The organism is Microbacterium sp. T32, from assembly GCF_001619615.1.
Classification (GTDB): Bacteria; Actinomycetota; Actinomycetes; order Actinomycetales; family Microbacteriaceae; genus Microbacterium.
The window spans coordinates 387,213-499,161 of the sequence record NZ_LQQP01000012.1; the positions used below are offsets into that span (position 1 = coordinate 387,213).

Annotated in this window: 115 protein-coding genes, 4 tRNA genes and 2 pseudogenes (1 of these 121 running past the window's edge); 72 read left to right on the forward strand and 49 right to left on the reverse strand. The window is 68.1% G+C overall.

Translation table 11 applies throughout. The features are described 5' to 3' along the window. The 3 genes from AVW09_RS08105 to ligA all read left to right on the forward strand — a co-directional run. A protein-coding gene (locus AVW09_RS08105) for a cysteine desulfurase family protein (protein ID WP_063257574.1) crosses the window boundary here: on the forward strand, nt 1–433 show its final stretch. Its footprint begins 752 nt before the window's first position; 433 of the gene's 1,185 nt are visible here — the last part of the coding sequence; the start codon falls outside the window, past its left edge; the stop codon is at nt 431–433. A gap of 9 nt (nt 434–442) precedes the next feature. Beyond that, a complete protein-coding gene (mnmA, locus tag AVW09_RS08110) occupies nt 443–1,540 on the forward strand; it encodes a tRNA 2-thiouridine(34) synthase MnmA (RefSeq protein ID WP_082822867.1) in 1,098 nt (365 codons plus the stop codon). 467 nt (nt 1,541–2,007) lie between these two features. Continuing rightward, entirely contained in the window at nt 2,008–4,410 is a 2,403-nt protein-coding gene (ligA, locus tag AVW09_RS08115; protein ID WP_063257576.1) for an NAD-dependent DNA ligase LigA, read from the forward strand. Nucleotides 4,411–4,485: 75 nt separating this feature from the next. On the opposite strand, the gene AVW09_RS08120 is transcribed toward ligA, so the two are convergent. Together AVW09_RS08120 and AVW09_RS08125 are read right to left on the reverse strand one after the other, a co-directional pair. Then, nucleotides 4,486–4,965, reverse strand: coding sequence for a hypothetical protein (locus AVW09_RS08120; RefSeq protein WP_063257577.1), 480 nt, complete (start codon nt 4,963–4,965; stop codon nt 4,486–4,488). A gap of 114 nt (nt 4,966–5,079) precedes the next feature. Further along, the gene (locus AVW09_RS08125) at nt 5,080–6,768 is read right to left on the reverse strand and encodes a long-chain-fatty-acid--CoA ligase (RefSeq protein ID WP_063257578.1); all 1,689 of its coding nucleotides are present in this window, start codon (nt 6,766–6,768) and stop codon (nt 5,080–5,082) included. A gap of 60 nt (nt 6,769–6,828) precedes the next feature. Here AVW09_RS08125 and gatC point away from each other — a divergent pair, with 60 nt between their 5' ends. The 6 genes from gatC (at nt 6,829) to AVW09_RS08155 (ending at nt 12,749) form a co-directional block, all read left to right on the forward strand. Beyond that, the gene (gatC, locus tag AVW09_RS08130) at nt 6,829–7,128 is read left to right on the forward strand and encodes an Asp-tRNA(Asn)/Glu-tRNA(Gln) amidotransferase subunit GatC (RefSeq protein WP_063257579.1); all 300 of its coding nucleotides are present in this window, start codon (nt 6,829–6,831) and stop codon (nt 7,126–7,128) included. After that, the gene (gatA, locus tag AVW09_RS08135) at nt 7,125–8,645 is read left to right on the forward strand and encodes an Asp-tRNA(Asn)/Glu-tRNA(Gln) amidotransferase subunit GatA (protein ID WP_063257580.1); all 1,521 of its coding nucleotides are present in this window, start codon (nt 7,125–7,127) and stop codon (nt 8,643–8,645) included. Before gatC ends, gatA begins: the two co-directional genes overlap by 4 nt. Then, nucleotides 8,645–10,162 (forward strand): Asp-tRNA(Asn)/Glu-tRNA(Gln) amidotransferase subunit GatB, encoded by a 1,518-nt coding sequence (gene gatB, locus AVW09_RS08140; RefSeq protein WP_063257581.1) that lies wholly within the window; start codon nt 8,645–8,647, stop codon nt 10,160–10,162. Before gatA ends, gatB begins: the two co-directional genes overlap by 1 nt. Before the next feature lie 378 nt (nt 10,163–10,540). Then, nucleotides 10,541–11,797, forward strand: coding sequence for a DNA polymerase IV (locus tag AVW09_RS08145; RefSeq protein WP_063257582.1), 1,257 nt, complete (start codon nt 10,541–10,543; stop codon nt 11,795–11,797). 63 nt (nt 11,798–11,860) lie between these two features. Then, entirely contained in the window at nt 11,861–12,181 is a 321-nt protein-coding gene (locus AVW09_RS08150; RefSeq protein WP_063257583.1) for a hypothetical protein, read from the forward strand. Further along, entirely contained in the window at nt 12,156–12,749 is a 594-nt protein-coding gene (locus AVW09_RS08155; RefSeq protein ID WP_063257584.1) for an aminobenzoate synthetase, read from the forward strand. The genes AVW09_RS08150 and AVW09_RS08155 overlap by 26 nt, the downstream gene beginning before the upstream one ends. A 1-nt stretch (nt 12,750) precedes the next feature. Here the strand turns inward: AVW09_RS08155 and AVW09_RS08160 are convergent, their stop codons facing one another. The 6 genes from AVW09_RS08160 to AVW09_RS08185 form a co-directional block, all read right to left on the reverse strand. Then, nucleotides 12,751–13,254: a DUF2017 family protein gene (locus tag AVW09_RS08160; protein WP_063257585.1), complete on the reverse strand. Its 504-nt coding sequence runs from the start codon at nt 13,252–13,254 to the stop codon at nt 12,751–12,753. Beyond that, nucleotides 13,251–13,544 carry an ATP-dependent Clp protease adapter ClpS gene (gene clpS / locus AVW09_RS08165; protein WP_156496018.1) on the reverse strand — a complete coding sequence of 98 codons (294 nt, stop codon included), beginning with the start codon at nt 13,542–13,544 and terminating at the stop codon, nt 13,251–13,253. Before clpS ends, AVW09_RS08160 begins: the two co-directional genes overlap by 4 nt. Then, nucleotides 13,544–13,921, reverse strand: coding sequence for a metallopeptidase family protein (locus AVW09_RS08170; protein ID WP_063257587.1), 378 nt, complete (start codon nt 13,919–13,921; stop codon nt 13,544–13,546). The genes clpS and AVW09_RS08170 overlap by 1 nt, the downstream gene beginning before the upstream one ends. 122 nt (nt 13,922–14,043) lie before the next feature. Continuing rightward, a tRNA-His gene (locus AVW09_RS08175) sits at nt 14,044–14,119 on the reverse strand. Nucleotides 14,120–14,155: 36 nt separating this feature from the next. Continuing rightward, nucleotides 14,156–14,782, reverse strand: coding sequence for an oligoribonuclease (gene orn, locus AVW09_RS08180; RefSeq protein WP_063257588.1), 627 nt, complete (start codon nt 14,780–14,782; stop codon nt 14,156–14,158). A 49-nt stretch (nt 14,783–14,831) separates the two neighbouring features. After that, a tRNA-Arg gene (locus AVW09_RS08185) sits at nt 14,832–14,904 on the reverse strand. Between the two features lie 101 nt (nt 14,905–15,005). On the opposite strand from AVW09_RS08185, the gene AVW09_RS08190 reads away from it, so the two are divergent. After that, entirely contained in the window at nt 15,006–15,215 is a 210-nt protein-coding gene (locus AVW09_RS08190; RefSeq protein WP_063257589.1) for a hypothetical protein, read from the forward strand. A gap of 141 nt (nt 15,216–15,356) precedes the next feature. Here the strand turns inward: AVW09_RS08190 and yczE are convergent, their stop codons facing one another. Next, nucleotides 15,357–15,965 carry a membrane protein YczE gene (gene yczE, locus AVW09_RS08195; protein ID WP_063257590.1) on the reverse strand — a complete coding sequence of 203 codons (609 nt, stop codon included), beginning with the start codon at nt 15,963–15,965 and terminating at the stop codon, nt 15,357–15,359. A gap of 61 nt (nt 15,966–16,026) precedes the next feature. Between yczE and yczR the strand changes: the two genes are divergently transcribed. Further along, on the forward strand, nt 16,027–17,445 hold the full coding sequence (yczR, locus tag AVW09_RS08200; RefSeq protein ID WP_063257591.1) for a MocR-like transcription factor YczR: 1,419 nt from the start codon (nt 16,027–16,029) through the stop codon (nt 17,443–17,445). A gap of 34 nt (nt 17,446–17,479) precedes the next feature. On the opposite strand, the gene AVW09_RS17905 is transcribed toward yczR, so the two are convergent. Then, a complete protein-coding gene (locus AVW09_RS17905; protein WP_063257592.1) occupies nt 17,480–17,737 on the reverse strand; it encodes a hypothetical protein in 258 nt (85 codons plus the stop codon). A 190-nt stretch (nt 17,738–17,927) separates the two neighbouring features. On the opposite strand from AVW09_RS17905, the gene AVW09_RS17910 reads away from it, so the two are divergent. The 4 genes from AVW09_RS17910 (at nt 17,928) to AVW09_RS08225 (ending at nt 21,487) form a co-directional block, all read left to right on the forward strand. Beyond that, a complete protein-coding gene (locus tag AVW09_RS17910; protein WP_063257593.1) occupies nt 17,928–18,470 on the forward strand; it encodes a single-stranded DNA-binding protein in 543 nt (180 codons plus the stop codon). Nucleotides 18,471–18,511: 41 nt separating this feature from the next. Continuing rightward, nucleotides 18,512–19,015 carry a DUF6993 domain-containing protein gene (locus AVW09_RS17915; RefSeq protein ID WP_231901792.1) on the forward strand — a complete coding sequence of 168 codons (504 nt, stop codon included), beginning with the start codon at nt 18,512–18,514 and terminating at the stop codon, nt 19,013–19,015. 272 nt (nt 19,016–19,287) lie between these two features. Continuing rightward, nucleotides 19,288–20,967: an energy-dependent translational throttle protein EttA gene (gene ettA, locus AVW09_RS08220; RefSeq protein ID WP_063257594.1), complete on the forward strand. Its 1,680-nt coding sequence runs from the start codon at nt 19,288–19,290 to the stop codon at nt 20,965–20,967. Next, nucleotides 20,960–21,487 (forward strand): acyl-CoA thioesterase, encoded by a 528-nt coding sequence (locus tag AVW09_RS08225; RefSeq protein WP_063257595.1) that lies wholly within the window; start codon nt 20,960–20,962, stop codon nt 21,485–21,487. Before ettA ends, AVW09_RS08225 begins: the two co-directional genes overlap by 8 nt. Before the next feature lie 23 nt (nt 21,488–21,510). Here AVW09_RS08225 and AVW09_RS08230 read toward each other — a convergent pair whose 3' ends face one another. Then, nucleotides 21,511–22,401 carry an acyl-CoA thioesterase gene (locus AVW09_RS08230; RefSeq protein ID WP_231901793.1) on the reverse strand — a complete coding sequence of 297 codons (891 nt, stop codon included), beginning with the start codon at nt 22,399–22,401 and terminating at the stop codon, nt 21,511–21,513. 51 nt (nt 22,402–22,452) lie between these two features. Between AVW09_RS08230 and AVW09_RS08235 the strand changes: the two genes are divergently transcribed. Then, nucleotides 22,453–23,121, forward strand: a complete 669-nt coding sequence (locus AVW09_RS08235) for a hypothetical protein (protein ID WP_063257596.1) — start codon at nt 22,453–22,455, stop codon at nt 23,119–23,121. Between the two features lie 168 nt (nt 23,122–23,289). Next, entirely contained in the window at nt 23,290–24,153 is an 864-nt protein-coding gene (locus AVW09_RS08240) for a hypothetical protein (protein ID WP_063257597.1), read from the forward strand. A gap of 45 nt (nt 24,154–24,198) precedes the next feature. On the opposite strand, the gene AVW09_RS08245 is transcribed toward AVW09_RS08240, so the two are convergent. The 5 genes from AVW09_RS08245 to pepN form a co-directional block, all read right to left on the reverse strand. Further along, nucleotides 24,199–24,648, reverse strand: a complete 450-nt coding sequence (locus AVW09_RS08245; RefSeq protein WP_197462584.1) for a globin — start codon at nt 24,646–24,648, stop codon at nt 24,199–24,201. Then, on the reverse strand, nt 24,645–25,970 hold the full coding sequence (locus AVW09_RS08250) for a mechanosensitive ion channel family protein (protein WP_231901794.1): 1,326 nt from the start codon (nt 25,968–25,970) through the stop codon (nt 24,645–24,647). The genes AVW09_RS08245 and AVW09_RS08250 overlap by 4 nt, the downstream gene beginning before the upstream one ends. A gap of 69 nt (nt 25,971–26,039) precedes the next feature. Next, on the reverse strand, nt 26,040–26,828 hold the full coding sequence (locus AVW09_RS08255) for an ABC transporter permease (RefSeq protein ID WP_063257598.1): 789 nt from the start codon (nt 26,826–26,828) through the stop codon (nt 26,040–26,042). Further along, complete coding sequence (locus AVW09_RS08260; RefSeq protein ID WP_063257599.1) at nt 26,825–27,736, reverse strand: ABC transporter ATP-binding protein; 912 nt, start codon at nt 27,734–27,736, stop codon at nt 26,825–26,827. The genes AVW09_RS08255 and AVW09_RS08260 overlap by 4 nt, the downstream gene beginning before the upstream one ends. A gap of 122 nt (nt 27,737–27,858) precedes the next feature. Continuing rightward, complete coding sequence (pepN, locus tag AVW09_RS08265) at nt 27,859–30,408, reverse strand: aminopeptidase N (RefSeq protein ID WP_063257600.1); 2,550 nt, start codon at nt 30,406–30,408, stop codon at nt 27,859–27,861. 126 nt (nt 30,409–30,534) lie between these two features. On the opposite strand from pepN, the gene AVW09_RS08270 reads away from it, so the two are divergent. The 5 genes from AVW09_RS08270 to AVW09_RS08290 all read left to right on the forward strand — a co-directional run bounded on the left by AVW09_RS08270 (nt 30,535) and on the right by AVW09_RS08290 (nt 35,492). Then, entirely contained in the window at nt 30,535–31,722 is a 1,188-nt protein-coding gene (locus tag AVW09_RS08270) for a ferrochelatase (protein WP_063257601.1), read from the forward strand. Between the two features lie 88 nt (nt 31,723–31,810). Further along, nucleotides 31,811–32,353 (forward strand): ribose-5-phosphate isomerase, encoded by a 543-nt coding sequence (locus AVW09_RS08275; RefSeq protein ID WP_063257602.1) that lies wholly within the window; start codon nt 31,811–31,813, stop codon nt 32,351–32,353. After that, nucleotides 32,353–33,342: an Fpg/Nei family DNA glycosylase gene (locus AVW09_RS08280; protein WP_063257603.1), complete on the forward strand. Its 990-nt coding sequence runs from the start codon at nt 32,353–32,355 to the stop codon at nt 33,340–33,342. Before AVW09_RS08275 ends, AVW09_RS08280 begins: the two co-directional genes overlap by 1 nt. A gap of 18 nt (nt 33,343–33,360) precedes the next feature. Further along, nucleotides 33,361–33,996, forward strand: a complete 636-nt coding sequence (locus AVW09_RS08285; RefSeq protein WP_197462585.1) for an FMN-binding negative transcriptional regulator — start codon at nt 33,361–33,363, stop codon at nt 33,994–33,996. Beyond that, complete coding sequence (locus tag AVW09_RS08290) at nt 33,993–35,492, forward strand: amidohydrolase (protein WP_063257605.1); 1,500 nt, start codon at nt 33,993–33,995, stop codon at nt 35,490–35,492. Before AVW09_RS08285 ends, AVW09_RS08290 begins: the two co-directional genes overlap by 4 nt. 147 nt (nt 35,493–35,639) lie before the next feature. Here AVW09_RS08290 and AVW09_RS08295 read toward each other — a convergent pair whose 3' ends face one another. Next, nucleotides 35,640–36,125: a Dps family protein gene (locus AVW09_RS08295; RefSeq protein ID WP_063257606.1), complete on the reverse strand. Its 486-nt coding sequence runs from the start codon at nt 36,123–36,125 to the stop codon at nt 35,640–35,642. Between the two features lie 150 nt (nt 36,126–36,275). Between AVW09_RS08295 and AVW09_RS08300 the strand changes: the two genes are divergently transcribed. Further along, on the forward strand, nt 36,276–36,854 hold the full coding sequence (locus AVW09_RS08300) for a gamma carbonic anhydrase family protein (RefSeq protein WP_063257607.1): 579 nt from the start codon (nt 36,276–36,278) through the stop codon (nt 36,852–36,854). On the opposite strand, the gene AVW09_RS08305 is transcribed toward AVW09_RS08300, so the two are convergent. The 3 genes from AVW09_RS08305 to AVW09_RS08315 form a co-directional block, all read right to left on the reverse strand. After that, entirely contained in the window at nt 36,824–37,591 is a 768-nt protein-coding gene (locus AVW09_RS08305) for a hypothetical protein (protein ID WP_063257608.1), read from the reverse strand. The two genes, AVW09_RS08300 and AVW09_RS08305, sit on opposite strands and share 31 nt — an antisense overlap. After that, a complete protein-coding gene (locus AVW09_RS08310) occupies nt 37,588–38,412 on the reverse strand; it encodes a hypothetical protein (protein WP_156496019.1) in 825 nt (274 codons plus the stop codon). The genes AVW09_RS08305 and AVW09_RS08310 overlap by 4 nt, the downstream gene beginning before the upstream one ends. Before the next feature lie 115 nt (nt 38,413–38,527). Next, nucleotides 38,528–39,484: an arsenic resistance protein gene (locus AVW09_RS08315; RefSeq protein WP_063257610.1), complete on the reverse strand. Its 957-nt coding sequence runs from the start codon at nt 39,482–39,484 to the stop codon at nt 38,528–38,530. Nucleotides 39,485–39,548: 64 nt separating this feature from the next. Here AVW09_RS08315 and AVW09_RS08320 point away from each other — a divergent pair, with 64 nt between their 5' ends. Further along, on the forward strand, nt 39,549–39,911 hold the full coding sequence (locus tag AVW09_RS08320) for an A1S_2505 family phage non-structural protein (protein WP_063257611.1): 363 nt from the start codon (nt 39,549–39,551) through the stop codon (nt 39,909–39,911). 51 nt (nt 39,912–39,962) lie between these two features. On the opposite strand, the gene AVW09_RS08325 is transcribed toward AVW09_RS08320, so the two are convergent. Both AVW09_RS08325 and AVW09_RS08335 read right to left on the reverse strand, forming a co-directional pair. Beyond that, complete coding sequence (locus tag AVW09_RS08325) at nt 39,963–40,358, reverse strand: hypothetical protein (protein WP_156496020.1); 396 nt, start codon at nt 40,356–40,358, stop codon at nt 39,963–39,965. Between the two features lie 220 nt (nt 40,359–40,578). Then, complete coding sequence (locus AVW09_RS08335) at nt 40,579–41,082, reverse strand: hypothetical protein (RefSeq protein WP_063257613.1); 504 nt, start codon at nt 41,080–41,082, stop codon at nt 40,579–40,581. An 825-nt stretch (nt 41,083–41,907) separates the two neighbouring features. Between AVW09_RS08335 and AVW09_RS17660 the strand changes: the two genes are divergently transcribed. The 7 genes from AVW09_RS17660 to AVW09_RS18465 all read left to right on the forward strand — a co-directional run bounded on the left by AVW09_RS17660 (nt 41,908) and on the right by AVW09_RS18465 (nt 45,309). Continuing rightward, the gene (locus AVW09_RS17660) at nt 41,908–42,255 is read left to right on the forward strand and encodes a hypothetical protein (protein WP_156496021.1); all 348 of its coding nucleotides are present in this window, start codon (nt 41,908–41,910) and stop codon (nt 42,253–42,255) included. A gap of 97 nt (nt 42,256–42,352) precedes the next feature. Next, nucleotides 42,353–42,862, forward strand: a complete 510-nt coding sequence (locus AVW09_RS17665) for a hypothetical protein (RefSeq protein ID WP_156496022.1) — start codon at nt 42,353–42,355, stop codon at nt 42,860–42,862. After that, nucleotides 42,859–43,467, forward strand: a complete 609-nt coding sequence (locus AVW09_RS08350) for a hypothetical protein (RefSeq protein ID WP_063257616.1) — start codon at nt 42,859–42,861, stop codon at nt 43,465–43,467. Before AVW09_RS17665 ends, AVW09_RS08350 begins: the two co-directional genes overlap by 4 nt. Then, entirely contained in the window at nt 43,467–43,838 is a 372-nt protein-coding gene (locus tag AVW09_RS08355; RefSeq protein WP_063257617.1) for a hypothetical protein, read from the forward strand. The genes AVW09_RS08350 and AVW09_RS08355 overlap by 1 nt, the downstream gene beginning before the upstream one ends. Nucleotides 43,839–44,122: 284 nt before the next feature. Continuing rightward, complete coding sequence (locus AVW09_RS17670) at nt 44,123–44,509, forward strand: hypothetical protein (RefSeq protein WP_156496023.1); 387 nt, start codon at nt 44,123–44,125, stop codon at nt 44,507–44,509. Nucleotides 44,510–44,665: 156 nt separating this feature from the next. Further along, complete coding sequence (locus AVW09_RS08365; protein ID WP_063257619.1) at nt 44,666–44,860, forward strand: hypothetical protein; 195 nt, start codon at nt 44,666–44,668, stop codon at nt 44,858–44,860. 23 nt (nt 44,861–44,883) lie between these two features. Continuing rightward, on the forward strand, nt 44,884–45,309 hold the full coding sequence (locus AVW09_RS18465) for a helix-turn-helix domain-containing protein (RefSeq protein ID WP_082822870.1): 426 nt from the start codon (nt 44,884–44,886) through the stop codon (nt 45,307–45,309). A gap of 87 nt (nt 45,310–45,396) precedes the next feature. Here AVW09_RS18465 and AVW09_RS18215 read toward each other — a convergent pair. From AVW09_RS18215 to cmtR, 5 genes and pseudogenes are all read right to left on the reverse strand, one after another. Beyond that, nucleotides 45,397–45,504, reverse strand: a pseudogene (locus tag AVW09_RS18215) (AAA family ATPase); the annotation flags it as partial. Between the two features lie 246 nt (nt 45,505–45,750). Next, a complete protein-coding gene (locus AVW09_RS08375; protein ID WP_436970512.1) occupies nt 45,751–46,059 on the reverse strand; it encodes a hypothetical protein in 309 nt (102 codons plus the stop codon). 2 nt (nt 46,060–46,061) lie between these two features. Continuing rightward, the gene (lspA, locus tag AVW09_RS08380) at nt 46,062–46,622 is read right to left on the reverse strand and encodes a signal peptidase II (protein ID WP_016465415.1); all 561 of its coding nucleotides are present in this window, start codon (nt 46,620–46,622) and stop codon (nt 46,062–46,064) included. Continuing rightward, nucleotides 46,619–48,529: a heavy metal translocating P-type ATPase gene (locus AVW09_RS08385; protein ID WP_197462588.1), complete on the reverse strand. Its 1,911-nt coding sequence runs from the start codon at nt 48,527–48,529 to the stop codon at nt 46,619–46,621. Before AVW09_RS08385 ends, lspA begins: the two co-directional genes overlap by 4 nt. Beyond that, entirely contained in the window at nt 48,526–48,885 is a 360-nt protein-coding gene (gene cmtR / locus AVW09_RS08390) for a Cd(II)/Pb(II)-sensing metalloregulatory transcriptional regulator CmtR (protein WP_063257621.1), read from the reverse strand. Before cmtR ends, AVW09_RS08385 begins: the two co-directional genes overlap by 4 nt. 81 nt (nt 48,886–48,966) lie before the next feature. Here cmtR and AVW09_RS08395 point away from each other — a divergent pair, with 81 nt between their 5' ends. The 24 genes from AVW09_RS08395 (at nt 48,967) to AVW09_RS08500 (ending at nt 69,592) form a co-directional block, all read left to right on the forward strand. Further along, nucleotides 48,967–49,977: a DinB/UmuC family translesion DNA polymerase gene (locus AVW09_RS08395; RefSeq protein WP_063257622.1), complete on the forward strand. Its 1,011-nt coding sequence runs from the start codon at nt 48,967–48,969 to the stop codon at nt 49,975–49,977. A gap of 53 nt (nt 49,978–50,030) precedes the next feature. Then, a complete protein-coding gene (locus tag AVW09_RS08400; protein ID WP_063257623.1) occupies nt 50,031–50,480 on the forward strand; it encodes a MarR family transcriptional regulator in 450 nt (149 codons plus the stop codon). A 137-nt stretch (nt 50,481–50,617) separates the two neighbouring features. Further along, nucleotides 50,618–51,487, forward strand: coding sequence for a zeta toxin family protein (locus AVW09_RS08405; protein ID WP_197462589.1), 870 nt, complete (start codon nt 50,618–50,620; stop codon nt 51,485–51,487). A 343-nt stretch (nt 51,488–51,830) separates the two neighbouring features. Continuing rightward, nucleotides 51,831–52,019 (forward strand): hypothetical protein, encoded by a 189-nt coding sequence (locus AVW09_RS08410; protein ID WP_063257625.1) that lies wholly within the window; start codon nt 51,831–51,833, stop codon nt 52,017–52,019. After that, on the forward strand, nt 52,016–52,195 hold the full coding sequence (locus tag AVW09_RS08415) for a hypothetical protein (protein ID WP_063257626.1): 180 nt from the start codon (nt 52,016–52,018) through the stop codon (nt 52,193–52,195). Before AVW09_RS08410 ends, AVW09_RS08415 begins: the two co-directional genes overlap by 4 nt. Nucleotides 52,196–52,221: 26 nt before the next feature. Further along, nucleotides 52,222–52,365 (forward strand): hypothetical protein, encoded by a 144-nt coding sequence (locus AVW09_RS17675; RefSeq protein WP_156496025.1) that lies wholly within the window; start codon nt 52,222–52,224, stop codon nt 52,363–52,365. Beyond that, nucleotides 52,362–52,607, forward strand: coding sequence for a hypothetical protein (locus AVW09_RS17680; RefSeq protein ID WP_156496026.1), 246 nt, complete (start codon nt 52,362–52,364; stop codon nt 52,605–52,607). Before AVW09_RS17675 ends, AVW09_RS17680 begins: the two co-directional genes overlap by 4 nt. Before the next feature lie 72 nt (nt 52,608–52,679). Further along, nucleotides 52,680–53,294: a DUF305 domain-containing protein gene (locus tag AVW09_RS08420; RefSeq protein WP_331709259.1), complete on the forward strand. Its 615-nt coding sequence runs from the start codon at nt 52,680–52,682 to the stop codon at nt 53,292–53,294. A gap of 249 nt (nt 53,295–53,543) precedes the next feature. Further along, nucleotides 53,544–53,924 carry an ArsR/SmtB family transcription factor gene (locus tag AVW09_RS08425; RefSeq protein WP_063257742.1) on the forward strand — a complete coding sequence of 127 codons (381 nt, stop codon included), beginning with the start codon at nt 53,544–53,546 and terminating at the stop codon, nt 53,922–53,924. Beyond that, complete coding sequence (locus AVW09_RS08430) at nt 53,924–54,865, forward strand: cation diffusion facilitator family transporter (protein ID WP_063257627.1); 942 nt, start codon at nt 53,924–53,926, stop codon at nt 54,863–54,865. Before AVW09_RS08425 ends, AVW09_RS08430 begins: the two co-directional genes overlap by 1 nt. A gap of 626 nt (nt 54,866–55,491) precedes the next feature. Next, on the forward strand, nt 55,492–56,160 hold the full coding sequence (locus tag AVW09_RS08435; RefSeq protein ID WP_063257628.1) for a DsbA family protein: 669 nt from the start codon (nt 55,492–55,494) through the stop codon (nt 56,158–56,160). Continuing rightward, entirely contained in the window at nt 56,160–57,173 is a 1,014-nt protein-coding gene (locus AVW09_RS17230; protein WP_082822871.1) for an NAD(P)-binding domain-containing protein, read from the forward strand. Before AVW09_RS08435 ends, AVW09_RS17230 begins: the two co-directional genes overlap by 1 nt. A 383-nt stretch (nt 57,174–57,556) precedes the next feature. Continuing rightward, complete coding sequence (locus AVW09_RS08445; RefSeq protein ID WP_063257630.1) at nt 57,557–58,099, forward strand: signal peptidase II; 543 nt, start codon at nt 57,557–57,559, stop codon at nt 58,097–58,099. Next, nucleotides 58,096–58,428 carry a DUF6804 family protein gene (locus tag AVW09_RS08450; protein WP_063257631.1) on the forward strand — a complete coding sequence of 111 codons (333 nt, stop codon included), beginning with the start codon at nt 58,096–58,098 and terminating at the stop codon, nt 58,426–58,428. Before AVW09_RS08445 ends, AVW09_RS08450 begins: the two co-directional genes overlap by 4 nt. Further along, nucleotides 58,425–59,012 (forward strand): TlpA family protein disulfide reductase, encoded by a 588-nt coding sequence (locus AVW09_RS08455; protein WP_063257632.1) that lies wholly within the window; start codon nt 58,425–58,427, stop codon nt 59,010–59,012. Before AVW09_RS08450 ends, AVW09_RS08455 begins: the two co-directional genes overlap by 4 nt. Further along, nucleotides 59,009–59,773 carry a cytochrome c biogenesis CcdA family protein gene (locus AVW09_RS08460; RefSeq protein ID WP_063257633.1) on the forward strand — a complete coding sequence of 255 codons (765 nt, stop codon included), beginning with the start codon at nt 59,009–59,011 and terminating at the stop codon, nt 59,771–59,773. The genes AVW09_RS08455 and AVW09_RS08460 overlap by 4 nt, the downstream gene beginning before the upstream one ends. Nucleotides 59,774–59,906: 133 nt before the next feature. Next, on the forward strand, nt 59,907–61,439 hold the full coding sequence (resB, locus tag AVW09_RS08465) for a cytochrome c biogenesis protein ResB (RefSeq protein ID WP_331709260.1): 1,533 nt from the start codon (nt 59,907–59,909) through the stop codon (nt 61,437–61,439). 10 nt (nt 61,440–61,449) lie between these two features. Further along, a complete protein-coding gene (locus AVW09_RS08470; protein ID WP_063257635.1) occupies nt 61,450–62,376 on the forward strand; it encodes a cytochrome c oxidase assembly protein in 927 nt (308 codons plus the stop codon). 41 nt (nt 62,377–62,417) lie between these two features. Next, nucleotides 62,418–63,941, forward strand: a complete 1,524-nt coding sequence (gene lnt, locus AVW09_RS08475) for an apolipoprotein N-acyltransferase (RefSeq protein ID WP_063257636.1) — start codon at nt 62,418–62,420, stop codon at nt 63,939–63,941. A gap of 748 nt (nt 63,942–64,689) precedes the next feature. After that, nucleotides 64,690–65,376, forward strand: coding sequence for a copper resistance CopC family protein (locus AVW09_RS17235; RefSeq protein ID WP_082822872.1), 687 nt, complete (start codon nt 64,690–64,692; stop codon nt 65,374–65,376). 67 nt (nt 65,377–65,443) lie between these two features. Continuing rightward, on the forward strand, nt 65,444–66,214 hold the full coding sequence (locus AVW09_RS08485) for a M23 family metallopeptidase (protein ID WP_082822873.1): 771 nt from the start codon (nt 65,444–65,446) through the stop codon (nt 66,212–66,214). After that, nucleotides 66,211–66,663: a DUF4307 domain-containing protein gene (locus AVW09_RS08490; RefSeq protein WP_231901796.1), complete on the forward strand. Its 453-nt coding sequence runs from the start codon at nt 66,211–66,213 to the stop codon at nt 66,661–66,663. Before AVW09_RS08485 ends, AVW09_RS08490 begins: the two co-directional genes overlap by 4 nt. Before the next feature lie 56 nt (nt 66,664–66,719). After that, nucleotides 66,720–67,637 (forward strand): c-type cytochrome biogenesis protein CcsB, encoded by a 918-nt coding sequence (gene ccsB, locus AVW09_RS08495; protein WP_063257744.1) that lies wholly within the window; start codon nt 66,720–66,722, stop codon nt 67,635–67,637. A gap of 110 nt (nt 67,638–67,747) precedes the next feature. Beyond that, a complete protein-coding gene (locus AVW09_RS08500) occupies nt 67,748–69,592 on the forward strand; it encodes a cytochrome c oxidase assembly protein (protein WP_197462590.1) in 1,845 nt (614 codons plus the stop codon). 184 nt (nt 69,593–69,776) lie between these two features. Here the strand turns inward: AVW09_RS08500 and AVW09_RS08505 are convergent. The 9 genes and pseudogenes from AVW09_RS08505 to AVW09_RS08545 form a co-directional block, all read right to left on the reverse strand. Beyond that, a pseudogene (locus tag AVW09_RS08505) lies at nt 69,777–71,868 on the reverse strand (heavy metal translocating P-type ATPase). A gap of 44 nt (nt 71,869–71,912) precedes the next feature. Then, nucleotides 71,913–72,239 (reverse strand): ArsR/SmtB family transcription factor, encoded by a 327-nt coding sequence (locus AVW09_RS08510; protein WP_063257638.1) that lies wholly within the window; start codon nt 72,237–72,239, stop codon nt 71,913–71,915. 114 nt (nt 72,240–72,353) lie between these two features. Beyond that, complete coding sequence (locus AVW09_RS08515; RefSeq protein WP_063257639.1) at nt 72,354–73,163, reverse strand: AAA family ATPase; 810 nt, start codon at nt 73,161–73,163, stop codon at nt 72,354–72,356. Next, nucleotides 73,163–74,545 (reverse strand): Mu transposase C-terminal domain-containing protein, encoded by a 1,383-nt coding sequence (locus AVW09_RS08520; protein ID WP_063257640.1) that lies wholly within the window; start codon nt 74,543–74,545, stop codon nt 73,163–73,165. Before AVW09_RS08520 ends, AVW09_RS08515 begins: the two co-directional genes overlap by 1 nt. 6 nt (nt 74,546–74,551) lie before the next feature. After that, nucleotides 74,552–75,148, reverse strand: coding sequence for a recombinase family protein (locus tag AVW09_RS08525; RefSeq protein ID WP_063257641.1), 597 nt, complete (start codon nt 75,146–75,148; stop codon nt 74,552–74,554). 266 nt (nt 75,149–75,414) lie between these two features. Further along, the gene (locus AVW09_RS08530) at nt 75,415–76,014 is read right to left on the reverse strand and encodes a phosphatase PAP2 family protein (protein ID WP_063257642.1); all 600 of its coding nucleotides are present in this window, start codon (nt 76,012–76,014) and stop codon (nt 75,415–75,417) included. Nucleotides 76,015–76,100: 86 nt separating this feature from the next. Further along, a complete protein-coding gene (locus AVW09_RS08535; protein ID WP_063257643.1) occupies nt 76,101–76,793 on the reverse strand; it encodes a DedA family protein in 693 nt (230 codons plus the stop codon). After that, entirely contained in the window at nt 76,790–78,034 is a 1,245-nt protein-coding gene (locus AVW09_RS08540) for a COG4705 family protein (protein WP_231901797.1), read from the reverse strand. Before AVW09_RS08540 ends, AVW09_RS08535 begins: the two co-directional genes overlap by 4 nt. A gap of 127 nt (nt 78,035–78,161) precedes the next feature. Continuing rightward, nucleotides 78,162–78,422, reverse strand: coding sequence for a hypothetical protein (locus tag AVW09_RS08545; RefSeq protein WP_063257645.1), 261 nt, complete (start codon nt 78,420–78,422; stop codon nt 78,162–78,164). A gap of 226 nt (nt 78,423–78,648) precedes the next feature. Here AVW09_RS08545 and AVW09_RS08550 point away from each other — a divergent pair, with 226 nt between their 5' ends. Together AVW09_RS08550 and AVW09_RS17240 are read left to right on the forward strand one after the other, a co-directional pair. Further along, entirely contained in the window at nt 78,649–79,332 is a 684-nt protein-coding gene (locus tag AVW09_RS08550) for a response regulator transcription factor (protein WP_063257646.1), read from the forward strand. 14 nt (nt 79,333–79,346) lie between these two features. Then, the gene (locus AVW09_RS17240) at nt 79,347–80,378 is read left to right on the forward strand and encodes a sensor histidine kinase (RefSeq protein WP_231901798.1); all 1,032 of its coding nucleotides are present in this window, start codon (nt 79,347–79,349) and stop codon (nt 80,376–80,378) included. A 61-nt stretch (nt 80,379–80,439) separates the two neighbouring features. Here the strand turns inward: AVW09_RS17240 and lgt are convergent, their stop codons facing one another. From lgt to eno, 6 genes are all read right to left on the reverse strand, one after another. Further along, on the reverse strand, nt 80,440–81,324 hold the full coding sequence (gene lgt / locus AVW09_RS08555) for a prolipoprotein diacylglyceryl transferase (RefSeq protein WP_063257647.1): 885 nt from the start codon (nt 81,322–81,324) through the stop codon (nt 80,440–80,442). A gap of 46 nt (nt 81,325–81,370) precedes the next feature. Further along, entirely contained in the window at nt 81,371–81,832 is a 462-nt protein-coding gene (locus AVW09_RS18220) for a DsrE family protein (protein WP_231901799.1), read from the reverse strand. A 104-nt stretch (nt 81,833–81,936) separates the two neighbouring features. Beyond that, nucleotides 81,937–82,542, reverse strand: coding sequence for a DUF305 domain-containing protein (locus tag AVW09_RS08560; protein ID WP_063257648.1), 606 nt, complete (start codon nt 82,540–82,542; stop codon nt 81,937–81,939). A gap of 89 nt (nt 82,543–82,631) precedes the next feature. Continuing rightward, on the reverse strand, nt 82,632–83,087 hold the full coding sequence (locus AVW09_RS08565; RefSeq protein ID WP_063257649.1) for a DUF6153 family protein: 456 nt from the start codon (nt 83,085–83,087) through the stop codon (nt 82,632–82,634). Between the two features lie 49 nt (nt 83,088–83,136). Then, nucleotides 83,137–85,227, reverse strand: a complete 2,091-nt coding sequence (locus tag AVW09_RS08570) for a heavy metal translocating P-type ATPase (protein WP_082822876.1) — start codon at nt 85,225–85,227, stop codon at nt 83,137–83,139. A 159-nt stretch (nt 85,228–85,386) separates the two neighbouring features. Beyond that, nucleotides 85,387–86,721: a phosphopyruvate hydratase gene (eno, locus tag AVW09_RS08575; RefSeq protein WP_082822877.1), complete on the reverse strand. Its 1,335-nt coding sequence runs from the start codon at nt 86,719–86,721 to the stop codon at nt 85,387–85,389. Between the two features lie 261 nt (nt 86,722–86,982). Between eno and AVW09_RS08580 the strand changes: the two genes are divergently transcribed. The 3 genes from AVW09_RS08580 to AVW09_RS08595 all read left to right on the forward strand — a co-directional run bounded on the left by AVW09_RS08580 (nt 86,983) and on the right by AVW09_RS08595 (nt 89,925). Next, nucleotides 86,983–87,540, forward strand: a complete 558-nt coding sequence (locus AVW09_RS08580; protein ID WP_063257651.1) for a recombinase family protein — start codon at nt 86,983–86,985, stop codon at nt 87,538–87,540. Between the two features lie 345 nt (nt 87,541–87,885). Then, nucleotides 87,886–88,959: a hypothetical protein gene (locus AVW09_RS08590; RefSeq protein ID WP_063257653.1), complete on the forward strand. Its 1,074-nt coding sequence runs from the start codon at nt 87,886–87,888 to the stop codon at nt 88,957–88,959. Between the two features lie 147 nt (nt 88,960–89,106). Next, complete coding sequence (locus AVW09_RS08595; protein ID WP_156496031.1) at nt 89,107–89,925, forward strand: hypothetical protein; 819 nt, start codon at nt 89,107–89,109, stop codon at nt 89,923–89,925. An 8-nt stretch (nt 89,926–89,933) separates the two neighbouring features. On the opposite strand, the gene AVW09_RS08600 is transcribed toward AVW09_RS08595, so the two are convergent. Both AVW09_RS08600 and AVW09_RS08605 read right to left on the reverse strand, forming a co-directional pair. Beyond that, the gene (locus tag AVW09_RS08600; RefSeq protein ID WP_063257655.1) at nt 89,934–91,016 is read right to left on the reverse strand and encodes a tyrosine-type recombinase/integrase; all 1,083 of its coding nucleotides are present in this window, start codon (nt 91,014–91,016) and stop codon (nt 89,934–89,936) included. A gap of 151 nt (nt 91,017–91,167) precedes the next feature. Continuing rightward, nucleotides 91,168–91,241, reverse strand: a tRNA-Gly gene (locus AVW09_RS08605). Nucleotides 91,242–91,462: 221 nt separating this feature from the next. On the opposite strand from AVW09_RS08605, the gene AVW09_RS08610 reads away from it, so the two are divergent. The 7 genes from AVW09_RS08610 (at nt 91,463) to AVW09_RS08640 (ending at nt 97,413) form a co-directional block, all read left to right on the forward strand. Next, nucleotides 91,463–91,536: transfer RNA gene (locus tag AVW09_RS08610), tRNA-Pro, on the forward strand. Nucleotides 91,537–91,609: 73 nt separating this feature from the next. Continuing rightward, on the forward strand, nt 91,610–93,067 hold the full coding sequence (gene tig, locus AVW09_RS08615) for a trigger factor (RefSeq protein ID WP_063257656.1): 1,458 nt from the start codon (nt 91,610–91,612) through the stop codon (nt 93,065–93,067). A 180-nt stretch (nt 93,068–93,247) separates the two neighbouring features. Beyond that, nucleotides 93,248–93,736, forward strand: a complete 489-nt coding sequence (locus AVW09_RS08620; RefSeq protein WP_063257657.1) for a tetratricopeptide repeat protein — start codon at nt 93,248–93,250, stop codon at nt 93,734–93,736. Nucleotides 93,737–93,814: 78 nt separating this feature from the next. Then, a complete protein-coding gene (locus AVW09_RS08625) occupies nt 93,815–94,399 on the forward strand; it encodes an ATP-dependent Clp protease proteolytic subunit (RefSeq protein ID WP_022878827.1) in 585 nt (194 codons plus the stop codon). 29 nt (nt 94,400–94,428) lie between these two features. Further along, a complete protein-coding gene (locus tag AVW09_RS08630) occupies nt 94,429–95,091 on the forward strand; it encodes an ATP-dependent Clp protease proteolytic subunit (protein ID WP_063257658.1) in 663 nt (220 codons plus the stop codon). Nucleotides 95,092–95,317: 226 nt separating this feature from the next. Further along, nucleotides 95,318–96,586, forward strand: a complete 1,269-nt coding sequence (gene clpX, locus AVW09_RS08635) for an ATP-dependent Clp protease ATP-binding subunit ClpX (protein ID WP_063257659.1) — start codon at nt 95,318–95,320, stop codon at nt 96,584–96,586. A gap of 23 nt (nt 96,587–96,609) precedes the next feature. After that, on the forward strand, nt 96,610–97,413 hold the full coding sequence (locus AVW09_RS08640; protein WP_063257660.1) for a hypothetical protein: 804 nt from the start codon (nt 96,610–96,612) through the stop codon (nt 97,411–97,413). A gap of 38 nt (nt 97,414–97,451) precedes the next feature. On the opposite strand, the gene AVW09_RS08645 is transcribed toward AVW09_RS08640, so the two are convergent. The 3 genes from AVW09_RS08645 to valS form a co-directional block, all read right to left on the reverse strand. Next, complete coding sequence (locus AVW09_RS08645) at nt 97,452–99,503, reverse strand: M3 family metallopeptidase (RefSeq protein ID WP_063257661.1); 2,052 nt, start codon at nt 99,501–99,503, stop codon at nt 97,452–97,454. Between the two features lie 120 nt (nt 99,504–99,623). Next, the gene (locus AVW09_RS08650; RefSeq protein ID WP_022878819.1) at nt 99,624–99,872 is read right to left on the reverse strand and encodes a hypothetical protein; all 249 of its coding nucleotides are present in this window, start codon (nt 99,870–99,872) and stop codon (nt 99,624–99,626) included. After that, nucleotides 99,872–102,439 carry a valine--tRNA ligase gene (gene valS, locus AVW09_RS08655; RefSeq protein WP_063257662.1) on the reverse strand — a complete coding sequence of 856 codons (2,568 nt, stop codon included), beginning with the start codon at nt 102,437–102,439 and terminating at the stop codon, nt 99,872–99,874. The genes AVW09_RS08650 and valS overlap by 1 nt, the downstream gene beginning before the upstream one ends. A gap of 414 nt (nt 102,440–102,853) precedes the next feature. Here valS and AVW09_RS08660 point away from each other — a divergent pair, with 414 nt between their 5' ends. After that, nucleotides 102,854–103,693 carry an endonuclease domain-containing protein gene (locus AVW09_RS08660; protein WP_063257663.1) on the forward strand — a complete coding sequence of 280 codons (840 nt, stop codon included), beginning with the start codon at nt 102,854–102,856 and terminating at the stop codon, nt 103,691–103,693. Nucleotides 103,694–103,832: 139 nt separating this feature from the next. Here AVW09_RS08660 and AVW09_RS08665 read toward each other — a convergent pair whose 3' ends face one another. Beyond that, nucleotides 103,833–104,489: a hypothetical protein gene (locus AVW09_RS08665; RefSeq protein ID WP_063257664.1), complete on the reverse strand. Its 657-nt coding sequence runs from the start codon at nt 104,487–104,489 to the stop codon at nt 103,833–103,835. Continuing rightward, nucleotides 104,490–105,794 carry an MFS transporter gene (locus AVW09_RS08670; protein WP_231901800.1) on the reverse strand — a complete coding sequence of 435 codons (1,305 nt, stop codon included), beginning with the start codon at nt 105,792–105,794 and terminating at the stop codon, nt 104,490–104,492. Nucleotides 105,795–106,081: 287 nt separating this feature from the next. Between AVW09_RS08670 and ileS the strand changes: the two genes are divergently transcribed. The 4 genes from ileS to ndk are packed head-to-tail and all read left to right on the forward strand — an operon-like array spanning nt 106,082 to nt 111,701. Next, nucleotides 106,082–109,513, forward strand: coding sequence for an isoleucine--tRNA ligase (gene ileS / locus AVW09_RS08675; protein WP_063257666.1), 3,432 nt, complete (start codon nt 106,082–106,084; stop codon nt 109,511–109,513). Then, nucleotides 109,510–110,862, forward strand: coding sequence for a bifunctional folylpolyglutamate synthase/dihydrofolate synthase (locus AVW09_RS08680; protein WP_063257667.1), 1,353 nt, complete (start codon nt 109,510–109,512; stop codon nt 110,860–110,862). The genes ileS and AVW09_RS08680 overlap by 4 nt, the downstream gene beginning before the upstream one ends. Next, nucleotides 110,859–111,281 carry a DUF4233 domain-containing protein gene (locus tag AVW09_RS08685; protein WP_063257747.1) on the forward strand — a complete coding sequence of 141 codons (423 nt, stop codon included), beginning with the start codon at nt 110,859–110,861 and terminating at the stop codon, nt 111,279–111,281. The genes AVW09_RS08680 and AVW09_RS08685 overlap by 4 nt, the downstream gene beginning before the upstream one ends. A 3-nt stretch (nt 111,282–111,284) precedes the next feature. After that, nucleotides 111,285–111,701: a nucleoside-diphosphate kinase gene (gene ndk, locus AVW09_RS08690; RefSeq protein WP_063257668.1), complete on the forward strand. Its 417-nt coding sequence runs from the start codon at nt 111,285–111,287 to the stop codon at nt 111,699–111,701. Nucleotides 111,702–111,949: the final 248 nt, after the last annotated feature.

Genomic DNA, 111,949 nt, shown 5'->3' on the forward strand with positions numbered 1-111,949 from the left:
GTTCGCCGCGGCGGCGCGCGCGACCGAGGCGGAGCGCGAACGCGAGTCCACGCGGCTCGAAGCCCTGCGACGCCGGTTGGTCAGTGGCATCCATGAGGCGATTCCGGCGGCCCAGCTGCTCGGCGATCCGGACGATCGTCTGCCGGGGAACGCGCACGTGCTGTTCCCGGGGGCAGCGGGGGAGACGCTGCTGTTCCTCCTCGACATGGCGGGGATCTCGGTCTCGACCGGATCGGCGTGCCAGGCCGGCGTCGCCGAACCGTCGCACGTCGTGCTCGCACTCGGTCTCGACGACCGCGCCGCGCGGTCGGTGCTCCGTTTCACCCTCGGGCGCACCTCCACCGACGAAGACGTGGATGCCGTGCTCGCGGCGCTGCCGTCCGCGTATGCGCGGGCCGTGGCATCCGGCGCCCGTTCAGCGCACGCTTCGTAGACTGGGACGATGCGAGTTCTGGCGGCGATGAGCGGTGGCGTCGACTCCGCGGTGGCTGCGGCACGCGCGGTCGAGGCGGGGCACGAGGTCGTCGGCGTGCACCTGGCGCTGTCGCGCGCCGGCGGAACCCTCCGCGCGGGAAGCCGCGGCTGCTGCACGATCGAGGACGCCATGGACGCCCGTCGCGCGGCGGACAAGCTCGGCATCCCGTTCTACGTGTGGGATTTCTCGGAGCGCTTCCGCGACGACGTCATCGAGGACTTCGTCTCCGAATACCGCGCCGGCCGCACGCCGAACCCGTGCATGCGGTGCAACGAGAAGATCAAGTTCGCGGCGCTCCTCGAGCGCGCGCTCGAACTCGGCTTCGACGCTGTCTGCACCGGCCACTACGCGACGCTCGTCGACACCGCGGACGGACGCGAACTGCACCGGGCCTCGGATGCCGCGAAGGACCAGTCGTACGTCCTCGGCGTGCTGACCGAAGCGCAGCTCGCCCATACGTACTTCCCGCTCGGGTCCACGCCGTCCAAGGCCGTGGTGCGCGCGGAGGCGGAGGCGCGCGGCCTGTCGGTCGCGCAGAAGCCCGACAGCCACGACATCTGCTTCATCCCGGACGGCGACACGCGCGGCTGGCTCGCCGACCGCGTCGGTGCCGAGCGGGGCGAGATCCGGGATCGATCCGGCCAGGTCGTCGGGAGCCACGACGGTGCGCACGCGTTCACCGTGGGCCAGCGTCGCGGGCTGCAGCTCGGTGTTCCGGCGCCGGACGGCAAGCCGCGCTTCGTGCTCGAGGTGCGCCCCGTCACCAACACCGTCGTCGTGGGGCCGAAGGAGGCCCTCGCGTGCGCCGAGATCTCCGGCGACCGCTTCACATGGGCGGGCCGCGCGCCGTCCGCGTCCACGTTCGCCTGCCACGCGCAGATCCGTGCGCACGCCGACCCGGTGCCCGCGATCGCGACGTGGGAGGACGGCACGCTCACGGTGCGCCCCGACGAGCCGTTCGACGGCGTCGCGCCCGGCCAGACCGCGGTGCTATACGACGGCACGCGCGTGATCGGCCAGTTCACGATCGCGCGGACGGTGTCGGCGGTTCCCGTCGAGGCCTGAGCCCGCGGGCTGGCGCCTCGAGCTGCGCGGGCGCTCCCGCCTCGGGAGGAGATTCGGGGGACGGGAGGACCGGGATGCCGGCATCCCTCCTCCGCTCGCGGAATCCCCTCCCGCCGGCCGGCCCCGGGGTTGTGGTGCGACCGCGAGCAGCGGTCGTGGCTCGAGGCGGGGGAGGAGATTCGGGGACGGGAGGACCGGGGTCTCGGCATCCCTCCTCCGCTCGCGGAATCCCCTCCCGCCGATCGGCCGCGCTTCCGGTTTCGGCTGCCGGCTGCGACGCGCGCGAGTGCCGGTCCCGGGGGGCGGCGATCGCGCAGGGTTCTCCGCACCGCGGCAGCGGAGGAGATCCGGGGACGGGAGGACCGCGGTCTCGGCATCCCTCCTCCGCTCGCGGAATCCCCTCCCGCCGAGCGCGAGACCTCGGCAACCCCGCGGGCGATGTCGGGGGCCCTCTTTAAGCTGGATGCGTGACCGAGCACGACCAGCTTCCCGACCTGACTCTCGACGAAGCGCGCACCGAGGCCGCCGATCTGACGGAGCGCATCGTCGGCGCGCGCGATGCGTATTACGGGCGGGATGCCGAGCTCGTCGACGACGCGACGTACGACGGATGGATGCATCGACTCGAGGCCATCGAGCGGCTGTACCCCGAACTCCAGGGGCAGGACAGCCCCACACTGTCCGTGGGCGCGGCAGAGGCGACGGACCTCGTCACGATCGAGCACGCCGAACGGATGCTGAGCCTCGACAACGTCTTCTCGCCGGAGGAGCTGCGCGACTGGGCCGTGAAGACCGAGGCGTCGGCCGGCCGACCGGTGAACTGGCTCAGCGAGCTGAAGATCGACGGCCTCGCGATCAGCCTCCGGTACGAGAACGGTGTGCTGACGTCGGCGGCGACGCGCGGAGACGGGCGCGTCGGCGAGATCGTCACCGACAACGCGCTGCGTGTCGCCGGGATCCCGCGCGAGCTCTCGGGCGAAGGGCACCCCGCGCTCGTCGAGGTGCGGGGGGAGGTGTTCATCCCGGTCGCCGCGTTCGAGAACCTCAACCGCCTCCAGGGGGAGTACCGCGAGCGGGCCGTCGCCGAGGCGCGGGAGCGCGCGAACGCGCGCCGCGGCGGCGCGAAGGCGTTCGACCTCGAAAAGGCCGAGCAGGCAGCGGCCCGGCGTTTCCCGGCGTTCGCGAACCCGCGCAACGCCGCGAGCGGCGGCCTGCGCCAACAGATCGAGAAGAAGACGGGGCTCGAGCTCGAGGCGGGCCTTGCCCGGATCGCCTCGCTCGCGCTGTACGTCCACGGCATCGGGGCGTGGCCCGACCCGCCGGTCGCCGCGCAGAGCGAGATCTACGACCTGTTGGCCTCGTGGGGCCTGCCGACGTCGCCGTACAGCAAGGTCGAGTCGAGCGTCGACGGTGTGCTCGGCTTCGTCGCGCACTACGGCGAGCACCGTCACGACGTGGAGCACGAGATCGACGGCGTGGTCGTGAAGGTCGACGAGCTCGCGCTGCACGACGAGCTCGGTGCCACGAGCCGCGCGCCGCGCTGGGCGATCGCGTACAAGTACCCGCCCGAGCAGGTGAACACGAAGCTGCTCGACATCGTCGTGTCGGTGGGCCGGACGGGCCGGGCGACACCGTTCGCCGTCATGGAACCCGCGCGCGTGGCCGGCAGCGTCGTGCGGCAGGCCACCCTGCACAACCAGGACGTCGTCAAGGTCAAGGGCGTCCTGATCGGCGACACGGTCGTGCTGCGCAAGGCCGGTGACGTCATCCCCGAGGTGCTCGGACCCGTGGTCGAGCTGCGCGACGGCACCGAGCGCGCGTTCGTCATGCCGACGAACTGCCCCGAGTGCGGCACGCCCCTCCGCCCCGCGAAGGAGGGCGACATCGACCTGCGCTGCCCGAACGCGCGGTCGTGCCCGGCGCAGGTCCGCGGGCGGGTGGAGCACATCGGTTCGCGCGGTGCGCTCGACGTCGAGGCGCTCGGCGAGGTCACGGCCGCGGCGCTGACCCAGCCCGACGTGCCCGCCGAGCCGCCGCTCGACACCGAGGCCGGCCTGTTCGACCTCACGGTCGAGCAGCTCGTCCCGATCGAGGTCGTCGTGCGCGACGCCGAGACCGGCGAGCGGAAGATCGACGACGACGGCGAAGAAGTGCGGCGTGCGCCGTTCCAGAAGCTCGGCCCCGCGACGTATCCGCCGGGCACCGAAGACCTCGACCCGGCCGAGCGCCGCAAGCGCGGCATCCGCAAGGACTACCGCGAGGTGCTGCCGTCCGAGCAGGCGATCAAGCTCATCGCCGAGCTCGAGAAGGCCAAGACCAAGGATCTCTGGCGTCTGCTCGTCTCGCTGAACATCCGCCACGTGGGCCCGGTGGCCGCGCGCGCCCTCGCGCAGTGGTTCGGATCCCTGGATGCCATCCGTGCGGCGTCACGCGAGGAGCTCGCCGCCGTCGAGGGTGTGGGCGGCATCATCGCCGACGCGATCATCGATTGGTTCGAGGTCGACTGGCACCGCGACATCGTCGAGCGGTGGGCGGCGGCCGGTGTCCGTTTCGCGATCCCCGGCCACCCCGGGCCGGGCGCAGCTGCCGAGGCCGGGGGAGTCCTCGCGGGCCTCACCGTCGTCGCAACCGGCTCGCTCGAGGGCTACACCCGCGAGGGCGCGCAGGAGGCGATCATCGCGGCGGGCGGCAAGGCGGCCTCGAGCGTTTCGAAAAAGACCGACTTCGTCGCCGCCGGTCCGGGCGCCGGCTCGAAGCTGGCCAAGGCGGAAGAACTCGGCATCCGGATCCTGGATGCCGCCCAGTTCCGCATCCTCGTCGAGCAGGGGCCCGATGCGCTCGAGCCCGCGCCCGTGCCCGAGGCGCCCTGAACGGACGTCACCCGCTCAACGAAAAGCGGGGGCCGGGCGCCGAACGCCCCGCCCCCGCCTCGTCTCCGCTGAGGATCAGCCCTCGCAGGCCTTGCCGGCGGCGGAGAAGCTGTTCTGCAGCGCGGTCACCTGGTCGCCCAGCTCGCTCGCCTTGCTGGGGTCGGCGGTGACCTGCTCGAGGAACGCCACGTAGTTGCTCAGCGTGGTGCTGGCGTCCTGCGCGGCCGGGGCGATCTCGGTGTTCGTGATGCCCTGGAAGTCGCCCTGCACCTTGGTCACGAGTTCCTTGAACGTCGCCATCGCCGCCGCCGGGTCGGACGTCGACATGGAACTGCTCGCCTGCGACACGTCGGTGAACGAGTCGATGATGATCTTGCACGCGTCGGCCTTCGACTGCTCCGCCACGGGTGCCGCGGCCGACGGCGCGCTCGATGCGGCGGAGCTGGGCGCGGCCGCATCGCCCTGGTCCGGAGCCGATCCGCCGCCTGAGCAGCCGGCGAGAAGAAGCAGAGCGGCAGCGGCGCCGACGGCGAAAGGTGCGCGGATGGTCTTCATGTGATGCCCCCAAGAGTCACTTCGGGGCCTGGATCGACCCCGCTCTCACCGTAGCGGGGCGCCCGGCAGCCCAGCGCCGCCCCTTGCGTGAGCGGCGAGAACCGGGCAAGGTCCTCACTTCGCGAGGAGCTGTTCCTTCACCTGGCGCCGCAGCACCTTCCCGATGAGCGACTTCGGCAGCTCATCGACGACGACGATCCGTCGGGGCACTTTATACGGCGTCAGGATGCCACGCGCGAAAGTCCGGACCTCTTCGGGGTCGAGCTGGCATCCGTCCGCCACGACGACCGCCGCCACGACCTCTTCGCCCGAGTGCTCGCTGGGGAGCCCCACGACCGCGACGTCGGCGATCGAAGGGTGCTGGCGCAGGACGTTCTCGACCTCGGTCGGGGCGACGTTGAAGCCGCCGGTGATGATGAGTTCCTTGATCCGGTCGACGATGCGCACGAAGCCGCCCTCGTCGATCGTCACGATGTCGCCGGTGCGGAACCATCCGTCGACGAAGACCGCTTCGGTCTCCTCGGGCTTGCCGTAGTAGCCGGAGAACACCTGCGGTCCACGAACGACGAGCTCCCCGCGGCCGCCGGGCTCGACGTCGGTGTGCGGGTCATCGGGGTCGACGACGCGGCACTCGGTGCCGGGCAGGGGGAGTCCGACCGTGCCCGGCACGCGGTTCTCGGCCACGGGATTGGCCATGAGCACGGGGGAGCACTCGCTCAGCCCGTAACCCTCGACGAGGTATCCGCCGGTGGCCTTCTCGAACGGCACGACCAGCTCGTGCGGGAGGGCCATCGCCCCCGAGATCGCGATGTCCGTTCCGGCGAGCGACACGCCCTGGGCCTCCGCGGCGGCGAGCAGACGCTCGGCTATGGGCGGAACGAGCGGCAGGAAGGTCGCCGGATGCCGCTTGGTGACGGCGAGGACCATGTCGGGGTCGAAACGCGGGAACAGTACGAGGCGCGCGCCCATCGACATCGCGAAGGTGAGGCAGAGCGTCAGCCCGTAGGCGTGGAACATCGGCAGTACGGCGTACACGACGCATCCTTCGCCGCGGACGATCGAGGGCACCCAGGCCCGCGCCTGCGCCGCGTTCGCGAGCAGGTTGGCGTGCGAGAGCATCGCGCCCTTCGGCGTCCCGGTCGTCCCGCTCGTGTACTGGATGATCGCGAGGTCGCCGGTGGCTGGACGCGGGTGCGTCTCGGGGAGCGGGTCGTGGCGGAGGAGCTGCGCCCAGGGGGTGGCATCCATCGTCTTCTCGGTCAGCGCGGACCGCGCCTCGCGCGCCTTGGCGATCGGAAGCCGCAGCGCGAGGCGCATGCGCAGCGGCATCGCCTGCGTCACGTCGACCGAGACCAGCGTCGTCACGCGCAGGTCGGCGGGGAACTCCTGCACGGTTTTCACGACCTTGCTCCACACGATCGCGTGCTTCGCGCCGTGGTCCTCGAACTGCTTGCGCAGCTCGCGCGCCGTGTAGAGCGGGTTGTGCTCCACGACGACCGCGCCCAGGCGCAGCACCGCGTAGAACGCCACGATGTGCTGCGGGCAGTTCGGCAGCACGATCGCGACGGGGTCGCCCGCCCGCACGCCGTGGGCCGCGAGGGCCGCAGCGACGCGCGCGACCTCAGCTGACAGGTCGGCGTACGTGGTCTCGCGGCCGAAGAACTCCAGCGCCGGAGCCTCCGGGTAGTCGCGGGTCGAGGCGTCGAGGATGTCGACGAGCGACCCCGACTGCGGGTCGAGGTCCTCCGGCACTCCGGCGGCGTAGCTGGCGGTCCAGGGGCGAGGCGGGTCGAAGCTCGTCACCGTCCCAGCGTAGGCCGGGGCCGGTCTCGGCGCGCGGTGACCGCGAACTAGACTTGCCGGGTGTCTGAAATCACCCCTGATCTCGTGCGCCATCTCGGTGTGCTCGCTCGGATCGAGTTGAGCGACGAAGAGGTCCAGAGCCTCACCGGGCAGCTGGATGCCATCGTCGACAACATCGCCAAGGTGTCCGAGGTGGCCACGCCCGACGTCGTCGCGACGAGCCACCCGATCCCCCTCGAGAACGTCTTCCGCCCCGATGTCGTGCAGCCGCCGCTCACCCTCGAGCAGGTGCTGCAGAACGCGCCCGACCAGGCCGACGGCCGGTTCCGGGTGACCGCGATCCTGGGGGAGGAGCAGTGAGCGACCTCACGCGCCTGAGCGCCGCCGACCTCGCCGCCGCCCTGTCTGCGAAGGAGGTGTCGAGCGTCGAGGCGACGCGCGCGCACCTCGACCGCATCGCCGCCGTGGACGGCGACGTGCACGCGTTCCTCCACGTCAGCGACCACGCTCTCGACGTCGCGGCCGACATCGACCGCCGCCGCGCCGCGGGCGAAGAGCTGCACGAGCTCGCCGGCGTCCCGCTCGCGGTGAAGGACGTGCTCGTCACGACCGACATGCCGTCCACGAGCGGGTCGAAGATCCTCGAGGGCTACCTGTCGCCCTACGACGCCACGGTCGTCGCACGCTCCCGGGCCGCCGGACTCGTGCCGCTCGGCAAGACGAACATGGACGAGTTCGCCATGGGGTCGTCGACCGAGTTCTCTGCGTACGGTCCGACGCACAACCCGTGGGACCTCGACCGGATCCCCGGCGGTTCGGGTGGTGGCTCCGCTGCCGCCGTCGCCGCGTTCGAAGCGCCGCTCGCCCTCGGCTCGGACACCGGCGGCTCGATCCGCCAGCCCGCGCACGTGACGGGCACCGTGGGCGTCAAGCCCACGTACGGCGGTGTCAGCCGCTACGGCGCGATCGCCCTGGCATCCAGCCTCGATCAGGTCGGTCCCGTGACGCGGACCGTGCTCGACGCCGGACTCCTGCACGACGTCATCGCCGGGCACGACCCGCACGACTCGACATCGCTGACCGATGCGTGGCCGTCGTTCGCCGCCGCCGCCCGTGAGGGGGCGACCGGCGAGGTCCTGAAGGGCCTCAAGGTCGGTGTCATCCGCGAGCTCGACGACCGCGGCTTCCAGAAGGGCGTCTCCGACTCGTTCCGTGCCGCACTCGCCACGCTCGAGGCGCAGGGGGCGGAGATTGTCGAGGTCAGCGCCCCGCACTTCGAGTACGGGGTCGCCGCGTACTACCTGATCCTTCCGGCCGAGGCATCCAGCAACCTGGCCAAGTTCGACTCGGTGCGTTTCGGTCTGCGCGTCACGCCGCAGGGCACCCCGACGGTCGAGAACGTCATGGCCGCGACGCGCGACGCCGGGTTCGGCCCCGAGGTCAAGCGCCGCATCATCCTCGGCACCTACGCACTGTCCGCCGGGTACTACGACGCCTACTACGGCAGCGCGCAGAAGGTCCGCACGCTCATCCAGCAGGACTTCGCCGCCGCGTTCGCCGACGTCGACGTCATCGCGACGCCGTCCGCGCCGACCACCGCGTTCCGCCTCGGCGAGAAGCTCGACGATCCGCTGCAGATGTACCTCAACGACGTGACGACGATCCCGGCGAACCTCGCCGGCGTGCCCGGCATCTCGATCCCGAGCGGCCTGGCCGAGGAGGACGGCCTGCCCGTCGGCATCCAATTCCTCGCCCCCGCCCGCGAGGACGCGCGTCTCTACCGCGTCGGCGCCGCCCTCGAGGCGCTCCTCGTCGACCAGTGGGGCGGACCGCTGCTGGACCGGGCCCCCTCTCTCACGAACGGAGCGACCCGCTGATGGCCAAGGACGCGCTGATGGACTTCGACGAGGCGCTCGAGCTGTTCGAGCCTGTCCTCGGATTCGAGGTCCACGTCGAACTGAACACCGCGACGAAGATGTTCTCCGCCGCGCCGAACCCGGCGAACGAGGCGAACCACGGCGCCGAGCCGAACACGCTCGTCGCCCCGGTCGACATGGGTCTGCCGGGTGCGCTGCCGGTCGTGAACGCGGAGGCGATCCGCTCGTCGATCAGCCTGGGCCTCGCGCTCGGCTGCTCGATCGCGCCGTCGAGCCGCTTCGCGCGGAAGAACTACTTCTACCCCGACCTCGGCAAGAACTACCAGATCTCGCAGTACGACGAGCCGATCGCGTTCGAGGGGTCGGTCGAGGTCGAGCTCGAGGACGGGACGATCGTCACCGTGCCGATCGAGCGTGCCCATATGGAAGAGGATGCCGGCAAGCTCACGCACATGGGCGGTTCGACCGGTCGCATCCAGGGCGCCGAGTACTCGCTCGTCGACTACAACCGCGCCGGTGTGCCGCTCGTCGAGATCGTGACGAAGCCGATCTTCGGCGCGGAGCACTCGGCTCCCGCGCTCGCGAAGGCGTACGTCGCGACGATCCGCGACATCGTGCGGGCCCTCGGCATCTCGGAGGCGCGCCTCGAGCGCGGCAACCTCCGCTGCGACGCGAACGTCTCGCTGCGTCCGCGCGGCCAGGAGAAGCTCGGCACCCGCACCGAGACGAAGAACGTCAACTCGATGCGGTCCGTCGAGCGCGCGGTGCGGTACGAGATCCAGCGGCAGGCCGCGATCCTCGCCGCCGGCGGCACGATCACGCAGGAGACGCGGCACTGGCACGAGGACACCGGGCGTACGTCGCCGGGTCGGCCGAAGTCGGATGCCGACGACTACCGCTACTTCCCGGAGCCCGATCTGCTCCCCGTCGTCCCGGCTCCGGAGCTGATCGAGGAACTGCGCGCCGCGCTGCCCGAGCCGCCGGCCGCGCGCCGTCGCCGCCTCAAGGCCGAGTGGGGCTTCGCCGACATCGACTTCCAGGGCGTGGTGAACGCCGGGCTGCTCGACGAGGTCGAGGCCACCGTCGCCGCCGGCGCGACTCCGGCCGCCGCGCGCAAGTGGTGGCTGAGCGAGATCAGCCGCATCGCGAACGCCGAGGAGCGCGAGCCCGCTGAGCTCGTGAGCCCCGAGAACGTCGCCGCGCTGCAGCGGCTGGTCGACGCGGGAACCCTGACCGACAAGCTCGCACGCCAGGTGCTCGAGGGCGTCATCGCCGGTGAGGGCACTCCGCAGGAGGTCGTCGACGCCCGCGGTCTCGCCGTCGTGTCCGACGACGCCGCCCTGATCGCCGCGATCGATGAGGCCCTGGCCGCGCAGCCCGACGTGCTGGCGAAGATCCGCGACGGCAAGGTCCAGGCGGCCGGTGCCGTCATCGGCGCCGTCATGAAGGCCATGAAGGGCCAGGCCGACGCCGCACGCGTGCGCGAGCTCGTGCTGGAGCGCGCCGCCGCACAGTAAGCACACCGGATGCCACGGCTCCCTCCCGCGCGGGGTGGGGGTCGTGGCATCCGTCGTTCCCGGGGGTGCCTGGCGGCGGACGCGTAACCTCGGCGATTCGCGGTGAGTGAGTCGGGTTCGGGGGTTTTCGGCTGAGGTTGTGCGGATCGCTGAGCTTGTGCGGATCGCTGAGGTTGTGCGGATCGCTGAGCCTGGGCGCGGTCCTGCGCTCAGCACGGCGCTGCCCCGAGACCTCCCGGCGGCACAAGTTCCGCGATCCGCCGAACGTCGGTCAGCTCGGCCACATTGTGGCTGAGGTTGCGCGGATCGCTGAGGTTGCGCGCGCGACCGACACAGGGCCCGGCCGCGATGTCGGAGGCCCGGGGGAGAATGGATGCCATGGGACGCGGAGACGGCACGGGGCGCATCGTCTCGCCGCCCGACGCCGACGATACCGGCGCGGGCATCCTGCACGTCGACATGGACGCGTTCTTCGCGTCGGTGGCCGTGCTGGACGATCCCTCGCTCGCCGGAAAGCCGCTCATCATCGGCGGGTCCGAGGGGCGCGGCGTCGTCTCAAGCGCGTCGTACGAGGCGCGCCGCTACGGCGTGAAGTCCGCGATGCCCGTCGCGGTCGCGTTGCGGCTGTGCCCGACCGCGATCGTCGTGAATCCGCCGTACTCGCGGTACACCGAGATGTCGCGTCAGGTCATGGCGATCTTCGACGAGATCACGCCGCTCGTCGAGCCGCTGTCCATCGACGAGGCGTTCCTCGACGTCCGCGGCGCGCGGCGGCTGTGGGGGAGCCCCGGGAAGATCGCGCGCGATCTCCGCGCCCGTGTGAGGGAGCGGACGGGCCTGACCTGCAGCGTTGGCGTCGCCGCGACGAAGCACGTGGCGAAGATGGCCTCCACGATCTCCAAGCCGGACGGCCTCCTGATCGTCTCCGCGGCCGACACCGAGGCGTTCCTGCGCCCGCGGTCGGTCCGCGCGCTGTGGGGCGTCGGGCCGAAGGCCGCGGAGGCGCTCGAGTCGCGTGGCATCCGGCTGATCTCGGACGTGCTCGACACGCCGCGCCCCGCGCTCGAACAGGTGCTCGGGCCCGCGATGGGCGAACGGATCTGGCACCTCGCTCGGGGCATCGACGCGCGCGAGGTGCACACCGGACGCACCGAGAAGAGCGTCGGCCACGAAGAGACGTTCCACACCGACATCTCCGACACCCGCACGCTCCACGTCGAGCTGCGGCGGCTCGCCGACCGCGTCGGCGCGCGGCTGCGGAGCCAGGAGTTCGAGGCATCCACGATCTCCATCAAGGTCCGCTTCAGCGACTTCACGACCCTGAGCCGCTCGCGGACGCTCCCCGAGCCCACGTCCGTCGGCCAGAGGATCGGGGATGCCGCGATCGAGCTGTTCGACGGGATCGACCGGCGCCAGGCGGTGCGGCTCGTGGGCGTGCGCGGCGAGAAACTTCGACCGACGGCGGCCGCCGCGACGCTGTGGGACGACGATGCCGAATGGCGCCGGGTCGAGGGGGCGCTCGACGGCGCGGCCGCCCGGTTCGGGCGAGGTGCTGTCACGCGCGGCTCGCTCCTCGGACCCTCGCGCGGCGGCGGCGCCCTGCCGACCAACCCGCGGCCGTCGTACGAGCACTGACACGGCCTGCCCCCGGGCGCAACACCCCTGGGCGGTGTCGGAAGCGGCGGGTACGGTGGGCGCATGCCCAACATCGCACTGGAACTCGGCAAGCAGTCCACCAGCTTCGGCGTCACCGCCGCCTACGGCGAGCAGCAGGACGTCGACGGCGTCCGCATCGTCCCCGTCGCCCTCGTCTGGTCCGGCTTCGGCGGCGGTTCCGACGAGCGCGGCAACGAAGGCGGGGGTGGCGGCGGGTACACGCTGCCGCTGGGCGCCTACATCCGCCGCGGCGACGACCTCCGCTTCGACCCGAACCTCGTGTCGCTGCTCGCCGTCGGCATCCCGTTCGTGTGGGTGGCCGGTCGCGCCCTCAGCCGTGTCATCCGCGCCCTCAAGAAGTAGCGCCGACCCCCTCGACGACGCCCTGGCCCACGCGGTCCGGGCTATCTCGTCGCGGGTGGAAGCTGTGGGGGCGTCGAACCCCGTCGTGCTGATCGACGGTCGAAGCGGTGCGGGGAAGAGCTCGCTCGCACGTCGGCTCGTGGCCGCCTGGCCGGGTCGCGGTCGTGTGCAGCTCGTCGCGCTGGACGACCTCTATCCGGGCTGGGGCGGACTCGCCGCGGGCGCGGAGTACGCGCGCGAGTCGATCCTCCTGCCGCACGCGAAGGGCGGCGTCGGGATCTGGCAGCGCTGGGACTGGGAAGCGGGGGAGCGCGCCGAGGCCCACGCCGTCGACCCGTCGCTGCCCCTGGTGATCGAGGGCTCGGGCGTGCTCACTCCCGCGGCCGCGAAGCTCGCGGATGTCGGCGTCTGGGTCGATGCTCCCGACGGGTCACGGAAGGATCGCGCGCTGCGACGCGACGGCGACACCTATCGACCCCACTGGGACCGCTGGGCCGCCCAGGAAGACGCGCATCTCGCTGAGCACGAGCCGCAGGCGCTGGCATCCCTCGTCGTGTTCGTGCCCTGAGTCAGGCCCGGGGCGGGTGGTCCAGGTTCCGATCGAGGGCCGTGACGAGTCCGTCGAGGCGGTAGCCGATCCAGTCGTAGATGCCGAAGCGCGCGTCGCCGGGAATGTGGCGATCGTCGTCCTGGATGCCGAGTCGCGTCGCCAGCACCAGGCGCACCGCCGAGAGTGTCCGCATCCACGCGCGGGCTTCGGTCTCGCCGAGCGCCACCGTGATCGTGGTGTCGGGGTCGCTCTCTGGATCGAGCTCGCCGCCGTCCATGCCGAGGGTGGTCAGCACGATCCTCGCGTCCTCCGCGCGGCGGTCGAGCATATCGGCCCCGGTCAGCCGGCGGAACTCACGGCTCGCGGCCTCGTCGTCGGGGTAAGCGTCCGGCAGGAGGCGAGTGATGGCGGGATCGTGCTCTCGGTCGGCGTCGGCGACGAGATCGCGGAACTGGCCCACGATGCCCGCCAGATGCAGAGCTTCGAGGCCGCTGATCTCCATCACGACGATGCGGTCGTTCATTCGGCGTCCTTTCGCACGGTGGCCCACAGGCCGAACTCGTGCATGGCTTGCGCGTGCAGCTCCATGAGCTCGCGGGGCCCGCGGGCGACGACGGCGTGGCCGTCGTGGTGCACGGAGAGCATGAGGCGGTGCGCGGTGGCGGCGTCGAATCCGAAGTAGGTGCGGAAGACGTGGACGACGTAGCTCATCAGGTTGACGGGGTCGTTCCACACCACGGTCTGCCACGACGCCGGCGGGACAACCGCGAGGTCGGTGACCTCGTCGACGTCGGGGGATGCCACTCCGGCCATCACGCCCACCCCAGTTCGTGGAGACGCTCGTCGTCGATGCCGTAGAAGTGCGCGATCTCGTGGACCAGGGTCGTGTGGATCTCGTCGCGCAGTTCGTCCTCGTCGGCGCACGCGGCCAGGTGCGGCTCACGGTAGACGATGATGCGGTCCGGCAGCTCGCCCACCCCGTAGCGCTCGCGCTCCGTGAGCGCCCACCCGTCGTAGAGACCGAGGAGATCGAGCGACCCGTCCTCAGGACGGTCCTCCACGACGAAGACGACGTTGTCGAGACCCTCCACCATGTCGTCGGGGAGGAGGTCGAGCTCGGCCACGACGAGCGCCTCGAACGCCTCGGCGTCGAGGTCGAGCGTCGCCTGCTGCGCGGCGTCCTCGTGCATGCGTCTCCCGATCGTGCGAACGGAGGGATGGATGCCACCCGCCCCGTTCGATCGATTCTATGAGCCGCTGCGGGGCACCGGCCGGAACGACGAAGGCCCGCCGTGAAGCGGGCCCTCGAGTGTGGGGTGGCTAACGGGACTTGAACCCGCGACCCCCGCGACCACAACGCGGTGCTCTACCAACTGAGCTATAGCCACCATGCGTCCGCCGCAGCGGACAACTGAACGATTATGTCATACGTCCAGAGCGAACGACGAAACGACCGACGATGCGGCGCCCTTCGCCTCGTCGCTCGTGGGCCCCGGCTCGGGCACGAACACGGCCTTGCGGTAGTAGGCGAGTTCGCGGATCGACTCGAGGATGTCGGCCAGCGCGCGGTGGCCGCCGTTCTTGGCCGGCGCGTTGAAGTAGGCGCGCGGGTACCAGCGGCGCGACAGTTCCTTGATGCTCGACACGTCGACGTTCCGGTAGTGCAGCCAGCGGTCGACGCGGGGCATGTACTTCGCGAGGAACATGCGGTCGGTGCCGATGGTGTTGCCGGCGAGCGGCGCCTTGCCCTCGAGAGGAGCGAACCGCTGGATGTACTCGAGCGCCTGGAACTCGGCATCTGCCAGGCTCACTCCGTGCGGGATCTCGTCGAGGAGCCCCGAGGAGCGGTGCATCTCGGTGACGAAGTCGCCCATGTTCTCCAGCGCCGACGCGTCGGGCTTGATGACGACCTGGAACCCGGGGTCGAGGACGTTCAACTCGAAGTCGGTGACGACGATCGCGATCTCGACCAGCTCGTCGACCGCGAGGTCGAGGCCCGTCATCTCGCAGTCGATCCAGACCAGCCGATCGTTCTCAGAGGCGCCTACCATCCCTTCATCCTACTGACGGGGTGGGACACCGACGGGCTGATCGGTGCGGTCCCCCAGGCACGATTCGAACGTGCGACCGGCGGATTAGAAGGCCGCTGCTCTATCCACTGAGCTACTGGGGGTCACTTCCAGGATATCGGTGACGGCTCGTCCATTCATCGACCCCCTGGCGAGAGTGTGTGCGCGGGCGTACTCTCCGGCCAGATCGAACGAAAGGAGCACCATGTCCGAAACGACGACACGACGCCTGTGGGTCGCCCACGGTCCCGTCGGAGTGGTGGGAACGATCCGGCAGGATGCCGAGGGCTTCGCCGTGCACATGACCGGCAAGGACGAGCGGCTCGGGGTCTACCCGACCATGGAGATCGCGAAGAACGCCCTGCACGCGCACATGAAGCCCGGCAGCGACCGCCCGGAGTTCCGGGAGCACTGAGCGACACGGTGCCGCGGGGCGAAGATGCCGCCGCGGCACCGCCGCTCTGCGGGGACCGCCGCTCTGCGGGAACCGCCGTGACGCGGCTACCCGTGGACGGCGCCGCGGCACCGCCGCCGTGCGGGAACCGCCGTACGGCGGCTACGCGTGAACCGCGGCGCGGGTCCGCCGACGCGGCTCGGGCGCCGCGAGCAGGGGCAGGGCGAGGTGGACGAGCGGTCCGATCCCGAGCGCGAACACGACCGTGCCGATGCCGACCGTTCCACCCAGCAGCCACCCGGCCACGAGAACGGTGCCCTCGACGCCGAGGCGGCACGCCCAGATCGGCCACCCGAGTCGTGCGTGCAGTCCTGTCATCAGGCCGTCGCGCGGACCGGGGCCGAAGTGCGCGCCGATATAGAGCCCGGATGCCACGGCGACGGTGACCACGCCGGCCACCAGCATCGCGGCTTGCCAGACGACTGCGTCGGGGTGGGGGAGGACGCCGAGGGCGAGCTGCATGCTCGTGCCGACCAGCAGGATGTTCGCCAGCGTGCCGACACCCGGCCGCTGGTGCAGCGGGATCCACAGGAGGAGCACACCGAGTCCGACGATGTTCGTGATCCAGCCCACGCCGATGCCGGTGACCCGCGACAGCCCCTCGGCGAACACCGTCCACGGGTCCACGCCGAGGCCCGCCGCGACGGTGAGGGCGCAGCCGAAGCCGTAGAGGGCGAGGCCGACGAGGAGACGAAGGATCCGAGAAGTCATGAAGAGATCCAATCACCAGATTGGTTTCCTTCATGGATGCCAATTCCCCTACTCTGGCCTCATGGATTCCCGAATCTCCGCGCGTGCCCTGGCCGAGGCCCTCGGCGGGTGGCGCGGTCGCGGCCCCGCCTACGAAGCGCTGGCGGATGGCATCCGCCTGCTCTGCCTCGACAACCGCATCGCTCCGCTGACGGCTCTCCCCGCCGAGCGGGAGCTCGCCGCGGCGCTCGGGCTGAGCCGCACGACGGTGGCGGCGACGTACCGTAGTCTGCGCGACTCGGGGCACATCGAGAGCCTGCGGGGGAGCGGCAGCGTGACCCTGCCGCTTCGACGCACCGACCCGGGCGTCGAGGACCGGCGCGACGGTGTGATCGACCTGCAGCAGGCGAGTCCCGCCGCGTGGCCGGGCCTGCCGGCCGTGATGGCCGAGGTGGCGCAGGATGCGGCGGCTCTCGTCGCACGCACGGGATACGACGTCGTGGGCGACGCGGGCCTGCGCGAGGAGATCGCGCGCGTGTATGGGAACCGCGGGCTCCCGACGACGCCGGACCAGGTACTGGTGACCACCGGAGCGCAGAGCGCGCTGCACTTGGTGGCATCCGTGCTCCTGTCGCGGGCCGATCGCGTCCTCATCGAGACGCCGACCTATCCGCACGGCGCCGATGCCTTCCGTGCCGTGGGTGCTCGGCTCGTCGGCGTACCGGTGACGCCGGATGCCGGCTGGGACCTCGACCGCGCGGCACAGACGTTCGCGCGCGTGCTGCCCGCGCTGGCATACCTCATGCCCGACTTCCACAATCCGACGGGCCGTTCGATGAGCCCCGTTGAGGTGGCGGCTTTCGTCGACGGCGCGCAACGCGCGGGCACGTACCTCGTGCTCGACGAGACCACCGCGGGTCTCGACATCGACCGGGAGACGGCGGGGACCGTGTTCCCCGAGGCGCCGCGCATTATCCGCGTCGGATCGCTGGGCAAGACCGTGTGGGGCGGCTTGCGCGTCGGGTGGGTGCGCGCCGAGGCCGACATCGTTCGCCGTCTCGCGAGCGGACGGCCGGTGCACGACCTCGGGACGCCGGAGTTCGAGCAGGCCGTCGCGGCGCGAGTCGTGGGGCGGCTCGACGAGATCAGCGCGCAGCGCGCCGATCTTCTGCGTGCTGGCCGCGACGCGCTCACCCGCGCGCTGGAGGCGACGTTCCCGGAGTGGGAGATCCCGGTCGCCCGGGGCGGCGTCTCGCTCTGGGTCGGAATCGGCGAGCCGGTGAGCACGCCCCTGGTGATGAACGCCCGGGCGCGCGGCCTCCTCCTCTCCGCCGGTTCGCGGTTCGCGGTCGACGGCGGCCATGACCGTCGACTGCGTCTTCCGTTCACGGCCGCGCCGCACACCCTCGAGCGCGCGGTGGGCATCCTCCGCGCCGCGTGGGACGACGTGCGGGGGACGTCGGCGACGGCCTCCCTCGACGACCTGGCCGCGGTGGTCTGAACCGGCGCGGGCGCCGTCGACGCTGGGCCGTCTCTCATCGCGCATAGCGCAAGCACTCGAGTGCGTCGGCGGAGGACCAGAACTCTCCCAGACGCCGGAACCGCCCGGTCGCCGAATGGAACCGCTCGGCGGCGTAACGCCAGCCGCCGTCGGCCGCGATGGCTCGGACGTGCCCCACGACGACGCCGCGCGGGTCGGCGATGCGCCACAGCCCCGCGGCGACATGCGTCGCCGCGCCCCACCCGGCCGGGCGCGGGGCCGGGGCGAGGTCGTTCCACAGTGCGGTGCTCATGGCCACACGGTACGAGGGGGTTCCGACATCGCCGGGGGTAGCTCTTCTCCCCAACCCACCTCTTGCTGCTCTTGTCCACGGATGTGGATTTTCGGCCCGCGGCAGTGAGCCGCGCCTCGACATTCTGGCGATGGCTCCGGCGTCCGTCGGGCACACGGATGCCGGAGCCCATACCCAGAGAGGACACATCATGAGCGACCACATCACCCTCGTCGGAAACGTCGTCGGAGACCCCGAGGAGCGGGCGACCCGCGGCGGAGACCCCATCGCCGCCTTCCGTCTCGCCGTGAGCGAGCGCCGATTCGACCGCGAGCGCGGTCAATGGGTCGACGGGCACACGAACTACTACGCCGTCTCGGTGTTCGGGGAACTCGGCCGGAACAGCTTGGCCTCGTTGCACAAGGGCGAGCGCGTCATCGTCGCGGGGCGCCTTCGGCTGCGCGAGTGGGAGACCGACGTCAAGCGCGGCGTGAGCGCGGACGTGGTGGCGGACGCGATCGGCCACGATCTGCGGTGGGGCGCGTCGGCGTTCCGCCGTACGGCGCGCACTGCTCCTGCCGCCGAGGCGGACTCCGACGACACCTCGACGTCCGAGACCGCACCGGGCGGAGATGCGTGGGCGGTGCCGGGTGAGGCTCCGGCTGATCCGCGGGACGACACCTCGACGGGCGCGATCGCGGGCGCACACGAATCGGCCGCGCTCGTGGAGGTGGGCGACGCGACGCCCTTCTGAGCCGGCCGGTCGAGCGGTGACCGGTACGTAGACTCGGGCGGGTGATCCGCTCGCAGTCTCGTCCGGTCGCCGTGATGGCGTTCGCCGCCGTTCTCGCCCTCGCGGGCTGTACCCCGACTGGTCCGTCGGCGCCGGCTGCGACGGAGCCGGCTCCGGTCGCGACGGAGCCGACACCCGCCGCTTCGATGAGCGCCTCGACCCCGGCTGCCGCGCCGACCCTGGCGCCGGGGGGTTCGGCCGCCGACAACCTGCCGCTCTTCACGCAGGTCGTGCGCACGGTGTGGGGCGGTCCGGATCAGGTCGCCGGCCGGGCCTACATCGACGCACTGGTCGGTGCCGGGTTCGACAAAGCCGCGATGCAGGTGACTCCCGACCAGACGACGATCGGGAATCCCGCGGAGAGCATCGAGTTCTCGGTGCGCTTGGGTGCGGACTGCCTCGTCGGGCAGGTGGGACCGTCCATCGGCGACCCGGTCACCGCCGTGCTGCCGGGTCTGTCGACCGGGGGATGCCTCATCGGCGAGACCCGCGCCATCGATTGGTGAGACGAACGGTCGACGCGACGGCGGGTGCGCGGCCGCCCCGGGCGGCCAGGCGACGACTTCACTGCCCCACGCGGTCACGGGCGCCGTGTGACCGGTGCGGTCACGGGCGCGCCGTCTGACCGGTGCGGTCAACGGCGCCATCACAGGTGCCGTTGATAGGCTGGAAGGGACTTCCGCGCACCCGGGCGCTTCGCCGAGATTCGAGATGAGATTCGAGTCGGCGACCCGGGCGGGCGCGGCCCTCATCCCCGATCGAAGGTGGTACGTCCTCGATGGCCGAATACATCTACTCCATGGTCCGCGCCCGCAAGGCCGTGGGCGACAAGCTCATCCTCGACGACGTCACGATGTCGTTCCTGCCGGGTGCCAAGATCGGCATGGTCGGACCGAACGGTGCCGGTAAGTCGACGATCCTCAAGATCATGGCGGGGCTCGACACCCCCTCCAACGGCGAGGCGCGCCTGAGCCCTGGCTTCACCGTCGGCATCCTCATGCAGGAGCCCGAGCTCGACGAGAACAAGACGGTCCTGGAGAACATCCAGGACGGCGTCGCGATCAAGCCGAAACTCGACCGCTTCAACGAGATCTCGGCCCTCATGGCCGACCCCGACGCCGACTTCGATGCGCTGCTGGCCGAGATGGGCACGCTGCAGGAAGAGATCGACGCCGCCGACGGCTGGGATCTCGACTCTCAGCTCGAGCAGGCGATGGACGCGCTGCGCACGCCGCCCGCCGATGCCAGCGTCGTCCCGCTCTCGGGTGGTGAGCGTCGTCGCGTGGCGCTGGCGAAGCTCCTGCTGCAGAAGCCCGACCTGCTCCTGCTCGACGAGCCCACCAACCACCTCGACGCCGAGAGCGTGCTCTGGCTCGAGCAGCACCTCAAGGCGTACAAGGGCGCCGTCATCGCGATCACCCACGATCGGTACTTCCTCGACAACGTCGCGGAGTGGATCGCCGAGGTCGACCGCGGTCACCTGTACCCGTACGAGGGCAACTACTCGACCTACCTCGAGAAGAAGGCGCAGCGTCTCGACGTCCAGGGCAAAAAGGACGCCAAGCTCCAGAAGCGCCTCAAGGAAGAGCTCGAGTGGGTCCGCTCCAACGCGAAGGGCCGCCAGGTCAAGTCCAAGGCGCGTCTCGCCCGCTACGAGGAGATGGCCGCCGAGGCGGAGCGCACGCGGAAGCTCGACTTCGACGAGATCCAGATCCCCGCGGGTCCGCGCCTGGGCAGCATCGTCATCGACGCCAAGAAGCTCGAGAAGCGGTTCGGCGACCGGTCGCTCATCAGCAACCTGAGCTTCAACCTGCCCCCGAACGGCATCGTCGGCGTCATCGGTCCGAACGGTGTCGGAAAGACCACGCTCTTCAAGACGATCGTCGGCCTCGAGCCCCTCGACGGTGGAACGCTGAAGATGGGTGAGACGGTCAAGATCAGCTACGTCGACCAGTCCCGCGCCAACATCGATCCCGAGAAGACGCTGTGGGAGGTCGTGTCCGACGGACTCGACATCATCACGGTCGGCAAGACCGAGATTCCCTCGCGCGCCTACGTGTCGAAGTTCGGCTTCAAGGGTCCCGACCAGCAGAAGAAGGCGGGCGTGCTCTCCGGTGGTGAGCGCAACCGCCTGAACCTCGCCCTCACCCTCAAGGAGGGCGGCAACCTGCTCCTCCTCGACGAGCCGACCAACGACCTCGACGTCGAGACGCTCAGCTCGCTCGAGAACGCGCTTCTGGAGTTCCCCGGCTGCGCCGTGGTCATCACGCACGACCGGTGGTTCCTCGACCGCATCGCGACGCACATCCTCGCCTACGAGGGCACGGAAGAGCACCCCGACCAGTGGCACTGGTTCGAGGGCAATTTCGAGGCCTACGAGGCGAACAAGATCGAGCGCCTCGGCGCCGACGCGGCCAACCCGTCGCGCTCGACCTACCGCAAGCTCACGCGTGACTGACGCGACGTCGCCCGCGGGCTCGGCTCCGGCCGGGCCCGCGCGGCTGCACATCCCCATCCACCTGCGGTGGGGAGACCTGGACGCGCTCGGGCACGTCAACAACACCTCGATGCTCAAGCTCCTCGAAGAGGCGCGGCTCCGCGCGTTCTGGCGCGGCGACGAGGATGGAGACGCCCTCCCGACCGCCGTGTTCGACATGAGCGTGCTGGAGAGCGGGGGAGAGCGCGCGACGCTCATCGCGCGGCAGGAGATCGAGTACCTCCGCCCCGTTCCGTACAGCCAGCGTCCCCTCGACGTGCGGCTGTGGATCGGCGCGATGGGCGGCTCCAGCGCCGACATCTGCTTCGAGGTCTTCAGCCCCCTCGGCGACAAGGAGCCCGTGCTCTATGCGCGCGCCACGGCGGTCGTCGTCCTCGTCGACACCGCCAGCGGCCGCCCGATCCGCTGGAGCGAGACCGAGCGCGCCGCCTGGGGACCATACATCGACGACCCGATCGAATACCGCCGCCGCGGCCGCTAAGGCCGCAACCCGGCTCCTGGCCGCTAAGGCCGCACCCCTGGGCTCTCCCCGCCCGGCACCCGCACCATGATCTCCTGCGCCACGCTGGCGAGGAGCACGCCGTCGCGCGTGTAGATCCGCCCGGTCGAGAGTCCGCGGCCGCCGCGGGCGTTCGGCGACTCCTGCACGTACAGCAGCCAGTCGTCGACGCGCCCCGGCCGGTGCCACCACATCGCGTGATCGAGGCTCGCGACCCGCAGGCCGGGCGTGCTCCACGGCACGCCGTGTCGGCGCAGGATCGTCTCCTGGATCGTGAGGTCGCTCAGGTACGCCAGCGCGGCGCGGTGCACCGCCGGGTCGTCGGGCAGCTCGCGCCGTGTGCGCATCCACACGGCCTGGCGCGGCACGTGCGGACCTTCCACCGACGTGTACACGGGCGACGGCACGTGCAGCACGTCGACGGGTCGCTCCGAGAACAGCTTCCGGCTGACGGGGTGCAGGCGTTCCTCGTCGAACGGCGGAAGGTCCTCCGGGAGCGGGATGCCATCGGGCATGGGCTCGGCGTGCTCGAGCCCCGGACCCTCGTCCTGGAACGACGCGATCATCGAGAAGATCGGCACGCCCGCCTGGAACGCCTGCGTGCGCCGCGTCGAGAACGACCGCCCGTCGTGGATCCGGTCGACGGAGAACGTGATGCCCGCGTCGGGGTCGCCGGGCCGCAGGAAGTAGCCGTGCATCGAGTGCACGGTGCGCTCGGGCGGGAGCGTGCGCGAAGCCGCGACGATCGACTGCGCGAGCACCTGCCCGCCGTACACGCGCCCCGACGGCATCGGCTGCGAGACCCCGGTGAAGATGTCCTCGGTCGTCCGTGCGCCCGCGTCGCGGAGGTCGAGCACCGCGAGCAGAGAAGCCACGGGGTCGTTGGCGTCGGTCACGCTCACTCCCGTTCCGCGCAGAGTTCTGCGTCGCTTGATAGTTTAGGGCGGGTGTCCGCGCGCCTGTTGTTCCCCGATCCGCAGGCGGCAGCCGACCTGCTCACCTTCTCCTCCCGAGCCGTTCGCCTCGGCGACGGTTCGGTGCGCCTCCGCGCCGACGGCGGAGTCCTCGTGACCACGGCGGCTCCGCTCGCTCCCCGCGGACTCCTGGATGCCACCCCCACGGTGCTCGGCCTCCGCGTTTCGGCCGTCGACCCGGAGCTGCAGTGCGACCTGGTGGTCGAGGCATCCGCTCTCTCTATCGCCCCGGACGATGCCTCGGCGATCGTGCTGCCCGACATCGCGAGCGCACCTGCGTGGGCCGGGGTGTCCCCGCCGCGCGGCGGCTGGGCGGAGTCCGGCGCCATCGACAGTGCGGTGCTCGCCGCGCGCGCGCAGTACGGGATCGCCGCCGTCGCCGACGCACTTCCGGCGGACCCGGGGGAGGACGTGGTGCGCACGGTGCGCGCGCAGATCTGGGGGCAGCCCGACGAGGCTCTCGGCGGCATCCCGCTCGGGACGGCCTTCGCCGCCTACGCGCTGGGGTTCATCGCCGGAGCCGAGGAGGCAGCGGTGCGCACGAGCGGTGTCTGGACACGGGTGACGCTGAAGCGCGGACACGTCCTCGTGCGAGGACCCGTGCGATCGGGCCTCACCGCCGTCCGGAGCACGGGGCGCTGACTCAGCACTCTCCGAGGCGACGTCGGTAACGTCGTGGATGCAAGGGGAGTATTCCTTCGCGGCGGTTCCGTCATCACGATCCCAGGGTGGGGTCCGGGCCCGTCGGTTCCTCGGAACGGAAGAGACCTTGACGTCGCGGCTCTGCGCCGCCCGTCGAAGGGTGCCCTCATGGCTTCGTTCTCCCGTCTGTTCGATCTTGCGTCTCGTGCCGTCGACAAGGCCGCGTCCGCCCGTTCCTCCCGGTCGTCCGCCGGCGGCCACGACTGGCGTGACCTCGCCCGGCAGGCCATGGATGCGGTGACGGGGGACGACCGCACCGCGCGGAGCACGTCACCCGCAGCCCCCGCGCCCACGGGGCGGGCGTCCTCCGCCTCGTCGTCGGGGCGGAACCCCGCCGCGCACCCGCGCGCGGCTGCGGGGCGGGGGCCGCTCACGGCCGCGGACCGCGACGCCATCGCCCGCTACGACTATCTCCTTCGCACAGCCTCTCCCGAACAGGTGGAACAGCTGCATCGCGAGGCATTCGCACGCCTGACGCCGGCGCAGCGCTCCCACGTCCGGGCGCGGATGGATGCCGACCTCGCCACTCACGAGCGGCCGCACTCGGACTCCCCAGACGATCTCGCGCGCGCCGCCGGACGTGCCGAGGCCCATCGCCCCGGGCGTATGCGTAGCCTCCTCGCGCGCGCCGGCGGTGCGGGCGCCATCACGGCCGGTGCCGGGGGTGCCGCCGCTCTGATCGCCGTCGTCGCGGAGGGCGCGGCGATGAGCGCCGTCGCGGTCCCGCTCCTCGAGCACGCCGCCGCTGCGGGGGTGGACTTCGCGGGTATCGCGGAGGGTGTCGACCTCGACGCCCTCGCATCGGGCCTCGACCTGGAGTCCCTCGCCACCGGCGTCCCCCTGGAGAGCCTGGGGGACCTCGGCGGGGGTGCCGGCGAGGCGATCTCCGGCGTCGGCGAACAGATCAGCGGGGTCGGTGACCGTCTTGGCGGTCTTCGCTTTCCCGGGCTGGGTGACTTCTTGGGGCGCTGACCCGGGGACGCACGTTCGGCCCGCGACCGCGGGCCGCGACCGCGCTCAGTCCGCGGAGCGGATCGGCAGACCGGTTCCGGTGCGCCCGTCGGAGGTCGGGCCGATGCCGCGCGGCTCGAACGTGTTGACCATCGCGTGGGCGGCGCGCTCGAGGTAGTCCCACAGCGGAGCTTCAAGCGCGGGCGGAAGGGCGATCTCGTCCACCGCCGCGCGCATATGCCGGAGCCACCGGTCCCGCGCGTCGGGGTCGACGTGGAAGGGATTGTGCCGCATGCGCAGGCGCGGGTGCCCGCGGTTCTCGCTGTAGGTCGTCGGTCCGCCCCAGTACTGCGCGAGGAAGAGCGTGAGCCGCTCGGCCGCGGGACCCAGGTCTTCCTCGGGATACATGGGCTTCAGGACCTCGTCCTCCGCAACCCCGCGATAGAAGGCGTCGACCAGTCGACGGAAGGTGTCCATCCCGCCGACCTGTTCGTAGAAGCTGATCGGCTCGCTCACGCGGATGCTCCGTCATCGTCGGCCCGCACCGCGGGGGGAGTGGGCTTCTGCGTGACGTCGCCCTCGGCGGACGGCGCGGGCGTCGCCGGCGGAGTGGGCTTCTTCACGGCGTCGCCGTCCTCGGACGCGGCAGCAGGCTTCTTCACGGCGTCGACCGGAGGCTCGGCCGCCTTGGTCTTCTTCGGCCGGGCCTTCTCCGCCGCGATCTCGGCCGCAACGGCATCCGCGTCCAACACCGTGTCGGAGACCGCGAGCTTCTTCCGTCGCGGACGCCAAACGGGGCGCTCGGGCGCGGTGGCCACCGGTGTGGGCTTCGTCTTCGGCGGGTGCGCTCCGCGCACGCTCTGCGCTCCCTCGGCCCCGGTCAGAATGATCGAGTTGAGCTGCGGGAGCGTCAGCCCGAGATCGTCCATCGCGCGCTTCAGCCGCACGCGCAGCTCGCGCGCGACGTCATCCTTCGAACTGGACCGCGTCTTCATGACGAGGCGGATGACGAGGGCGTCGCCGCTGATCGACTCGAGGCCCCAGATCTCGGGCTGCTCGATGATGCGCGAACGCCACTTCTGCTCCTTGGCCAGGGCCTTCGCGGCGCCGAGCATGGCCTTCTCGACCTCGTCGATGTCGGCATCCACCGGCACGGCCAGGTCGATGATGACCCGGGCCCATCCCTGGGACATGTTGCCGATGCGCGTGATCTCGCCGTTGCGGACGTACCAGAGCGTGCCGTTGACGTCGCGGACGTGCGTGATGCGGACGCTCACGAACTCCACGATGCCGGTGGCAAGACCCAGGTCGACGACGTCGCCGATCCCGATCTGATCCTCCGCCACGATGAAGATGCCGTTCAGCACGTCCTTGACGATGTTCTGCGCACCGAAGCCGAGTCCGGCACCGACCGCGGCCGTCAGCAAGGTGAGGGATGCCAGGGCGTTCGGGGCGACGATCCCGGCGATCCACACGAGCGCGACGATCACGAGCACGACGTTGACGATGTTCTGCAGGATCGTGCCGAGGGTGCGCGTGCGCTGCACGAGCCGGACCGCCGCGAGCGGCGACCGGTCCAGCGCCTGCGTGTCGTCGACGCGGGCGTTCTTCTTCGCCCCGTTCACGATGCGGTCGACGACCCGGCGGATGATCACGCGCAGGATCCACGCCGCGACGACGACACCCACGATGATCCCGAGGATCCGCAGGATCACACCGCCGAAGCCGAGCAGTTGCTCACCGATCCACGCCCACGCGGACGGGTCGGTGAGCGATTTCAGATCGACAGGAGGCGTCGGAGTCGGCGTGGGATCGGGAGCGCTGGCGAGAACGGTCATCCCCTTCATGCTAACGACGGATGCCTCGGTGCCGCCTGGGCATCGAGGCATCCGTCATTCTCCTGGGGGTCAGGCGTCGCGGCGGCGCAGCACGACGATCCCGGCGCCCACGAGCACCACCACCCACGCGGCGAGCGTGAGCGCGGGCACGAGCACGTCGCCCGTCGGAATCGCGGTCAGGTCGCCGCCGGCGGCGACCGGCAGGTAGCGGCCGAGGTCGACGACCCACTGCCACGACGGACCGCCGAGTGCGAAGAGGGTGAAGGCGATCGGCGCCACGAAGAGCACCCCGACGGTCGCGGCGATCGCCCCGGCGCCGTTGCGGATGAGAAGACCGAAGCCCATGCCGATGAGCGCGTAGGCGATCATCGAGACGACGCCGAAGAGCAGCGGGAGCAGCGCCTGAGCCGGGTCGGACCACGAGATGGCGGCGGTCGAGATCGGCACCGTCACGGCGAGGCAGACGAGGTAGCTGACGGCGGTCGCGGCGCCCACGACGAGCGCGACGGCGAGGCTCTTCGCCAGAACGACCTGCGCGCGCCGAGGGGTCGCGGTCAGGGTCGAGCGGATCATTCCGGTGGCGTACTCGCCGGTGACGGCGATCGCGCCCAGGATGCCGGCCACGAGCATCGTGAACTGGGCCGACGCGACGACGCCGGAGATCGCGTACCCGCCGTCCGAGGCCGACACGTAGAGCCACGAGATGCCCACCGAGAGAACGGCCGCGATCGCGAGCGACCACCACGTCGAGCGGAGTGTCGTCAGCTTCAGCAGCTCGCTGCGGAGAGTCCGGAGGAAGGTCGGTCCGACCGAGGTCTCCGTGAAGGTCGTGCGCCGGGGCGCGGTGAGGGCGGTCATGCGAGTTCCTTCGTCTTGTACTCGATCGCGTCTTCAGTGAGCGCGAGGTAGGCGTCCTCGAGCGAGCCGCTGCGCGGGGTCAGTTCGTGGAGAGGGATGCCATGGCGCGCGGCGACATCACCGATCTCGGCCGCGGAGACCCCGCGGAGACTCGCGAGGCCCGTCTCCACGAGGGTCGCCGTCGCGCCGGCGTCGCTCATCACCTCGACGAGGCGGGAGAGCTCGGGGGAGCGGACGAACACGGCCTCGGTCGTCCACGAGCGCACGAGGTCGGGGAGCGGCGCGTCGGCGAGCACCGAGCCCCGACCGAGCACGATGACGTGGTCGGCGGTCTGCGCCATCTCGCTCATGAGGTGGCTCGACAGCAGCACCGTGCGCCCTTCGGCCGCGATGTGCCGGACGAACTCGCGCACCCAGCGCACGCCCTCAGGGTCGAGACCGTTCACCGGCTCGTCGAGGATGAGCGTGTGCGGGTCGCCGAGGAGCGCGGCCGCGATCCCGAGCCGCTGGCCCATGCCGAGCGAGAAGCCACCGGCGCGCTTGTCCGCGACGGAGGCGATGCCTGCGAGTTCGATGACCTCGTCGACACGGCGTCGGCCGATACCGTGCGTCGCCGCCATGACGCGGAGATGGTTCCGCGCGCTTCGGCCGGTGTGCACGGCCTTGGCATCCAGGAGCACGCCCACCTCGGTGAGCGGGGCGCGGAGACGGTCGTAGGGGGTTCCGTTGACGGTGACGCTGCCCGACGTCGGGCGGTCGAGGCCGACGATCATGCGCATCGTCGTGGACTTGCCGGCGCCGTTGGGGCCGAGGAAGCCCGTGACACGGCCCGGCGGGACGGTGAACGAGACGTCGGACACCGCGGTGCGCGTGCCGTATCTCTTGGTGAGGTGCTCTGCGACGATCATGCTTCCACGCTAGGAAGCGCACCCCGCCCCGCGCGTCCGCCGGGGGAGTGATCCGTGTACATCTCCAGACGTACGCCCCCTCCCACCGGAGCGGGAGAGGGCGTACGTGGAGGGCGTGGGCGTTACTGCGCGTCGCGCTCCTGCACCGCGAGTGCGCGCTCGACACCGGCGAGGTTCTCGCTCACCAGGCGACGGAGCGCGGGGGCCGCGTCCTTGTGCGCGGAGAGCCACGCGCGGGTGGCATCCCGCAGCTGCGTGTTCGCGAGAGCTGCCGGGTAGAGCCCCACGATCAGGTACTGCGCGATCTGGTAGCTGCGGCTCTCCCAGATGGGGAGCAGCATGTCGAAGTACGGTCCGACGAACTCCGCGAGGACGTCGACCGTCGCCGGGTGCGTGAACCCGAGCGCCGCCGAGCGCACGATCGTGTTGGGCGCGTCGGCGCGGTCGATGAGCGAGCTCCACGCCTCCTGCTTCGCCTCGACGGTCGGCAGCGCGGCCTTGGCCTGTGCCGCGAACTCCCCGCCCTTCGCCGTGTTGTCGGCCTCGCGGGCCGCGTCGATGTCGGCCGCGGTGACCGCGCCGCCGGCGGCGAGGGCCACGAGCAGCTGCCACGACAGGTCGGTGTCGATCTCGAGTCCGTCGAGCACCGTCTCGCCGTCGCGCAGCGCCCGGACGGTCTCGACGTGCGCGGGGGTCGCGGCGGCCGAGGCGAACGCCGTGACGAACTGCAACTGGCTGTCGCTGCCGGCCTCGGCCGCCTGGGCGAGCTCCCACAGACCGTCCGCGACGCGCTCGCGCGCGGCCGCGCGGGTCGCCGGAGCGACGTAGCTGTTGGCCGCGAGCTGGAGCTGTGCGAGAGTCGTGCGGACGGTCGTCGACTCGGTCTCGGAACCGATGTTCCGCAGCACCAGGTCGATGTAGTCGGTCGCCGAGGCCTCGGCATCCCGGGTCTGGTCCCACGCCGCACCCCAGACGAGCGAGCGCGCCAGCGGGTCGGCGATGTCCTTGAGGTGCGCGATGGCGGTGGCGAGCGAACGCTCGTCGAGGCGGATCTTCGCGTACGCGAGGTCGTCGTCGTTGAGCAGCACGAGATCCGGACGACGGATGCCACGCAGCTGCGGCACCTCGGTGCGGTCGCCGTCGACGTCGAGCTCGATGCGGTGCACGCGCTCGAGGCGGCCGGACTTGTCGAGCGAGTAGAAGCCGACGCCGAGGCGGTGCGGACGGATCGTGGGGTAGTCCGACGGCGCGGTCTGCACGATCGCGAAACGCGTGAGCGACCCGTGGTCGTCCTGCTCGATGAGCGGCGAGAGCGTGTTCACGCCCGCGGTCTCGAGCCACTTCTTGGCCCAGTCGCCCAGGTCGCGGCCACTCGTGGTCTCGAGCTCGGCGAGCAGGTCGCCCACCTCGGTGTTCGACCACTGGTGCTTCTGGAAATAGGCGCCGACGCCGGCGAAGAACTGCTCGATGCCCACCCACGCGGCGAGCTGCTTGAGGACCGAGCCGCCCTTGGCGTACGTGATGCCGTCGAAGTTGACCTGCACGTCCTCGAGGTCGTTGATCTCCGCGACGACCGGGTGGGTCGAGGGGAGCTGGTCCTGGCGGTACGCCCAGGTCTTCTCCATCGCGTTGAAGGTCGTCCAGGCGGCCTCCCACTCGGTGGCCTCGGCGGTCGCGATCGTCGAGGCCCACTCGGCGAACGACTCGTTGAGCCACAGGTCGTTCCACCACTTCATGGTCACGAGGTCGCCGAACCACATGTGCGCGAGCTCGTGGAGGATCGTCACGACGCGACGTTCCTTCACGGCATCCGTGACCTTGCTGCGGAAGACGTACGTCTCGGTGAACGTCACGGCTCCCGCGTTCTCCATCGCGCCCGCGTTGAACTCGGGCACGAAGAGCTGGTCGTACTTGGCGAAGGGGTAGGGGAAGCCGAACTTCTCCTCGAAGTACGCGAAGCCCTGACGCGTCTTGTCGAAGACGTAATCGGCATCCAGGTACTGCCACAGGCTCTTGCGGGCGTACACGCCGAGCGGGATGACGCGGCCGTCGGCGCTCGTCAGCTCGGAGAACGTCGACTCGTACGGGCCGGCGATGAGGGCCGTGATATACGACGAGATGCGGGGCGTGGCCGGGAACGCCCACTCGGCCACGCCGTCGCCCACCTCGCGCGGTTCGGGCGTGGGGGAGTTGGAGACGACCTTCCACGCCGCCGGGGCCGTCACGGTGAAAGTGAACGCGGCCTTGAGGTCGGGCTGCTCGAACACCGTGAAGACGCGGCGCGAATCCGGGACCTCGAACTGCGTGTAGAGGTAGACCTCGCCGTCGACGGGGTCGACGAAGCGGTGCAGACCCTCACCGGTGTTGGTGTACTCGCAGTCGGCGTCGACGACGAGCTCGTTCTCCGCCGCCAGTCCGTCGAGCGCGATGCGCGAGTCGGCGAAGACCTCGGCGGGGTCGAGGGTCCGTCCGTTGAGCGTCACGGCGTTGACCGTGCGCGCGATGAGGTCGATGAAGGTCGACGCCCCCTCGGTGGCGGCGAAGCGGACGGTCGTCACGGAACCGAAGACCTCGTCGCCGCGGGTGAGGTCGAGGCGCACGTCGTAGTCGTGCGTGTCGACGATCGCGCGGCGCTCCTGCGCTTCGATGCGGGTGAGGTTCTCTCCTGGCACTGGCGTTCTCCCGAGGATGTGGGTGGATCGTCGCGGATGGCACTGCTGGCGCCGACGACAACCGTATAAGCCTAGTGTCGAGATACCCCACGGCCGGGCTGATCGCTCAGGTGGGAGGATGTCGGGGTGAGCACGACCGACACGGACACCACCCCCGAGACCGTCCTTTACGCGTCTCCCGCCGCGGCATCCGGACCCAAGTGGGTCGAGACCCCGGTGGCCTACGACGCGATCCTCCTCGCCGGCTTCGGCGGGCCGGAGGGCCAGGACGACGTCATCCCGTTCCTCCGCAACGTCACGCGCGGGCGCGGCATCCCCGACGAGCGCCTCGAGGAGGTCGCCCACCACTACCGTCACTTCGGCGGCGTCAGCCCGATCAACGAGCACAACCGTCAGCTGAAGGCGGCGCTCGAGGCCGAGATCGCGCGCCGCGGCCTGAACCTCCCCGTGTACTGGGGCAACCGCAACTGGTCGCCGTACCTGGAGGAGGCCGTCACCGAGGCCGCCGAGGCCGGTGACACCACGCTGCTCGCGATCGCGACGAGCGCCTACAGCTCGTTCTCCAGCTGCCGTCAGTACCGCGAAGACTACGCCCGCGTGCTCGAGGCGACCGGCCTCGGCGAGACCGTCACCATCGACAAGGTGCGGCAGTTCTTCGACCACCCCGGGTTCGTCTCGACCTTCGTCGAGGGCGTGAAGGATGCCGTGTCGACGTACGTCGCGGACGGCATCGCGCCCGAGAAGATCCGCGTGCTCTTCTCCACCCACTCCATCCCGACCGCCGACGCGGAGCGTTCCGGCCCTCGCGACGTCGACTTCGGCGAGGGCGGCGCGTACGAGGCGCAGCACAAGGCCGTCGCCGCGTTCGTCATGGCCGAGGTCGCCGCGGCCGTCGCCGACGTCGAGTGGGAGCTCGTGTATCAGTCGCGCTCCGGCCCCGCGTCGCAGCCGTGGCTCGAGCCCGACGTGAACGACGTGATCGCCGAACTCCCCGGCCGCGGCGCCGAGGCCGTCGTGATCGTGCCGCTCGGATTCGTGAGCGACCACATGGAGGTCCTGTGGGACCTCGACACCGAGGCCATGGAGGCGGTGGAGGAAGCCGGCATCCGCGCCGTCCGCACGCCCACGCCGGGCATCGATCCCGCGTACGTCGCCGGTCTCGTCGATCTCGTCGAGGAGCGCCTCAAGGGCACACCGAAGGCGGAACGTCCGCACTTGACCGACCTCGGTCCCTGGTACGACGTGTGCCGCCCCGGTTGCTGCGAGAACGTGCGCGCGGGATTCAAGCCCGTCGCCGCGGGCCTGCGCCCCTGAGACACCACGACGCCGCTCGTCCCTCGCCGGGGCGGGCGGCGTCGTCGTTCGCGCCCGCGGTGTCGGTGGCCGTCCCTAGGATGGGCGCATGCGCATTCACATCGGCACCGATCACGCCGGTCTCGAGTTCTCCACCCAGCTCCAGCACCACCTCGCCTCGCAGGGTCACGAGGTCGTCGATCACGGCCCCATCGAGTACGACCCGCTCGACGACTACCCGGCTTTCTGCATCCGCGCCGCCCAGGCCGTCGTGCGCGACCAGGCCGACGGCATCGAGACGCTCGGCGTCGTCTTCGGCGGCTCGGGCAACGGCGAGCAGATCGCGGCGAACAAGGTCCTCGGGGTGCGTGCCGCCCTCGTCTGGAACATCCCGACCGCCGAACTCGCCCGCCAGCACAACGACGCGAACGTGATCGCCATCGGCGCTCGTCAGCACACGTTCGAAGAGGCCGCGTCGTTCATCGACCGCTTCATCGCGACGCCGTTCTCCGGCGAAGAGCGCCACGCCCGCCGCATCGCGCAGCTCGCCGCCTACGAACAGGACGGTGTCCTCCTGCCCGACCCGCGCGAGAACGTGGCGCAGCCCGACGTGCTCGACGCGAGCGACTCGTTCGACCCCGAGGCAGGCTGATGCCCGAAGGGCATTCCGTCCACCGCATCGCCCGGCAGTTCGACCGCAACATCGTGGGCCGCACGGTCGCGGCATCCAGTCCCCAGGGCCGGTTCGCCGAGGGCGCCGCGGTGATCGACGGGCGCGAGGCGCTCGAGGTGCGCGCCGTCGGTAAGCAGATGTTCCTGCGGTTCGATCCCGACGTGTGGCTGCGGGTGCACCTCGGCATGTACGGCGCGTGGGACTTCGCGGGCGAGGTCGCGATCGACGCGACCATCGCCTCGGCCAACGGACGCATGGGGCACACGAACCAGCGCGGGACGGTTCTCGACGAGCCGATCCTGGATGCCGCCGGCGAGAACTCCCTCAGCTCGATCGGCGCTCCGCGGCGCGCTCGCGTACGCATGTCGGAGCAGACGACCGGGCTCGAGGAGCAGACCGAGTGGCCGCCGCCCGTCGTCGGTGCGGTGCGGCTGCGCCTGCTGACCGAGACCACGTGCGCCGACCTGCGCGGGCCGACCGCGTGCGCGCTGCAGACGCCCGACGAGGTCGCGGCGACGATCGCCAAGCTCGGCCCCGACCCGCTCGTCGACGATGTCGCCGAGGGCGAGGAGCGCTTCGTCGCGACCGTGCGGCGCAAGCCCACCGCGATCGGGCTGCTGCTCATGGACCAGGCGGTCGTCAGCGGCATCGGCAACGTCTACCGGGCTGAGATCCTCTTCCGCGCGCGGCAGAACCCGCACACACCGGGTCGTGACGTGCCGGGGGAGACGGTCCGCGCGATGTGGCGCGACTGGGTGGGGCTGCTCGCGATCGGCGTCGAGACCGGGCAGATGATGACGATGGACGACCTCGATTCCGAGGCGTACCGACGCGCGATGGCCCATCGCGACGACCGCCACTGGGTGTACCACCGCGCCGGTCTGCCGTGCCGGGTGTGCGGTACGACGGTGCTCGTCGAAGAAGCGGCGGGGCGCAAGCTGTACTGGTGCCCGAGGTGCCAGGCGTGAGCGATCTAGGCTGATCCGGTGCGGCAGAATCCCAGTTTCGCGATGACCGACGTCGGAGAGATCCGGCGCCTCATCGAGCATCACCCGTGGGTCACGCTGGTCTCAGCGGGAGCGGACGGCCTGGTGGCCTCCCACTACGCCGTCCTGCTCGACGACGACCGTGACGACCTCACGATCGTGGGGCACGTCGGCAAGCCCGACGACGCGATCCTCGATCTCGGTAAACGCGAGCTGCTCGTCGTCGTGCAGGGACCGCACGGATACATCACGCCGCGCTGGTACGGCGACGGCCCCGCGGTGCCGACCTGGAACTTCGTGTCCGCGCACCTCAGTGGCATCCCGGAGATCCTCACGCCCGAGGAGAACCTGCGCGTGCTCGACCGACTGGTGGAGCGTTTCGAGGGCGAGGACGGTCGCGGCCTGTACCGCGCGCCGAACGACGCCGCGTTCGTCGACCGGCTGGCGGCGGGAACCGTCGGTTTCCGGCTGACCCCGAGCCGCGTGGTGGGCAAGCGAAAGCTGAGCCAGAACCGTCCGGCCGAGGTCGTCGACACGATCATCGAGGGTCTCGCGGACGGACCCGACGCCAACCCGGCTCTCGCCGCCGAGATGCAGCGCGCCGCCGACGCGCGCCGTCGGGCGGGACGCGCATGATCGGCGAGACCGCGGCGTTCGTGCGCGCCGTCCGGGTCGCCGGCCCCGGTCGGGAGTTCCTCCCGACGCCCGACGAGCCCGTCGACCTCGTCCTCTCGGGCGGCCGCATCGTCGACATCGCACCGACGGGCAACCTGCGTCCGCGCGGCGTGGTCGTCGACGGCGACGGCGGGTGGCTGCTCCCCGGGCTGTGGGACCACCACGTGCACGTCGTGCAGTGGGCCCTCACGGCCGATCGCGTCGCGCTCGGCGGCGCCGGGTCGGCGCGCGAAGCCGCCGCGATGATGTCCGCCATCCCGACGGGCGACGACGACCGTCGTATCGGCGTCGGCTTCCGCGACGGACTCTGGCCCGACGAGCCGACGCTCGAGCTCCTGGATGCCACGACCGGCGAGGTCCCGACCTACCTCGTCAACGCCGATGTGCACAGCGTCTGGATGAACTCCGCCGCCTTCCGTCGCGAGGGCTTCGAGTCGCCGGCATCCGGTGTTCTGCGCGAAGAGGACGCGTTCGAGATCTCGCGGCGGCTGAACGCGGTCGACCCGGAGATGGGGGATCGCGCCGTCGAACGGATGGCCCACGCCGCCGCGGCACGCGGGCTCGTCGGCCTTGTCGACCTCGACATGACGTGGAACGACGGGCCGTGGCAGCGGCGCGCCGCCCGCGGTTTCGACACGCTGCGGGTGTCGTACGGCACGTACCCGCAGGACCTGGACCGCGCGATTGCCGAGGGCCTGCGGACGGGGGAGCCCGTTCGCGGTTCGCGCGACGGTTTCGTGCGGGTGGGTCCGCTGAAGGCCATCACGGACGGCTCGCTCGGCACGCGCACCGCCGCGTGCGCACATCACTACCCGGGCGAGGTCGACAACCACGGGTTGCTGACCATCCCCCCGGACGACCTCGTCGACCTCATGACGCGGGCGACCGCGGCGGGTCTCGAATGCGCGATCCACGCGATCGGCGACGTCGCGAACGCTCACGCCCTCGACGCCTACGCCCTCACCGGTGCGGTCGGCACGATCGAGCACGCACAACTCGTCGCGCACGCCGACATCCCCCGGTTCGCGCGGCTGGGGGTCTCCGCGAGCGTGCAGCCCGAGCACGCGCTCGACGATCGCGACATGACGGATGCCATCTGGGCCGAGCAGTCCGCGCAGCCCTACCCGCTGCGGGCCCTGGCCGACAGCGGCGCGAACCTCCGCTTCGGGTCCGACGCTCCCGTGGCGCCGCTCGACCCGTGGGCCGCGATCGCGTCCGCGGTGTTTCGCACCCGCGATGGCCGTGACGCGTGGCAGCCGCACCAGCGGGTCGACATCGACACCGCGATCGCGGCATCCACCGCCGGAGGTTCGACGGCCCCGGCCGAGATCGCACCGGGCGCCCGCGCGGACCTCGTGATCGTGGATGCCGATCCGCGCACCGCCGACGAGCGCGCCCTGCGCGCGATGCCCGTGCGGACGACGCTGCTCGCCGGCCGCGTCACCCACATGTCCTGAAACCCTGCGCGTCCGCGCCGTGCCCAGCGCCATCGCGCGTGAGGGGTCAATTTCTGTCGCTTCCGGGCTCCCAAAGCGACAGAAACTGACCCCTCACGCGACGACGAAGGGGGCGACGCCGAAGCGTTGCCCCCTCCGGAAGAGACCTCAGGCCGCGAGGTGCGCGAAAAGGAACCAGCGGTCCTTGTCGAGGCCGCGCTTGATCTCGATCGCGACGTCCTGGCTCGACAGGTCGGTCTCGTCGAGGCCGTCGATGGCGGTCTGGATGTCGACGAGCACGGCGTCGATGTCGGCGATCACGGCCCGGATGACGACGTCGGACTGCGCGAAGCCGGCGGGAACCGCGGTCTCCTTCGCCTTCGCGGCGACGGTCGAGAGGCGCGAGTCGATCGGGAGGCCGAGAGCGACGATGCGCTCGGCGGCGAGGTCGGCCCAGTCCTGAGCGTGGGCGACGACGGTGTCGAGCAGTTCGTGCACGCCGATGAAGTTCGCGCCACGGACGTGCCAGTGGGCCTGCTTGCCGTTGACGACGAGGGCCTCGAGACCGAGGACGATGGGCGAGAGGAACTGCGCGGTGCTGGAGGCCATGGTCGAGTCGACGGTGGTGGCGGCGGGCGTCTGAACGGTGCTCATGAGATCTCCTGAGTGTTGTACCGAAGTCGTGATGACAGCAACGCTACTCACGCCGGAACATTCCGCAAGCAAGATGAGGCTCGGCTAAATCCCTGGTAGGAAGGCAATCCTCACCTCAGTCCGAAGCATCCCGCGCGATAGTCTCGCCCCATGACGATCTCACCGGATGCCACGGTCCTCGCCCTCCCCGATGCGACGCCGGAGGTGCACGAGACGGCGTTCCTGGCATCCGGGGCTCGCGTGATCGGAGCGGTCACCCTGAGCGAGGGGTCCAGCGTCTGGTACAACGCCGTCGTCCGGGGCGACAGCGCCGCGATCGTGCTGGGACCGCGCAGCAACCTGCAGGACAACGTCTCGGTGCACGTCGACAGGGGCCGTCCGGTCACGATCGGCGCCGACGTCTCGGTGGGGCACAATGCCGTGGTGCACGGGTGCACGGTCGGCGACGGTTCGCTGATCGGCATGGGCAGCGTCGTGCTGTCGGGCGCGCAGATCGGACCCGGATGCCTCGTCGCCGGGGGAGCGGTGGTGCTCGAGGGCACGGTGCTTCCGGAGGGCTCCCTCGTCGCGGGCGTTCCCGCGAAGGTGCGCCGGGCCCTGACGCCGGAGGAGCGGGAGGGGATCCTCCGCAACGCGCGAACGTACCTCGAACGCTCGGAGCAGCACTCCGGGGCGATCCATCACGGTGACGATTCCCGTCAGGAGCCCGCGGGGACCTCGTCGAGGTAGATCGGTTCGGTGCCGACCGAGATCTTCGCCGAGCCCGGCTCCAGATTCGGCACCAGCGTCTCTCCCGTGATCGACGACGCGGACGTGCGATAGCCCGCGCGAGTCTTCACCGTCACGGTCGTCGGGCCGGTGGTCGAATCCGCGTAGGGGGCGTCCCGCCACAGGACGCGGCGCTGCGCGCCGCTCGAATCACGGAACGTGTACATCCACACGTCCGGACCGAGCGACTGGCGGGTTTGGAACGTGTACCCGCTCAACTGGTTCAGCAGGTACCCCGCGGCCGCCGCGCTCTGCTTGGGCTGGAAGGCGTTCACGGTATCGGTCGGTTGTCGGTAGAGACCGAAGTTGTCCTCGGTCTCGTCCTGCCGCGTGCCGTCGTCGACACCGTCGTACCAGACCGTCTGGGCGACCGACGGGAGAGCGCGGAGTCCGACGAAGATCTTCACGAGCGCGCCCGCCGACTGATCCTCGGCCGGCACGCGGGCGATGTTCCCCGTGGCCGCGGTCGAGGTGGTGTTGGAGACGCCGATCTCACTGACGATGATCGGCTTGGAGACGCCCCGGTTCGCGCTGCGGACGAGGGAGTCCAAAGCGGTCACGTTGGCGATCGTCTGATCCAGGTCCCGCGCGTAGCCGTGGGTCGAGAGCATGTCGGAATACCGCAGACCGCCCGCATCGATGAAGTCGCTGAACCACGCGAGCGGGGTGCCCGACGTGTTGCCCGCGACGATCTTCACCTGCGGGTGCCGGCCTTCACGCCCTGGGAGACGACCTTGACGAGCTGCGCGTAGCACTCGCCGCTCTGACAGTCGCTGGTGTTGCGGGCCTTCCGATTGAACTCGTTCCAGACCTCCACCTTGTCGATGTGCGGATTGGCATCCAGAACCGTGTTGATGTAGTCGACGTATCCCTGCTGGCCTTCGGGCGTCGTCGGCGGGGACAGGTTCTCCTTCATGTCCTCGGGGTAGGCGACGGGGTTTCCGTACCCCGCGACGAAGAGCATCTTCAGGCCGTTGTCCTGGGCGGCCGTCTGCAGATCCTGCGCGTGAGGCGGCAGGGAGAAAGTGCCGCGGGTCGATTCCACGCTCATCCACGAGGTTTCGTCCCGCACCTCCTGGAACCCGAGCCCCCGGATCAGGGGAACGGTCTTGTCGAGCGGCCACGTACTCGCGGCAAAGGATGATTTCCCCCAGTGCGTCGCGACGGCGTAGAAGCGATCGACGGCCGCCGGAGTCGGACTCACCAGGACGTTGACGCTCAGCTGGTCGCGCTCGTCCGAGAGATCGACGACGTAGAACCCGTTCGACGGAACGGGCGGCTCGATCGTGGCGTTCGCGCCGCCGGGATTCTGACCGCTGGCGATCGGCTCACCGGAGCGCGAGCGCAGCGTCCAGTCGACCTGCCCGTGAGAGTTTCCGAGCACGATCTTGACGTCGGATGTCGACGCGAACAGCAGCGAGGGGTTGATCACGGACAACGGCGCCGGTCCTGTCCGCAGCAGAAGAAGAACGGCCGTGGCGGAGATCGCCACGAGAGCGACCACAACGGTGATGACCACGATTCGCCTCGCCTTCGATGATTCCGCCACGAAGCCCCTTTCGTCGGCGGTCACGATAACCCAGCGATATCTCGCGGAGATGTCCGTTTCATGAGGCGGAGGTGAGAGCGCCTCCTCATGTCCGTGCGGGAAGGATCCGCGGCACCAGTCTCACCAGCGCGACCATTCCCATGAGCTCGACGAGCGTCTGCGTGACCACGGCAGCGGACGCCAGAGCCAGAGGTTCGGGGAGGGCGAGCGCGAGCGGCAGCACGACGAGGGAGTTCCGCGTCGAGCCCGAGAACACCGTCGCTCGGGCGGTCGGGACGTCCTGGCGGAACATCCGGGCGACCAGGATGCCGAGCACGGGCGCGACCAAGAGGAACGCGACGTAGATCGGTACGACCCCGAGGAGCTCGGCCGCGTGCGCACGCACCACGTCGATCTGTGCGCCGACGATCACGGCGAGGGTGAGCGCGAGGAGCGGCACCATGCCGGCATCCATCGTCCGCTCGACGGCTCGGGCAGAGCGCACGCGTCGTCCCAGCGCCTGAGTCACCGCGGCCGACCCCAGGGGCAGAACGATGAAGAGGAGGAACGCTCCGAGGAACGGGGCGATGTCGATCGAGTCCAGGAGATCCGGGCCCGCCATCACCGCGAGGAACACCGGGAGCAGCGCGAGTTGAGCGAGCATCAGCACCGGTGACACGGCGAGGAGACGGGATGCCGAGCCCCCGGCGAGCCGCGTGAACACCACGACGTAGTCGATGCACGGGGTGAGGAGCACGAGGAGCACACCGACCAGGAGCGCGCGATCGTGGGCGATGAAGCGCGACAGGCCGAACACGAGCACGGGAACGAAGACGAAGTTCAGAATCAGGACGGCCACGAGGAACCGCAGGTCGCGTAGCGCCCGACCGAGCTCGGCGAAGGGCACCGCGAGGAACGTGGCGAAGAGCAAAAGGATCAGCGCCGGAGTGACGAGAGTCTCGAGGACCGCGGCGCTTCCGGGAACAGCGAGCCCGATCGCGCCGCCCACGAGCATCCCCGCGAGGTACAGCGCGATCTGCCAGCGGTTCGCCCACGCGATCATCGGATCGAGGGTACGCGGTCACACCCATCGACCGGTGCGGCGGTGCCCGGCGTAGCCTGGCGGCATGCACATCGACAAGCTCGAACCCGGCGAGGTCTTTGTCTTCGGATCGAACGGGTCCGGCGCCCACGGCGGTGGCGCCGCCCGTTTCGCCCTCGACCGCTTCGGTGCCGTGTGGGGCCAGTCCGAGGGGCTCCAGGGCCAGTCCTACGGCATCGACACGATGTCGGGGCCGGCCGTGTTCGAGGAGCAGGCTCGACGGTTCCTCGCGTTCGCTGCGGAGCACCCGGAGCTGCGGTTCCTCGTGACCGAGGTCGGCTGCGGCATCGCCGGGTATCGGCCCGAGCAGGTTGCCGGCTTCTTCGCGGGAGCGGGGGAGAACGTCGTCCTGCCGAAGTCGTTCGTGGCGGTGCTGGGGGAGGCCTGACGACGCCCCCAGACCGGCCCGCGTGGCGCTGGCGGCTACTCGGCTACGCCCTCATCCCGCTTCTTCCCGCCTCACGATCTCCTTGGCGGCCCGGTTACCGACGGTGACCGCGGCCCACAAACTGACAGTCACACCGATCCCACCGACGGCAAGTCCGACGAGGCCCGACCCCTCACCCGCCTGCATGCTGGCACCGAGAGCCCAACTGATCCCTCCGAGGACCGAGGCGATGGATGCCGCGACTGCAGCCGCAGATATCCACGAGAGGGCGGCCTCGTGCGCGACGGTCCACGTCTCGGCTGAGTGCGTGATGGCATCCGTGCGCATTCCGAGCCAGCGGGTGCGGCGAAATCGGCGCGTCCCGATCAGCACCACGAGAAGCCAGCACACGGCCGCGCCGAGCCCAAAGCCCACACACGTCGCGATTGCGACTTTCGTTGAGTCCATGGCCGGAGCCTAAAGGGCGGCCGGAGCGGCCCGGTCTGTCGGACCTGTGGAGGGGATGACGGGAATCGAACCCGCACCATCAGTTTGGAAGACTTATCCGAACTGACCCGCCCACACCCATTCTCCCCGGAATCACGCGCTATTTCTGGAAACGAACGACGCCTGCCAGCTCCAGACTAGGGCCTCTCGTGCCTTGAACTGAGGCACGGCCAAGGCACGCTCAATCTGGGGCGATGCGACGCTCGATCGCGATGCCCGTCTCGTTGGTGAACATTGCGGCCGCCTGGGCTGACGTGATCTCCCCGCGCGCCCACATGGGCAGCAGCACGGCAACCTGACCCGCGGCGCTCAACCCCGTGTTATTCATCTGGGGCGCGAGCAAGCCCTGTTCCGCGATGATCGCCATCTGCCACTCATCGGGACGCAGCAGCACCGCGAAGCGGGCGTGCGCTTCAACGGAGTCTGCAAGCTCGTTGAGGCTCGCGGAGGGGCGTGCGCCGATGGTTCCCTTCCGAATTAGGTCAGGGATGATCGCCGTAATCTCGTCCCTCCGCCGACGAGCGTCCGCCGCCTTGATTTCAGCACGGCGAATGAGGAAGGGCGCGAGTAATGTCCCGGCGAGCGTTCCGAGGGTTGCCAGAATGCCGACCGCGATAGTCCCGATCAGCCCGAGGCGCGCCGCCTCGATCGCCGCTCCTGCGGCGGTCATCTCGGTTACTGCCATGGCGCGAGGCTAACCGCTCGGCAAGCCTGTGCTCTCCGGCGCGCCGTGTATGGGTAGCGCGAACGGTATGGACGCGACGGTGGGGGCGCATACACGCGCGTCAGGGAAACCCCTGGTTAGCGCGTACAAACACGAAATAGACAGGCGTGCGTAGTAGGGCTACAGTCGGCGCCGGGGTCACAACCGAACACAACAGCCGTCGAGGGCAGCACCGCAAAGGAAAGCCGCCCACGTCTTGCAGGACGCAGGCGGCGAAAGGAATCTCCGGTGTCACGCGTACTCGCGGCCCCAGCTCACCGCACCCTCCGACGGGTGCCCATCTCACGTGCTCAACGTGCCGCTCACGCACGCACCGATCGGCGCCTGGATGAGTACCTGGCCATGGTGCGTGCACTGTCCACTATCAAAGACGCCGTAACTATACGCACGGGACCTACTGATTCGCGCCGACACGCACTAACCCAGGCTCAGCAGCTCTACTCCCTCCGCCGCTCTATCAAGCGATGCGGCCAAGCCGGGCACAAGTGCGGCGGGGCGCTCTGCGCCCGATGCTCAGGCGCCCGATCCGGCCGATTCCGCCGCGAGCTGTACGCCGCTGTAAAGCACCAGCCCGGCACACTGGTCTCGTGGACCGCCACGGTCGCCACAACGCCCTCAGCGGGCGTACGGCAGCAGTGGGCCGACCTCCTCGCTGTCATCCAAGCCACGACCCGCGGCGGCTGGCTCGCCCGCCAGGGCATCATCGGCACTGCGCGGGCCGTGGAGGTAGCTCGCAGCGCCGACGGCTGGCACGTGCACGCCCATCACTTGGCCGTTTTTAGAAACGTGCTGAGCGCCGAAAATTTCGACACGTTCGCGCTAACCCTCCGATCCCGCTACCTCGCAGAGGCTGACCGATTGGGCATCCCTGCCAGCTCATATGGCCAGGACATCGCCCGTACGCGCTCCGCGCACGCATGGACTCACTACCTCGACAAGGGCGGCATTCACCCCGACGGCAATGACACCGCCTCTCAGCTCTGGACGGCGGTGCTGGCCGGGGACGCTGACGCGCTCCACCTCGCCCACGAGCTGGAGGCGGGCGCTTACCGCCGACGTATGTGGACGACGACGGGCGTGTGCCGTCCGGTGCCAGACTTCGACGCGCTCGTCGCAGCCGGGGCGCTCGATTGACCGACGTCGCAACGCTTTGGCTGTCCGTGCCGACATCATGGGTATGGGCATTCGACAGCCACTCTCCGAGCACACCGCGTATGGCAAGAGTTGCACTGTGTGCGCCCACGCCGAGCTGGGCGAGATCGACCACGCTCTGGTAGCGAGCGCATCCGTATCGCAGCTATCGCAGCAATTCGGCGTTTCTCGCGATGCGCTGTATCGGCATCTGAAGTGGCACTTGCGCCCAACCGTGCAACGGGCCGTCGTCACCGTGCCCGACGCGCGACCCCTCGCCCTGGTGGAGCGCCTGGCCGACATCGCGAACGATGCCCGAGCCGCCCGACGCAACGCGTACGCGTCCGGTAACGCCGGGCTGGGCGCGCGGCTGGGAGACGCCGAGACGCGGGCGCTGGATAGCCTCGCCGACCGTTTCAGGATCGACCACGGTTCTGTCGCCGCTGACCGTGCCCGAGAGGCACAGGTGGCTCGTGCCGTCGATCGCGCACTGAAGCACTCTCCAGAGCTGGCCGCGCTCGTCGCCAATGAGCTGGAAGCAGAGGGACTGCACGATCTGGCGGCCAATCTTCGCCCCGAGATCCCGGAAACGAAAGAGGTACACGCATGAGCGACACCACGACCGAGACGACCGGCCAGCGCCGACTCCGCCAGGCACGCGAGGCACTCGCCGCACAGCGGGCCAAGCAGGCTGGGGCGCCCTCGAACGCAGAGGAGGACGCCCCGCGGGTGCTCGTACCCGGCGAGACCTTCCACGCACTCGCCGACGGCCTCACGATCGGCCGTAGCTCCGAGCCGTGGTCGACTCTGCCCGCAATCATTACCCGGCGCGGCGAGACGTACACCGCCGATGAGCAGATGATTGCGGCCGCTGTGAACCGCCGCGGTGAACCGGGCTGGACAGCGACTGTCCACGATGAGGCGGCGCAGCTCCGGCGCTGGGGACGCGTGTACCTTGCCCCAGGCCCCGCGCCTGAGGGCATGGAGGCTTGGACGCCGGGCAGCCCCGAGTGGTCAATCGCGCGTGAGCGTGCACGCGCGGACGCCCATGCTCAGCCGACCGCCGACGAGCGGGCAGCGGCGCTCGCTGAGGTTCAGCGTCGCTTCGGTGACGCGCCTGTGACGTCCGTGACGCTGAACGCCGCGCCAAATCCGAGCATCCAGGCCGCCGCAGAGCAGGCCGACCGGCTCGCCGCCCGCGCTGGGGGTCGATGATGCCCGCGGCGATCGGGAACGCGAACCCGTCGGTGCACCACGCCGTGCGGGAGCTGACGGTGGGCTATCTCCGTGCGGAGGGTTTCGACGTGAGTGCCAAGCGCCACCATGCCCGGCTCAGCGACGCCCTCGCGGACGACATGCTCGCGCCCGACGTTGAGGGGATCCCCGGTGTGCACCTGGCCGTGACGAGCCGCCTGCGCCACCGCCTCAGCGGCGATCTGGACGCCGCGCGCCGAGCCGCCGACATCAACGGCACATCCGTCGCGGCGGTGCTCCAGTGGAGGGCAGAGCGCCCGATCGCCGATGCCTACGTGCTCGTGTCCCTCGCCGACTTCGCCCGACTCGTTCGCGCCACCCCGCCGCCCTAACGCGATGACTTCCCGCGCTGCTACTCGGCCCGCGCTGGACGCTCGTGCGGGGGTCTGGTCGCCCACGGGACCGCACGGGCACCCCTCTCCCGGGTCACTCGTGAAGGGCACTTCACGCACCGGCCCGGGAGAGGACCCCTAACCCTCCAGCCGGTCACGCTTCCGTCGCGGGTCACGTGACCGGCTGGAGCCAGAACCCCCGGCCCTCGCACAAGCACAGATCCGGACAAAGATCAGACCGCCGCGAGGGCCGGGGCACCCGACGATGAGACAGGACACCCAATATGGCCAGCCGCAGCGCAAGCAAGATCGGCCCACACCGGACGAGCGGCGTGCAACCGCACAGCCCCGCCGCACTCCCAGGTCACCTGGTGAGTCTGGGTGGCACCGACGGGACGGCTTACCGGCCGCTCCAGCAGCAGCGCGCACTCGCCCGTCATCACGCCGAGCTGATCCCGCCCCGATTGACCGGCGATTCGGTCGTGCTCCGCCTTGGCGGGCGGCGCCACGGACTGCCCGCAGGCGTCGAGCTGGCGCCCGGTCCCGACGCCATCTACTGCTTCTATCGCGGCGCCATCTTTGTCTTCGTCGCTACCGCCCAGGGCATCCGTCAGCTCGACGTGGATCGCGAGCTGGCAGACCGCATCCGCCTCACTCACTTTCAGAAATAAGAGGACACCTCTATGCGCATCCCACTTCCCCGACAGCTCGATGCTCGCCAGCACGACGACGACACCCGCGGCCTCGCTCTCGTGGCACCCTCTGTCTCGGCGCCAGTCACCGATGATCGCGCAAGCGTGATCCACCTTGGGGACCAAGAACACCGCGTGCCCGCGGGCTGGGACATCGCCGAAGGGCGACACGGCGATTTCTCCCTCGCGTTCCTCCGCAAAGGGTCGAACGTGCGTGTGCTCGTGGGCACACCCAACCAGGGCGTGCGCGAGATCGTCGGGTACTCGCGCCCGGTCCGCGATGCCATCCTCGATTCGCGATTCGCCGCGCCAGACGTCCCGAGCGAGTGAGCACAGAACCCGGCCCGTCGGCCATGAGAGCCGCCGACGAATGGTCAACGCTCCAGAATGCGCTCAGTGCGGCCTCTCCCGCGTGCGCCGGTGACGATCGATTCATCCGAGACGGCACGGCGCGCGCAGAGGCTTTCAAGCTTGCACCGCTCTGCCGATCCTGCCCCGTGTTGGCCGAGTGCGCGGCGTATGCGGGCAAGGTGGGGCCATACCGGCTCGCAGGCTTCTGGGCGGGCCGATGGCGCGGCGCCGCCCACCCTGACGACGAGCCGCAGGAGCCTCCCCAGCGATCAGCCGCCCTCACTGCCGCGCAGGTCGCGCATATCGCGCAGCTCCGCTCAGATGGGCTGAGCCTTGCGGCCATCGCCGGGCAGTTGGGCATCAGCCAGACGACCGTCGCCCGCCGACTCCGACAGCTCGCCCACACCGCAACCGTTGCGCGTCCGTAAACGATGGTTTGAGGACGGCAAGTATCGACGCCTCGACTGTGAGCAGCTTCGCTCTGTGTCGCGGTTTTCGCTGCGTTCCGTGTCGGGTTAGGTGGTGCCGATGACGAGGGTGCTGCGGGCGGCTTCGACGACGTCGTTGGTGATGACGTCGAGCTCGTTGATCTTCAGGACACGTTGAATCTGTGGGAGGAGCCGTGCGGCGCAGCTCGATCGTCCCGGCGACCTGATCGCGAGCGTTGAGCATCACCCAGTGAGCGGGTGACGTCTCGCGGGCGAGGAGCTGGGGATGCCGGCGGGGACCGTCGTCACGCATTGCGCCAGTATCGAATATGTGTTCGATTGTCGCAAAGTTTGTCGGTGGAGAGCAGTATTTCGGGAGGCAGTATTCGCACCACGGCTTGGTGGGCTCCATGTTGACCAGGTGATGATCGTGTCCGCCGGTTACGCCTGCTCGGGCAATGCTCGGATCGCCCGTTCGATCTGGGACGTGGTTGGTGCCCCAGCGAACCCGTTCTCCGTTGTGTAGACGCGGCACGCAAGTGCCTGTACAGGAGATGTCGGGAATAGGTCGACGCCGTCGGCCAGGAGCGTGGGCGATCCTCCGAACCCGAGGCTTGCCGCTTCGGCCTCGGTGTGGATCGTCACCAGCTCGACGGCGACGCCCCCGAGCCCGAGAGCGTCGAGCGCCGCGCGTGCGTTGGCTTCGGCGATGTCCGTGTTGGGGCAGTCGACGATGTGCAGCAATTCCACTTTCACGAGGCGCTTTCCGTTCTCTCGCTGTTGGTCATCGTGCGAGCGTTCGGCAGGAGGAGGTTCAGGCAGACGAGTCCGACCCCAATCACGACGAAGACGTCGGCGACGTTCCCGACGAAGAGGTCGCCGTAGGCGAGGAAGTCGGTGACGTGGCCGCGGCCGAACGCGGGCGGGTTCATGATTCGGTCGATGAGGTTGCCGACCGCGCCGCCGAGGACCAGCCCCAGCGCGAGGCCCCAGCGGGCACCGCGCAGCCGAATGGCGAAGATGACCACCGCGGCGGAGGCGAGTACGCCGATGAGGGTGATGATCCAGGTGGCCCCGGAGCCGAGCGAGAACGCGGCTCCGGGGTTGTAGACCAGGGACAGGCCGAACAGGTCCCCGACCAGCGGGATCCGTTCCCCCGGGGCCAGCTGTGCCACGGCGAGGGCCTTCGAGGCCTGGTCGAGCACCACAGCGAGCACGGCCACGACCAAGGTGAAGCCAAGGGCTCTCCTCGCCTGCGGCCGTGGGCCCGTACGGTCTTCGCCGACTGTCGCGGCGACGTCCTGCACGGTCACGCGATGGTCTTCCGGGTCCGGGCGGCGCGCAGACCGTTGAGGATCACGACGACCTCGGCGATCTCGTGCACGAGCACCACGGCTGCGAGGCCGAGGACGCCGAAGAGGGCGAGCGGGAGCAGGGCGGTGATGATCAGCAGCGACAGGATGATGTTCTGGTTGATGATGTGCCGTCCGCGGCGGGCGTGATCGAACGCGCGCGGCAGCAGCCGCAGGTCGTGGCCGGTGAACGCGACGTCTGCGGACTCGATCGCGGCATCCGAGCCGGTCGCGCCCATCGCGATGCCAATGTCGGCCGCGGCAAGGGCGGGGGCGTCGTTGATACCGTCGCCGATCATCGCAACCGAGCCGTTCTTCTTACCGAGTTCGGCGATCGCAGTGGCCTTGTCCTCAGGGCGCAGCTCGGCGCGAACGTCCTCGATCCCGGCCTGCGCGGCCAGGGCGCGGGCGGTGCGAGCGTTGTCGCCGGTGAGCATGGTCACCCCGATGCCCTGCGCGGCGAGGGTGCGGACGACCTCGGGGACCTCCGGGCGCAGCTCGTCGCGGACGCCGATCGCGGCGACCGGGACGCCGTCGCGGTGCACGATGACGACGGTCATGCCCTGCTCCTCCAGGCCCGCGACCTGGTCGCCGAGCGTCCCGGCGTCCAGCCAGCGGGGGCTGCCGACCGTGATCCGCGCGCCGTCGAGCTTGCCTTCGATGCCGTGCCCGGCCTGCTCGGTCACGCCCTCGGCCGCAGGGGCATCGGGAGCTGCGGCGGTGATCGCGGCGGCGAGGGGGTGGGTGCTGTGCTGCTCCAACGATGCGGCCCAGGCCAGCGCCTGCGCCTCGGTCACGCCGTCGGCGGTGAGCACCGCGGTGACGGCGGGCTCGTTGCGGGTGAGCGTGCCGGTCTTATCGACGGCGACGTGACGGATCACGCCGAACCGCTCGAACACGGCACCGGACTTGATGATCACGCCGAACTTGCTCGCCGACCCGATGGCGGCGACCACGGTCAGCGGGACGGAGATCGCCAGCGCGCACGGCGACGCCGCCACGAGCACGACGAGAGCGCGGGTGATCCACAGCTCCGGGTCGCCGAACAGCGAGCCGATCACGGCGACCAGGACGGCGAGGACCAGCACACCGGGCACCAGGGGCCGGGCGATGCGGTCAGCGAGGCGGGCGCGGTCGCCCTTCTCCGCCTGGGCCTGCTCCACGAGCTCGACGATCGTGGTCAGCGAGTTGTCGGTGCCCGCCGCGGTCGTCTCGACCTCCAACGCACCCGCCGTGTTGATCGCGCCAGCAGAGACCGCGTCGCCGGGCTCGACCTCGACCGGGATCGACTCCCCCGTGATCGCGGAGGTGTCCAGGCTGGAGCGTCCCGTGCGGACGATCCCGTCGGTCGCGATCCGCTCGCCCGGCCGCACCAGCATCAACTGACCGACAGTCAGGTCCTTCGCGGCGACCTCGACCGATGCGCCGTCGTAGCGGATGGTCGCGGTCTCCGGGACGAGCTTGAGCAGCGCCCGGAGCCCGCCGCGGGCCCGGTCCATGGCCTTGTCCTCCAGTGCCTCGGCGATCGAGTACAGGAACGCCAGCGCCGCGGCTTCCTCGACGTAGCCGAGGATCACCGCACCGATCGCGCTGATGGTCATCAGGAGGCTGATGCTCAGCTTGCCCTTGAACAGCTTCCGGATCGCGCCCGGGGTGAACGTCGACGCGCCCAGCAGCAGACCGATCCAGAACGCCACCAGTGCCGGGATCTCCAGCCCGGACCACTCCAGGACGAGACCGGTCAGGAAAGCGACGCCGGAGAAGACCGGGACCATTATCCCGCGATCGGTCCACCAGGGGCCGTCGTGGTCGTCATCGTCATCGTCCAGCTCGACGCCTTCCACCTGAGACTTCGTCACATCACTCATGCGCCGGCTCCGACTCCGCAGCAGCCCGGCACAGAGCAGTCGGCGTCGACGCACGGGGCGTTCTCGTCCACAGCGAGCGTCACGTCCACCAGCGCGGTCAGCGCCGCAGCGAGGTGCGGGTCGGCGATCTCGTAACGCGTCTGCCGCCCCTCCGGCTCGGCGACCACGATGCCGCAGTCGCGCAGGCAGGTCAGATGGTTCGAGACGTTCGAGCGGGTAAGTTCCAGCTCGCGCGAGAGCACAGCCGGGTAGCTCGGCCCGTCGAGCAGCGTCATCAGGATCCGGGAGCGCGTCGGGTCGGCCATGGCCCGGCCGAGCCTGTTCATGACGTCGAGGCGTGAAGCAATGGTCAGCATGCACTGATCATACAGTGTTGACTGAACTAATCCCACGACGAATAGTGCACCCTGCGACATTCGGCCCTACCAGTAGAGCTGCTGGGCCGGTACTCCGCGTGGCAGGAGGTCTACTCGATCGATGAGAGCTTCGTCGGCGTCGACGGCGACGCGACGGAGCGCGAGAAGATCGGCCGCGCAATGCGCGCGGCCGTCGCGAAGAACGTCGGCTTGCCGGTGTGCGTGGGCTTCGGGCCGAGCAAGACCCTCGCGAAGTTCGTCAACAAGGGCGGCGCGAAGAAGCCCCCGAGCCTCGGGGGAGTGTGCGATGTCGACTGGTACACGCCCGAGCAGATGGACAGCCTCATGGCCTCGCAGCACGTCACCGAGCTGTGGGGCGTCGCCGGCCGCACCGCGAAACGCCTCGCGGAGCTGAACATCTACACGATCCGGGACCTCCGCGACGCCGATCCGATCCTCATTCGCAAGAAGTTCTCTGTCGTCCTGCAACGATCCGTCTACGAGCTGCGCGGCATCGACTGCATCCCGCTCGAGGCCGCTCGCACGGTCCGTGACCAGCTGATCTTCTCGCGCTCGTTCTCCGCGCCCGTGACGACGATCGCGGACATGGAACAGGTGCTCTCCGTCTACGCGCAGCGCGCCGCGCACCGCCTCCGAGCGCAGGGATCAGTCACCAAGACGATGAGCGTGTTCGCGTCGACGTCGCCCTACGCCGACGCGCCCTACGAGTCCGCCGGCGGCATGGCCGGCTTCCCCGTCCCCACCGACGACCCGGTGACCATCGTCAAGGCCGCCACCGGCACCCTCGTGCCCAGGCTGCGCGAGGGCGCCCGCTACGTCCGCGCCGGCGTCATCCTCACCAACCTCTCCGCCAAGGGCTCCCACGCCCTGCTGGACGTGTTCGACAACGACTTCGACACCAAGGGCATCGGCGCCACCATCGACGCCGCGACGAAGCGTCACGGCCGCTCCGCGGTCGGCCTCGGCCTCGCCGGCATCCGCAAAGGACCGGTGTGGACGATGAAACGCGATGCGCTGTCGCTACGCGCCACAACGCACTGGGGCGAGCTGGCGACAGCCCACGCTCGCTGACCCTGGCAGCCGCCGACCCGCTCTTATAGACTGGTCTATAGGAGGTAGTTGTCATGTCGATCACTGAAACGCCTACGGGCGACACCGTGCGCCGTCTGCGCAGCCGCGAGTTGGTGACGCATGTGTCCTACCTCCGTGCGCTGCGCACCGCGGCGCAGGACACTACCCAGACGCAGCTCGCGAGTCGGATCGGCATTTCGCAGCCCTCCGTCAACAGCGCCTTGAAGTCCGCGGCCGCCGTACTAGACGTGCGCCCCGGATTCTCGGGCGCGACCCCCTACGAGATTGCGCAGCGCTTCGATGCCGGCGAGCTGACGCGCGAGCAGGTCGTTGATGAGCTGGGCCGCTGGGACTACCGTCCCGGCTCTCCCAGCGACGGCTACGACTGGTCGACGTTCGATGCGGGAGAGTTCGCGGAGGTCGCGCGCGCCCACACCGAGCACCTGATTGATGACGCGACATATGACGAGATCCTTATTCGCTACAGCGAGCAAGGGCGGTGACGGGGGAGCACTCGGCAGCGATCGCGGCGCACCGTGAAACGGTGCGCGAGTGGGCGAGGGCCGGAGGCCCACTGAGCCCGGCGAGCAAGAGTGCGACGGTCAACAACTCCGACTGGTTCGTCCGAACCCCTGACGGCGTGCATCGCCCGCTCGCGCAGCGGAAGCAGCTGCACGACCGCCTGGTCACCGTGTACCGCAACTTGTTCCCCGACGTCCGCTCGGAGAAGAAGGCGATCATCCTCGCCGGCCCACCGGGCGCGGGGAAGTCGACCGTCCTCGCGGAAGTGCTCGGCGCGAACCGCAGCGCGTGGCTCACCGTCGACGCCGACGAGTTCAAGCGTGCCCTGCTCATCACCGCGATCAAGGACGGCAGCTACGAACGAACGATCCTGCCGCCCGAAGTCCGCGCCGCCGAGACGGCGGGGGAGAGGTTCTACCCGCTCGAGCTGGCCTCCCTCGTGCACGAGGAGTCGTCCCTGCTCGCCACGCGCCTGCGCGACGAGGCGATCCGCGACGGCCTGAACGTCGTCGTTGACACCGTTCTCTCCTCGCCCGAGAAAGCAGTCGCACTCGGTCAGCAGTTCGCTGACGCCGGCTACACCGTCGAGGTGATCGACGTCGAGGTCCCGTTCGAGCTCTCCGAAGCGCGGATCGCCGGCCGCTGGCAGCAGTCCTACGAGCGCGCCCTCGCCGGCGCCGACGAGCTCGGCGGCCGATGGGTACCCAGCGAGTATGCGCGCAGCGTCTACGCCGGCCCCGCGGGACGATCCCTGCCCGAGCTGGCCGCCGAGCAGCTGGCGGACACCAGCCCGAGCGTCGTGCGATTCCGTCGATACAACACCCCTGCAGAAGGGCAGCCGCGCGCCGTCGACGTCGACAAGTCGCGGGCCGCGGTCGGCGGCCCCTTAATCGACACCGCCCACGCACAGGCGCGCGCGAGTGTCGCTCAGAGCTTCCCGACCCGCGCAGCCACCCGCGGCCCGGGGCGCGAAGGCACCAGCCGCTAACGAGGGCGAGCCACCCACCGCCTGGTATCCCTCAGCCGGGCCGTCTGCCATGCCCTGTACCCCGCTCAGCGCGTCGTAAACACCCGTTCCGGGGGCGCGAGGGTCCTCGCGCAGCGGCGCTGCGCGCCGCCGTGGGGAGGCCGCACAGCGGCCCATCCTTCGGGTTTTTTTTCACCTCTCCGCGGTCTCAACCTATTTCGCTCCATCGGCTGCGTGCCACCGATCCCGGACGCGCCCTGCGGGCTTATTTCGCCCGTGATCGGCGTCACTCCGCCGCCTCCACTCAAACGGTCATTCCCGCCGGAGAGGCAAAGAAAAACGATCAGCCAGAGGGAGAGACACCATGAGTCAGCAGCGCGGCACCCGTACCGAGGTCATCAAGAGCGAGCACCACGGACCCGGGGCGGAGGGCATCAGTCGCACCGCGCGTCAGGTGGTCATCGTCGGCGCCGGTGGCAACGATCCGGTGACGGAGCAGACCCCCGCCGTGCGCCTGGTCACCCGCGAGGCCGTGCGGGGCTTCCCGGGGTGACGTTGCAGCACTTCGAGCCCGTGGAGGCCGTGCCCGCGGATCGCGTCGGCTACATGGCTTCCGGTGCCTACGTCGTCGTGCCGGTCGCGGTCGCGCGAGCGCTCGACCTGTTCCCGGCGGCCTACGCGCTGCACGACCGCAGCGAGACGCCCGCCGACTACCTCGACAACGACTGATCACCGACCCGAGAAGGAGAACCGACATGCTCACCATCACCCACACCCCCGAGGCCGGAACGATCATCGAGGGCACCAGCCTCGGCGACGGCACCGCCGAGATCCTCAAGGCGAACGGCTGGCACCACCCCGCGTCCACCACGACGCCTCTCCCGGCAACGCAGCAATGAACGCCACCACCACCGCCACGGATCATGCAGGATGCACCGGCTGTGGCGACGATCATGCGATGGCCTGGATGGCCTGCGTTCTGGCGCTGCTTGTCGGCGTGATCTTGTTCGTGCGCCTGCGCATCGGCCGGCGGATCGCGCTGCGAGACAACGTGCTAGCCGCGACCCAACCCCGATCACCAGCGTCGGCCCACCCGGGTTCGCCGCCCTCACTTACCGTTCTCTGCATCATTCGCACCTGATGACGCGTCCGCCCGCCTCCACTCGGGCAACGCAATTCCCGCTCGACAGCCGTCGGGCCTCATCACTGACTAATGGAGAACACCACCATGAACATCCGTGCTGCGGCGACCGCCGCGCTCACCCTCACCAGCCTTCTCGTCCTCGCCGGATGCCCCGGCGCAACCACCTCCGGCAGCAGCATGCCCGGAATGGACCATGGGAGCAGCAGCGCTACCCCCGCACAATCTGCCGACGCCAACGAAGCTGACGTCATATTCGCCACCATGATGATCGAGCACCACACTCAGGCGATCGAGATGTCCGACATCCTTCTGGCCAAAATCGGCATCGACGAGCGCGTGACCGTGCTAGTGGAGCAAATCAAGGCCGCCCATCAACCCGAAATCGCGCAGATGAAAGGCTGGTTGGAGGACTGGGGCGCCAGCACCCCCGACACCGGCAGCATGGAGCACGGCGGCGGCATGATGAGCGAAGGAGATATGCAGTCGCTCAAGCAGGCCACCGGCACCGACGCCGCTCGCCTGTTCCTCCAGCAGACGATCCAGCACCACCGCGGTGCGATCGAGATGGCGCAGGAAGAGACCGGCAGCGGCAAAAACAGTGACGCCGTCGCCCTGGCCAACCAGATCGTCGAATCGCAAACGTCCGAGACAGCCGCCATGGAGGAGCTTCTGGCCGCTCTCTGACCACCGGCGGTGGGGCACGTAAAGCCACCGCGCCCCACCGCCTGATCAGACGAACGCCCCACACACCAACCTCACCGCGCAGGGCTCCGCGCCCGAGCTTTGTCCCTCACCACCGTCGTCCCAATCGTGGTGCTCGCTCTGCGGACGAGCATTCGTGCGGCCCGCGCACCCCGGAGAGAATGAGCATGGTTCCCAATTGGGTTCATAATCAAAAGCGACGGCATTCGGCGATATCATCGCTTTGTGACGATGAAAAAAGAGAGTGGTCCGCTCAACTCTGACGCAACCGCTGTGTACGCGCACCTATTCGACGCGCTTGGGGACCCCACGCGATTGGCAGTTCTTCAGCATCTGGCTTCCGGTGAGCATCGCGTCAGGGACCTCGTTCAGCACCTCGGATTGGCGCAATCAACCGTGAGCAAGCACCTCAGCTTCCTGCGGGACTGCCGACTAGTCACTGTTCGCTCGGAGGGACGCGCTTCCTGGTTCGATCTCGCGCAACCGGTCGCGACTGCGACCCTCATCAACGCCGCCGAACTCCTGTTGAGAGACACGGGCGCGCGCGCCACGTTATGCGCCCACCTCCACGAGCCTGGTGAAGACTTCGCCCTCGGAACGGACGCGGCCTGATGGGCGCCGGTCACACGCACGCACCGGCTACCGGCGCAGCCGGGCAACCGACCGACCACCGCGCGCGTCTTTGGATTGCCTTCGGAATCACCGCGGCAATTGCCGTAACGCAAGCGGCTGGATCCTTCTTCACGGGCAGTCTTGCCCTTCTCACGGATACAGCCCATGCGCTCACTGACGCATCCGGACTTCTTGTTGCGCTCATCGCCGCGACGCTGATGCGGCGCCCCGCTAGTGCGCAACGCACCTGGGGGTTCCGTCGTATCGAGGTCATCGCCGCCTTTGGCCAAGCGGCTCTATTGATGGCGGTCGGGGGCTACGCCGCCATCGAGGGGGTACGCAGGCTCTTCGAGCCCCCTGAGGTGCCAGCTACCGAACTGCTGGTTTTCGGAGTCGTTGGGCTAGTCGCGAACATCATCGCCATCTTCGTGCTCGCCTCCAGTCGTGGATCAAACTTCAACATGCGGGCGGCGTTTCTGGAAGTGATGAACGATGCGCTGGGATCGCTCGGGGTCATTGTTGCGGCCGTTCTCATCTGGACCACGGGTTTCCTTCAAGCTGACGCCATCGCCGGACTTTTCATCGCCGCACTCATCGTTCCGCGTGCGTTCAAGCTGCTGCGCGAAACGTCGCGGGTGTTGATGGAGTTCACCCCCGACGGTTTGGATTTGGACGATGTGCGATCACACATCCTCGAACTTGACCACGTCGTAGACGTCCATGATCTACACGCCTCGACGGTCGCTACCGGCCTACCGACGATCAGCGCGCATGTCGTCGTCGAAGACGAATGTTTCACGGATGGACACGCGGCTGCAGTCCTCAAGGACGTCAGAGCCTGTGTGGCCCAGCACTTCAAAGTGTCCGTGTTGCATTCCACCTTCCAGGTTGAGACAGCCGACCTGCAAAATTCGGAACCCGGGGATGTCCGCCACGCTTGATCGCGAACGGCGTCGAACCGCTCGAACGGGCGTGGCGACGTCCCGATCGCATCCCAGCGTCATCGCCAGTCGTTCTCAGCGATTCGCCCAGAACCGCTACGTACACTGGCTACCAATGTCTAATGACGCTCGCTCACCGCGCTCCGCGCGAGAGAACGAGCACGGGACGATAACGCGATTCATTACCATCATCGCCCTCGGGGCGCTCATGCTGCTCGGATTCGTGGCGCTCAGCCACGGCGACAACGGCCCGGCGAGCGGTGCGGTCGCGACCGCATCTGACGCTGCGTCGCAAGAACCAGCCGCACCCGTCATCACGTCTGTTGTCCAGGCGAGCGCGTACGACGCGTCACCCGAAATGGCGGTGTGCGTTCTAGGTGTCGTCTGCGGATTTGTGCTGTACCTCGTCGTTCATCTCCTGGTACGCCGCGGACGGGCCGGGCTCATACTCTGGCGTGCCCTCCCGCCGTCTCTCATCCACGCGGTGGTCATCAGACCTGGAGGTCACGCCCTCGCAATCACGCAACTGGGTATTTCCAGAACCTGACATCGGCACGTCGCCCCCGCGGCGACACTCATCCGGGTGAACCCGGGTTTTTCTCGTGCCATCAAGTGCTGGAGTACTCATGAAGATCAACTGGAAGGCGACGGTCATTACCGGCGCCGCCGCTGTCGCCGTCGTCGCCGGGGCTGTTATCTATGCCCTAGTCGACCAAAACAACACCCGCGTCGCCGCCGAGGAAAGGGGAGGCGGTTCGATAGCGGTCGTTCGAGAAGACTCTCACCTTCTCGACGACGCCGGCGACGACGCCATCACCATCGTGGAGTTCCTCGATTTCGAGTGCGAAGCCTGCGGCGCCTACTACCCTGTCGTGGAAGAGCTGCGAGTGAAGTACGAGGGACAGATCAACTACGTCGTCCGTTATTTCCCTCTTCCCGGCCACATTAACTCCGAAAACTCAGCGGTCGCTGCGGAAGCCGCGGCACGCCAGGGACGCTTCGAGGAGATGTACAAACGCCTCTTCGAGACGCAGGCCCAATGGGGTGAGTCTCAACAAAGCCAAGCGGAACTGTTCCGCTCGTACGCGACCGAGCTGGGCTTGGACATGGCGGCCTACGACGAAGCGGTCGCCGACCCCACCACTCTCGAGCGTGTCCGATCGGACCTCGACGACGGACGCGCACTCGGCGTGGACCGCACTCCCACATTCTTCGTCGACGGCGAACCCCTCGTCATCGAACGATGGAACGACCTCGAAGAAGCCATCACCACCCGCTTGGATAACACCCCCTAATGGCGGGCCTGTCACACCGACGAGTCATCATCGTGGGCGCAGGGCAGGCTGGACTGGCAACCGCAGCAGCACTGATCGCTCGCGGCATGGAGCCGCAACGCGACTTCGTCGTCATCGATCGCTCCCCGCGGGCTCGACGCGCGTGGAGCGCGCGTCGGCCTTCTATGCGGTTGCTCAGCAACGCCGAGCACTCTGGCTTCCCGCGCAGACCACTAGAAGGTGATCCTTACCGACACCCCACACCGAGAGACATCGAGAGCTACCTCCACAAATTCGAAGCAGAGCTTGGCCTAAAACCCGTCTGGGGAGTCCGTGCCCTCGCCGTGACCCCCCATAACAACGGCCCAACGCTGCGATTGAGCACCACCGTCGGGGAGGTGCAGACCCGCAACATCGTGTGCGCCACCGGTGCCGCAGCGCGTCCCCGATTCCCGGAATGGGCCGCTGATGCCGAGGTGGAAGGGGTTTGGATGCACACCAGCGCCTACCGAACGCCCGAGCAGATCCCGCCGGGTCGGGTACTTATCGTCGGCGGGGGCAATGCCGGGGTGGAAGTTGCCTCAGATCTCGCGAACTCGCACGACGTCACCTTGGCGGTTCGCACCCGGCGCACCGAAGTACACGCACGGCAGTACCCCAGCCACCCACATGTCTGCCCGTGGCGACGCGCGAAAACCGCTCAGGAACCCCTCTACGGACATTCCTACGACGCCCTCCGAGACAAGGGGGTCCACATGCAGACCGAGACAACAGGGGTTCGCGGAGACGAGTTCACCTTCTCAGACGGGTCCAGGCAGACGTACCAGTCAGTAATCTTCGCCACCGGGTACAAAGCGGGCGACGAGTGGCTGCCCACTTTCCCGCAGCCTCAGCGCCGCAGCCGCACCTCGACGGCGCTTCCTGGTCTATTCGTCGCCGGGATTCCCTCCCACAGCCACGCCAAAGCCAACACCCTCCCCGGTGCGTGGGCGGACGCGACTCGTATAGCCCGTTTCATCCACGCCCGACCCTGAAAGTTCAATGAAACTCTTCCTCGCATCCACATTTCGCCATCAGGTATCGCAAGTCCTGCTGGTGCTGTGCACCACCGTCGCTCTTAACGCCGCCTTCATCGTTGCAGGACCCGCCACACCAACCGCTGCCGTCGTTGCGCCCGCGCTGAGCTCGGCCACCTCAGAGGCCAGCGTCGTGAGCTCCGAGACTCCATCGCCCGCCCACCAGACCCACCCTCACTTCACAGCGACCCCCCGCGCGGTCGGTCGCGGAGTGCCCACCGGCGGCGGCGAGGCCGCCCCCCTGATGGGAGTCTTCGCAGTGGCGCTCATTCTCGGTAGCGCGTTCGTCATGCTCATCATCACGGCGCGGCGAACCCGCCACCTCCGGAGGAGCCAAGAAAGTGGCCGCTGAAAAGACGCGACCGTTCGCCATCGCCTGCATAGTGGCAGCGGCCGCGGTGTTGATAGACCAACTCAGCAAGGCCATTGCCCTGACCGCGCTTGCAGACGGGCGGCGGGTGTCTGTTATCGGGGACGCATTCGGTCTGCAACTCGCTTTCAACCCCGGCGCGGTGCTGGGGGCAGGTTCGGGAATGACCTGGATTCTCACCGTCATAGGCGTGGCAGCCGTCGCCGGGCTTTTCGTTATGGCGGCCCGCGCGCGAACGGCGGGCTGGGCGGCTGGTGTGGGACTAATCCTCGGCGGAGCTGTGGGCAACCTCATCGACCGATTCATGTCGCCACCCGGTTTTGCTGTCGGCCACGTCACCGACTTCCTCGCCTACGGGAGTCTGTTCGTCGGCAACCTGGCAGACATCTTCCTTGCCGCTGGAGCGATAGCAGTCGCCGTGCTGCTCATGCTTCGCCAACGCACGAATAGCGGCGCTCAGGGCGAGCCCGCCGGGCCACCCCCGTTCGATGTTTCCCCGGAGGACAAGCAGTGAAGAAAACGAAGACGCCATCTCGGTACCAAAGAAACGCCCTCGCCCCCGGTCTGATCGCCGCAGCCGCTCTGTTCGTGGCGCCGGCTCTACTGGACAGTAGTTGGTTCACGGTCGTGCGCTTCATCGTGGCGATTTTGGCGCTCATCGTCGCCTCGTTCGCCTACCAAGAGCGGCAGCTGTGGTGGGTGCCGGTATTCGCGGTAATCGCAGTGGCGTGGAACCCAGTGCTTCCCATTCCCGCTGAAGGTGTCCTGTGGACCGCCGCACAACCCGCAGCCGCAATCATCTTCCTTGTCGCAGGAGCCACCATCAAAAGGGAGCGGGCATGAACCGCAAACTCATCGCCCTCAGCGCGGCGCTCATCATCATGGGCATGGTGACCGGTTGCGCAGCCACGGCCCAATTATCCGACGCCGGCGCGGGCGCTTCGTTCTCTGATGGAGATTTCCAGGTAGCCGAGATCGCCGCGTCGGACAGAGGCAAACCCGTTCAGTTCGAAGGCATCACCGAAACCGGTGAAACCGTGACCAGCGATGACTACCTAGGTGAGGTGCTCGTTGTGAACTTCTGGTACGCCGCCTGCGGACCGTGCATCGTCGAGGCTCCCATGCTTGAAGAAGTCTTCCAACGCTTCCAGGACACGGGAGTCGACTTCCTCGGGGTGAACACCTACGACCAGGCTGAGACGGCATTATCTTTCGCTCGCGAGAATAAGGTCACCTACCCCAGCATCATCGACGTCAATGACGGCCAGGTGAAACTCGCCTTCGCGCAACTCACCCCGATTCAAGCCACACCCACAACGCTCGTGATAGACCGCCAGGGTCGTCTCGCCGCCCGCATTATCGGCCAGCTCCCCAGCGCATCAATTCTGTCCACCATCGTCGCCGACACGTTGGCGGAGGCGCCATGAGCGCCGGGACGCTGGTCGTCGACGGCGCGCTCTGGGTTGCCATCCCCCTCGCCCTGTTGGCTGGTCTCATCTCCTTCCTCTCACCCTGTGTCCTCCCACTGGTCCCCGGCTACCTCGGATACCTCGGCAGTGTCACCGCCCTTCCCCCCGCACCCGGCAAAGACGGTATGACAGCGGTCGCCACACGCCCACGGCTCGTGGCAGGCGTCCTCCTCTTCATCGCCGGATTTACCGTGGTCTTCGTCACCGTGACCGTCCTAGGAGGACTATTCGGGGTCGCGCTTCTGCGCTACGCCGATCTCCTCACCCGCGTGTTTGGCGTCGTGAACATCGTCCTGGGGCTGACTTTTATGGGCGCAATCCGGCTCGGGCAGAGCAGCATCCGCCCTGCCCTCCGTGAGCGAGCAGGGCTCGTCGGCGCCCCTCTTCTTGGACTCTCACTCGGTGTCGGCTGGACGCCCTGCATCGGCCCCACACTCGCAGCAATCCTGTCCCTGTCATGGAACCTCGGTGACCCCGCACGAGCCGGGCTCCTCGGTCTGTCCTACTCCCTCGGCCTCGGAGTGCCCTTCCTCGCACTGGCACTCGGATGGGGGTGGGCCGCGCGATCCGTCACAGTCCTCCGCACCCGCATTCGCGCACTCAACCTCATCGGAGGTGCCGTGCTCATCCTCCTCGGGCTGCTCATGGTGACGGGCGTGTGGACCTCACTCATGTCACTTCTGCAACAGGTGGTAGTCAATGTCCCCCTCCCGCTCTGACACCCGCCACGCTGACTCAGACCCGCGGCGGCCAGCGGACCACTCTGACGGGGCTCCGGACGATCAGGACAGCCCCCAGTTGAGGCTCGATGGTAAAGGGTGGCTGCGCTGGACATGGCGCCAGCTCACCAGCATGCGCACCGCGCTCATCCTCCTGCTGTCCCTCGCCCTGGCCGCAGTGCCAGGTTCACTGTTTCCACAACGAGGCGCCGACCCGAACGGCGTCATCCAATGGGAGCGCAGCAACCCCGAGTGGTTTCCATTCCTCGACGCAGTCGGACTCTTCGACGTCTACTACTCACCCTGGTTCTCGTCCATCTACCTGCTGCTGTTCGTATCCCTCATTGGATGCGTCATCCCGAGAGCGAAACACCACTACCGCGCTCTCAAAGGCCACCCCCCGCGCACACCCATCCGGTTCGCCCGACTCCCCGAACACCTCGAGCGTGCCATCCCCGGCGAGCACGTCACCCCCGCCGCAGCGCTGGATCTTGCCGAAACAGAACTCACCCGGCGTCGCTACCGCGTCCGCCGCTACGACGGGAAAGGGTGGACCTCCGTTTCGGCCGAACGCGGGTACCTCCGTGAGACCGGCAACCTGCTCTTCCACATCGCCCTGGTCGGCGTGCTCGTCTCCGTCGTCGTCGGCAAAGCGTTCGCCTACACCGGCCAACGTGTCGTAGTGGAGGGGACAACCTTCGTCAACACTCTCAGCGACTTCTCCTCCTTTGACCCCGGCCGTTTCGCGGACGGATCCAACCTGACGCCGTACTCCCTCACGCTGGACCGTTTCGACGTCACCTACCAGCCAGCCGGCTCACCTGGCGGCGGACAAGCGGGCGACTTCGCCGCCAACGTCACCATCAGATCTCCCGGAGCGGATGACCAGACCGAGCGGGTAGTCGTCAACTATCCGATCACCGTGGGGGGTGACCGCATCCATCTCCTCGGGAACGGCTACGCGCCTACCCTCACCATCCGTGACGCGGAAGGTCAGATCGTGTACAGCGACTCACTACCCTTCCTTCCGCAGGATTCCAACATGACCTCACTGGGTGTAGTCAAAGTCCCGGATGGCTTGCCGCAGCAACTCGGGCTGATCGGTTTTTTTTACCCCACGCAGGACACCTTGCCCTCAGGTGCCGCCACCTCGATCTACCCCGACGTCATCAACCCCGTCATAACCCTCAACGCCTTCGCAGGCGACCTCGGTATCGATGATGGAACCCCCCGTTCCGTCTATGCCCTGGCAGTTGACGAACTCACGCAACTCACCGGCGGCGACACCGGACAGGACTCCATCGAACTCAGGCCCGGCAGTACCAGTGCGCTGCCTAATGGGTGGGGCACCATCACATGGGAGGAAGCAGACGGCGCTCCGGTAAAACGGTTCGCGTCTTTGCAGATTCAACGCGACCCCAGCAGCGGCTGGGTCTTGGCATTTTCTGTGTTGGCTTGCGTCGGGTTGTTCACCGGACTCCTCATACCTCGCCGCCGCATTTGGGTGAAAGTCCATTCGTCGACCCCAACCAACTCGACGATCCCCGTCGAGTACGCCGGTCTCGCTCGAGGAGAAGACCCCGGGCTTGCCCGTGCCGTCGAGCAGTTAGCGGATGCCCACGCACAAGCATGCGAGCGGGCGAGTGTGGCCGCGCAGTCACGGTAGGTCTACAGCTATGAACACTTCCCCTGAGTTCGGTGACTACCTGCTGCTCGCAGCGAACCCGTTGACCCTTTTACCGGTCGCCGCGACGATGATGGCCGCCATCTACCTCCTTGGGGCGTCACGTCTGTGGCGGCAGCGTCGTCGGTGGTCGGTGTTGCGCACCGTGAGTTTCATCTCAGGCTGCACAGTCCTCGCTGCCGTCACCGGCCTCGCGGTAGAGGACTACGGCGAAGCTCTACTTTCGGTGTTCATGTTCCAGCAACTGACATTGATGATGGCTATCCCACCGTTGCTCGTGCTCGGTTCCCCAGGAACCCTTCTGCTGCGCGCAACTCCACATCGCGGCGTCGGTAAGAGCATCCTCAGATTGGCGCACGGCGCGTTGCGATGGAAAGGGTCAAGATGGGCTCTCAGCCCCTGGGTTGCATTACCTGCCTACCTCGCGGCCTTCTACGGCCTGTATATTGCCGATCTGCTCGATCCCGTCCTAGCCCTACCCGGTGGCCACACCGCCTTGGAGGCGGCGTTCTTGGTCAGCGGAATTCTGTTCACCATCCCTGTGCTCTCTACAGATCCGCTGCCGGTCCGCATGAGCCACGGCGGTCGGGCGCTCGACCTTTTTGCCGAGGCAGCGTTGCACGCCTTTTTTGGGGTGTTCCTCATGATGGCGACCAGTCTGGTGGTGGGAACATTCGCTGAATCGACCATTGCTTTGGGCATTGACCCGATCGAGGACCAACGCATAGCCGGCGGTCTCGCATGGTCCTATGGCGAGGCGCCCACACTCATCATGATCCTGATCGTGATGCACCGGTGGTTCCGGCACGATTCCGTTCGTGACGCCGCCGCAAGCAGGTGGGCGGATGCCCACGGGGACCCGGAGCTCGACGAGTACAACGAGTACCTGCGCCGGCTCGAACAACGTGGGTCCGCATGACAGCACTTCGAGGGCCAACCGGCGCCCTACGCAAACCCTCTATGTGGACCGACGGCGTGGGTACCTTGCCCGTGACGGCGGCGTTGCCCTTGGCGGCAGCATCGGGGTTGCTAATGGATGCGGCCACACCGGACCTCGGATGGTGGCCGCTTGCTTTCGTGAGCGTGACGATCCTGCTCGCAGCTCTCCTCGGAAGAAGCACGCTCGCTTCTTTCCTCGTGGGGTGCGTCTTCGGGGCCGTGTTCAACCTTGCCCACCTCATATGGGTGGCCCAGTTTCTCGGACCCGTGCCCTGGTTGGCCCTCAGCGCGCTGCAAACGGTACTCATCGGTGTCGGCAGCGTAACCATCACCCTCGCTTACCGTTGGGTCAAAGTACGCAGGCTCGGCGGAGTGTTGGACCTGCTGGGTATCCCTGCTCTGGTCGCGGCCTTGTGGGCCGCGCGGGAAGTGCTTGTCGGAATGTGGCCGTATTCGGGGTTCCCCTGGGTACGGGTAGGAATGACGCAAGTGTCGGGACCTTTTCCCGAGGTGGCGTCCTGGGTGGGAACGACGGGTGTGACTTTCCTCGTAGTGGGTGTGTGCGCCGCGAGCATGCAGGCCCTCCGGCCGGGGCGTCGCACCCTGCGCGCAGGCCTACCAGCGCTCGTCGGTGTCCTACTCATGGCGGTCACACCCCAGTACGCCACCCAGACCGTCGGAACGTTTACTGTCGGGTGGGTCCAAGGCAACGGGCCGGCAGGCTACTTTGACGACCGCGACAAAGGCGACATGCTCCGAGCCCAAGCATCAGCATCGAAAGCGATTCTGGGCCAGCGGATGGACCTACTCGCCTGGCCGGAAGGCTCCGTAGACATCGACCCGGCGTCCTCAGAACCCACGCGTCGACTGCTGGGTGAAATATCCGCCGCATACGGTGCCCCTCTCCTGATCAACGCGGCAACCACAAGAGGCGAGCAGACCTTTAACTCGACCATGCTGTGGGAAACGGACGGTAGCGAGCAGACCTACGACAAGATCAACCCCGTCCCGTTCGGTGAATACGTGCCCGACCGGTGGCTGTTCGAACGTCTCGCGCCTGACCTTGTCGGCCTGATCCAGCGGGAGTACAGCCCAGGCAGATCGGCGCCAGTGATGGATGTGGGAGACACCCGCATCGGGTTGGCGATCTGTTTCGACGTCATTTATGACGACGTGATCTTTGATGCGGCACAGCGAGGCGCGCAGGTCTACATCTTCCAGACAAACAACGCCGACTTCCGCGGAACAGACGAGAACGTGCAGCAGCTGGCCATCGCGCGGATGCGAGCCATCGAAACGGGGCGCGCGGTGGTCAATGTCTCCACTGTAGGAACGAGCCAAGTGATCAATCCCGATGGTTCCATCGTGGAGACCATCGGGGTAGACACGGCCGCTGGGCGAGTGAGCGAGGTGCCGCTACGGGCAGGAATCACGCCGGCAAGTTGGCTCAGCCCCATCGTCGAGACTGCAATGGTCGTCGCGTCGGCCGTTGTGCTGTTGTGGGTCCGTCTGCACATCCACGTTGGTGCGCGGAAACGGTCGTGAGCTGGACGGACAGCAGACCTTGTCGCACACCCCGCACGGGGAGCGCACACTCCGCCTCCGATGCCAAGCTGCCCCGGCCCGGCTGCGATGTGCAGCCCGGGTTGATACCATCGCTGCGATGCCGGTGACCGCGGGAAGCGCCCCACTCGCGGGCAGTACCGCCTCCGTCGTGAGAATGAGGATCATAGCCAGCCTCCTCTTGCTCTTGATGTGTCTTATCGCTGTGTGGTCAAGCAGCCACTCGGATGCTTCCGCGAGGTCTGATGCCACCTCCCCAGCCCTTACGTTGGAGAGCGGTCACAGTGGTCAGGCAGTTTTAGATGAGCCCACCGGCGACGTTGTCGTCAGCCTGGCGCAGGCTCTCCCGGCGGCGGCTGTGGCGCTATGCCTGGTAGGTGTGTGCGTTGCGGGAATGGTACTGGAGCGTCGCTTCCGTCTCATGAGGGTGCAGCTCAGTGCCATCCGCTTACCTCGACGCGCACGGCCTCAAATTGTGTGTACTGCCCGCCCACGCTCTCAGACGCGAAGTCTGATCGAGCTGTCTCTTTCACGGACCTGATCCGTGCCGGCGCTCCGAGACTCACACCTACTCAGCTGATGTGATGCCAGCGAGGGTGTGGTCAAACGCATCCTCCCACCCCTTCGGGCGCGGCCGTACGGATGCACTCGGAGCGTTCTAGGTCCGATTAATCGACGACTGCCGTATGTGCTGGATCCCCGGGCACCGCAGTCTCACTGAAAGACACCCATGCACAAGCTTTTCGCTACCCGTTCGCCTCGCTGGTTCGCAGCCGCCGGTATTGCTGTGATGGCTCTATCCGCGGCACTTGTCTTGCCCAGTTCGTCGCCGGCTCGTGCTCACGACGCCCTAGTTACGTCCTCTCCAGCAGCGGATGAGGTCGTCACGTCGATCCCGACCGAAGTCTCGATGACATACAGCGGCGAGGTTTTTGACGCCTCCAGTGCCATCGTGGTGGAAGTCATCGACTCCGCCGGAACGAACGTCGCGCTGACGACTCCCGTGGTCACTGACACGAAGGTGACCCAGGCAGTGGAGCCACTCTCGTCGCCAGGCGTAGTCACGGTTCGCTGGCGCGTGGTCTCCAGCGACGGTCATCCGATCAGCGGTGAATACGCGTTCACTGTTGACGCTCCTGTGGCACCTTCAACGTCCGCGGAACCGGAAGCCTCTGCGATTGCGGCTTCCCCCTCCGCACCCGGGCAAAGCCCAACCATCTCTTCGACGCCAGAGCAGAGCGCGATGGCGGGCGCCGTGGCGGAGGTCGATGAGCCGACAAGCAGCATCAGTGTTCCGCTCGTAGTGACGGGCGTCGCTGTCGTCATTCTCGGCGCGGCGGCGCTTGTCTTTTTCTCGTCCGGACGGCGTCGGCGACAGCAGGTGAAGCAGCAAAAGGGCACCGTCGATGAGCAGTGAGACCCAGTCGACACACCAGCCACTCCTCCTGACACGAAGGGAACGGCGCCACGCTAACGAGCTCAGGATGCGTGACGCGCGGAGCATTCACCGGCCGAAGGCCGCGCGCGCATTGCGCGCCCGTCCGCTTGTCGCGGGTGCGTTGACGCTGGCGCTCATGTTTCCTCTAGCGCTGCCGGCGTACGCGGCCTCACCTGTCGCGAAGACCGAGTCACCCTTGCAGCAAGCTTCTGCGGACGACTCGCAACAATTCACCGCGTCCTCCGCGCTCCCCGCTTCGCCCCTGGACAGGCAGAGCTACGCCGCAACTTCCCAGGAAGAAATCCAGCAGAAGAAGGCGAGAGAGGCGGCGGCCGCCGCAGCCGCCGCAGCCGCCGCAGCTCGACCCCCCACCACCCTGGCTGCTGAACGGGCAGTCCCCGTCCTCGCCGCCGGTAGCGGGGTCGTGCGCTGGCCATTGACGTCGACGTTCAGAGTGACGGATCGATTCGGGGCGAGAGGCGGGGCGCATATGGGCACCGACATGGTGACTGATGGTGGCACGCCAATCTACGCGTCCGTAGCTGGGACTGTCGGTGTCTCGAGCGAAAGCTATGGCGCCTACGGCGTCGCTGTCACCGTTGAGTCCGTCGTCAACGGCCAACGTATCCGGGCCGTCTACCCGCACATGCAATACAACAGCAGACAAGTCGACAGCGGCCAGGAAGTACAGGCGGGTCAACTCCTCGGCCTTGTGGGAAGTACAGGCCGCTCCACCGCGAACCATTTGCATTTCGAGGTGACCGTCAACGACGTCGCCGTGGATTCCCTGGCCTGGTTGGAAGCGAATGCTCAGTGAATGAACGCGCCCTCACCATGCGCGGCGGCAGGCGTCGCGCCGCATCGCAGCGAGCCGCACTGCAGAAGAAACTCGACGACCGATACGGCCGCACTTCACGGCCCTGGCGTCGCCGGGTTTTCTGGATCGGTGTCACGGTGTTCGCAGCCGCCGCCATTGCATACCTGGTCTGGATCACGCTTGGAAACAGCTTGGACGACATTTCCATCGCCGAGACCGGTTACCTCGTCGTTGACGAGCGGGCTGTGACTGTGTCTTTCCAAGCCACCCCTCCCTCCGGCGCACGGTTCGCGTGCGCCATCCAAGCCTTGGATGAGGACTTCGGCGTCGTAGGGTGGCGGGTCGTCGAGTACGACCCCTTCCCCGAGACCACCCGATCCTTCACCGAACGCGTTCCGACCCTCGCCCTTGCAACCACCGGCACCGTCAAAGAGTGCTGGACGATCTAAGGACTCCCCTCGTGACCGAGTCAACCGCCCTTACCCTTGATGGGCTGTCCCTGCTGATGGTGTGGACCGCCATCGGCGTTTACGTGCTCGCCTTTGCGGCGTATGCCATCGATCTTGCCGTGCGCGTGTCTCGCGTCGAGGAGCTCGTCACGGTCGGGGCCCCGGCTCCACCGGTGGCGGCCGCGGTGCAATTGCAAGTGCCGCCACGCGATCGCGAACGTCTCGTATGGGCTCGTATCGGAACCGCCCTCACCATCTTGGGATTCGTGCTGCAGCTGAGCGGGGACGTTCTCCGAGGCGTCGCCGCAGCCCGTGTGCCGTGGGCGAACATGTACGAATTCGCACTTACCGGCACTCTTCTCATTGTCGGCGTGTTCCTCCTCGCCCTCCGGCGGTACGACCTGCGCTTCCTCGGATCTTTCCTCCTCGGGATGGTCGTCCTTCTTCTCGGTGGTGCGACCTTGGCGTTCTACGTCGAGGTCACCCCTCTAATGGACCCGCTACGCAGCGTTTGGCTTGTCATCCACGTCTTCGTGGCCTCCCTTGCGACCGCGCTGTTCGCCATCGCGTGCGGCCTGTCCGTGACGCAACTTCTACAACACCGGCGCGAGAATCGCCCCTCCGTCAATACGCGGCGGGGCCTGCTCCGAACCCTGCCCACCTCAGAGAACCTCGAAGCCCTGGCCTACCGGTTCGCCATCGTCGGGTTCATCTTCTGGACCTTCACCCTGATAGCCGGCGCGATCTGGGCAAACGACTCCTGGGGGCGCTTCTGGGGGTTTGACACCAAGGAAGTATGGACTTTCATCATCTGGGTGCTGTACGCCGGGTACATCCACGCCCGTGCCACCCGTGGATGGCGCGGAAACCGATCTGCATGGCTGTCCATCATCGGGTTCGCCGCGGTGCTATTCAACTTCACCGCCGTGAACATATTTTTCAAAGGTCTGCACGCCTACTCGGGGCTGAACTGATGCCTGCCTCCAGCGTCAGGCTCGGACACGCCCACCCGCCGGTAACGGTGGGGTCGCCTGGCTCCATGCGACGGCCGTCCTTGCCGCCGCGCCGCTGGAACGCATACCGCGTGATTGCGCTCTTCATCCTCGTCGTCAGCGCAGTCGCTGCCTTGGTGTGCTCTCTCGCAATCGGCGGTGGGGCAGCCCCCCTACAACTGGCCGACGCCGGTCCCCTCGCGAGGTGGGGGCTGCCCGTGTCGAAGCTCGTCGTGAACATGAGCGCCGCGGGAATGGGAGGGGCGCTCTTTGTCGCCTTGTTCACGTTGCGCGTCGAACAGCGCGGGTTTGAACTGGTGTTGGATGTTGCCGCTATATCCGCCGCCATCTTCACCGTGGCATCTGCTGTTACTGGCTTCTTCAGCTTCATAGTCATCTTCAACCCCGCATTGAATGCCGGTCCCGAATTCGGGTCTCAGCTCGGCCGGTACCTCGTGCAGACCGATGGGGGACGCGTGTGGTTGATAACGACTATCGCGGGTGCCATCCTCGCCGTGTTTGCATTCGCGGTGCGTTCATGGGGCGGAACAGCGACCGTGGCACTTCTCGCGCTGGCAGCGCTTGTCCCGATGGGAACACAAGGCCACTCAGGTGATGAGGCCTCTCACCAGCAAGCAACGACAGCCATCGTCATCCACATCATCGCCGCAGCGATCTGGCTTGGTGGTCTGCTTCTGCTGGCGGTCATTCGGTCCGTCACCCCCGAGCGCGAGATGGCGACAGTGTTGATGCGATTCTCCACCATCGCCGTCATTACTTTCGTGCTCGTCGCGTTCTCGGGCACGGTTCGCGCCGCCATCGGCCTAGAAACTTTCGGCGCACTCGCCTCCCCTTACGGTCTCATCCTCATCGTCAAGGTTGTAGCCCTCACCGCCATAGGTGTTCTGGGGGCAATCTACCGACGCCGTCTACTCCGAAAGATGCGGGCCGATCCCAACAACTCCAAGACTTTCTGGCTGCTAATGAGCGCGGAGCTGGCGTTGATGGGGATCGCCAGCGGAGCGGCTGGCGCTCTCGCGCGAACGCCACCGCCCATCCTCCCCGAACCCGCGGGTGCGCTCACACCGGCTCAGGTACTCACCGGCGCTCCGCTACCTCCTGAGTGGACCATGTCGCGATGGTTCACGGCGTGGAGCCCCGACGTGCTGTGGTTCATCCTGGCCGTGTTCGGACTCGTGTTCTACATAAGCGCAATGCTGAAGCTGAGGACTCGCGGACACCCGTGGAACCCCTGGCGGGCCGTCGCGTGGGTAGCAGGGACACTCCTGCTGGTGTGGACCACAAGCGGAGCGTTGAGCACCTACCACAGCTACATCTACAGCGCACACGTCCTTACAGTCGTCATCCTCCTTGTGGGGGTGGTACCTCTCTTGGCCGCTGGCGCACCGATACAGCTTGCCCGCACAGCAGCCCAACGCCGCGAGGACGGCAGCAGGGGAGGATATGAATGGGCGCAGGCGCTCGTGCATTCGCGAGGGGTGCGATCTATTTCAGCACCGGGTGTCGCCGTCCCGGCAACAGCTGCGTTGGTTTGGCTGCTTGTCAGTTCCGACCTCCTCCGTTGGTGGGTAGGAGATCTCCTCGGGCGACAGATGGCAACGGCAGTAGTCCTCCTTATAGGTTCTCTGCTCGTGTTTGGCTTCGTAGATGGTTACGGGGTTGCACGTCGTCGACCGGCAGGGGTGAGGCTGCTGATGATCGTCGGTTTGAGCGTGGCGATGGCCGCTATCTCTGTGTACATCGAGACTTCTGGACTCATTGCCGCCGACTGGTTCGGAGCGATGGGGCGCACTTGGGGTAGACCACCGGTCGAAGACCAGGGCCTGGGTGGAGTGATCCTGGCCATTGGCTCCGCGAGCGTGCTCGTTTTAGGTGGGTGGGCAGCGCTACGTATGCAGCGGAAACAGACGACGTAGCATCCTTCTCAGGCGTCGACAAGGAGCGCCCGCGATGGACTGCGACAGCTGCCCGAGTCCGCTGCGGGGTGGCGAGATCGCGACCGTCGAGGTCGAACTTCCACCCACGCCACAGCAGCAGAAACTGTTTCACGATCGAGGCTGTGCGAGGCCGTCCAAGCGGCGCACCCGGTGCTGACGGTGATCAGCATCGACGCGAGAAGCGCGGTGATCCCGACGCAGAGAAAATATCGGTAGCGGTGTCCCTCACGTATGGACCCGGGGCGGGCTCGGAGGTCGGTGCGCTGGCGGGCAGGCGCAGGGCCGCGGGTCGGCTGGCGGCGCTGACACCGTTGAGGATGACGATGACCTCCGCGATCTCGTACACGAGCACCACCCCGGCGAGCCCGAGGATGCCGAACAGGGCGAGGGGGAACAGCACGACGATGATCGCCAGGGCCAGGCCGATGTTGATGGTCATGATCCGTCGTCCGCGGCGGGCGTGGGCAAAAGCACCGGGGATCAGGCGCAGGTCGTTGCCGGTGAACGCGATGTCGGCGGATTCGATGGCCGCCGCCGAGCCTTTCACGCCCATCGCAATGCCCACGGTCGCGGTGGCGAGGGCGGGGGCATTGTTGATGCCGTCACCGACCATCGCGGTGGGTCCCTCCGCGACCAGCGCGGCGATCGCGTCGGCCTTGTCCTTCGGGAGCTGTTCGGCGCGCACGTCGGTAATCCCGGCCTGGTTCGCCAGGGCGCGGGCGGTGCGTTCGTTGTCGCCGGTGAGCATCACCGTGCGGATGCCCAGGCGGGTCATCATCGCGATCGTCTCGGCCGCTTCGGGGCGTAGTTCTTCGCGCACCCCGATCAGTCCGGCGATCTGCCCGTTGGACTCGACAACCACGACGGTCATCCCGGCGCCGGCCATGCTGTCCGCGTCGTCCCGTAGGGTCTGCGGGTCCAACCACCGAGTGTTACCGACCCGGACGGTGACGGCGCCGACACGGCCGCTGATACCGTGCCCGGCCTCCTCGGCAATATCCTGCGCAGCCGGGGCAACAGGGGATGCAGCTGTGATCGCTGCGGCGAGGGAATGGGTGCTGGTCGCTTCCAACGCCGCGGCCAACGCCAGGACGTCTTCCTCGGTGCGGCCGGGGGCGGTGGCGACCTCGACCACCGCGGGTTCGTTGCGGGTGAGGGTGCCGGTCTTGTCGAGGGCGACGGTGCGGATGGTTCCGAACTGCTCGAACGCCTCCCCGGATTTGATGATCACGCCGAACTTAGAAGCGGCGCCGATCGCGCTGATCACTGTTACCGGAACGGCGATCGCCAGAGCGCACGGGGATGCCGCGACGAGCACGACGAGGGCGCGTTCGATCCACAGCTGGGGTTCGCCGACGATGAACCCAAACACCACGACCAGCGCGGCGGCGATTAGGACGATCGGGACCAGGGGTCGGGCGATGCGGTCGACGAGGCGGGCGCGTTCGCCCTTGCGGGCGTGGGCCTGCTCCACGAGCTTGACGATCTGAGTGAGGGAGTTGTCCCGGCCGTCCGCGGTCGACTGCGATCCGCAGCGTCGCCGACCCGTTCACCGACCCCGCCGCCACCGCGTCCCCCGGACCAACCTCAACTGGGATGGAATCACCGGTAATCGCGGACGTGTCCAAGCTGGAGCGACCCTCGACGATCACGCCGTCGGTGGCGACCCGTTCGCCAGCGCCGACGACGAGGATGTCGAGCTCCCGCACCTCTGCAGCGGGGATCGTGACGTCCCCGTTCAGGCGAGACACCCGCACGGTGTCAGGGATGAGGGACAGCAGCGCACGCAGGCCCTCCTTGGCGCGTTCCATCGCCCGGTCCTCGAGCGCTTCGGCGAGGGAGAACAGGAACGCCAGCGTCGCGGCCTCCCCGACGTGACCGAGCGCGACCGCGCCGATCGCGGCGATCGTCATCAACAGGCCGACGCCGAGGCGACGTCGCAGCAGTCGGCGGATCGCGCCGGGCACGAACGTGTACGCACCGGCCAGCAGCGCGATCCGCTGGAACACCAGCGCCGGGATCGGCACCCCGGTCCACTCGAAGACGTACCCGACCAGCAATGTCACGCCGGCGATCGCGGACGGCAGCAGAGCCGTGTCACGCCACCACGGCGGCCGTACCTCCGCACCGTCGCCATGGTCGTACTCATCATCGACGCTGTGCTCGTCCTGGTGCGCGTGCCCGCCGTCTTCGGGGCCGCAGCACGCGTCACCGGTCGCGAGCGGCTTGCTCAGCTGCAGCCGCCGCACCGTCATGGTGGTGGGCTTGCGGGGCTCGTCAGGGCCGCAGCATTCCTCGCTCATCGCGCAACCTCGAGGTTCGTCTCGTCTGCGGGGGTGCAGCACAGCGGGACATCGCAGTTCTCGTTCGCGCACGCTTCGCCGTCATCGAAGGCGAGCACCGTGTCGACCAGGATGGTGATCGCGCGGGTGAGATGCGGGTCGGCGATCTCGTACCGAGTCAGCCGACCTTCCGGTGTAGCGACGACGATGCCGCAGCCGCGCAGACAGGCAAGGTGATTGGACACGTTGGTCCGCGTCAGCCCCAAGTTCTCCGACAGCCTGGCGGGATACCCTGGCCCGGACAGCAACTCCAGCAGGACCCTGGAGCGGGTCGGATCCGCCATCGCCCGACCCAGACGGTGAAAGCTGTATTCTCGACCATTCGGCACCTCGTCAGTCCCGGCTGTGTGGAGTTGCCAGCTCTATGGCGGTGTTCCGTGATCGCCCGGTGGGGCTGGTTAGCTCCCGATGACGAGGACGCTGGCGGCCGCTTCGACGACGTCGTCGGTGATTGTCTCGAGTTCGTTGATCTTGAGGATGCGGCTGATCTGAGGGAAGAGTCGTTCGAGGAGGCGGAAGTTTCCGCGAGTGATGCGTTCGATGGCGGCGATGGCCTGGGCATCGGTGAAGTCGTCGGGGTTAAGGGTGCGTCCGAGGCGTTTCCAGTGTTTGTCGAGGACAAAGAGGAGTTCGTCGCGGCCGAGGGCGCGGTAGCGGTGGGAGAAGCCGAGGCGGCTGTAGAGCTGGGGGTAGTGGCGGAAGCGCTGGTCGATGCCGGGCATACCGATCAGGATGATCGCGAGGTGGGTGCGGTCGTGTTTGTCGCGGAGCAGCTCAAGCGCGGTGGGGGTGAGTCGCTCAGCTTCGTCGACGATGAGTAGTTCAACCCATCGGGTGGTGTCGCCGTTATTTGCGCCGGTGACTTTCCCGAGTGTGCGGAGGTGTTCATCGATGCAGATGCCGGCCTTGGCCTGCCATCTGCTGATCTCCTCCATGAGAACTTTGGGTCGCGGGAGGACTTCGGGTGTGTAGAAGACGGTGCGGCAGCGGTGCGCGAGCGCATAGTGTTTCGCGTCGTCCTCGCCCCTCGGGCCCCACGCGGTGATGTAAGGCTCGAGGGCGTCCCAGTTGGCGTAGCGACGCGCGGAGTTGGTCTTTCCCACTCCGGCGTCACCGTGGCAGATGCCGATCGTGCGCTCCTTCCTCACCGCGTTCGCGAACTCGGTGAAGCGACGGTGTTCCTTGGTGACGATGAAGTTTTGGCTCATCACTCCTCCTCGTAGGTACGGAGTCGTTTCCTGCGCGGGGCGGGGTCCGCAAGGCGAGGTTCTTCGCGGTGGGCGACGGTGGGGATGCGATCGTTGATGATGCGCCGGAGTTCGTGGCGGCGAGCACGGCGGGCGGCTTCGATGTCGCGGAGGCTGAGGCGGATGTTGGGGTGGGCTTCGTCGACGGCGACGCAGACGAAGGTGTCGTGGTCGTAGACGCGGATCTCGGAGACGTCGCGGGGGTCGTAGCGGATGGTGACGGCGTGTCCGACGAACGGGGCGAGAGTGGGCGCGAGGTAGCGCTGACCCTGAAAGTGGATGCCGTCTCGATGCACGGTCCGATGCGTGGGGACGGTGAGTAGCAGGCCGTCGAGCTGGTCGAGGGTGTCGGGCATGCGGGGCATCCAGCCGTCCGCGACCCATGCGTCTCGCGGGGAAACACCGAGCTCCCGGTGGGTGCGCTGGTTGTAGGTGGCGATGAAGGCGCCGATCGCCCGGTCCGCACCGGGGAGGTCGAGCACTGGCTGAGGGCTGCGGTTGCGGGGGCCGAGGTGGCCGGGGAGGGTCTGGAGGACTTCGGTATTGATGGTGCCGAAGAACCGCTCGATCTTGCCGCGCCCCTGGGGCCGTCCGACGGTCGAGAAGATGAGCCGCAGGTGCAGCTCGACGGCGGTGCGTTCGAGGTGGTGGCTGGTGAAGTCGGAGCCGTGATCGACGTGCAGCACGTCGGGGATCCCGCACATCGCCCATGCCGGGTCGGTCTTTCGCCAAATCGCCTGCCGCAACGCGAGAGCGGTGTTCAGTGACGAAGGCGCGCCGGTAAAGACCATGTAGCCGCAGATTGAGCGGGAGTAATCATCCATCACCGTCGTCAGCCAGGGGCGCTCGGGCTTCCCGTTCGCGCCGATGATGAGGATGTCGAGTTCAGTGTGGTCGGCCTGCCAGATCTGGTTCGGCCGTTCCGCGCGGCGGCGGAACACCAGCTCGTGGCGGTCGCGGTAGGAAGCGGGACCCTCTAACGCGAGGGTGACGAGCGCGGGGTCGAGGGCCTGCACGATCTGCCGGACGGTCGCGTAGCTCGGCGCCGGCCTGCTGTCGCGCAGGCACTCTTCGACGGTGAGGCGATGCAATGTCGCAATTGAGGGACGAGGCCGCGTCAGAGCGAGCCGCTCGATGGTGGTGACAGTTGCCGGGTGAGTGCGCCGCCTGCCCTTGTCTCTTCGTGCCGAGTCGTCGAGTCCCGCGAGCCCGTGTTTCTTGTAGAGCTGATGCCAGCGTTGCAGCGTCCGCGTGCCGATGCCGCTCTCGCGGGCGAGGGCCGCGAGGGGGACCTGATCTTCGACGTGAAGTCGAAGGATCCGCCACCGCTCGAGGCCGTCCATGAGCCGCTACATCGCTGCGCTCTCGCGGGCCGCGTGGGCCTGCTGGTGGCGGTAGAGCGTTGCGCGACTCCACCCGACGAGATGAGCAGCGTCCTCAGCGGTGCGACCACGCGCTCGCGCATCTGCGGCAATGGAGAGCTTGTCCGCAATCACGACCGGATCCGACAGGGGGCGGCCGAACCGGGTGCCGTTCGCTCGGGCGGCCGCGATGCCGGCGTTGACCCGTTCGACGATGAGTTCTCGCTCGTACTCCGCGAGCGTGGCGAGCATGTTCAGCATCAGCCGGCCCGTCGTCGTCGACGGATCGATGCCGTCCGAGATCGACCGGACCTGCACACCGCGCTCGCGCAGCAGGTTCACGGTATTCAGCACATCAATCAGGGAGCGGCCAAGACGATCGACTCGCCACACGACCACGGTGTCGCCGTCCTCGGCGTACTCGAGGAGCTTTTTCATCCCGGCCCGCTCGATCGCGGTCTTGCTCCCCGAGGTGACGTCCGCGAAGACGTCGCGCTTCTGCACCCCGGCGGCGACGAGCGCATCAAGCTGCAACTGCGCATCCTGACTCGACGTACTCACACGCGTATACCCCAGAAGCCTCACAACCTCATTCTGACTCGGAAAAACCCTCCGCGCCCCCTTCTGAGACAAAACGCGGCAAGACGTCTTTTCAAGACGGCTGACGTCCCGAGAACTCGAACCCGATGAGCGCGGAACGACCGCAGGACGGCTTGTCTCAGAAAGCTACAGGTTTGTGATACACAACTCCCGGGGTAGTTCGACGAGGCTGAGACCGTCTCATGAACGGTCGTCAGTAAGACCGTGCCGCGCGATCAACCGCGATGTCAGCAAATCAGAAGATTCGTAGATCAGCTGCGCTTTCGATATCGCTCCAAGCGAGGTGCGATGACGTCGACCATGATCCATCGGGCGGTGGGTGCCATCGCGATTGCCCACATGATGGAGGCCAAGACATCAGTTGGGTAGTGGAGCCCGTCGCTGACGACGGCGAGACCAACGATGACGGTGGACAGCGTGCCGATGATGAGAGCGATCGACGCCCCACGGGTACCGCGCAGAAGAAACCAGAAGGCGATGGTGAGGGCTGCGATGAAAGCGGTGTGTCCGCTGGGGAAAGATCCGTCCACCTGCGCGGGCGTGAATGGGTGAACAACGGTGGGGACGTCCGGTCGAGGTCTATCCACGACAACCTTGATGGCGGCGGTGGGGAGCCACGTCAACGCAACGGTCCCGCCGAAGACGATCGCTGTGCGCACGGATCGAAGAACGACCGCGATCGTGATGAGGATGAGGAGTGTGAGGAATGCGGCGGGGACGGGCTCGAGCGTGAAGTAGATGGCGTCGGCCGTTTGCCCCCATGCGCCGGTGTGAGCGCGGTTTAGGGCTTCGACGGCGGGTGCGTCGATGGGCGCCCCCCGAAGGATGAAGCCCAGAGCGGTGAGTAGCACCCCCGCGCCACCAGCGAGCCATATGACGCGGCGACCGCGTCGCGTGGGCGTGAGAAGGGCGCTCCCAGCGGGGTGCGTTTGAACCCTCATGTGTTGGCCTCATTTGTTCCGGCACCGTCTGGTGTGGGCCGATTGCGGCGGTTGGCGTTCCATCTGCGGATGACGGCGATGATGACGGGTAGGACGGATACGAGGACGACGACGATCATGAGTACGTCGATGTTGTTGACGACGAACGGGATGCCGCCGAGAGCGAGACCGATGGCTGTCATGCCGACCACCCAGAGGGTTGCCCCGGTGGTGTTCCAGAGGAGGAATCGCCGGTAGGGCATGTGAGCGGTTCCGGCGGCGACGGGGATGTAGGTGCGCACAATGGGGACGAAGCGTCCGAGGACGAGGGATGCGCCGCCGTATTTGTGGAAGAAGTTTTCTGCGTCGTGGAGGCGTTCCGGACGCAGAACGCGGGCGCCGTCTTTGAACATGCGTCGCCCGAAGCGTCTGCCGAGCCAGTAGCCCGTCTGATCCCCCAGGATCGCTGCAGGTATTCCGACGAGGAGAACTTGCCAGGGTTGAATGCCGAGGGGGCCGGCGAGGACTGCTGCGGTGACCAGAAGAGAGTCACCGGGCAGGAAGGGGAACACGACGCCCGATTCGATGAAGATGATGAGCGCTATGCCGACGAGAACCCAGGGTCCGAAGGCGTGGAGGATGGCTGTCGCGTCGGGGAGGAAGCTCGCTGTCGGGACGTGGAGGGCGGCATTCACAGGAGAGATCATCATGAGGAAAGGGTGTTGAGAAGGGTGCTGAGGGCGCTTGTCTCGGCTGTGGGGTCCGGGGTGGAGGCGCGCACGGATTTGAGAACGGCGTCAATTTGGCCGTCGAGGATGGTCCACCCGGTACCGTCCAGCGGTTGAAGGGTGGGCTGATCCTCATCCCATGCCGTCTCTAGGTCGGTGATGCGGGTTCGCGCACCTGCGGTATCGCCGGCCAGGACGAGACCCAGGGTGTCTTCGACGATGGAGCGGTAGTTTGCGACGTTACCGTTGGGGAAGTTGAGGGTGGCTGACTCTCCGGGCGCGAGGGTGACGGCTGTGTTGGGGCCCTCCTCGCTGGCCGCAGCCGTACTGTGAGGCTGTGCGTGCGCCCAGACGAGGACGGCGGCGGCGATGGCAGCGACCGCGGAGAAGTAGATGAGGGTGCCGCGACGGCGGCGAGGTGTTGTCTGTGGCCGGCGGGTCTGTACGTTCTCCGTGGCATCCGTTCGGGTGATGGTGAGGTACACAACGGTGGCGAGGATGGCGCCGAGGAAGAAGATGCTCGTGGGTCCGACACCGATTCCCAGGCCCCCGTCGCTGGCGGGGAAGCTCATCCAGTCGCCCAGATTCGCGCCAAGGGGGCGGGTGAGGATGTATGCCAGCCAGAAGGCGAGGACGGGGTTGCCTCCCATGCGCCAGCCAGCGATGACTGCGACGAGAAGGCCGGCGGGGAGAAGGACGGATACTCCTGGGCTCCAACCGGTGAGCTCGAGGATCCCGTCTCCTGCGGCGGTTCCGAGAGCAAAGGTCACGAGAATGGCGAGCCAGTAGAAGAGTTCCCGGCGGGTGGTGGTGATGCTGTGGATGGAGAGGGTGCGTTGACTGGCCCACCATGCGCCGAACACTGCGGCCAGGACGATGGCAAAAATCATGGTGCTGACACCGAGAGGGACCGCCAGGTCGTCGGTGAGGATATCCGTGTAGAGGGTGCCGGTGACGCTCACGACCACTACGGTCAGCCAGTAGACGAAGGGCACGTAGCGCCGCAACGCCAGTTGCCAGGAGAGGACTGCGGCGAGAACCACCGTGAAGATCATGGAAGTTGCTTCCAGTCCCACCCCGAGGGTGGTGTTGACCCAGTCGGCGAAGCTTTCTCCGACAGTGGTGCAGAGGATCTTGATGATCCAGAACCACAAAGTGATCTCGGGCACCTTGCTCAGCATGACCCGGACAGGTGCAGCTTCAGTCGCGGATGAGGTCGTCATACGCGGGACGCTAGGGACCGCGTTCTAAGAATCGACTCAGAAGTTGCGCTCGTTCGTGGGAGTAGGAGGAGGCGAGCAGACCTATCACGTGTGGGCGGCTGGTGGCCACCCACACGTGATCAGGTGATCAGTTCGCCGGAGTGGCGGCGACGTCGTCGGCGCTCTCGCCGTCGTTCGTGCCGTCCTCGACACCCTGATCGTCGGCGGTTTCGCCGTCGTTCGTGCCGTCCTCGACGGCGAGACTGGAGGATGCGGGTGCGGGCGAGACCACCGATGTGGTGGCGGCCGATGCGGGCAGGGCCATGGCGGCGACCCCTCCTGCGCTGAACAGGACGAGCGTTGCGACGCCGAGTCCGGCGCCCAGTCCCTTGCGTTTGACAGTGCTCATGTCGTTCCCTTCTGCGACTCTCGGTGAGTCCTGGAGAGATGGTCCCTGGCGGCCTCTAAGAAACCGCAAAGGCTTACAACTGCTCTGCGCGCGGCGCTTCTGTGTGATTTCTTAGAGCGCACGAGGCAGGCTCGACCGAGCCGATGACCGTACTTGGGTTGACGTCCCACGCTCGCGGAGAGCCAGAGTGCGACGCGATTGAGTGCGCTGACGAGGGAGAGACAGAATGGCCGACACGGTAGCGACAGCGCCGACACGACCCCGCCTTCTGCTGATCGAGGATGATCCCCAGCTCGGCCCTTTGATGGCGCAGGTCCTTGAGGAGGTGTACGACGTGACGCTCTGTGCAGATGGCGGTGAAGCCTTCGATATCGCCGTGGAACGATCATTCGATGCGATGGTGGTCGATCGGCGGTTGCCTACTGTCGACGGGCTCACCCTCGTTGAGTCCCTTAGCAGAGCAGGGTCGCAGGTGCCGATGCTGATTCTCACGGCCATGGGGACCGTTCAAGACAAGGTCAGAGGATTGGACGCCGGAGCCGCCGACTATCTGGTGAAGCCGTTCGAGTTCGACGAGTTGTTCGCTCGGCTACGCGCCATCAGGCGCGTCACCGACGGAGAAGGCCCGTTCGTTCGCATCGGCGAATGGGAGTTTTACCCGGATTCGCGCGCGGTCTACTCGCCGTACGACGGCCGCACCATCCTTACGGAACGTGAAAGCGCGCTTCTGCGATTGTTTGCGACAAACCCGCAGCAAACCTTCTCTCGTGCTGAAATCCTTCGAGCGGTGTTCTCTCCCGATGACACTCCGGGGACCGTCGACACGTACGTTCACTATCTGCGGAAGAAAACCGAGCCAAGCATCATCCAGACAGTCCACGGCCGCGGCTACCGGCTGGGTCTGGTGTGATGATCCGACGCCCGGTGCATGACTCGGACACGCAGCTCATACGCTCCGCTGCGCGACGGGTCGCCCTCACCATTACCCTGGCAGTTTCGGCACTCGTCGTCGCCGTCCTGATAGCAGCGTTCGCCGTCGTCTTCACCCAGATTCCCTTGCCTGACCTGCTCAACCCGCAGCAGAATGAAACGGTCGTCGACATTCAAGGCCTCGACATCATCGTGGGCGGAGTCAGCGTCGGTCTCATCGCGATCGCCCTCGCCGGCCTCTTGGGATGGCTCGTCACGCGCCGGGCAGTTCGGCCCTTGGTGGATGCCCTACGACGACAGAGGCAATTCGTTGCCGACGCCTCACATGAACTTCGAACGCCACTGGCTGTATTGGATGCACGCATCCAGTTGCTGCAACGCAGCTCGCGGGCATCAGATCCCCACCAGGAACTCGTTACACAACTTCGCCAGGATGCTCTGTCCGTCATCGGAGTCGTCTCAGATCTTCTCCACGCTGCGGAAGTTCCCACAGGTTCACCGGCAGAATCAACCCCCGTAGCAACCTGCGTCACATCCGCAGTGTCGGCCATGTCCCTCCTCGCGCGCGAACGGGAAGTGCGCTTGATCAGCACCCCCATTGCACCGGACCTGTCCGCAGCCATCCCCGATCCCAGCCTGCGGCGAAGCCTCATCGCCCTTCTCGACAATGCGATCAAGCACTCCCCGGTAGGGACAGCCGTCACCGTGAGCGCGAGCCAGATCGGCGGTCGGGTCCACATCGACGTAACCGATGAGGGGCCTGGTATCCAGGGCATCGCACCAGATCGTGTTTTTGACAGATTCGCGCGATCCGCAGATGCCGTTGATGGGGGTGGCTCATCAAGAACGGGGTTTGGAATCGGGTTATCGCTCGTCCAAGACACGCTGAGCCGCTACGGCGGATCGGCGCAAGTGTCGTCATCCACCGACGAGGGCACCACGATGACGCTCACCATCCCCTTGCCTCGGCGACGAGCTGGGCTTCATCGACGTCCTGTTAGAGACGCAGCTTGGCATTCGCGCTGACGCGTCCACCACCCGCCGAAGAGCAAGCGCCTGCCGAGGCGAGTTCGAGGTTGCGACTCTTTCAACGCGACGCGTGCACCTGCGCAGTTGCCAGGTGCGGTTCGCGCAGGTAGGGCGACGGTTCGGGTTCGCGGTGTCGGATGCTCTGCACCGTGAAGAGGGTGATTCCGGCGAGGGCGACGACGAACGACGCCCAGATGTTGGCGGGAACGCCGAGGGGTGCGTCGCTGGTGGGGTCGATGCGGATCGCTTCGAGTCCGCTCCGGGCGACGCCGTACCAGACGAGATAGATCGCGATGCTGCGTCCCCAGTCGAGGGTAAAGCGGCGCGCGAGGAGGATGATCACCGCAGCCCCGAGGAGGTTCCAGATCATCTCGTAGAGGAACAGCGGATGGAAGAGCGTGCCCGCTGGCATCCCCTGCGGGAACATGGGAGCTTCGGGGGAGATCTCGAGTCCCCACGGCAAGGTGGTGGGCATACCGAAGAGCTCTTGGTTGAAGTAGTTGCCGAGCCGACCGATGGCTTGTGAGATGAGGAGCGCGGGGGCGAGGGCGTCGGCGAATGCCCAGAATCGGAGTCCCGCCCGTCGGCAGCCGATGTACATTCCGACGGCGCCCCCGATGAGGGAGCCATAGATGGCATTGCCCCCGTCCCAGATGGCGAAGACGTTCGACAGGTTCGCGCCGGGGTAGAAGTAGTCGGAGCCGTGAGTGAGGACGTGGTAGAACCGCGCGGCGATGATGCCGAGTGGGACGGTCCATAAGGCGACGTCGATGACGGTCCAGGAAGTGACCCCTCGACGTCGCAACCGACGATCGGTGACGAGGACGGCAACGATGATGCCGGCAACGATGCAGAGGGCGTAGATGTGTATGGTGAGCGGGCCGATGTGGAAGCTCGCCAGGCTCAGGTCAGGACTGGGGAGACTTGCGAGACGGATGCTCATCAGCGGGTACTCCTCACGGGTTCGCGCAGGACACTACGCCTTCGGACTATGAGCCATCACTCAGGGCTGACGCGGGAGGTGATGGAGGGATCACAGTCGCACGTAGGCTGCGCCTGCCCACTGTTCGCGCGAGATATCCCACGGCGGCGGGCACGGTCCACACCTTGTCGAGCAGCGAAGCGGCATCAATGCCCTCGCGGTTCATGCTGTTCTGGCACGCGAGGACGCGCACATCCGAATCTGGGATGGCCGTGACGAGAACGTCCCGGTGGTCGCCGTCCGCGACCAGACCCCGCACTGCGCCACCCTGCACGACGAGCTCACCGCCGCTCGTGATGGTGAAGATGCCTTCGTGGGTTCCAAGAAGGAACCCATCGCTGGATGGGTTTTCACGGATGCCGTGCACGTGCGAAAGTGGCAACATCGCGTGCTCCTCGTCGGATAGCGGCGCGGCCGCGCAGCCAGCCAGAATACTCGCGGCGATCACCGCGATAGCAGTCAAGGTCAAGGCGCGTGTCCGTAACGGTATGCGTGATTCCGCGTGTTGACGCATGATTAAACGTTTCCACTGATCAGGTGGGGCGCGGCGGTTTTCCGCGCCCCACCCGATGATCAGAGAGTGGCCAGCAGTTCCTCCATGGTCGAGATCTCGGAGGTCTGGGTTTTGACGATGCTGTTGGCGAGGTCTACGGCGGCGGTGTTCTGGCCGTCGCTGACTTCCTGCTCGGCCATGTTGATGGCGCCGCGGTGATGCTCGATCATCTGCTGCAGGAACAGGCGGGCAGCGTCGGTTCCGGTGGCCCGCTCGAGCGCTTGCATGTCGCCTTCGCTCATCATGCCGCCGCCGTGATCCATGCCGCCCATGTCGGTGGAGCCGGCACCCCAGTCCTCCAGCCAGCCTTTCATCGTCGTGATCTCGGGTCCCTGCGCGGCTTTGATCTGCTGCGCAAGGGCGGTGACGCGCTCGTCGATGCCGTCTTTGGAGAGGAGGGTGTCGGACATCTCGACAGCTTGTTCGTGGTGGGGGATCATCATGCTGGCGAACATGACGTCGGCCTGGTTGGCGTTGGCAGACTGCGCGGGCGCAGCGCTGCTGCTGCTGCCGCCGTGGTCCATGCCGGGCATGCTGCCGCCGGAGGTGGTGCCGCCGGAGCAGCCGGCGAGGACGAGAAGGGAGGTGAGGGTGAGCGCGGCGGTCGCCGCGGTGTGGGTGTTCATGGTGATGTTCTCCAAAGTCGGTGAGGAAGCTCGACAGGGGTCGAGCAGGTGATCGCGTGTGCCCGGTGGGAGACCGGGCTGACGCGTCATCACGTGCGACTGATGCAGAGGACGGTGAGAGAGGGAGGCGGGTGGAAACGGGCGGCTGCGGGCCAAAGAGCCCGGACCATGTGCGCCACGCTTTCACACAGGGGTGCGCGCCACCGGGCGCGAAGCCATCCGAAGACGATGACGCTCAGTAACAGCGCGAGAACACATGCCATCCAGGCCATCGCGTGATCGCCGGCGCAGTCAGCGCAGTCGGAATGATCTCCGGGCGCTTCGACGGCGGCTGCGCCGGGAGCGTCGTGGTTGCTGTCGGCATCGACCGCGACACCAACCACGGGAGCCGTGCCGCCGTGGCCGGTGGTGGTGGCGTGGGTGTTGAGGGAGTGCATCGCCAGGAGGCCGACGATGATTGCAGCGGTGACGGCGACCAGCAGCAGGAGGGTGCGGGTGAGCGTGCGCGGTCCACGGACCTGCTGCGCAACGGCAATTAGAGACATACTCACCTCCCGTTCGACGTAGGTTAGCCACCCCCTCCGGAGAGCGAGGTCACTTGACGATGGACTCCGGGGAGAGGTTCAGCCGGCGAAGCAGCTGCGCGTTCACCGCGACGACGATGGTCGACAGTGACATCAGCAACGCACCCACCGACATCGGCAGCACGAACCCGATGGGGGCGAGCACGCCGGCCGCGAGCGGGACGGAGAGGAGGTTGTACCCCGCGGCCCACCACAGGTTCTGCTTCATCTTGCGATAGCTCGCCTTGGACAGCTCGATGACGGACAGCACCGAACGGGGGTCATCACTGGCGAGGATGACACCGGCGGAGGCGATAGCCACATCGGTTCCCGCGCCGATTGCGATACCTACGTCCGCCTGAGCGAGAGCGGGGGCATCGTTCACGCCGTCACCGACCATCGCCACCCGGCGGCCCTCGTTCTGCAGTTCCTTGACCTTGGAGGCCTTGTCCTGTGGGCGGACCCCGGCGAAGAACCGGTCGATTCCCAGGTCGGTGGCGACGGAGGCGGCTACGGCCTCGGCGTCGCCGGTGATCATGACAACCTGCACACCCTGCTCGTGTAGGGCGGCGACGGTTGAGCGGGATTGTGGACGGATCTCGTCGGCAAGGCGGAGAGCGCCGGCGACGGCCCCGTTGACGAGGACGTGCAAGATGATCGCGCCCTCCCCGCGCCAGGTGTCTGCGACGTCGAGCTCATGGCCGCTTTCACGCTCGAGTAACGCGGGGCCTCCCACCTGCACCGTGCGTCCCTCTACCCGGGCGCGGACCCCTACGGCTGGCGAGGATTCGAAGTCGGTCGCGGCGGGAACGGTGAGGGCCTTTGCTTTCGCGGCGGCGACAATCGCGCGCGCCAACGGGTGTTCCGAGTCGGTCTCCGCGGCGGCCGCCAGCGCCAACAGTTCGCCTGCCTGGAAGGACGAGGCGGGTTCGATGGCGGTGACGGCGGGGGCACCCATGGTGAGGGTGCCGGTTTTGTCGAACAGGACCGTGTCGACCGTGCGCATGCTCTCCAACGCGAGGCGATCTTTCACGAGGACGCCGGAGCGTGCGGCGCGCTCGGTCGCGATCGACACCACCAGCGGGATTGCCAGGCCTAAGGCGTGCGGGCACGCGATCACCAAAACGGTGATTGTGCGGATCACCGCGTCGTCGGGTGAACCCACGACTGTCCACACCACTGCGGTGACGACCGCGGCGCCCAGCGCGAACCAGAACAGCCATGCGGCCGCACGATCGGCGAGCCGCTGCGCGCGGGAAGACGAATTTTGCGCGTCGGTGACGAGCTTCTGGATACCGGCGAGGGTGGTGTTCTCGCCGACGGCAGTGACCTGCACGCGGACACCGGAGTCTGTGGCCACGGTGCCGGCGACGACCTGGTCGCCGTCGTTTCGGCGGACAGGGCGGGATTCGCCGGTGATCATCGACTCGTCCATGCTCGCCGAGCCCTGCACGATGCGTCCATCCGCGGGCACGCGCCCACCGGGGCGGACGACGACGGTGTCTCCCACGCGCAAGTCGGCGGGGGCAACAGTGACCGTCGCGTCGCCGTTGATCTTCTCGGCCTCATCGGGGAGCAGGGCTGCCAGTGAGTCCAGGGCGGAGGTCGTTTGGGCGAGGGAGCGCATTTCGATCCAGTGACCGAGCAGCATGATCACGATCAGCAGCGCCAGTTCCCACCAGAAGTCGAGCTGATGATCGACCAGCCCCAGGCTCGCGCTCCATGACGCGAGGAACGCCACCGTGATCGCCAAGGCGATCAACAGCATCATCCCGGGCTTTCGGGTGCGGACCTCGCTGACGGCCCCGGTGAGGAATGGCGCTCCGCCCCAGGCGTACATCACCGTTCCCAGCACAGGCGACACCCAGCCCGCCCAGGCCTCTCCCGGGAGGGAGTACCCGAGGAGCATCGAGAACATGGACGAGAACCCGACCACGGGCACCGCAACGAGCAGCATGATCCAGAACAACCGGCGGAACGCAGCGACATGGCCGCCGTGATCATGATGATTGCCGTGCTCAGAGGCAGCACTCTCGGGTGAGCCGTGGCCAGCGTGCACCGCGGGTCGGGCGGTCCCCGGTGCGTGGCGCACGGAACCCGGGTGGTGGTGGTTCTCGCTCATGAACGTCTCCCTCGCACGCCGAGATCTTCCCGTCGCTTCTTTTCTTGCAGGGCGGGAAGGTGATGAACGCTCAGTATACCCCTGGGGGGTATGCGCGCGCTGGGAACATGGTGGCGTGTAGCGGGCATCATCTCGTCCGATCCCGAGTCGGACGCGGGCTTACTGGTGACCGTAGGGGAGCTCGGGGTGGGCGGTTGCGATCTCGGTGAGTCGATTGTATTTCGCGACGCGTTCCCCGCGAGCGGGGGCGCCGGACTTGATCTGCCCGGTGCCGGTTCCGACGACGAGGTCGGCGATGAAGGTGTCTGTCGTTTCTCCTGATCGGTGCGAGACCATGCTGGCCATGTGCAGGCTGTTTGCCGTGGCGATGGCATCGAGGGTCTGTGTGACGGTGCCTATCTGGTTGGGTTTGATCAGCGCGGCGTTGGTGAGGTGCTGTTGCCCGCCGTGGCGGATGCGGTTTGGGTCGGTGACATAGAGGTCGTCACCGACGATCTGGAGACGCGCGCCGAGGGCTGCGGTCATGCGGCGGAAGCCGTCGTGGTCGTCTTCGGCGAAACCGTCTTCGATGCTTCTGATCGGGTAGGTGTCCGCGAGGTGGCGGTAGTAGTCGACGAGGCCGTCCCGGTCGAGGGTGTGGTCCACGATCCGATAGGAACCGTCTCCTGTGGAGAATTCGTTCGCGGCGGGGTCGAGGGCGATCGCGACATGATCGGTGCTGGGCTGGTATCCGGCCGTGGAGATTGCGGTGACGAGTAGGTCGAGGGCGTCTTCTGGTGCGGTGATGGAGGGAGCGAAGCCGCCTTCATCGCCGAGCCCGAGGCTGCCGAAGCGGTCGCGGACGATGGCTGCGAGGCCGTGGTAGACGTCGGCACCGATGCGTACGGCGTCGGCCATCGAGGTGGCGGATACGGGGGCGATCATGAACTCTTGGAAGTCGAGAGCGTTCGCCGCGTGCGCGCCGCCGTTGAGGACGTTGAAGTGCGGTACGGGCATTCGGGCTGTCGTGCCGGCGATGTCGGCCACCCATCGCCACAGCGGCAGGTTCGCCGCGTGTGCAAAGGCGCGGGATGCGGCGATGGAGGTGGCGACCACGCTGTTGGCGCCGAGCCTGCTGTACCCGGTGGTGCCGTCGAGCTCCGCGAGGGAAGCGTCGATGTGTCCGATCGTCGCCCATGACCGTCCGGTGAGCAGTGCCGCGATCTCGGTGTCGATCAGGTGGAGGGCTGCGGTGACGTCGCGCCCACCGAACGCGGTCCCGCCATCGCGAAGCTCGCGCGCTTCGTTCGCGCCGGTGGAGGCGCCGGCGGGGGCGTCGCCTGTGAGGGTGCGCCCGTCGTCGAGCTCGAGGTGTACGCGGACGGTCGGATAGCCGCGTGAGTCGAGGATGCGACTGCCGCGAACGGTGTCGATGGTGATCGCACTGTGCTGGCGTGTGACGTACTCGCCAGGATGTGTTCCGTGGTGGTGGATGCCGCTGATGTAGTCGTTCATGAGAAGGGTCCTTTCCTTTGGGTGATGCGTGGGGTCGCTGCAAGGTGGGCTTGTTGTGCGGCGCGGATGACCGCCTCGGCCGCGCAATCCAGCGCTCGCCTCACCGTCTTCGTCATCGGAAGCTGACCGGCGCCATCGAGCGATCAGAGAACGCCGCCATCAGGCGAGCAACCCCACAGCCTCGACACGCCGTCAGATTCCGTCCGTAACTCGTGTACGAAATCAATGTACATCTAGGACCGTTTGATTTACACTCGACGCATGGCCTCGCAGCGCATCGGCTACTCCCGCGTCTCGACCACCGACCAGAACCCGGACAGTCAGCGGGATGCGCTCGCCAAAGCGGGATGCGATCAGGTGCACGTCGAGCAGTACACCGGCACCAAGGCATCGCGCCCGGTCTGGGATCAGGTGAAGACGATTCTTCGAAAGGGCGACACGCTCGTGTGCACCCGTCTGGACCGTCTAGGCCGCAGCAGTCGCGACCTAATCGAGATTGCGGCATGGCTGGAGGAGAACGGGATCGCCCTCCAGGCCACTGAGCAGCCAATCGACACGACAACACCTGAGGGTCGGATGTTCTACACCATCCTGTCGGCTTTCGCGCAGTTCGAGCGAGAGATGATCGTTGCCCGCACCCGCGACGGGCTGGCCGCAGCTCGTGCCCGTGGACGCAACGGGGGCCGTAGGTCTGCGCTCACCGCCAAGCAAGCCGAGCGCATCCGTAAGCTCCACGCGGACGGCGCCACCGTCACGACCCTGGCCGAGGATTTCAAGGTGAGCCGCCCGACCATCTACCGGGCGCTGGAGTCCGCCTGAGTCTCTACGCCTCTCGCGCAGCTAGTTCGGCGGCTCGCCGAGCTTTCCTGCGGAGGTAATAGTCCCGGCTCGCCTCGCGGCGCTTCTCGACCTCACTGGCCGTTCTGTCTGGACGTGCCGCCAATGGCTTTTCCACCGACTCGCCATGCTGGAGCCTCGCCAAGCGCACCAGGTGCGGCACGCTATCGACCCTCAGGGCCTCATCCGCCGCCGCCCAGATGGGCCGCATTCGCTCGATCGCGTCGGGGCAAAGCTCGCGCAGCATATTCGTCACGGGGCACAGGTTAACTCGATACACCGCGCGGGGTGACACTCCGTACAGCGTCCCTCTGGGATAGTGAGCGCGTGCCGTCGCCGACTCCCGCGCAAGCCGCAGAGGCAACCCTGGTCCTGGGTCTGCCCGTCGAAGTGCTGGCGCTCGTGGTGGCAAGCTTCGGCCTTTTTGCATCGCTGGGCGCGCTGGTCTGGCAGTTCACCAAGCATGTACTCGACGGTGGGCGGGTGAAGGTCTACCTGAACGCGGGCGTCTGGGAACCGAGTTTCGCACTTCGCATCAACCGCAGCGGACGTTTCGCTCTTCGACCCGACGACGACACCGCGGCTACGTTCCGAGACAACTTCGAAGTAGCACAGCTCGTGATCGAGAACCCCGGTCGCACCGCGGTCACGGTCTACTCACCTGGCCTGGCAATCGGCGGCGCGGGGGCTAAGGATCACTCGCTCACGCCGCGCACCTTCGAGCTACCCGAGGGATTCGGAGCAGACCGACCTTCCACGGCGAACGTGGTGCGGCTGGAGCCGTATGACCGGGTGTCGTTCCTCTTCGACTACTGGTCTGTGGTGCCAGGTCTCCTCGAAAAGGCGTCCTCGCGGGGCATCACGGTGCGCGGATTCGTTAGCGTGGCGGGACGCACGAACAGGCCGCAGAAATCGAGCTGGCGCAAGCGCTGGCGCATTCCGCAGGGCGCGTACACGGCCATCGTCGGTTCGCCCAGGATCGCACCGTTTACCGTGCTCTGGAGAAAGCTGTGGCGCGATACGCCCGAGAAAGATGACATCCGCGACGAAGAGCGCTTCCGCGTCACGCCCGGGATGACTAAGTACCTCCTGGAACGCGCGATGCGCAAGTTTGACGCGGCGCCGGATCGCGACACATTCATGGATGTGCTCGAAGCTGAGGCGCGGAAGATGGGCGACGAGTACGCCGTCATCCACACCGGCGTATTCGAGGGATACCGGAGCTTGGAACGGCTGAGCGAACATCTGGGGCCGTGGAATTGGGTACTGGGCAAGGAGCCTGCTGTGGAGCGCTTAGAGGCAGCCACGCCTGCCGAGGCGCAGCCGGGCGCGGCGGTGGAAGACGCGCCGCCGAGCACTCCTCCTAGCCGCCGAGCGGCCCGCGCTCAGAGAGCGGACTGAGACATCGACCGCTAATACGCGGCGAGATTTCGGAGCTTCGCACCCGCCATTCCGCGGCGCTCCGAATTCATCCTTAGCCGGTCGAGCCATACGATGCACCCAAGTCGGAACAGGGGGGGCGTCTTGCTGGAAGTAATCATCTCGCTCGTGGGCGGCGCCATCGTCGCGATCGTCATCGAGCGCCTCTACCAACGCTGGCGGGCTGATGCCGACGATTTCGAGCTGTGGTTGAACGTGAACATCCTGACGCTCATGGCCGAGGAAGGTGACCGGTTCGAGACTGGAATGCGCTACGTCGTGGATGGGGCGGAGGTCGAGCGACCACATGTGATCGACGTAGATCTGTGGAACGCGGGAGCAAAGGACATCAGGCCCGACATGTTCAGCGCGGGCGCTCCGATCGAGGTCGCTCTGGGAGTGCATGTGATCAAGGAGCTAAAGGGCGGACGGGACCACAACACGGACTCCGCAGCCATTGCGCTCGGCTTAGACAACACCGTGAGAATCGCCCCGAGCCTGCTCAAACGAGGCATGGTCAAGCGCTACCGGCTGTTAGTCGACGGTACGCCGGAACTCACCTGGACCAACCAAGTAGCTGACCTCCAGATACGTGACCTCGATCAGGAGTGGGAGACACCCACTCTTGATCGCCGCATCGCTCGCATCGCAGCTCGGGTGATATTCATCCTCCTGGGCGTGATCTTTTTCGGTGGCATGCTTGTCCTTCCGTTCCTGCCGGACGGCGTGCGGCTGGCAATCGGTGACGCTCTTCCGCAGCCACTGGGATTGTTCGTGCTACTGCCCGGCGCCGTGCTCGCGCTTGGCATGGGCATCTTCATGTACGGTGCGAACGCTTCGCGCCGCCCTCGTCGCGCGGTGAAGGTACGTAATCGTGGGTTGGCCAAGAGTCCGAAGACTTCCAGCGAGATGCTGATCCGTCCTCGTGATGTGGAGTACCTAGATTGACGATTCGCTCAGCGCCGCCCGCGGCGTAGACGTTCGTTGGCTAGAGCGGCCAGCTCACGGTCGCGGTCCTCGCTCGAATCCAGGTAGCTCAGGGCGGCTGTGTAAGAGCGATGCCCGCCGCGGAACATCACGTCGCGGACGTTGGCGCCTGTCCGTGCGACGAACGTCAATCCGACACGCTTCAGGTCGTGGAAATGGAAGTCAGGGAACCCTGCGGCCCGCTTGGCCGCGTCCCAGCCATCCCGGATGTGCGCGCGATTGACTCGCCCACCCTTGGCACCGACGAATAGGGGAGCGCTAGGCAGCATCGGGTGCGCTGCGATCCACTCATCCAGCGCGATGCGTCCCGGTTCCAGCAGCTCGACCGTGCGGCTATTGCCTGTTTTCGTGTCGCTCAACGTGACCGGCCCGACGGTGGACGCTTGCCGTTCCGTTCTCAACTGCCCCGTGGACGAGTCGTAATCGCCGCGGTTCAGTCCGCAGACCTCGCCGATCCTCAGGTGTGCGGAGAACGCGACGAGCGCCGCGGTGCGCGTCCTGTCGTCGGCGTAATCCAGCACCGCGAACATGTCATCGATTGTGAACCGCGGGCGGCGCCTCGCCACGTTCTTTCCGGCGTCCTCAACCTGGCATGGATTGGCTTGAATGTACTGCCAGCGCACGGCGTACCGCATCGCCCGGGTAAGGAACATGTACCGATTGCGACGCGAGACGGTGGCGGGCTGCGACGCCCACCATGCATCGACCGCTTGCACGTCGATCTGGCCGAGCGGGATGCGCCCGAAGTGCTCAATCAAGCGCGTGGCGTCGGTGCGGTTGTTCCGGTAGGTGCCTGCGGCCACCTTCGTCTCGCGAAACGGCATGTAGGTCTCCGTCATGAACACGGAGAACGGCGTACGCGCTTTGCGGTCGTCCCACTTCGTGCCCTTCGCCAGATCCACCTCGATCTCGCGCCCGTGCCGCTGCGCGGTGTCGGCGTCGTCGTAAGTGCCGTGCGTAACTTGCTCACCGTTCGGGAGCCGGTAACGAACCTGTACGCGACCGCTCGGAAGCGTCCTATACGTGACGCTGGATTGTGCCCTCTTGCCCACTGTGCTCACCCATGCTGTACGCCTGGGGCCGGGCGTTGCTACAGCATCAGTCCGGGCCGTTTCGGATACGGCCAAGGCACGCGGTAACCCCGGTCCCAGCAGGGCGCCGGACGGGCTTCCGAGAAAAGCCGGGTCGCGGGCGGAAAGTAAGTGGAGGGGATGACGGGAATCGAACCCGCACCATCAGTTTGGAAGACTGAGGCTCTACCATTGAGCTACATCCCCGCGGCGGCGAACCGCAGCGTCGACAACTCTACTTCACGTCCGCCGGTGTCACGAACACGGGCGTTGACTGCGCGAAGGCCGCGCAGCGGACATGTTGACCACCCTGTTGAGGCTCCGCACCCAGGGGCTATGGCATCCGATCGACTCCCAGACCGGCCCCCGCACCTCGATCGACTAGACTTCCAGGGGTCGTTTCGTCGAACGCGTGCTGCGCGTCGCTCCGGGGCGTAGCTCAGCTTGGTAGAGCGCCCGCTTTGGGAGCGGGAGGCCGCAGGTTCAAATCCTGTCGCCCCGACGCAACGGCCCCACAGACCCCAGGCCTAGCCGGCCCCCGCGTCCGCGCGGGCCACACGAGGAGAACACACCGCATGGTCAACAGCACCGTCGAGAAGCTCAGCCCGACCCGGGTCAAGCTCCACATCACGGTCTCGCCCGAAGAGCTCAAGCCGAGCATCACCCACGCCTACGAGCACATCGCTCAGGACGTGCAGATCCCCGGCTTCCGCAAGGGCAAGGTGCCCGCGCCGATCATCGACCAGCGCATCGGTCGCGGCGCCGTCATCGAGCACGCCGTCAACGAGGGTCTCGACGGGTTCTACCGCCAGGCCGTTGAAGACCAGGAGCTGCGCGTCATCGGCCGCCCGAGCGCCGAGATCGTCGAACTCCCCGAGCTGAAGGATTACTCGGGCGACCTGGTCGTCGACGTCGAGGTCGACGTGCGCCCCGAGTTCGACCTTCCCGCCTACGACTCCATCACCGTGACCGTCGACGCCGTCGAGGCCGACGAGGCGGCCGTGGATGCCGAGCTCGACCGTCTCCGCGCCCGCTTCGGCACGCTCGTGACCGTCGACCGTCCCGCCGCGAAGGGCGACTTCGTCGAGCTCGACCTCGTCGCCACGATCGACGGCACCGAGATCGACCGCGCCGAGGGCGTGTCGTACGAGGTCGGCTCCGGCGAGCTGCTCGAGGGCATCGACGAGGCCATCGACTCGCTCACCGCCGACGAGCAGACCACGTTCCGCTCGAAGCTCGTCGGTGGCGACCACGCCGGCGAAGAGGCCGAGGTCTCCGTCACGATCACGGCCGTCAAGGAGCGCGAGCTGCCCGACGCCGACGACGACTTCGCTCAGATGGCATCCGAGTTCGACACCCTCGAAGAGCTCCGTGCGTCGCTCGCCGAGCGCGTCTCCGAGCAGTCGGTCTTCACGCAGGGCGCCGCCGCGCGCGACAAGTTCGTCGAGGCGCTCATCGAGGCCGTCGAGATCCCCGTTCCGCCGCAACTCATCGAGGACGAGGTCCACACACACCTCGAGGGCGAGAACCGCCTCGAGGACGACGTGCACCGCGCCGAGGTCACCGAGGCCAGCGAGAAGCAGTTCCGCACCCAGATGATCCTCGACAAGATCGCCGAGGACGCCAACGTCCAGGTCTCGCAGGACGAGCTGACGCAGTACCTCATCCAGTCGGCCGCGCAGTACGGCATGGCTCCGCAGGACTTCGTCAACGCGCTCCAGCAGGGCAACCAGCTGCCCGCGATGGTCGGCGAGGTCGCCCGCAACAAGGCGCTCGCGATCGCGCTCGGCAAGGTCACCGTCGTCGACACCAACGGCAAGCCCGTCGACCTGACCGGCTTCGTCGCCGTCGAGGGCGAAGAGCCCGTCGACGCCGAGGAAGAGGTCGTCGAAGAGGCGCAGGAGATCGCCGACGCGGCCGCCGACGCGGACGCCGTCGTCGAGGCCGAGGAGGCCGCCGCCGAGGAAGCCCCCAAGAAGGCCCCCGCGAAGAAGCGCGCTCCCGCCAAGAAGAAGGCCGCCGACAGCGAGTAAGACTCGTCCGGTTCGCGAACAGGGGGTGGATGCCACGGCATCCGCCCCCTGTTTTCGTCACCGGGTCTTCGACTGAGTGTCCGAGACACGCGGATGCGGTGAGCGCGGAACCGCGTGTCTTGGACACTCAACCGGGGGCGCGTCGCGCACGGGCCGCACATTGCAGGGGGGAGAACACCCATGGACGACTGGCAGGCACGCGTCGACGCGGTCTGGGACGACGCGACGCTGACCGCAGCACAGGTCGTCGAGCGCATCGACGCCCTCGCGAGCGAGCGGCCCGAGGACGACCCGGTCGCCCTGTTCGAACGGGCGGGCGCGCGGGACTCCGCCGGCCTCGAGGCCGAGGCCGAGGTGCTCTACCGTCGGGCGCTGGACGGCGGGCTCGACGACGAGCGTCGCACGCGGGCGACGATCCAGCTCGCCAGCACGATCCGCAACCTCGGCAAGATCGACGAGGCTCTCGCGATGCTGCGCGACGAGTACGAGCGCGAGCCGCGCGGACCCCTCCACGACGCGGCTGCGGCGTTCTACGCCCTGGCGCTGGTGTCGTCCGGAGAGCCCGAGCGGGCCGCATCCATCGCTCTGGAAACCCTTGCTCCACACCTGCCGCGCTACACCCGATCGGTCACCGGATACGCCCGCGAGATCGCGGACGGACACGCCTGATCCGCCCGCGGCGAACACGGCGACCCGCCCCGAATCGCGCCGGTAGATTCGTTGCAGATCACCGGAAGAGGAGCACAAATGCCCGAACCCCTTATGGCAACGAGCGTCTTCGACAGGCTGCTCAAGGACCGCATCATCTGGCTCGGTTCGGAGGTGCGTGACGAGAACGCCAACGAGATCTGCGCCAAGATCCTGCTGCTCGCGGCAGAGGACTCGCAGAAGGACATCTACCTCTACATCAACTCGCCCGGCGGCTCGATCACGGCCGGCATGGCGATCTACGACACCATGCAGTTCGTCCCGAACGACATCGTGACCGTCGGTATCGGCATGGCCGCCTCGATGGGGCAGCTGCTGCTGACCAGCGGCACCAAGGGCAAGCGCTACATCACGCCCAACGCCCGCGTGCTGCTGCACCAGCCGCACGGTGGCTTCGGCGGTACCGCGAGCGACATCCAGACGCAGGCGCAGCTCATCCTCGACATGAAGAAGCGTCTCGCCGAGATCACGGCCGCCCAGACCGGCAAGACCGTGGAGCAGATCAACGCCGACGGCGACCGCGACCGCTGGTTCAGCGCCCAGGAAGCGCTCGAGTACGGCTTCGTCGACCACATGCGCGAGCACGCAAGCGACGTCGCCGGCGGCGGCGGGACCGCGGCCTGAGGCCGAGGGCGAGAGGAAAGGACACCGCAATGCACACTCCCACCTTCGGCGGCAGCGCCCTGCAGATGCCGAGCAGCCGTTACATCCTGCCCCAGTTCGAAGAGCGCACGGCCTACGGCTACAAGCGCCAGGACCCGTACAACAAGCTGTTCGAGGACCGCGTCATCTTCCTGGGCGTCCAGGTCGACGACGCCTCGGCCGATGACGTCATGGCCCAGCTGCTCGTGCTCGAGTCGCAGGACCCCGACCGCGACATCATCATGTACATCAACTCGCCCGGTGGCTCGTTCACGGCCATGACGGCGATCTACGACACGATGCAGTACATCTCGCCCCAGATCCAGACGGTCGTGCTCGGCCAGGCGGCATCCGCGGCATCCGTTCTGCTCGCGGCCGGTGCCCCCGGCAAGCGTCTCGCCCTCCCGAACGCCCGCATCCTGATCCACCAGCCCGCCGTCGGCGAGTCCGGTCACGGTCAGGCGTCGGACATCGAGATCCAGGCGGCCGAGATCATGCGCATGCGCACCTGGCTCGAAGAGACCATGTCCCGTCACACGGGTCAGGACGTCGCGAAGGTCAACAAGGACATCGACCGCGACAAGATCCTCTCCGCCCAGGAGGCGCTCGAGTACGGCATCGTCGACCAGGTGCTGACGAGCCGCAAGCGCGTCCCCGCGGCCCTCACCGCCTGACCCGCTCCACCCGATGCCCCGCCGGATCCGTCCGGCGGGGCATCGTCGTGTCCGGGGGTTCTTCTCGCGCGTGGGGGAGACGGATGCCGGGACCTCGGCGCGCCACCCGTTTGTCCGCCCGTGGCGATCACGGCGACGGCGCTCGCGCAAATGCCCTCGAATGTCCCGGGCACCGGTTAGGCTCAAAGTCACTCCGGCGTGGCGCCGGGAATGAGGAGGCACGGGCATGGCACGCATCGGGGAGAGCGCCGATCTGTTCAAATGCTCCTTCTGCGGCAAGAGCCAGAAGCAGGTGCAGCAGCTGATCGCCGGTCCGGGCGTGTACATCTGCGACGAGTGCGTCGAGCTGTGCAACGAGATCATCGAAGAGCGCATGGCCGAGTCCTCGACGGGCGAGGTCGCCGACTTCGACCTCCCGAAGCCCCGCGAGATCTTCGGCTTCCTCGAGGAGTACGTCGTCGGGCAGGAGCCCGCGAAGCGCGCCCTCGCCGTCGCCGTCTACAACCACTACAAGCGCGTTCGTGCCCACGGCACCCTGCAGCCCGCCGAGCAGCGTGCCGAAGAGATCGACATCGCCAAGAGCAACATCCTGCTCCTCGGGCCCACCGGGTGCGGCAAGACCTATCTCGCGCAGACGCTCGCGAAGCGGCTCAACGTCCCCTTCGCGGTGGCGGACGCCACGGCCCTCACCGAGGCCGGCTACGTCGGTGAGGACGTCGAGAACATCCTCCTCAAGCTCCTCCAGGCCGCCGACTTCGACGTGAAGCGCGCCGAGACCGGCATCATCTACATCGACGAGGTCGACAAGATCGCCCGCAAGGCCGAGAACCCCTCCATCACGCGCGACGTGTCGGGCGAGGGCGTGCAGCAGGCGCTGCTGAAGATCCTCGAGGGCACGGTCGCCTCGGTTCCGCCGCAGGGCGGCCGGAAGCACCCGCACCAGGAGTTCATCCAGATCGACACGACGAACGTCCTGTTCATCGTGGCCGGCGCCTTCGCCGGGTTGGAAGAGATCATCTCGTCGCGCGTCGGCAAGCACGGCGTCGGCTTCGGAGCTCCCCTCCACCGCAAGGAGGACGCGCCCGACCTCTTCAGCGAGGTGCTGCCGGAAGACCTGCACAAGTTCGGTCTGATCCCCGAGTTCATCGGCCGCCTGCCCGTCGTGGCATCCGTCTCGCCCCTCGATCAGGACGCGCTGATGGAGATCCTCACGGCACCGCGCAACGCGCTCGTCAAGCAGTACCAGCGCATGTTCGAACTCGACGGCGTGCAGCTGGAGTTCGAGGAAGACGCGCTGCGCGCGATCGCCGACCTCGCGGTGGCCCGCAAGACCGGCGCGCGCGGCCTCCGCGCGATCCTCGAAGACGTGCTCGGTCCGGTCATGTTCGACATCCCTTCAGCCGAAGATGTGGCGAAGGTCGTCATCACGCGCGCGTCGGTCGAAGACCGCGCCCCCGCAACCGTGGTTCTGGCGCAGAAGCGCAAGAGCGCCTGACGCGGGCGGGTGACGGAGAGCCGATGATCCGTCGCCGTCTCGCCGTCATCGTGTCGGTGGCGCTCGCCTCCTGCGCGATCGTCGTTGTCGCCGCGCTGTACCTCATCCACAGTGCCACCGGCCTGTTCGGCACGGTCGGCCAGGCCATCGCCGACTCCGAGAACGGTGACGTGCTCGCCGCGCGTCTCGTCCGCGACACCGCGGACGACCTGACCAGCTCACTCGGCTACATCCCGAGAGCGGTGGATGCCGAATCCCGAGCCGCGAACACGTTCACCGCCTCCACGGGTGCGGTAACCGTGACCCCGCTCACCTGGAGCGGTGGCGGCTCGTCGGGCGATCCCGCGATCGTCGACGTGCGGATTGCCGCCGAGATCAGGGCGGAGGAAGGTGCTCTGTGGATCAAAGGCAACTCGTCCGGGTCCGCGTTCGGCTGCTTCCGGTTCACCCTGCCGGTCGGGGAGTACGCAAACGCGCAACCGATCGAATGCCCGGCGAGCACAATACCCGCCGAACCTCCCGTCGCCTCGACCACACCCCAACTGCCCGCCGACGCCGCAGAGCGCCTCCGGACCGCCTTGTCCGCGGCAGATGTTTCGGCGGAGACCGTCCGCGCCCTCTTCGCCGACCCGGGGCTCACGGTCGAGGTGAGCGTGACCGACACAGGAGAGACGGTGGCTGCGGTCGGCGCTACCGCCGCTCGCGACTGCGTCGTGCTGGTGCGCCGCACCGACGGCACGATCGACCCGGTCGCCTTCCGCCGCATCTCGCTCGAGCCGGGCGAGGTCGGCTGCTCGACGAGCCTGTACACGAACCCGCCGTTCTGAGCGTGGGGCGGATCCGTACCCGCCCCACGCCCCGCCCGTCAGACCGTGAGGCCCCGGCGCTCGAGAAGCGGCTGGATCTCGGCATTCCGTCCGCGAAAATCGCGGTAGGCCTCGAGCGGGTCACCCGACCCGCCGACGCCCAGCAGGCGCTCACGGAAGCGGTCGCCGTTCTCGCGCGTGAGGCCGCCGTTCTCGCGGAACCACTCCACGGTGTCGGCGTCGAGCACCTCGCTCCAGATGTACGAGTAGTACCCGGCGCTGTAGCCGCCCGAGAACACGTGCGCGAAGTACGTCGACGCGTACCGGGTAGGCACGACGGGGTTGTCGAGGCCGATGTCGGCAAGGGCAGCGGCCTCGAACGCGGCGACGTCGATCTCCTGCGATGCTTCTTCGACGCTCAAGCCGTGCCACGCCTGGTCGATCCAGGATGCCGCGAGGTACTCGCTCGTGGCGAAGCCCTGGTTGAACGCCTCCGAGGCGTGCAGCCGCTCGACGACGTCGGCGGGGAGCGGCTCGCCGGTCTCGTGGTGCCGCGCGTAGTGGGCGAGGATCTCGGGCCAGAAGATCCACATCTCGTTCACCTGGCTGGGGAACTCCACGAAGTCGCGGTGCACGGCGGTGCCGGCGAAGTGCGGGTACGTCACCGTGGCGAACAGGCCGTGCAGTGCGTGCCCGAACTCGTGGAACAGCGTCGTGACCTCGTCGAGCGTGAGGAGCGTCGGGGTTCCGGGCGCGGGCTTGTTGACGTTGAGGTTGTTGACGACGACGGGCGCGGTGCCGCGCAGGCGCGACTGCGTCACGATCGAGTTCATCCACGCGCCGCCACGCTTGGAGTCGCGCGTGTAGAGGTCGAGCAGGAACAGTCCGAGCTCGCTGCCGTCGGCGTTGCGCACCTCGAACACGCGCACGTCGGGGTGGTAGCCCTGCAGGTCGTGGCGCTCGGCGATCCGGATGCCGTACAGCTGCTCGGCGGCCGAGAACACGCCGTCCCGCAGCACGCGCTCCGCCTCGAACCACGGGCGCAGTGCGGCGCGGTCGAGGTCGTACTGCTCTGCGCGAACCTTCTCCGTGTAGAACGCCCAGTCGTGCGCTTCGACCTGGATGCCATCCGCCTCCGCGATCCGCTGGAGCGCGGCCTGCTCGGCCCGGGCGTTCGCCGCCGCGGGCACTGCCAGGCGGCGCAGCAGGTCGTGGACCGCTTCGGGCGACCCGGCGGTCTGGTCGGCGAGCACGGCGGCGGCGTGCGAGGGGTAGCCGAGGAGAGCCGCCCGCTCGGCGCGCAGCCGCACGATCTCGCGCAGCGTCCCGCGGTTGTCGTGGGCATTGTCGCGCGTGCCGCGTGCGCGTGAGGCATCGAGGAGCCGGCGACGGCTCTCGCGGTTCGTAAGCGACGCGAGGTACGGGTGACCGGTGTACAGCGTGAGCGTCACGACGTAGCGCCCATCGAGCCCGCGCTCGGTCGCGGCCTGAGCCGCGGCGGAGAGCTCGCCCTCGCTGAGGCCGTCGAGCTCGGCCGCATCGTCGAACACGACCGCGAGGTCGTTGGTGTCGGCGAGGAGGTTCTTCTCGAACGCCGTTGTGAGCGTCGAGAGACGCTGGTTGAGGTCGGTGAGCTTCTGCTTCTGCGCCTCGTCGAGCCCGGCGCCGGCCAGCGACATCTCGCGGTACCGACGCTCGACGAGGTATCGGCTCTCGGCATCCAGGTCGAGGGTGTCGAGCGCGTCGTGCACGGCCGTGACGCGCGCGTACAGCGCCGCGTCGAGCTGAATCGCGTCACCATGGGCCGACATGAGTGGGGCGAGCTCCTCCTCGACGGCCTGCACCTCGGCGGTGCCGTCGGCGGATGCCACGGTGTAGAACGTCCGCGCGACGCGGTCGAGCAGTGCACCGCTGCGCTCCAGTGCGACGAGGGTGTTCTCGAACGTCGGGGCATCGGTCTGCGCGGTGATCGCGTCGACCTCGGCCCGCTGTTCCGCGAACGCGGCGTGGAAGGCCGGGAGGTAGTGCTCGACCCGGATGCTGCCGTAGGGCGGCAGGTCGTAGGGGAGGGGCGTCGGAGCGAGGAGGGGATTGGTCACGGCATCCGTCATCGTTCCAGCGTAGTCACGCGCCGGGGATCGGTGGAGGGGACGGGAGGAGCGGAGGATGCCAGGGGTCCACGGACTCCTCCGCCGGCCCCATGCCCTCCGCTCCTCACCGCGACGGGCGCCTCAGGCGAACTCGTCCTCGTCGTCGTAGCGCACGACCACCTCGCCCGAGGCGTCCTGCGCGACGATCACGCCGGTGTCGAGCTCGGCGACCGGGCGCCCCTCGAGGAACGTGAGCGTCCACCGCGGGGCGGGAGCACTGAGTCCGTCGGGGTTCAGCGCCGCCTCGACGGCCGCGATCTGGGCGTGCAGCACCGCGGGCACGGCAGCCGGGGGCTGCTCGCGGGCGGTCCAACGGGTTCCGAGCTGCATCAGTCCTCCTGGGGTGCGAACACGATGTCGGTGACGGCGGTGGCGTCGGCCTCGACGAAGGTGATCGTCTCGATCCGGCCCACGGCACGCAGATCATCCTGTGCCGACTGCAGCGCCTCCGCGTGGGGGCTTGCAATCGTGAGCGAGAGCACCGGCGTCTTCTGCGAGGCCTTCGCCTCGGTCTTCGCGCGACGGATGCCGATGAGCGCCTCGCTCACGGCCGTCAGCACGACCGGGTCGCCCTGGATGCCGAGCGGCGCGGGCCACGCGGCGGTGTGCACCGAGCCCTCCTCGAACCACGACCAGACCTCTTCCGCGGCGAAGGACAGCACGGGGGCGAACAGCCGCACGAGCATCGACAGAGCCGTCCGCAGCGCCAACGCCGCGGAGGCCTGCCCGACGTCGAAGCGGTCGTACGCGCGCTCCTTGACCAGCTCGAGGTAGTCGTCGCAGAACGTCCAGAAGAAGGACTCGGTGATCTCCAGCGCGCGAGCGTGGTCGTACGCCTCCAGCGCCGCGGTCGCGTCCGCGACGACCTTGTCGAGGGTCGTCAGCATCGAGGCATCCAGCGCGTGAGTCACCTCGGCCCCCTCGGGCACCGGGAACGACAGGACGAACTTCGCTGCATTCAGCAGCTTGATCGCGAGACGGCGGCCGATCTTGATCTGCGTCGGGTTCTGCGGGTCGAACGCCGCGTCGGTGCCGAGACGGCTCGAGGCCGCCCAGTAGCGCACTGCGTCGGATCCGTGCTGCTGCAGGATGTCGGCCGGCGTGACCACGTTGCCCTTCGACTTCGACATCTTCTTGCGGTCGGGGTCGACGATGAAGCCCGAGATGGCGGCATCCGACCACGGCGCACGGTCGTCCTCGAGGGCGCTGCGCAACATGGTCGAGAACAGCCACGTGCGGATGATGTCCTGACCCTGCGGGCGAAGGTCGAACGGCGCGACGAGGTTCCAGAGCTCGTCGTCGCGCTGCCAGCCGCCGGCGAGCTGCGGCGTGAGCGACGACGTCGCCCACGTGTCGAGGATGTCCTGCTCGGCGTCGAATCCACCGGGCACGCCGCGCTGGTCCTCGGTGTAGCCCGGGGGCACGTCGGTCGTCGGGTCGACGGGCAGCGACGCGAGGTCGGGCGTGAGCACGCGGCCGTAGTCGCGCTCCCCGTTTTCGTCGAGGCCGTACCAGACCGGGATCGGCACGCCGAAGAACCGCTGACGCGACACGAGCCAGTCGCCCGTGAGTCCGTTGGTCCAGTTCTCGAAGCGCACGCGCATGAAGTCCGGATGCCATGACATCTCGCGCCCGAGGGAGATGAGACGCTCGCGCAGCTCGGCGTCGCGCGCCCCGTTGCGGATGTACCACTGGCGCGTCGACACGATCTCGAGCGGTCGGTCGCCCTTCTCGAAGAACTTCACCGGGTGCGTGAAGGGCTTCGGCGCGCCCTCCATCTCGCCGGACTCCTGCAACAGCTCGACGATGCGCTTCTTGGCGCTGAACACGGTCTTGCCCGCGAGTTCCGCGTACGCCGCCTTCGCGGCATCCGTCACGATCACATCCGGAGCGTCGGCGACGATGCGACCGTCTTTGCCGATGATCGTGCGATTGGGGAGGTCGAGCTCGCGCCACCAGATGATGTCGGTGACGTCACCGAACGTACAGATCATCGCGATGCCCGACCCCTTGTCCTGCTGCGCGAGGGGGTGGGGGAGCACCGGCACCTCGACGTCGAACAGGGGCGTGCGCACCGTCGTGCCGAACAGCGGCTGGTACCGCTCGTCGTCGGGGTTGGCCACGAGCGCGACGCACGCGGCCAAGAGCTCGGGGCGCGTCGTCTCGATGAACACGTCACCCGAGCCGTCGGTCTTGTGGAAACCGAGGCGGTGATACGCGGCGGGCTGGTCGCGGTCCTCGAGCTCGGCCTGCGCGATGGCCGAGCGGAAGTCGACGTCCCACAGCGTCGGCGCGAGCGCCTGATACGCCTCGCCGCGCTCCACGTTCCGGAGGAACGCCAGCTGGCTGGTGCGCATCGAGTCGTCGGAGATCGTGCGGTACGTCTGGCCCCAATCGACGCTGAGCCCGAGGTCGCGCCACAGCGCCTCGAAGGCCTTCTCGTCCTCGACCGTGAGCTCTTCGCACAGCTCGATGAAGTTGCGGCGGCTGATCGGCACCTGGTCGGCAGCCTTGCTGCTCTTGTTGTCGCCGCCCGAGAACGGGGGAGTGAAGTCAGGGTCGTACGGCAGCGACGGGTCGCAGCGCACGCCGTAGTAGTTCTGCACCCGACGCTCGGTCGGCAGGCCGTTGTCGTCCCAGCCGATCGGGTAGAACACCGTCTTGCCGCGCATGCGCTCGAAGCGCACCTTCACGTCGGTGTGCGTGTAGCTGAAGACGTGCCCGATGTGCAGGCTTCCGGATGCCGTCGGCGGAGGCGTGTCGACCGAGAAGACGCCGGCACGACCCACCTGTGCCGCGCGGACGCGGTCGAAGACGTACGTGCCGCGGTCGGTCCACGCGGCATCCCACTTCTGCTCGAGGCCCTCCAGGGCGGGCTTGTCCGGAATCAGCGACATGGGTACTCCTCGAGCGATATAGACGGCACCGTGTGTGCGTGCCTGACTGTGGAATGTCGCTCGAGTCTACCGGGCGCGCGGGGTGGGCCGCGGAGGCGTGGGAGGCAGCAGGGCGGCGGGGTGGAGGCGCTGACTCAGCGATCCGCGATGAATCAGTGCCGCATCAGCTTGAGCGGCTGAGGCAGCGCGAATCGCTGACTTTGCGCCGCGCGCCGCTCGAGAACGACGGTCCGTGGATCTTCTGCACGAACTCAGCGATCCGCGCTTGCTCAGCCAGATTGCGGCCGATGCGGCTGAGCCGCCGCCGATCACTGATCTTGCGCCGCGCGCCGACCCCTCCTCCCCAGCCGACCTTCTCTCCACAGATCCTGGCGACGACCCCCGCGGCGCATGCTCGATCGCGACGATCGTCGAATGGATGCCACCCCCGCCCAGGCCGTCGTCGCGCACGTCACTGCGCTCGGCGGCGTCGCCCGTACCGCTCACGTCATCGCGGACGGCTACAGCCGACACCGCATCGCGCACGCCGTCGATCTCGGACTCGTGTCGCGCGTCCGGCGCGGCTGGATCGCGGTGCCCGGCGCCGATTCCGACCTCGTCGCCGCAGCCCGGTACGGAGTCGTCGTCTCCTGCGTCACCGCAGCAGCGCGCCTCGGACTTTGGGTCACGCATACGCCCGAGACTCCGCACGCCGCGTACCCGGGACGCGGCCGGGTCGCCCAGTCGGCCGCCGTGGTGCACTGGCAGCGGCCGATCGTCCCGCGGCATCCCGACGTTCTCGAAGACCCCGTCGAAAACGTCCTCATGACCGTGGCATCCTGTCTGCCGTTCGAAGAGGCCCGGGCGATCTGGGACTCCGCGCTCAACAAGGGCCTGGTCGACCTGGCCACCCTGAAACGGATGCCATGGACCGGCGCCGCGCGCAGGCTCGTCGACGAGGCGACACCCTGGGCGGATTCCGGACTCGAGACGATCTTCGTGGTGCGGCTTCGCTGGCTCAGGCTACCGATCCGCGTTCAGGTGTGGATCGCGGAGCACCGCGTCGACGTGCTGATCGGCGACAGGCTGGTCGTGCAGATCGACGGTGGCCACCACGTCGATGCGCAGCGCACCTCGGACATCCGGCACGACGCGGAACTGTTGCTGCTCGGGTACCACGTCATCCGCGTCGGTTACGAGCAGATCGTGCACCGGTGGCCCGAGGTGCAGGACCGGATCCTGCACGCGGTCGCGCAGGGGCTGCATCGGGCCTGACGGGCACCCCGGGATCGCGTCCGCCCTCCGAGGTCTGCGCAACCTCACTGATCTGCACAACCTCAGCCCGAAACGCCGGATGCCGACTGAGATTGTGCAGATCCCGGAGCGGGCGTCGGTGGCCGCCGACGCGGCGCGGTCAGTCCTGCACGTCGATGCCGAGCGCCCGGGCGAAGTCGGCGGCGGCGAGCTCGACCTGGCGGTGGCTCAGGGTGACGCCGCGGAGGGAGTCCGGCCGTCCGTAGGAGATCGCCTCAAGACCGCGCAGGTCGACGTGTTCGGCGCGCAGGCCGTCGGAGTCGACCTCGTCGGCGCGGGAGTCCTCGAATCGCACCCGGGACAGCGTCGCGAGGGGCAGATCGAGCGTGCCGATCACGCAGTCGGCGATCAGGACGTCGCGCACGCTCGCGCCGCGCAGCGACAGATAGTCGATGCGCACGCCGCGCAGCTCAACGCTGTCGAGTTCGGCGCCCGACAGGTCCAGCGTGCCGATGCGGCCGCCGTCCACGGCGATGTTCCGCCAGCGCCCGTCACGCGCGAGAAGCTCCGTGACCCGAAGCGAAGAGATCGCGACGTCGACGAGGGTCGCACCGGTGAGGTCGAGGGAGTCGACGGATGCCTCGGCGATCACGCTCTCCGAGATCGTCGAGTGCGCGGCATCCACGTGTCCTTCGAGCGAGACGACGCGAGTGCCGAGGAGGACCGCCCGCGGTCCGAGGCCGTGCGCGGTCTCGAACTCCCGAGGCAGGTCGGGGGCCGAGACGCGGGGCGGCAGCGGACCGCGGACGCGTGCCACTCAGGCCTCGATGGATTCGGGGCGACGGCGCGAAGCCGCCCACGCCGCGACGAGCGTGAGGGCGGAGAGGACGGCGAGCACGACACCAGGATGCCACCACGCGAACGCCGTCTGCGTACCGAGCGCCGCGGTCACCAGCGGGACGAACCCCGAGATCGTCGCGGCGATCGCGTACGTGAGAGACAGCGCCGAGTACCGGAAGTGGTCGGGGAACAGGTCGCTCAGGAGTCCGCCCAGCGCGGCCCACGACATGGTCGGCAGGATGCCGCCGATGATCATCGTCGCGACGAGGATCGGGAACGTCGCGAACTGCAGCAGGAAGTACATCGGGAACGTGATCAGCAGCGTGCCGAGCGCGCCCCAGGCCACGACCTTGGCGGAGCCGATGCGGTTCGCCCAGGCACCGAACAGCGGGATCGTGACCAGCTGCAGGAGGGCGCCGATCGTCGTGGCGACGAGGAGGTCCTGGAAGCTGAAGCCGAGACGCTCGACGCCGTAGTTGATCGTGTACGTGTTCATCAGCGAGTACGAGCCGATACCGAGGAGCGCGGCGCCGATCGCGATGATCACCGCGGCCGGACGGGCGCGGAACATCGTCAGGACCGGAAGCCGGTCGCGGCGACCGGTGGCGACGACGTTCTCGAATACGGGCGTCTCGTCGATCGACCAGCGCAGGTACAGCGACACCAGCAGGAGCGGCACGGCGAGGAGGAACGGGATGCGCCAGCCCCAGGCGGCGAGCTGATCGGCGGGCAACACGAAGGTCATGACGATGAAGACGACGGCGGAGAGGATCGATCCGACGGGCGAACCGAGCTGCGGGATCGCGGCGTAGAACGCGCGCTTCACGGGGCTGGAGTGCTCGGTCGCGAGCAGGATCGAGCCGCCCCACTCTCCGCCCAGCGACAGGCCCTGCGCGATGCGCAGCACCAGCAACAGCACGACACCGAGCCAGCCGGCCTGGGCGTACGTGGGCAGCGCACCGATCAAGCCCGTCGCGACACCCATGATCCCGACGGTCCACAGCAACGTCGTGCGGCGGCCGAGCCGATCACCCATGTGGCCGAAGATGATCGCGCCGATGGGACGGACCACGAACGCGAGAGCGATCGTCGAGAAGGATGCCAGGGTCCCGCCGACCTCGCCGAGCGGACCGAAGAACAGCGGCCCGACGAAGAACGCGGCGAAGTACGCGTAGACGTAGAAGTCGAACGACTCGAGGGACGTGCCGATCATCGAGGCCCACGCGACGCGACGGGCGGGTGCGGAGGTGGTCGGGCGGGGGACGGGGGGAGCGGAAGTCACGGGGTTAGATCTTGGCACGAGTCCAGAAACTCGCGCGCACCGTCGGGCATTCCCGGGGGCGGCCCGCGGGCCCCGACGGGACGGCGTAGAATGGGCGGATCAGCACCGATCCGGCCATCACCGGGGAGCTCTCGGAAGAACAGGGTCCAGGCCCCCACTAGAACCGAGCGGGGCAGGCCCGTCACAGCCGCAGTGAGAGCGGCGTCCACTCCGGTGGGCGCAATGCGGGGTGGTACCGCGGTCCGACCGGATCGTCCCTGCAGGTGGATCGCAACCTGCGGAGAGACATGACCTACCCTCGCCCCTCATCCTTCGGCCCCGCCGCCGACGCATCGACCCCGGATGCCACGACCTCCACGCCCGGCACGGGCGCCGCGTCCACGGCATCCGTCGTTCCCAGCCCCCGATTCCCGGATATCGAGCGCGACACGCTCGCGTTCTGGGACGCGGACGACACGTTCCGCGCCTCGATCGCGAACCGCGAGGGCGCCGAGGAGTGGGTGTTCTACGACGGTCCGCCGTTCGCCAACGGTCTGCCGCACTACGGTCACCTCCTGACCGGGTACGCGAAGGACCTGTTCCCGCGCTTCCAGACGATGCGCGGCAAGAAGGTCGACCGCGTCTTCGGCTGGGACACCCACGGGCTGCCGGCCGAGCTCGAGGCCATGAAGCAGCTCGGGATCACCGAGAAGGACGAGATCGAGCGCATGGGCGTCGCCGTCTTCAACGGCAAGGCCCGCGAGTCGGTGCTCGAGTACACGCGCGACTGGCAGGACTACGTCACCCGCCAGGCGCGTTGGGTCGACTTCGAGCGCGGCTACAAGACGCTCGACACGTCGTATATGGAGAGCGTCCTGTGGGCGTTCAAGACGCTGCACGACAAGGGCCTCGCGTACGAGGGCTACCGCGTGCTGCCGTACTGCTGGCGCGACGAGACCCCGCTGTCGAGCCACGAGCTGCGCATGGACGACGACGTCTACAAGATGCGTCAGGACCCGTCGGTCACCGTGACGTTCCCGCTGGTCGGAGCGAAGGCCGAGGCGCTGGGTCTCACCGGCGTGCGGGCGCTCGCGTGGACGACCACGCCGTGGACCCTGCCCACGAACCTGGCTCTGGCGGTGGGTCCTGGCATCCGTTATGCCGTCGTCCCGGGCGGACCGAACGGTGCCGCCGACGTGCACCGCGCGCCCGACGGAACGCCCGACGAGGCGTTCGAGGCCGTCGCGCACCGCTACCTGCTGGCCGAGGACCTGCTGCCGAACTACGCGAAGGACCTCGGGTACGAGTCGGTGGATGCCGCTCGCGCGGCGGTCGAGTCGACGATCACCGGCGCCGAGCTCGGGGGAGTGTCGTACGACCGCCTGTTCGACTACTACGCCGACGCCGAGACGTGGGGCACGCAGGACGCGTGGAAGATCCTCGTCGACGACTACGTCACCGTCAGCGACGGCACGGGTATCGTCCACCAGGCCCCGGCCTACGGTGAGGATGACAAGCGGCTCGCGGATGCCGCGGGCCTGCCGACGATCATCTCGCTCGACGACGGCGGCCGGTTCCTGTCGACCGTCACCGACGTCGCGGGGGAGCTGTGGTTCGAGGCCAACCGGCCGCTGATCCGTCTGCTGAAGCAGGGCGGCCGGCTGCTGCGCGAGGCGTCGTACGAGCACTCGTACCCGCACTGCTGGCGCTGCCGGAACCCCCTGATCTACAAGGCCGTATCGAGCTGGTTCGTGCGGGTCACGGACTTCAAGGATCGCCTGCTCGAGAACAACCAGCGGATCACGTGGGTGCCCGACAACGTCAAGGACGGGCAGTTCGGCAAGTGGCTCGAAGGAGCGCGCGACTGGTCGATCAGCCGCAACCGCTACTGGGGTTCGCCGATCCCGGTGTGGAAGAGCGACGACCCGAACTTCCCCCGCGTGGACGTGTACGGCTCGCTCGCCGAGATGGAGGCGGACTTCGGCCGCTTGCCGCGCAACGCGGACGGCGAGGTGGATCTGCACCGTCCGTACATCGACGACCTGACGCGTCCGAACCCCGACGACCCCACGGGACGCTCGACCATGCGCCGCATCGAGGACGTCCTCGACGTGTGGTTCGACTCCGGCTCGATGCCGTTCGCGCAGGTGCACTACCCGTTCGAGAACCAGGAGTGGTTCGACGAGCATTCGCCGGCGGACTTCATCGTCGAGTACATCGGCCAGACCCGCGGCTGGTTCTACCTCATGCACGTGCTGTCCACCGCGCTGTTCGACCGGCCCGCGTTCACGGGCGTCTCGTGCCACGGCATCGTCCTCGGCAACGACGGGCAGAAGATGTCGAAGTCGCTGCGCAACTACCCCGACGTGCGCGAGGTCTTCGACCGAGACGGCTCGGATGCCATGCGCTGGTTCCTCATGTCCAGCTCGGTGCTGCGCGGCGGCAACCTCGTCGTGACCGAGGAGGGCATCCGCTCGGGCGTCCGCGAGTTCCTCCTGCCGCTGTGGAACGCGTGGTACTTCTTCGCGACCTACGCCAACGCCTCGGGTCCCGACGGCTACGAGGCGCAGTGGCGCACCGACTCCACCGACGTGCTGGACCGCTACATCCTCGCGCTCACCGGCGATCTCGTGCGCGATGTTGCCGCCGACCTCGAGGGCCTCGACTCGACGACCGCGGCCGAGCGTCTGCGCGACTTCGCCGAGGTGCTGACGAACTGGTACATCCGTCGTTCGCGCGACCGGTTCTGGGTGGGCGTGACCGATGACCCGTCCAGCCGCGAGGCGTTCGACACGCTCTACACGGTGCTCGAGACGCTGACCCGCGTCGCCGCCCCGCTGCTGCCGCTCGTGACCGAGCGCGTGTGGCAGGGCCTGACCGGCGGCCGCAGCGTCCATCTGCAGGACTGGCCGGACGCGTCGGCGTTCCCGGCGGCCGCAGACATCCGCACCGCGATGGACACCGTCCGCGAGGTCTCGAGCGTCGCGAACGCCCTCCGCAAGCGCGAGGGCAAGCGCGTGCGCCTGCCGCTGCCACGTCTGACGGTGGTGACCCCGGATGCCACGGGCCTGGCGCAATTCGACGACATCCTGCGCGACGAGCTCAACGTGAAGAGCGTCGAACAGATCGCGCTGGAGGCCGACACGGCCGCCGCGTACGGCATCACCCACCGCCTGTCGGTCAACGCTCGCGCCGCGGGTCCGCGTCTCGGCAAGCAGGTGCAGCAGGCGATCAAGGCCGCGCGAGAGGGCGACTGGAGCGAGGTCGACGGCCGCGTCGTCGCCGGGGGCATCCCGCTCGAGCCGAGCGAGTACGACCTGGTCGTCGAGACGGCCGGGCGCCCCGAGGGTGAAGCCCTCGCGGTGCTGTCGTCGGGAGGCTTCGTGCTGCTCGACACGGTCACGACGCCCGAGCTCGAGGCCGAGGGCCTGGCGCGCGACATGATCCGCGCGATCCAGGACACCCGCAAGGCCGCCGGCTTCGACGTGAGCGACCGCATCACGCTGACGCTGACGTTCGACGACGCCGCGGACGCCGCGGCGGTGGCCCAGGCGTTCGACCTCGCCGGCGTGGCATCCGAGACCCTTGCCGAAGGCGTCGTCCTCGCGAGCCGCACCGAGCGGCTCATCGAGCGCGGCGAGACCCGCGTGCCCGAGTTCGAGAACGTCGTCGCGGCGAAGACCTACGCGAACGTCGGCGCCGTCACCGTCGCTGTCGCCCGGATCGGAGCCCCCGCATGAGCGACCGTTCCCGCGCCGACGCCGTCTACGCCGCGCTGCTCCAGCGACAGGGCGAGCAGTGGGTGCAGCCGCGCGTCGAGCGGACGCGCCGCGTGCTCGAGCTGCTCGACGACCCGCAGCGCACCTACCGCGTCATCCACGTCACCGGCACCAACGGCAAGACCTCGACGAGCCGCATCATCGAGAGCCTGCTGCGCGCGCTCGGGCTGCGCACGGGCCTCTTCACGAGCCCGCACCTCGAGCGCTTCACCGAGCGCATCCTCATCGACGGGGAGCCGGTGGCGGATGCCGCGGTCGCCGACGCGTGGGACGAGATCCAGCCCTTCGTGCAGATCGTGGATGCCGAACTCGAAGCGGCCGGAGATGCGCCCCTGACGTTCTTCGAGCTGCTGACCGTGCTCGCGTTCGTCGCGTGCGCGGACGCGCCGATCGACGTGCTGGTGCTCGAGGTCGGCATGGGCGGCGAGTGGGACTCGACGAACACCGCCGACGGCGACGTCGCGGTCTTCACGCCGATCGACATCGACCACGCCGACCGGCTGGGCAACACCATCGCGGAGATCGCGACCGTCAAGGCCGGGATCATCAAGGAGGGCGCGGCCGTCGTCTCGGCCGCACAGCCGGAGGAGGCGCGCCGCGCGATCCTCGCCCGCGCCGAGAAGATGCACGCGACCGTCGCGTTCGCCGGGGAGGGGTTCGCGCTGGAAACGCAGACCCTTGCCGTGGGCGGTCAGCTGCTGACCGTCCGCGGCGTCGCCGGCACGTACCCCGAGCTGTACCTTCCGCTCTACGGCGCGCACCAGGGCGCGAACGCCGCCCTGGCGATCGCCGCGGTGGAGTCGCTCATCGGCGGGGGAGCGCAGCCCCTCAACGCCGACATCGCGGGCGACGGCCTCGGCGCGGTCACCTCGCCCGGCCGTCTGCAGCTCCTCGGTACCGCGCCGACCGTACTGGTCGACGCCGCGCACAACCCGCACGGGGCGCGTGCGCTCGTCGCCGCCCTCGACGAGGCGTTCGACATCGACGAGTGGGGGGCGGTCGTCGGCATCCTGGCCGGGAAGGACACCGTCGGCATCGTGTCGACGCTGACCCCGGCGGTGGCGCGCGTGTTCGCGACCACACCCGACAGCGAGCGCGCGGGCGACCCCGACCTCATCGCGGACGTCGCCGAAGCGGCCGACGTGCCCGTCACCGTGCACCCGACGCTCGAGGACGCCGCGGACGCGGCGCGCGCGTGGGCCGCGGAGTCGGACCGCCGCGCCGTGATCATTGCCGGATCCGTCATTCTCGCGGGCGAGGCGATCCGCCTGTCCGAGCTCGAGGACTGGAAGTCGGGGTGGCAGCGATGAGTCCGCGCGAGCCTCGCGCTCCGCGAGAGCGACGCCCCCGCCGCACCCGAGGAGCGCAGGAATCGCTCGGCGCGGTCGTGCTCGGCTTCGAGTCGATCGTCGTCTTCCTCGGCGGACTCGTCGTGTACGGCCTGAAGGCGCTGCCGTGGGGGATCGAGCCGTGGTGGGGGATCGTGGGCGGCGTCGTCCTGGCCGCCGCGATGGTCGCGACCTCGGGTCTGCTCCGCCACCGCTGGGCGATCATCGCGGGCTGGGCACTCCAGGTGATCCTGGCGCTCGGTGGCATCCTGGTTCCGGCTCTCGCCGTCGTCGCTCTCATTTTCGGTGGGATGTGGGCGTATGCGACGATCAAGGGAGCGGCTCTCGATCGTGCCAACGCGCGGAGGGCCGCCGACCCCGACCTCTCGAACGGAGAATGACCCATGGCCACCGAAGAGACCCTCGTCCTGGTCAAGCCCGATGGGGTCGCGCGCGGCCTGACCGGCGCGATCCTCGCCCGCATCGAGGCGAAGGGCTATGCCCTCGTCGACATCCGCCTGGTCGAGCCCGACCGCGAAACCCTGGCGCGGCACTACGCCGAGCACGAGGGCAAGCCGTTCTACGAGCCGCTGCTCGAGTTCATGCTCTCCGGTCCGTCGGTGGCGATCCGCCTCGCCGGCAACCGCGTCATCGAGGGCTTCCGTTCCCTCGCCGGCACCACCGACCCCACGACCGCCGCCCCCGGCACGATCCGCGGCGACTTCGGCCGCGACTGGGGCCTCAAGGTCCAGCAGAACCTCGTCCACGGCAGCGATAGCCCCGAGTCCGCCGCGCGCGAGCTCGCGATCTGGTTCGCCTGATCCCGGATGCCACGACGGCCGCCGCCCCCTCGGGGCGGCGGCCGTTCTCTGTGCCGGCGGCGCGGCGGTGGCTCAGCGATCCGCGCCGGGTCAGTGGCATCCACCCGAACCGGACTGAGGACGTGCAGATCACTGAGGTTATGCAGGGCGGCCCGGACGGCACCGCGGTCGCTCCGCGATCGGCACAACCTCAGCAATCCGCACCGGCTCAGTGGCATCCGCGCCGATTCGACTCACCTTCCGCGGAT

What these genes read in the sequence shown, in the direction of transcription:
- AVW09_RS17675 (WP_156496025.1), top strand. Translation starts at nt 52,222, where the DNA reads ATGCTCACCATCACCCACACCCCCGAGGCCGGAACGATCATCGAGGGC.
- AVW09_RS08580 (WP_063257651.1), top strand. Translation starts at nt 86,983, where the DNA reads ATGGCCTCGCAGCGCATCGGCTACTCCCGCGTCTCGACCACCGACCAG.
- AVW09_RS08260 (WP_063257599.1), bottom strand. Translation starts at nt 27,736, where the DNA reads ATGATCGTCGCAGAGCACCTCACCAAGAGATACGGCACGCGCACCGCG.
- gatB (WP_063257581.1), top strand. Translation starts at nt 8,645, where the DNA reads ATGGCCAAGGACGCGCTGATGGACTTCGACGAGGCGCTCGAGCTGTTC.
- AVW09_RS17670 (WP_156496023.1), top strand. Translation starts at nt 44,123, where the DNA reads ATGGCCAGCCGCAGCGCAAGCAAGATCGGCCCACACCGGACGAGCGGC.
- AVW09_RS17905 (WP_063257592.1), bottom strand. Translation starts at nt 17,737, where the DNA reads ATGAGCACCGCACTGTGGAACGACCTCGCCCCGGCCCCGCGCCCGGCC.
- AVW09_RS08420 (WP_331709259.1), top strand. Translation starts at nt 52,680, where the DNA reads ATGGAGAACACCACCATGAACATCCGTGCTGCGGCGACCGCCGCGCTC.
- AVW09_RS08485 (WP_082822873.1), top strand. Translation starts at nt 65,444, where the DNA reads ATGCGTGACGCGCGGAGCATTCACCGGCCGAAGGCCGCGCGCGCATTG.
- eno (WP_082822877.1), bottom strand. Translation starts at nt 86,721, where the DNA reads ATGAACGACTACATCAGCGGCATCCACCACCACGGAACACATCCTGGC.
- AVW09_RS08620 (WP_063257657.1), top strand. Translation starts at nt 93,248, where the DNA reads ATGGACGACTGGCAGGCACGCGTCGACGCGGTCTGGGACGACGCGACG.
- AVW09_RS08295 (WP_063257606.1), bottom strand. Translation starts at nt 36,125, where the DNA reads ATGAGCACCGTTCAGACGCCCGCCGCCACCACCGTCGACTCGACCATG.
- ndk (WP_063257668.1), top strand. Translation starts at nt 111,285, where the DNA reads ATGGCCACCGAAGAGACCCTCGTCCTGGTCAAGCCCGATGGGGTCGCG.
- AVW09_RS08325 (WP_156496020.1), bottom strand. Translation starts at nt 40,358, where the DNA reads ATGGACTCAACGAAAGTCGCAATCGCGACGTGTGTGGGCTTTGGGCTC.
- AVW09_RS17680 (WP_156496026.1), top strand. Translation starts at nt 52,362, where the DNA reads ATGAACGCCACCACCACCGCCACGGATCATGCAGGATGCACCGGCTGT.
- AVW09_RS08160 (WP_063257585.1), bottom strand. Translation starts at nt 13,254, where the DNA reads ATGAACGACCGCATCGTCGTGATGGAGATCAGCGGCCTCGAAGCTCTG.
- ettA (WP_063257594.1), top strand. Translation starts at nt 19,288, where the DNA reads ATGGCCGAATACATCTACTCCATGGTCCGCGCCCGCAAGGCCGTGGGC.
- AVW09_RS08565 (WP_063257649.1), bottom strand. Translation starts at nt 83,087, where the DNA reads ATGTCTCTAATTGCCGTTGCGCAGCAGGTCCGTGGACCGCGCACGCTC.
- ccsB (WP_063257744.1), top strand. Translation starts at nt 66,720, where the DNA reads ATGGTGTGGACCGCCATCGGCGTTTACGTGCTCGCCTTTGCGGCGTAT.
- AVW09_RS08435 (WP_063257628.1), top strand. Translation starts at nt 55,492, where the DNA reads ATGAAGATCAACTGGAAGGCGACGGTCATTACCGGCGCCGCCGCTGTC.
- AVW09_RS08320 (WP_063257611.1), top strand. Translation starts at nt 39,549, where the DNA reads ATGCACATCGACAAGCTCGAACCCGGCGAGGTCTTTGTCTTCGGATCG.
- AVW09_RS08645 (WP_063257661.1), bottom strand. Translation starts at nt 99,503, where the DNA reads ATGACGGATGCCGTGACCAATCCCCTCCTCGCTCCGACGCCCCTCCCC.
- orn (WP_063257588.1), bottom strand. Translation starts at nt 14,782, where the DNA reads ATGGTAGGCGCCTCTGAGAACGATCGGCTGGTCTGGATCGACTGCGAG.
- AVW09_RS08560 (WP_063257648.1), bottom strand. Translation starts at nt 82,542, where the DNA reads ATGAACACCCACACCGCGGCGACCGCCGCGCTCACCCTCACCTCCCTT.
- AVW09_RS08145 (WP_063257582.1), top strand. Translation starts at nt 10,541, where the DNA reads ATGGGACGCGGAGACGGCACGGGGCGCATCGTCTCGCCGCCCGACGCC.
- AVW09_RS08300 (WP_063257607.1), top strand. Translation starts at nt 36,276, where the DNA reads ATGACGATCTCACCGGATGCCACGGTCCTCGCCCTCCCCGATGCGACG.
- ileS (WP_063257666.1), top strand. Translation starts at nt 106,082, where the DNA reads ATGACCTACCCTCGCCCCTCATCCTTCGGCCCCGCCGCCGACGCATCG.
- AVW09_RS08640 (WP_063257660.1), top strand. Translation starts at nt 96,610, where the DNA reads ATGATCCGTCGCCGTCTCGCCGTCATCGTGTCGGTGGCGCTCGCCTCC.
- AVW09_RS08570 (WP_082822876.1), bottom strand. Translation starts at nt 85,227, where the DNA reads ATGAGCGAGAACCACCACCACCCGGGTTCCGTGCGCCACGCACCGGGG.
- AVW09_RS08550 (WP_063257646.1), top strand. Translation starts at nt 78,649, where the DNA reads ATGGCCGACACGGTAGCGACAGCGCCGACACGACCCCGCCTTCTGCTG.
- resB (WP_331709260.1), top strand. Translation starts at nt 59,907, where the DNA reads ATGCGCACCGCGCTCATCCTCCTGCTGTCCCTCGCCCTGGCCGCAGTG.
- AVW09_RS08455 (WP_063257632.1), top strand. Translation starts at nt 58,425, where the DNA reads ATGAACCGCAAACTCATCGCCCTCAGCGCGGCGCTCATCATCATGGGC.
- AVW09_RS08280 (WP_063257603.1), top strand. Translation starts at nt 32,353, where the DNA reads ATGCCCGAAGGGCATTCCGTCCACCGCATCGCCCGGCAGTTCGACCGC.
- clpS (WP_156496018.1), bottom strand. Translation starts at nt 13,544, where the DNA reads ATGGCCGGAGTGGCATCCCCCGACGTCGACGAGGTCACCGACCTCGCG.
- AVW09_RS08625 (WP_022878827.1), top strand. Translation starts at nt 93,815, where the DNA reads ATGCCCGAACCCCTTATGGCAACGAGCGTCTTCGACAGGCTGCTCAAG.
- AVW09_RS08275 (WP_063257602.1), top strand. Translation starts at nt 31,811, where the DNA reads ATGCGCATTCACATCGGCACCGATCACGCCGGTCTCGAGTTCTCCACC.
- clpX (WP_063257659.1), top strand. Translation starts at nt 95,318, where the DNA reads ATGGCACGCATCGGGGAGAGCGCCGATCTGTTCAAATGCTCCTTCTGC.
- AVW09_RS08400 (WP_063257623.1), top strand. Translation starts at nt 50,031, where the DNA reads ATGTCGATCACTGAAACGCCTACGGGCGACACCGTGCGCCGTCTGCGC.
- lgt (WP_063257647.1), bottom strand. Translation starts at nt 81,324, where the DNA reads ATGAGCATCCGTCTCGCAAGTCTCCCCAGTCCTGACCTGAGCCTGGCG.
- AVW09_RS08385 (WP_197462588.1), bottom strand. Translation starts at nt 48,529, where the DNA reads ATGAGTGATGTGACGAAGTCTCAGGTGGAAGGCGTCGAGCTGGACGAT.
- AVW09_RS08540 (WP_231901797.1), bottom strand. Translation starts at nt 78,034, where the DNA reads ATGACGACCTCATCCGCGACTGAAGCTGCACCTGTCCGGGTCATGCTG.
- AVW09_RS08520 (WP_063257640.1), bottom strand. Translation starts at nt 74,545, where the DNA reads ATGGACGGCCTCGAGCGGTGGCGGATCCTTCGACTTCACGTCGAAGAT.
- AVW09_RS08120 (WP_063257577.1), bottom strand. Translation starts at nt 4,965, where the DNA reads ATGAAGACCATCCGCGCACCTTTCGCCGTCGGCGCCGCTGCCGCTCTG.
- AVW09_RS08315 (WP_063257610.1), bottom strand. Translation starts at nt 39,484, where the DNA reads ATGATCGCGTGGGCGAACCGCTGGCAGATCGCGCTGTACCTCGCGGGG.
- mnmA (WP_082822867.1), top strand. Translation starts at nt 443, where the DNA reads ATGCGAGTTCTGGCGGCGATGAGCGGTGGCGTCGACTCCGCGGTGGCT.
- AVW09_RS08630 (WP_063257658.1), top strand. Translation starts at nt 94,429, where the DNA reads ATGCACACTCCCACCTTCGGCGGCAGCGCCCTGCAGATGCCGAGCAGC.
- AVW09_RS08685 (WP_063257747.1), top strand. Translation starts at nt 110,859, where the DNA reads ATGAGTCCGCGCGAGCCTCGCGCTCCGCGAGAGCGACGCCCCCGCCGC.
- AVW09_RS08350 (WP_063257616.1), top strand. Translation starts at nt 42,859, where the DNA reads ATGAGCGACACCACGACCGAGACGACCGGCCAGCGCCGACTCCGCCAG.
- AVW09_RS08240 (WP_063257597.1), top strand. Translation starts at nt 23,290, where the DNA reads ATGGCTTCGTTCTCCCGTCTGTTCGATCTTGCGTCTCGTGCCGTCGAC.
- AVW09_RS08650 (WP_022878819.1), bottom strand. Translation starts at nt 99,872, where the DNA reads ATGCAGCTCGGAACCCGTTGGACCGCCCGCGAGCAGCCCCCGGCTGCC.
- AVW09_RS08250 (WP_231901794.1), bottom strand. Translation starts at nt 25,970, where the DNA reads ATGACCGTTCTCGCCAGCGCTCCCGATCCCACGCCGACTCCGACGCCT.
- AVW09_RS08535 (WP_063257643.1), bottom strand. Translation starts at nt 76,793, where the DNA reads ATGATGATCTCTCCTGTGAATGCCGCCCTCCACGTCCCGACAGCGAGC.
- AVW09_RS08660 (WP_063257663.1), top strand. Translation starts at nt 102,854, where the DNA reads ATGGATGCCACCCCCGCCCAGGCCGTCGTCGCGCACGTCACTGCGCTC.
- AVW09_RS08355 (WP_063257617.1), top strand. Translation starts at nt 43,467, where the DNA reads ATGCCCGCGGCGATCGGGAACGCGAACCCGTCGGTGCACCACGCCGTG.
- cmtR (WP_063257621.1), bottom strand. Translation starts at nt 48,885, where the DNA reads ATGCTGACCATTGCTTCACGCCTCGACGTCATGAACAGGCTCGGCCGG.
- AVW09_RS08335 (WP_063257613.1), bottom strand. Translation starts at nt 41,082, where the DNA reads ATGGCAGTAACCGAGATGACCGCCGCAGGAGCGGCGATCGAGGCGGCG.
- AVW09_RS08510 (WP_063257638.1), bottom strand. Translation starts at nt 72,239, where the DNA reads ATGGCGGATCCGACCCGCTCCAGGGTCCTGCTGGAGTTGCTGTCCGGG.
- AVW09_RS17910 (WP_063257593.1), top strand. Translation starts at nt 17,928, where the DNA reads ATGAGCGACCACATCACCCTCGTCGGAAACGTCGTCGGAGACCCCGAG.
- AVW09_RS08545 (WP_063257645.1), bottom strand. Translation starts at nt 78,422, where the DNA reads ATGAGCACTGTCAAACGCAAGGGACTGGGCGCCGGACTCGGCGTCGCA.
- AVW09_RS08425 (WP_063257742.1), top strand. Translation starts at nt 53,544, where the DNA reads ATGAAAAAAGAGAGTGGTCCGCTCAACTCTGACGCAACCGCTGTGTAC.
- yczE (WP_063257590.1), bottom strand. Translation starts at nt 15,965, where the DNA reads ATGACTTCTCGGATCCTTCGTCTCCTCGTCGGCCTCGCCCTCTACGGC.
- yczR (WP_063257591.1), top strand. Translation starts at nt 16,027, where the DNA reads ATGGATTCCCGAATCTCCGCGCGTGCCCTGGCCGAGGCCCTCGGCGGG.
- valS (WP_063257662.1), bottom strand. Translation starts at nt 102,439, where the DNA reads ATGTCGCTGATTCCGGACAAGCCCGCCCTGGAGGGCCTCGAGCAGAAG.
- AVW09_RS08430 (WP_063257627.1), top strand. Translation starts at nt 53,924, where the DNA reads ATGGGCGCCGGTCACACGCACGCACCGGCTACCGGCGCAGCCGGGCAA.
- AVW09_RS17230 (WP_082822871.1), top strand. Translation starts at nt 56,160, where the DNA reads ATGGCGGGCCTGTCACACCGACGAGTCATCATCGTGGGCGCAGGGCAG.
- AVW09_RS08190 (WP_063257589.1), top strand. Translation starts at nt 15,006, where the DNA reads ATGTCCGAAACGACGACACGACGCCTGTGGGTCGCCCACGGTCCCGTC.
- AVW09_RS08470 (WP_063257635.1), top strand. Translation starts at nt 61,450, where the DNA reads ATGAACACTTCCCCTGAGTTCGGTGACTACCTGCTGCTCGCAGCGAAC.
- AVW09_RS08290 (WP_063257605.1), top strand. Translation starts at nt 33,993, where the DNA reads ATGATCGGCGAGACCGCGGCGTTCGTGCGCGCCGTCCGGGTCGCCGGC.
- AVW09_RS08150 (WP_063257583.1), top strand. Translation starts at nt 11,861, where the DNA reads ATGCCCAACATCGCACTGGAACTCGGCAAGCAGTCCACCAGCTTCGGC.
- AVW09_RS08515 (WP_063257639.1), bottom strand. Translation starts at nt 73,163, where the DNA reads ATGAGCCAAAACTTCATCGTCACCAAGGAACACCGTCGCTTCACCGAG.
- lnt (WP_063257636.1), top strand. Translation starts at nt 62,418, where the DNA reads ATGTGGACCGACGGCGTGGGTACCTTGCCCGTGACGGCGGCGTTGCCC.
- AVW09_RS08680 (WP_063257667.1), top strand. Translation starts at nt 109,510, where the DNA reads ATGAGCGACCGTTCCCGCGCCGACGCCGTCTACGCCGCGCTGCTCCAG.
- AVW09_RS08170 (WP_063257587.1), bottom strand. Translation starts at nt 13,921, where the DNA reads ATGCACGAGGACGCCGCGCAGCAGGCGACGCTCGACCTCGACGCCGAG.
- AVW09_RS08410 (WP_063257625.1), top strand. Translation starts at nt 51,831, where the DNA reads ATGAGTCAGCAGCGCGGCACCCGTACCGAGGTCATCAAGAGCGAGCAC.
- tig (WP_063257656.1), top strand. Translation starts at nt 91,610, where the DNA reads ATGGTCAACAGCACCGTCGAGAAGCTCAGCCCGACCCGGGTCAAGCTC.
- AVW09_RS18465 (WP_082822870.1), top strand. Translation starts at nt 44,884, where the DNA reads ATGAGAGCCGCCGACGAATGGTCAACGCTCCAGAATGCGCTCAGTGCG.
- AVW09_RS08255 (WP_063257598.1), bottom strand. Translation starts at nt 26,828, where the DNA reads ATGACCGCCCTCACCGCGCCCCGGCGCACGACCTTCACGGAGACCTCG.
- AVW09_RS08460 (WP_063257633.1), top strand. Translation starts at nt 59,009, where the DNA reads ATGAGCGCCGGGACGCTGGTCGTCGACGGCGCGCTCTGGGTTGCCATC.
- AVW09_RS17235 (WP_082822872.1), top strand. Translation starts at nt 64,690, where the DNA reads ATGCACAAGCTTTTCGCTACCCGTTCGCCTCGCTGGTTCGCAGCCGCC.